Source organism: Serratia sp. CY76391, assembly GCF_052166695.1.
Lineage (GTDB): Bacteria > Pseudomonadota > Gammaproteobacteria > Enterobacterales > Enterobacteriaceae > Serratia > Serratia nematodiphila.
Window position 1 is genome coordinate 1 of the sequence record NZ_JBJNOJ010000017.1, and the last position, 86,077, is coordinate 86,077.

Annotated in this window: 77 protein-coding genes, 3 tRNA genes and 2 pseudogenes; 56 read left to right on the top strand and 26 right to left on the bottom strand. The window is 56.3% G+C overall.

Going from position 1 to position 86,077, the window contains the following annotated elements; genetic code table 11:
- Positions 1 to 38 precede the first annotated feature (38 nt).
- Positions 39 to 115, top strand: a tRNA-Asp gene (locus tag ACJ8PN_RS23950).
- A gap of 214 nt (positions 116 to 329) precedes the next feature.
- Complete coding sequence (dkgB, locus tag ACJ8PN_RS23955; RefSeq protein WP_015376713.1) at positions 330 to 1,133, top strand: 2,5-didehydrogluconate reductase DkgB; 804 nt, start codon at positions 330 to 332, stop codon at positions 1,131 to 1,133.
- Between the two features lie 47 nt (positions 1,134 to 1,180).
- Here the strand turns inward: dkgB and yafC are convergent, their stop codons facing one another.
- Entirely contained in the window at positions 1,181 to 2,068 is an 888-nt protein-coding gene (gene yafC, locus ACJ8PN_RS23960; protein WP_004930183.1) for a DNA-binding transcriptional regulator YafC, read from the bottom strand.
- Between the two features lie 105 nt (positions 2,069 to 2,173).
- Between yafC and ACJ8PN_RS23965 the strand changes: the two genes are divergently transcribed.
- Complete coding sequence (locus ACJ8PN_RS23965; RefSeq protein WP_004930185.1) at positions 2,174 to 3,349, top strand: MFS transporter; 1,176 nt, start codon at positions 2,174 to 2,176, stop codon at positions 3,347 to 3,349.
- Positions 3,350 to 3,590: 241 nt separating this feature from the next.
- Positions 3,591 to 4,385, top strand: coding sequence for an endonuclease/exonuclease/phosphatase family protein (locus ACJ8PN_RS23970; RefSeq protein WP_025160092.1), 795 nt, complete (start codon positions 3,591 to 3,593; stop codon positions 4,383 to 4,385).
- 52 nt (positions 4,386 to 4,437) lie between these two features.
- On the opposite strand, the gene mltD is transcribed toward ACJ8PN_RS23970, so the two are convergent.
- Positions 4,438 to 5,820: a murein transglycosylase D gene (gene mltD / locus ACJ8PN_RS23975; RefSeq protein WP_004930188.1), complete on the bottom strand. Its 1,383-nt coding sequence runs from the start codon at positions 5,818 to 5,820 to the stop codon at positions 4,438 to 4,440.
- 71 nt (positions 5,821 to 5,891) lie between these two features.
- A complete protein-coding gene (gloB, locus tag ACJ8PN_RS23980) occupies positions 5,892 to 6,647 on the bottom strand; it encodes a hydroxyacylglutathione hydrolase (RefSeq protein ID WP_071796793.1) in 756 nt (251 codons plus the stop codon).
- 44 nt (positions 6,648 to 6,691) lie between these two features.
- Here gloB and ACJ8PN_RS23985 point away from each other — a divergent pair, with 44 nt between their 5' ends.
- The gene (locus ACJ8PN_RS23985; protein ID WP_004930191.1) at positions 6,692 to 7,411 is read left to right on the top strand and encodes a class I SAM-dependent methyltransferase; all 720 of its coding nucleotides are present in this window, start codon (positions 6,692 to 6,694) and stop codon (positions 7,409 to 7,411) included.
- Here ACJ8PN_RS23985 and rnhA read toward each other — a convergent pair.
- Positions 7,408 to 7,875 (bottom strand): ribonuclease HI, encoded by a 468-nt coding sequence (gene rnhA / locus ACJ8PN_RS23990; protein WP_004930193.1) that lies wholly within the window; start codon positions 7,873 to 7,875, stop codon positions 7,408 to 7,410. The genes ACJ8PN_RS23985 and rnhA overlap by 4 nt on opposite strands.
- 72 nt (positions 7,876 to 7,947) lie before the next feature.
- Here rnhA and dnaQ point away from each other — a divergent pair, with 72 nt between their 5' ends.
- Entirely contained in the window at positions 7,948 to 8,691 is a 744-nt protein-coding gene (dnaQ, locus tag ACJ8PN_RS23995) for a DNA polymerase III subunit epsilon (RefSeq protein WP_004930195.1), read from the top strand.
- Between the two features lie 144 nt (positions 8,692 to 8,835).
- Positions 8,836 to 8,912, top strand: a tRNA-Asp gene (locus tag ACJ8PN_RS24000).
- Positions 8,913 to 9,018: 106 nt separating this feature from the next.
- Here the strand turns inward: ACJ8PN_RS24000 and ACJ8PN_RS24005 are convergent.
- Positions 9,019 to 11,259 (bottom strand): TonB-dependent siderophore receptor, encoded by a 2,241-nt coding sequence (locus ACJ8PN_RS24005; RefSeq protein ID WP_049241342.1) that lies wholly within the window; start codon positions 11,257 to 11,259, stop codon positions 9,019 to 9,021.
- A gap of 234 nt (positions 11,260 to 11,493) precedes the next feature.
- Between ACJ8PN_RS24005 and ACJ8PN_RS24010 the strand changes: the two genes are divergently transcribed.
- A complete protein-coding gene (locus ACJ8PN_RS24010) occupies positions 11,494 to 12,372 on the top strand; it encodes a siderophore-interacting protein (RefSeq protein WP_351110136.1) in 879 nt (292 codons plus the stop codon).
- Between the two features lie 60 nt (positions 12,373 to 12,432).
- Here the strand turns inward: ACJ8PN_RS24010 and hpxZ are convergent, their stop codons facing one another.
- The 4 genes from hpxZ to ACJ8PN_RS24030 are packed head-to-tail and all read right to left on the bottom strand — an operon-like array spanning position 12,433 to position 16,019.
- Positions 12,433 to 12,822: an oxalurate catabolism protein HpxZ gene (gene hpxZ / locus ACJ8PN_RS24015; protein WP_351110133.1), complete on the bottom strand. Its 390-nt coding sequence runs from the start codon at positions 12,820 to 12,822 to the stop codon at positions 12,433 to 12,435.
- 3 nt (positions 12,823 to 12,825) lie between these two features.
- Positions 12,826 to 14,220, bottom strand: coding sequence for an AtzE family amidohydrolase (locus ACJ8PN_RS24020; RefSeq protein ID WP_171453356.1), 1,395 nt, complete (start codon positions 14,218 to 14,220; stop codon positions 12,826 to 12,828).
- Positions 14,217 to 14,408 (bottom strand): oxalurate catabolism protein HpxX, encoded by a 192-nt coding sequence (hpxX, locus tag ACJ8PN_RS24025; RefSeq protein WP_033634115.1) that lies wholly within the window; start codon positions 14,406 to 14,408, stop codon positions 14,217 to 14,219. The genes ACJ8PN_RS24020 and hpxX overlap by 4 nt, the downstream gene beginning before the upstream one ends.
- Before the next feature lie 24 nt (positions 14,409 to 14,432).
- Positions 14,433 to 16,019: a gamma-glutamyltransferase family protein gene (locus ACJ8PN_RS24030; RefSeq protein ID WP_442535292.1), complete on the bottom strand. Its 1,587-nt coding sequence runs from the start codon at positions 16,017 to 16,019 to the stop codon at positions 14,433 to 14,435.
- 142 nt (positions 16,020 to 16,161) lie between these two features.
- Here ACJ8PN_RS24030 and ACJ8PN_RS24035 point away from each other — a divergent pair, with 142 nt between their 5' ends.
- The 7 genes from ACJ8PN_RS24035 (at position 16,162) to hpxK (ending at position 22,599) form a co-directional block, all read left to right on the top strand.
- Complete coding sequence (locus ACJ8PN_RS24035; RefSeq protein ID WP_442535303.1) at positions 16,162 to 17,001, top strand: MurR/RpiR family transcriptional regulator; 840 nt, start codon at positions 16,162 to 16,164, stop codon at positions 16,999 to 17,001.
- 216 nt (positions 17,002 to 17,217) lie between these two features.
- Positions 17,218 to 18,009: a transporter substrate-binding domain-containing protein gene (locus tag ACJ8PN_RS24040; RefSeq protein ID WP_103101616.1), complete on the top strand. Its 792-nt coding sequence runs from the start codon at positions 17,218 to 17,220 to the stop codon at positions 18,007 to 18,009.
- Between the two features lie 12 nt (positions 18,010 to 18,021).
- Positions 18,022 to 18,687, top strand: coding sequence for an amino acid ABC transporter permease (locus ACJ8PN_RS24045; RefSeq protein WP_033634112.1), 666 nt, complete (start codon positions 18,022 to 18,024; stop codon positions 18,685 to 18,687).
- A complete protein-coding gene (locus tag ACJ8PN_RS24050; RefSeq protein WP_033634111.1) occupies positions 18,687 to 19,343 on the top strand; it encodes an amino acid ABC transporter permease in 657 nt (218 codons plus the stop codon). The genes ACJ8PN_RS24045 and ACJ8PN_RS24050 overlap by 1 nt, the downstream gene beginning before the upstream one ends.
- Complete coding sequence (locus ACJ8PN_RS24055) at positions 19,324 to 20,067, top strand: amino acid ABC transporter ATP-binding protein (RefSeq protein WP_033641954.1); 744 nt, start codon at positions 19,324 to 19,326, stop codon at positions 20,065 to 20,067. The genes ACJ8PN_RS24050 and ACJ8PN_RS24055 overlap by 20 nt, the downstream gene beginning before the upstream one ends.
- A 46-nt stretch (positions 20,068 to 20,113) precedes the next feature.
- Complete coding sequence (locus ACJ8PN_RS24060) at positions 20,114 to 21,358, top strand: pyridoxal-phosphate-dependent aminotransferase family protein (RefSeq protein WP_033651003.1); 1,245 nt, start codon at positions 20,114 to 20,116, stop codon at positions 21,356 to 21,358.
- Positions 21,355 to 22,599, top strand: coding sequence for an allantoate amidohydrolase (gene hpxK, locus ACJ8PN_RS24065; RefSeq protein ID WP_048326837.1), 1,245 nt, complete (start codon positions 21,355 to 21,357; stop codon positions 22,597 to 22,599). The genes ACJ8PN_RS24060 and hpxK overlap by 4 nt, the downstream gene beginning before the upstream one ends.
- Here hpxK and ACJ8PN_RS24070 read toward each other — a convergent pair whose 3' ends face one another.
- Both ACJ8PN_RS24070 and ACJ8PN_RS24075 read right to left on the bottom strand, forming a co-directional pair.
- Positions 22,600 to 23,373 carry an amidohydrolase gene (locus tag ACJ8PN_RS24070; RefSeq protein WP_033634107.1) on the bottom strand — a complete coding sequence of 258 codons (774 nt, stop codon included), beginning with the start codon at positions 23,371 to 23,373 and terminating at the stop codon, positions 22,600 to 22,602.
- Positions 23,361 to 24,521 (bottom strand): pyridoxal phosphate-dependent aminotransferase, encoded by a 1,161-nt coding sequence (locus ACJ8PN_RS24075; protein ID WP_048326838.1) that lies wholly within the window; start codon positions 24,519 to 24,521, stop codon positions 23,361 to 23,363. The genes ACJ8PN_RS24070 and ACJ8PN_RS24075 overlap by 13 nt, the downstream gene beginning before the upstream one ends.
- 164 nt (positions 24,522 to 24,685) lie before the next feature.
- Between ACJ8PN_RS24075 and ACJ8PN_RS24080 the strand changes: the two genes are divergently transcribed.
- From ACJ8PN_RS24080 to ACJ8PN_RS24090, 3 genes are read left to right on the top strand one after another with little or no spacing between them, the layout of a single operon-like run.
- Entirely contained in the window at positions 24,686 to 25,300 is a 615-nt protein-coding gene (locus tag ACJ8PN_RS24080; protein ID WP_197753972.1) for a methylthioribulose 1-phosphate dehydratase, read from the top strand.
- Positions 25,297 to 25,986, top strand: a complete 690-nt coding sequence (gene mtnC, locus ACJ8PN_RS24085; protein WP_442535293.1) for an acireductone synthase — start codon at positions 25,297 to 25,299, stop codon at positions 25,984 to 25,986. The genes ACJ8PN_RS24080 and mtnC overlap by 4 nt, the downstream gene beginning before the upstream one ends.
- Complete coding sequence (locus ACJ8PN_RS24090) at positions 25,983 to 26,525, top strand: 1,2-dihydroxy-3-keto-5-methylthiopentene dioxygenase (RefSeq protein ID WP_442535294.1); 543 nt, start codon at positions 25,983 to 25,985, stop codon at positions 26,523 to 26,525. The genes mtnC and ACJ8PN_RS24090 overlap by 4 nt, the downstream gene beginning before the upstream one ends.
- Positions 26,526 to 26,542: 17 nt before the next feature.
- On the opposite strand, the gene mtnA is transcribed toward ACJ8PN_RS24090, so the two are convergent.
- Positions 26,543 to 27,571, bottom strand: a complete 1,029-nt coding sequence (gene mtnA, locus ACJ8PN_RS24095; RefSeq protein WP_171453361.1) for an S-methyl-5-thioribose-1-phosphate isomerase — start codon at positions 27,569 to 27,571, stop codon at positions 26,543 to 26,545.
- A gap of 146 nt (positions 27,572 to 27,717) precedes the next feature.
- Between mtnA and mtnK the strand changes: the two genes are divergently transcribed.
- The gene (gene mtnK / locus ACJ8PN_RS24100) at positions 27,718 to 28,917 is read left to right on the top strand and encodes an S-methyl-5-thioribose kinase (protein WP_351110121.1); all 1,200 of its coding nucleotides are present in this window, start codon (positions 27,718 to 27,720) and stop codon (positions 28,915 to 28,917) included.
- 73 nt (positions 28,918 to 28,990) lie between these two features.
- Here the strand turns inward: mtnK and ACJ8PN_RS24105 are convergent, their stop codons facing one another.
- Entirely contained in the window at positions 28,991 to 29,143 is a 153-nt protein-coding gene (locus ACJ8PN_RS24105) for a Hok/Gef family protein (protein ID WP_004930217.1), read from the bottom strand.
- 284 nt (positions 29,144 to 29,427) lie between these two features.
- Complete coding sequence (gene fadE, locus ACJ8PN_RS24110) at positions 29,428 to 31,884, bottom strand: acyl-CoA dehydrogenase FadE (protein ID WP_044031891.1); 2,457 nt, start codon at positions 31,882 to 31,884, stop codon at positions 29,428 to 29,430.
- 246 nt (positions 31,885 to 32,130) lie between these two features.
- On the opposite strand from fadE, the gene lpcA reads away from it, so the two are divergent.
- Positions 32,131 to 32,712: a D-sedoheptulose 7-phosphate isomerase gene (gene lpcA, locus ACJ8PN_RS24115; protein ID WP_004930220.1), complete on the top strand. Its 582-nt coding sequence runs from the start codon at positions 32,131 to 32,133 to the stop codon at positions 32,710 to 32,712.
- 101 nt (positions 32,713 to 32,813) lie between these two features.
- Positions 32,814 to 33,617: a class II glutamine amidotransferase gene (locus tag ACJ8PN_RS24120; protein ID WP_004930222.1), complete on the top strand. Its 804-nt coding sequence runs from the start codon at positions 32,814 to 32,816 to the stop codon at positions 33,615 to 33,617.
- Here the strand turns inward: ACJ8PN_RS24120 and dpaA are convergent.
- Positions 33,552 to 34,322 (bottom strand): peptidoglycan meso-diaminopimelic acid protein amidase, encoded by a 771-nt coding sequence (gene dpaA, locus ACJ8PN_RS24125; protein WP_004930225.1) that lies wholly within the window; start codon positions 34,320 to 34,322, stop codon positions 33,552 to 33,554. The genes ACJ8PN_RS24120 and dpaA overlap by 66 nt on opposite strands.
- Positions 34,323 to 34,876: 554 nt before the next feature.
- Between dpaA and ACJ8PN_RS24130 the strand changes: the two genes are divergently transcribed.
- The 8 genes from ACJ8PN_RS24130 to nqrM are packed head-to-tail and all read left to right on the top strand — an operon-like array spanning position 34,877 to position 41,987.
- Positions 34,877 to 36,226 carry a Na(+)-translocating NADH-quinone reductase subunit A gene (locus tag ACJ8PN_RS24130; protein WP_171453364.1) on the top strand — a complete coding sequence of 450 codons (1,350 nt, stop codon included), beginning with the start codon at positions 34,877 to 34,879 and terminating at the stop codon, positions 36,224 to 36,226.
- 3 nt (positions 36,227 to 36,229) lie between these two features.
- Positions 36,230 to 37,471, top strand: coding sequence for an NADH:ubiquinone reductase (Na(+)-transporting) subunit B (locus tag ACJ8PN_RS24135; protein ID WP_411261901.1), 1,242 nt, complete (start codon positions 36,230 to 36,232; stop codon positions 37,469 to 37,471).
- Complete coding sequence (locus ACJ8PN_RS24140) at positions 37,461 to 38,255, top strand: Na(+)-translocating NADH-quinone reductase subunit C (protein WP_015376731.1); 795 nt, start codon at positions 37,461 to 37,463, stop codon at positions 38,253 to 38,255. Before ACJ8PN_RS24135 ends, ACJ8PN_RS24140 begins: the two co-directional genes overlap by 11 nt.
- The gene (locus ACJ8PN_RS24145) at positions 38,248 to 38,877 is read left to right on the top strand and encodes an NADH:ubiquinone reductase (Na(+)-transporting) subunit D (RefSeq protein WP_004930232.1); all 630 of its coding nucleotides are present in this window, start codon (positions 38,248 to 38,250) and stop codon (positions 38,875 to 38,877) included. Before ACJ8PN_RS24140 ends, ACJ8PN_RS24145 begins: the two co-directional genes overlap by 8 nt.
- A gap of 6 nt (positions 38,878 to 38,883) precedes the next feature.
- Positions 38,884 to 39,480 (top strand): NADH:ubiquinone reductase (Na(+)-transporting) subunit E, encoded by a 597-nt coding sequence (gene nqrE / locus ACJ8PN_RS24150; RefSeq protein WP_015376732.1) that lies wholly within the window; start codon positions 38,884 to 38,886, stop codon positions 39,478 to 39,480.
- Between the two features lie 15 nt (positions 39,481 to 39,495).
- Complete coding sequence (nqrF, locus tag ACJ8PN_RS24155) at positions 39,496 to 40,719, top strand: NADH:ubiquinone reductase (Na(+)-transporting) subunit F (RefSeq protein ID WP_442535295.1); 1,224 nt, start codon at positions 39,496 to 39,498, stop codon at positions 40,717 to 40,719.
- A complete protein-coding gene (locus ACJ8PN_RS24160; RefSeq protein WP_351110117.1) occupies positions 40,703 to 41,752 on the top strand; it encodes an FAD:protein FMN transferase in 1,050 nt (349 codons plus the stop codon). The genes nqrF and ACJ8PN_RS24160 overlap by 17 nt, the downstream gene beginning before the upstream one ends.
- Positions 41,753 to 41,759: 7 nt before the next feature.
- Entirely contained in the window at positions 41,760 to 41,987 is a 228-nt protein-coding gene (nqrM, locus tag ACJ8PN_RS24165; RefSeq protein WP_004930244.1) for a (Na+)-NQR maturation NqrM, read from the top strand.
- 31 nt (positions 41,988 to 42,018) lie between these two features.
- On the opposite strand, the gene ACJ8PN_RS24170 is transcribed toward nqrM, so the two are convergent.
- Positions 42,019 to 42,912 carry a glycerophosphodiester phosphodiesterase family protein gene (locus tag ACJ8PN_RS24170; RefSeq protein ID WP_442535296.1) on the bottom strand — a complete coding sequence of 298 codons (894 nt, stop codon included), beginning with the start codon at positions 42,910 to 42,912 and terminating at the stop codon, positions 42,019 to 42,021.
- 183 nt (positions 42,913 to 43,095) lie between these two features.
- On the opposite strand from ACJ8PN_RS24170, the gene dinB reads away from it, so the two are divergent.
- Positions 43,096 to 44,157, top strand: a complete 1,062-nt coding sequence (dinB, locus tag ACJ8PN_RS24175) for a DNA polymerase IV (protein ID WP_442535297.1) — start codon at positions 43,096 to 43,098, stop codon at positions 44,155 to 44,157.
- Between the two features lie 42 nt (positions 44,158 to 44,199).
- On the opposite strand, the gene pepD is transcribed toward dinB, so the two are convergent.
- Positions 44,200 to 45,660, bottom strand: a complete 1,461-nt coding sequence (gene pepD, locus ACJ8PN_RS24180) for a beta-Ala-His dipeptidase (RefSeq protein WP_351110113.1) — start codon at positions 45,658 to 45,660, stop codon at positions 44,200 to 44,202.
- Positions 45,661 to 45,999: 339 nt separating this feature from the next.
- Between pepD and gpt the strand changes: the two genes are divergently transcribed.
- From gpt to ACJ8PN_RS24225, 9 genes are all read left to right on the top strand, one after another.
- Positions 46,000 to 46,458: a xanthine phosphoribosyltransferase gene (gene gpt, locus ACJ8PN_RS24185; RefSeq protein WP_004930253.1), complete on the top strand. Its 459-nt coding sequence runs from the start codon at positions 46,000 to 46,002 to the stop codon at positions 46,456 to 46,458.
- 303 nt (positions 46,459 to 46,761) lie between these two features.
- The gene (frsA, locus tag ACJ8PN_RS24190) at positions 46,762 to 48,009 is read left to right on the top strand and encodes an esterase FrsA (protein WP_033637216.1); all 1,248 of its coding nucleotides are present in this window, start codon (positions 46,762 to 46,764) and stop codon (positions 48,007 to 48,009) included.
- 60 nt (positions 48,010 to 48,069) lie between these two features.
- Complete coding sequence (gene crl, locus ACJ8PN_RS24195) at positions 48,070 to 48,471, top strand: sigma factor-binding protein Crl (RefSeq protein ID WP_004930258.1); 402 nt, start codon at positions 48,070 to 48,072, stop codon at positions 48,469 to 48,471.
- Positions 48,472 to 48,587: 116 nt separating this feature from the next.
- Complete coding sequence (gene proB / locus ACJ8PN_RS24200; protein ID WP_033634090.1) at positions 48,588 to 49,691, top strand: glutamate 5-kinase; 1,104 nt, start codon at positions 48,588 to 48,590, stop codon at positions 49,689 to 49,691.
- A gap of 9 nt (positions 49,692 to 49,700) precedes the next feature.
- Positions 49,701 to 50,954, top strand: coding sequence for a glutamate-5-semialdehyde dehydrogenase (gene proA / locus ACJ8PN_RS24205; RefSeq protein WP_171453372.1), 1,254 nt, complete (start codon positions 49,701 to 49,703; stop codon positions 50,952 to 50,954).
- Between the two features lie 190 nt (positions 50,955 to 51,144).
- A tRNA-Thr gene (locus ACJ8PN_RS24210) sits at positions 51,145 to 51,220 on the top strand.
- A 163-nt stretch (positions 51,221 to 51,383) separates the two neighbouring features.
- Positions 51,384 to 52,571 carry a tyrosine-type recombinase/integrase gene (locus ACJ8PN_RS24215; protein WP_164025249.1) on the top strand — a complete coding sequence of 396 codons (1,188 nt, stop codon included), beginning with the start codon at positions 51,384 to 51,386 and terminating at the stop codon, positions 52,569 to 52,571.
- Positions 52,555 to 53,481 (top strand): HamA C-terminal domain-containing protein, encoded by a 927-nt coding sequence (locus ACJ8PN_RS24220; RefSeq protein ID WP_164025247.1) that lies wholly within the window; start codon positions 52,555 to 52,557, stop codon positions 53,479 to 53,481. Before ACJ8PN_RS24215 ends, ACJ8PN_RS24220 begins: the two co-directional genes overlap by 17 nt.
- Before the next feature lie 2 nt (positions 53,482 to 53,483).
- Positions 53,484 to 56,015, top strand: coding sequence for a DEAD/DEAH box helicase (locus ACJ8PN_RS24225; RefSeq protein WP_164025245.1), 2,532 nt, complete (start codon positions 53,484 to 53,486; stop codon positions 56,013 to 56,015).
- A 333-nt stretch (positions 56,016 to 56,348) separates the two neighbouring features.
- Here the strand turns inward: ACJ8PN_RS24225 and ACJ8PN_RS24230 are convergent, their stop codons facing one another.
- Positions 56,349 to 56,603 carry an ogr/Delta-like zinc finger family protein gene (locus ACJ8PN_RS24230; protein WP_047569899.1) on the bottom strand — a complete coding sequence of 85 codons (255 nt, stop codon included), beginning with the start codon at positions 56,601 to 56,603 and terminating at the stop codon, positions 56,349 to 56,351.
- Entirely contained in the window at positions 56,600 to 57,322 is a 723-nt protein-coding gene (locus ACJ8PN_RS24235) for an NAD-dependent aldehyde dehydrogenase (protein WP_164025243.1), read from the bottom strand. The genes ACJ8PN_RS24230 and ACJ8PN_RS24235 overlap by 4 nt, the downstream gene beginning before the upstream one ends.
- Before the next feature lie 542 nt (positions 57,323 to 57,864).
- Between ACJ8PN_RS24235 and ACJ8PN_RS24240 the strand changes: the two genes are divergently transcribed.
- The 6 genes and pseudogenes from ACJ8PN_RS24240 to ACJ8PN_RS24265 all read left to right on the top strand — a co-directional run bounded on the left by ACJ8PN_RS24240 (position 57,865) and on the right by ACJ8PN_RS24265 (position 61,858).
- On the top strand, positions 57,865 to 58,128 hold the full coding sequence (locus tag ACJ8PN_RS24240) for a helix-turn-helix transcriptional regulator (protein ID WP_028127905.1): 264 nt from the start codon (positions 57,865 to 57,867) through the stop codon (positions 58,126 to 58,128).
- Positions 58,125 to 58,370 carry a hypothetical protein gene (locus tag ACJ8PN_RS24245; protein ID WP_016929809.1) on the top strand — a complete coding sequence of 82 codons (246 nt, stop codon included), beginning with the start codon at positions 58,125 to 58,127 and terminating at the stop codon, positions 58,368 to 58,370. The genes ACJ8PN_RS24240 and ACJ8PN_RS24245 overlap by 4 nt, the downstream gene beginning before the upstream one ends.
- A gap of 5 nt (positions 58,371 to 58,375) precedes the next feature.
- Entirely contained in the window at positions 58,376 to 58,921 is a 546-nt protein-coding gene (locus ACJ8PN_RS24250; protein ID WP_089181486.1) for a host cell division inhibitor Icd-like protein, read from the top strand.
- Positions 58,918 to 59,181, top strand: a pseudogene (locus tag ACJ8PN_RS24255) (hypothetical protein). Before ACJ8PN_RS24250 ends, ACJ8PN_RS24255 begins: the two are co-directional and overlap by 4 nt.
- On the top strand, positions 59,178 to 59,513 hold the full coding sequence (locus ACJ8PN_RS24260; protein ID WP_033631431.1) for a DUF5375 family protein: 336 nt from the start codon (positions 59,178 to 59,180) through the stop codon (positions 59,511 to 59,513). The pseudogene ACJ8PN_RS24255 and the gene ACJ8PN_RS24260 overlap by 4 nt, the downstream one beginning before the upstream one ends.
- Before the next feature lie 11 nt (positions 59,514 to 59,524).
- Positions 59,525 to 61,858, top strand: a complete 2,334-nt coding sequence (locus ACJ8PN_RS24265) for a primase-like DNA-binding domain-containing protein (RefSeq protein WP_164025241.1) — start codon at positions 59,525 to 59,527, stop codon at positions 61,856 to 61,858.
- 484 nt (positions 61,859 to 62,342) lie between these two features.
- On the opposite strand, the gene lpxP is transcribed toward ACJ8PN_RS24265, so the two are convergent.
- Complete coding sequence (lpxP, locus tag ACJ8PN_RS24270; RefSeq protein WP_164025239.1) at positions 62,343 to 63,251, bottom strand: kdo(2)-lipid IV(A) palmitoleoyltransferase; 909 nt, start codon at positions 63,249 to 63,251, stop codon at positions 62,343 to 62,345.
- A gap of 357 nt (positions 63,252 to 63,608) precedes the next feature.
- Between lpxP and ACJ8PN_RS24275 the strand changes: the two genes are divergently transcribed.
- Positions 63,609 to 63,842 (top strand): hypothetical protein, encoded by a 234-nt coding sequence (locus ACJ8PN_RS24275; RefSeq protein WP_016929262.1) that lies wholly within the window; start codon positions 63,609 to 63,611, stop codon positions 63,840 to 63,842.
- Between the two features lie 19 nt (positions 63,843 to 63,861).
- Here the strand turns inward: ACJ8PN_RS24275 and ACJ8PN_RS24280 are convergent, their stop codons facing one another.
- The 3 genes from ACJ8PN_RS24280 to ACJ8PN_RS24290 form a co-directional block, all read right to left on the bottom strand.
- Positions 63,862 to 72,444 carry a GH36-type glycosyl hydrolase domain-containing protein gene (locus ACJ8PN_RS24280; protein WP_442535298.1) on the bottom strand — a complete coding sequence of 2,861 codons (8,583 nt, stop codon included), beginning with the start codon at positions 72,442 to 72,444 and terminating at the stop codon, positions 63,862 to 63,864.
- 155 nt (positions 72,445 to 72,599) lie between these two features.
- A complete protein-coding gene (locus ACJ8PN_RS24285) occupies positions 72,600 to 72,764 on the bottom strand; it encodes a YnfU family zinc-binding protein (protein WP_216606217.1) in 165 nt (54 codons plus the stop codon).
- Between the two features lie 202 nt (positions 72,765 to 72,966).
- Positions 72,967 to 73,194 carry a hypothetical protein gene (locus tag ACJ8PN_RS24290; protein ID WP_128868729.1) on the bottom strand — a complete coding sequence of 76 codons (228 nt, stop codon included), beginning with the start codon at positions 73,192 to 73,194 and terminating at the stop codon, positions 72,967 to 72,969.
- Positions 73,195 to 73,590: 396 nt separating this feature from the next.
- On the opposite strand from ACJ8PN_RS24290, the gene cspF reads away from it, so the two are divergent.
- The 4 genes and pseudogenes from cspF (at position 73,591) to ACJ8PN_RS24310 (ending at position 77,363) form a co-directional block, all read left to right on the top strand.
- Positions 73,591 to 73,803, top strand: a complete 213-nt coding sequence (cspF, locus tag ACJ8PN_RS24295) for a cold shock-like protein CspF (protein ID WP_071525953.1) — start codon at positions 73,591 to 73,593, stop codon at positions 73,801 to 73,803.
- Between the two features lie 577 nt (positions 73,804 to 74,380).
- Positions 74,381 to 75,171: pseudogene (locus tag ACJ8PN_RS24300) on the top strand (primase-like DNA-binding domain-containing protein); the annotation flags it as partial.
- 736 nt (positions 75,172 to 75,907) lie between these two features.
- A complete protein-coding gene (locus ACJ8PN_RS24305) occupies positions 75,908 to 76,687 on the top strand; it encodes an alpha/beta hydrolase (protein ID WP_442535299.1) in 780 nt (259 codons plus the stop codon).
- A gap of 457 nt (positions 76,688 to 77,144) precedes the next feature.
- Positions 77,145 to 77,363 carry a TM2 domain-containing protein gene (locus tag ACJ8PN_RS24310; RefSeq protein ID WP_004930265.1) on the top strand — a complete coding sequence of 73 codons (219 nt, stop codon included), beginning with the start codon at positions 77,145 to 77,147 and terminating at the stop codon, positions 77,361 to 77,363.
- A gap of 93 nt (positions 77,364 to 77,456) precedes the next feature.
- Here the strand turns inward: ACJ8PN_RS24310 and ACJ8PN_RS24315 are convergent, their stop codons facing one another.
- Together ACJ8PN_RS24315 and ACJ8PN_RS24320 are read right to left on the bottom strand one after the other, a co-directional pair.
- Positions 77,457 to 77,939: a hypothetical protein gene (locus ACJ8PN_RS24315; protein WP_253718509.1), complete on the bottom strand. Its 483-nt coding sequence runs from the start codon at positions 77,937 to 77,939 to the stop codon at positions 77,457 to 77,459.
- Between the two features lie 316 nt (positions 77,940 to 78,255).
- Positions 78,256 to 79,176 carry a LysR substrate-binding domain-containing protein gene (locus ACJ8PN_RS24320; RefSeq protein WP_437189302.1) on the bottom strand — a complete coding sequence of 307 codons (921 nt, stop codon included), beginning with the start codon at positions 79,174 to 79,176 and terminating at the stop codon, positions 78,256 to 78,258.
- A gap of 115 nt (positions 79,177 to 79,291) precedes the next feature.
- On the opposite strand from ACJ8PN_RS24320, the gene ACJ8PN_RS24325 reads away from it, so the two are divergent.
- Both ACJ8PN_RS24325 and ACJ8PN_RS24330 read left to right on the top strand, forming a co-directional pair.
- Positions 79,292 to 80,014: an isochorismatase family protein gene (locus ACJ8PN_RS24325; RefSeq protein ID WP_442535300.1), complete on the top strand. Its 723-nt coding sequence runs from the start codon at positions 79,292 to 79,294 to the stop codon at positions 80,012 to 80,014.
- A gap of 87 nt (positions 80,015 to 80,101) precedes the next feature.
- A complete protein-coding gene (locus tag ACJ8PN_RS24330) occupies positions 80,102 to 81,199 on the top strand; it encodes a hypothetical protein (protein ID WP_442535301.1) in 1,098 nt (365 codons plus the stop codon).
- A gap of 60 nt (positions 81,200 to 81,259) precedes the next feature.
- Here the strand turns inward: ACJ8PN_RS24330 and ACJ8PN_RS24335 are convergent, their stop codons facing one another.
- A complete protein-coding gene (locus tag ACJ8PN_RS24335) occupies positions 81,260 to 82,228 on the bottom strand; it encodes a helix-turn-helix domain-containing protein (RefSeq protein WP_154871252.1) in 969 nt (322 codons plus the stop codon).
- Between the two features lie 444 nt (positions 82,229 to 82,672).
- On the opposite strand from ACJ8PN_RS24335, the gene ACJ8PN_RS24340 reads away from it, so the two are divergent.
- From ACJ8PN_RS24340 to pqqA, 4 genes are all read left to right on the top strand, one after another.
- Positions 82,673 to 83,131 carry a helix-turn-helix domain-containing protein gene (locus tag ACJ8PN_RS24340; protein ID WP_197799372.1) on the top strand — a complete coding sequence of 153 codons (459 nt, stop codon included), beginning with the start codon at positions 82,673 to 82,675 and terminating at the stop codon, positions 83,129 to 83,131.
- 472 nt (positions 83,132 to 83,603) lie between these two features.
- The gene (gene ycaC / locus ACJ8PN_RS24345) at positions 83,604 to 84,227 is read left to right on the top strand and encodes an isochorismate family cysteine hydrolase YcaC (protein WP_171453375.1); all 624 of its coding nucleotides are present in this window, start codon (positions 83,604 to 83,606) and stop codon (positions 84,225 to 84,227) included.
- A gap of 187 nt (positions 84,228 to 84,414) precedes the next feature.
- Complete coding sequence (locus ACJ8PN_RS24350; RefSeq protein WP_442535302.1) at positions 84,415 to 85,839, top strand: glucose/sorbosone family PQQ-dependent dehydrogenase; 1,425 nt, start codon at positions 84,415 to 84,417, stop codon at positions 85,837 to 85,839.
- Positions 85,840 to 85,943: 104 nt separating this feature from the next.
- Entirely contained in the window at positions 85,944 to 86,021 is a 78-nt protein-coding gene (pqqA, locus tag ACJ8PN_RS24355) for a pyrroloquinoline quinone precursor peptide PqqA (protein WP_004930284.1), read from the top strand.
- Positions 86,022 to 86,077: the final 56 nt, after the last annotated feature.

An 86,077-nucleotide genomic window follows, 5' to 3' on the forward strand; every position in this document is an offset into this window, starting at 1 on the left:
TTTGCCGGCATCGAAAGATGCAACGTAAAAGAATCGGTGGAGCGGTAGTTCAGTTGGTTAGAATACCTGCCTGTCACGCAGGGGGTCGCGGGTTCGAGCCCCGTCCGTTCCGCCACTTAATTGATAAGCCCTGAGTTTCGACTCAGGGCTTTTTCATATCTGCATTTTGCGCTTTTCAGACTGGAATTGTTCCTCTTTACCGCCTCGCCTTTCTCCATATTATTGCCTTTAGATCAAAAGTCTTATGCCGAACCAGGCGTTTTTGATCAATAAAAAAGTTGCCATAATCTTCCTCATACCACATCTACCTGTTAATGAGAGAAAACATTATGAGCATCCCTGCATTTGGTTTAGGTACTTTCCGCCTTCAGGATCAGGTTGTTATCGATTCTGTCAGCACTGCACTTGAGCTGGGCTATCGTACTATCGACACCGCGCAGATCTATGAAAACGAAGCGGCTGTTGGCCAGGCTATCGCTGCCAGCGGCGTGAAACGTGAAGACCTGTTCATCACCACCAAGATTTGGATCGCGAATCTGGCGAAAGGCACACTGATCCCAAGCCTGCAAGAAAGCTTGAAAAAACTGCAAACCTCCTACGTTGATCTGACGCTGATCCACTGGCCGTCACCCAACGACGAAGTGCCAGTTGCCGAATTTATGGCTGAGTTGCTGGAAGCGAAAAAGCTGGGGCTGACTCGCCAAATCGGCGTATCTAACTTCACTATCGACTTGATGCAGCAAGCGATTGACGCGATTGGCGCCGATGAAATCGCCACCAACCAAATCGAGCTGTCACCGTTCTTGCAGAACCGCAAGGTGGTAGAATTCGCGCAGCAGCACGGCATCGCCATCACCTCTTACATGACGTTGGCCTATGGCAAAGCGCTGCAGGATGAAACGATTAAAAGCATCGCCGCTCGTCACAATGCAACTCCTGCACAGGTTGTCCTGGCTTGGGCATTGAAGCTGGGTTATGCAGTTATTCCTTCCTCGACCAAACGTGAAAACCTGGCGAGCAACCTGTTGGCACAGCAACTGACGCTGACCGACGAAGATATGGCGCAGATCGCCGCACTGGAGTGCAACGGCCGTCTGGTTAGCCCGGAAGGCCTGGCGCCAAACTGGGATTAATCTTTCCTCGCAGTGGTTAGCATAAGGCGTCCATCAGGGCGCCTTTTTTATCGTTTCAGGTATTCACTCACAAAATCAATAAAGCTGCGCAGACGGTTGCTAACGGCGCTGTCGCTGTAATAAACCGCGTTGATCGGCATGGCGACCGGCAGCGTCGCTTCCACCAGAATCGGAACCAAATCTCCACGTTTGATATCTTCGTCGCTCATAAAATCCGACAGGCAGGCGATACCGTTGCCATGCAGACAGAGATGGCGCTGGGTTTCTCCACTATTAGTGGTCAAGCCGGGGGTGATTTCCAACTGGCTGCCATCTGAACAAGCCAGTGGCCAGCGGTTCAAACTGGGCAGGTCGTTGAAGCCGATGCAGCAGTGATGTGCAAGATCTTCTACCGTTAGCGGCGTGCCGTGCTGCGCCAGATAGGCGGGGGAGGCGAGCACATGCCGGTAGCTGGTCATCAGTTTGCGCGCTTTCAGCGTGGAATCGGTCAGTTCGCCTACGCGGATCGCGATATCCACTTTTCGCTCGATCAAATTGATAAAGTTTTCCGAAGACACCAGCGATAACGACATTTCAGGATAACGTTCGCGGAACTCCGCCACTAAAGGCGTCAGCATGTGCAGCACCACCGGCGTTGCCGCGTCGACGCGCAGCAGGCCTTGCGGGCGTTGACGGCTTTCCATCAGCGCATTTTCTGCCGCGGCCATATCGTTCAGTACCTTCTGCACCTGGCGAAAGTAATTCTCTCCTTCCTGAGTCAGGCTGATTTGGCGCGTGGTGCGGTTGAGCAGCGTTACGCCCAGTTTGCTTTCCAGTTTTTTCACCGTTCGGCTAACCACGGAATTCGCTTGTTCCAGGCGTTCAGCCGCCCGGCTGAAACTGCCGCTTTCCACGACGGTGACAAAGGTGATCAGCTCGTCTGAGTTTGCTTTCATTTTTGCTCCAATGGCAAAGTTAATTTGAAATTTTGAGCATTTTTATCATTTAAGCATAGGCCGATAATAGCCGTCATCAACTTGAATGCTATTTCGGAGTAAAAAATGCCACTCGCATTACTTGCCTTAACCATCAGCGCTTTTGCTATCGGTACGACCGAGTTCGTGATTGTCGGGTTGATTCCGACTATCGCGGAGCAGTTGGGAGTGACCGTACCGTCCGCTGGGTTGCTGGTGACTATCTATGCCCTCGGCGTGGCCATCGGCGCGCCGGTGCTGACGGCCCTGACCAGCCGTATACCGCGCAAACTGCTGCTGGTTGGCCTGATGGTGCTGTTCACTCTTGGCAACCTACTGGCCTGGCAGTCACCCAGTTATGAATCGCTGGTAGTGGCTCGGTTGTTGACCGGCCTGGCGCACGGCGTGTTCTTCTCTATCGGCTCCACTATCGCCACTAGCCTGGTGGCAAAAGAGAAGGCGGCCTCCGCCATCGCCATCATGTTTGGTGGCCTGACGGTAGCGCTGGTGACCGGCGTACCGTTGGGAACGTTCATCGGCCAGCAGTTTGGCTGGCGTGAGACCTTCCTGGCCGTTTCTCTGATTGGCGCTGTCGCCACGCTGGCCAGCATTATTTTGGTGCCGAGCAATATCAAGAACCAGGGCAGCGCCGGCGTGCGGGAACAGCTGAAAGTGCTGACTCATCCTCGTCTGCTGCTGATTTACGCGATTACCGCATTGGGATACGGCGGGGTCTTCACGACCTTTACCTTCCTTGCGCCGATGATGCAGGAACTGGCCGGCTTCTCTGCTCCGACCGTGAGCTGGATACTGTTGGCTTATGGCGTCGCGGTGGCGGTGGGTAACATCTGGGGAGGCAAGCTGGCCGATCGTCATGGGGCCGTGCGTGCGTTGAGCTTTATCTTTGCCGCGCTGGCCGTTTTGTTGCTGGTGTTCCAGTTTACCGCCAGCCACAGTATTGCCGCTTTGCTGACGGTGATTGTGATGGGTGTGTTCGCTTTCGGCAACGTGCCGGGGCTGCAGGTGTATGTGGTGCAGAAAGCCGCGCAATACACGCCAAATGCGGTGGATGTGGCGTCCGGTCTCAACATCGCGGCGTTCAACATCGGCATTGCGCTCGGCTCGGTGATTGGCGGCCAGACTGTTGCCTCACTGGGGCTGGCGCAGACCCCCTGGATTGGCGCGCTGATCGTGGTGGTTGCATTGTTGCTGGTTAGCCTCAGTGGCCGCCTGGATAAAAAGTCTCAGCTGCAAACGGCTTAATTCGTAAAACCTTTGCTGCCTGGCCCGCATTTTGCTGGCCTTTTCGCATTTTTCACCTATTACCCCTCACCTTTACACAGCTATACCGTCAGAAGATTGAAATCGCTGCAGGCGGCCCCTATAACTGAAAAGGTGATGCCCGCAAAAGCCATGCCCTCTATGTAGGGTAGGCGTATAATCAATTCATCGTTGGCGAGTGTTCATCGCCAGTTTTCATGTTAATGGGTAATAGGCGAATCGCGTGCCGAAACGAACTTATGCAATGAGGTATGTTGCAGGTCAGCCAGTTGAGCGAATCTTTCCTGGCGCCGTTAACCAGCCGTTGCCGCCAGGGGCGGCGCTGCCGACGACCGGCGCCTTGCGCGTTATGGTGTGGAATATTTTCAAACAGCAGCGAGCCGACTGGCTTTCGGTGCTGAAAAACCATGGCAAAGACGCGCAGCTGGTATTGTTGCAAGAGGCGCAAACCACGCCAGAGTTGGTGAGCTACGCTACCGCCAACTATCTGGCGGCCGATCAGGTGCCGGCCTTTGTGCTACCGCAGCACCCTTCCGGCGTGATGACGCTGGCGGCCGCTCATCCTGTTTACTGTTGCCCGCTGCGCGAGCGAGAGCCGCTGCTGCGGCTGTCCAAGTCGGCCCTGATCACCGTTTATCCGCTGTACAACGGCGAGCTGTTGATGGTGGTGAACATCCATGCGGTGAACTTTAGCCTGGGCGTCGACGTCTACAGCAAGCAGTTGGGGCCGATAGGCGAACAGATCGCCAGTCACCGGGGGCCGGTGATTATGGCGGGGGATTTCAACGCCTGGAGCCGCAAGCGCATCAATGCGCTGTATGACTTTGCCGGAGAGATGGCGCTGCGCGAGGTGAGTTTCACCGACGACCATCGCCGCAAGGCCTTCGGTCGTCCACTGGATTTCGTATTTTACCGCAATCTGGGGGTGGTGGAGGCGTCGGTGCTGGTGACCAGCGCGTCGGATCACAACCCGCTGTTGGTGGAGTTTCATCCGGAGAAAGACTCGCCGGTATGGTGAATCGCAGCTAATAAAAAAGCACCCCGAAGGGTGCTTTTTTTGTGCCGAACATTTAAGTATCCGGCGTTAGCTTGTTGCCGACAAACAGGGTCAGCTTCAGACCTGGCTGCAGGTTGCCTTTGGCGAGCGTTGAATTCCAACGCATCACGTCGTTAATATCGACGCCGTGACGACGTGCGATACTGGCGAGCGAATCACCTTTACGAACCTGGTAGGTGATACTGCTGTTACTGCCAGTATTGCTGGCCACTTGCAGGGTTTGCCCAACTTTTATGGCGCTCTTGGCGCGTAAGTTGTTCCAACTCTGCAAATCGCTGGTCTTAACGTTCAGCCGCTTGGCAATGCCCGATAAGGTGTCGCCGGAGCGCACTTTATACGAACTGCCACCGGTCAAACCGCTGTTCTTCGCCAACTGCGTCGTTGGCTGAGTCACGGCGATCTGGCCATCGGCCAGCGAGTCTTTCAGTTGCTCGGCATGTCCTTTGGGAACCATGATGTAATGGGGCCCGTTGGGTGCCGTAACGCCTTTTTTGTAGCCTGGGTTATACGCTTTCATCTTGGTGACTGAAAGCCCTGCCATCTCAGCCGCCTGAGTCAGCTGGATCTGCTGTCCGACATCGATACGCGCCAGCGCACGGGTTTCATCCGTTTTCGGGAGTTTCACGCCGTACTTCTTACTGTTCTTGATGATGTCGCTCAGCGCCAGCATTTTCGGGACATAGATTGACGTTTCACGCGGAAGCGACAATGCCCAGAAATTGGTTGGCTTACCCTGGCGTTTGTTTGCCTTTACCGCTTGCATCACGCGGCCTTCACCACTGTTATAGGCGGCTACGGTCAGTAACCAGTCGCCGTTAAACATGCGGTTCAAGCGCTGCATCATGTTAAGCGCAGCGGTTGTCGAGGCGACGACATCGCGTCGACCGTCATACCACTGATTGTTTTTCAAACCATAATTGCGACCCGTTTGCGGCACGATTTGCCATAGCCCTGCGGCGTTGGCACTTGACGTGGCGTGTGGGTCAAAAGCGCTCTCCACTATGGGTAGCAGTACCAGTTCCATCGGCATATTACGTTTCTTAATCTGCCCGACTATCCAGTACATGTACGGCTCTGCCCGTAATGTTACATCGTGGAGATAGCTCTTACTTTTTAAGTACTTTCTTTTCTGATCACGGATCCGGGAATTTTCCGGAACCTCCATCTTCAGCTCGTCGCTAATGAAGTTCCACAGGTCCTGTTGCGCGGCGGGACTGTTGTTATCCAACCACCGCGCCGAGCTCGCTCGGCCATTTGCTGTGTACTCTCCTGCTTCACCATCTTGACCAGCCGAAGACAAACTCTGTGCATGCTGTTCTGGCGCCGGTGCGTCCTGCCTGGACGACTGGCAACCCACTAGCAAGACCGAGGCGAGAAATATCGCTTTAGCCTTCATGTGTGTGTCAATGTAGTTGCTTAAAAGACGAGCAATAATACTTTGCTTCGCCAAATAACACAACTAAAAGCTTAGAAGTTATCTTTCCGCAGGCGTAATTCGGAAAAAACTGAATGAAGGCTTTTCGGTGGTGAATTAAAGCCTAATTTCTTTTGTAAATCAGTGTTATGGCAACGTAAAAACAGGTTAATTTTGCGCTCTAATTGCAATGTGGTCGGCACGCTGGCTTGGCCTTTTGCCCTTAACGCTTCAACATGTTGTTGATATGTTTCAATCTCTCGATCTTCCGGCAAAATAGCCCGCGCAAACTTAAGATTTGAAAGAGTATATTCATGCGCGCAGCAAATTAAGGTGTTATCGGGAAGTTGCGCGAGTTGTTGAAATGAGTCGTACATTTGTTTGGCGGTGCCTTCAAACAGCCTGCCGCAGCCGGCGGAGAAAATGGTGTCGCCGCAGAACAGATAAGGGGCACTATAGAATGCCACATGGCCCAGCGTATGGCCGGGAACGGCGATAGTCCTGTATTGGCGGCCATCGATATCAAAGGTGTCGCCGTCATGGACGATGTGGTTGGCGCCTTTGTCCGCGGTTTCCTGCGGCCCATAGACGGCCAGGCCGGGGTACTGCGCGACAATCTGCGCCACGCCGCCGACGTGATCGTGATGATGGTGGGTCAGCAGGATCGCCGCCGGCGCCAGCTGCAGGCGCTGCAACGCTTCAAGTACCGGCTGCGCTTCACCCGGATCGACGATAATGCAGCGCCCCTGTCGGTCATCCAATAACCAAATGTAATTGTCCTGGAAGGCGGGAATGCTGATAAGATTCATGGTGTACCTCTCGTTGGCAACGGCTTGAAAGAAGATAATAAATCATGAAACCAGCCCATACTCTACAAAAGCTCACCGGCCCGCAGTCCTGGGCTGAGCTGCCGTGGGGGGAGTACTATCGTGAAGCGCTCGAGCGGCAGTTGCAACCCTGGTGGCCCAAGCTGTTCGGTTTCCATCTGCTGAAGATGGGCATGCTCAGCGCCGAGCTGGCCACGGATAAATGCGCAATCTCCCATCAGGTTAACGTAGGGCTGGAGGGGGAAGGGCTGCAGGTGGTCGCCGACGCTTATCAACTGCCGTTTGCCGCCAAGTCGGTAGATGCCTGCCTGTTGGCGCATACGCTGTCCTATGCGGACGATCCGCACCGCATGCTGCGTGAGGTGGACAGGGTGTTGATCGACGACGGCTGGTTGGTCATCAGCAGTTTCAATCCGTTCAGCCTGCTGGGGTTGGGCAAGCTGGCGCCCGGGTTGCGTCGTCGCCAGCCCTATGTCAGCCGCATGTTTACCCAGATGCGGCTGCTGGATTGGCTCAGCCTGCTGAATTACGAGGTGTTGCACCAGGCGCGTTTTCACGTACTGCCGTGGCACCGCAAGGGCGGCAAATTTTTATGCACCCATTTGCCGGCACTGGGCTGCATGAGCGTGATTGTGGCGCGTAAGCGCACCTTGCCGCTGACGCCCACGCCGATGAAACTGGGGGCGAGAAAGCCGTCTCTCAGCCGCGCGGTGGGCGCGACCAAGAGCTATCGCAAGCTGCCTTAGGCTTCCGGTTGGTAACCGACGTCTTCCTGCGTCGGTTTACCGGCCGCTTCGCGCGCCAGCACGTCACAACGTTCGTTCTCCGGATGGCCGGCGTGGCCCTTGACCCATTCCCATTTCACCTCGTGGCGCTGAATGGCCTGATCCAGCCGCTGCCACAGATCGACATTTTTGACTGGTTTTTTGTCGGCGGTTTTCCAACCGCGTTTCTTCCAGTTATGGATCCAACTGGTGATGCCCTGGCGCACGTACTGGCTGTCGGTGCTGAGCGTCACGGCGCAGGGCACGGTCAGCGCTTCCAGCGCCACGATCGCCGCCATCATTTCCATGCGGTTATTGGTGGTCAGACGGAATCCTTCGCTGAAGGTTTTTTCCGTCTGCTTATAGCGTAGTATCGCGCCGTAGCCACCGGGGCCGGGGTTGCCAAGGCAGGAGCCGTCGGTGAAAATTTCTACCTGTTTGAGCATCTCTGGTAGACTCTTCCTATCAGTTTTATAAAAGCCAAGTCTGACATAAACGAGCGCTGTGAGCACTGCAATATGATCTCTACAACCACCAGACAGATTGTCCTCGATACCGAAACCACCGGTATGAACAAGCTTGGGGTGCACTACGAAGGGCACCGCATCATCGAAATCGGTGCGGTGGAGGTGATTAACCGCCGCCTGACCGGGCGCAACTTCCACGTATACATCAAGCCGGATCGGCTGGTGGATCCGGAAGCCTACGGCGTACACGGCATCAGCGACGACTTCCTGGCCGACAAGCCGACCTTCGATCAGGTTGCCGAGGAATTCCTCGACTTTATCCGCGGCGGCGAGCTGGTGATCCATAACGCGGCGTTCGATATCGGCTTTATGGATCACGAATTCCGCATGTTGCAGCAGGGCATCCCGAAGACCGAGACCTTCTGCACCATCACCGACAGCCTGTTGATGGCGCGTCGCCTGTTCCCGGGCAAGCGCAACAACCTCGATGCCTTGTGCAGCCGTTATGAGATAGACAACAGCAAGCGTACGCTGCACGGCGCATTGCTCGATGCCGAGATCCTGGCGGAAGTTTATCTGGCGATGACCGGCGGTCAGACCTCGATAGCGTTCCAGATGGAGGGGGATACCCAGCAAAATGACGCCGCGCAAGAAATACAACGCATTGTCCGCCCGGCGACGGCGATGAAAGTGGTCTACGCCAGCGACGAAGAAGTGAAGGCGCATGAGGCGCGTCTGGATCTGGTGGCGAAGAAGGGCGGTAGCTGCCTGTGGCGCGGAGCGCCGGCGGAATAACGGCGTTTTTGCGTGAAAAAACCTCACCGGATGAATCTTCGTTGAAAAACTGTGCAAACGGTTCATTTGCGGAGAAAAAGGCGTTGACGGAACCGAGAGGCGTCCGTAATATGCGCCTCGTTCCCCCGCAAGAGGGAATGGCGCGGAGCGGTAGTTCAGTTGGTTAGAATACCTGCCTGTCACGCAGGGGGTCGCGGGTTCGAGCCCCGTCCGTTCCGCCACTATTCAGAAGCCCTGAGTTAGCGATAACTCAGGGCTTCGTCGTTTCCGTTCTCTGAAAAACGGCGCGGCCCAATGAACGGGGGCCGGCAGACCGGCCCCTTATTCTCAGAATAACACCGAATAGTTCAAGCCGAAGGTGCGTCCGCGGCCTTTATAGCTGTACAGCTCAGGCGATCCGTAGGTCGGGCTGTACAGGATCGGCGCGCGTTGGCCCCAAACGGTGGTGTATTCCTTGTCCAGCAAGTTTTCCACGCTGAAGCTGATTTTCCCTACCGGCAGGGTATAGCTGCCGAGGAAATCGAGGGTGTTGTAGCCATCGATTTTGCGGCCCTGGGTGGAATTGGCCTTGGTGTAATCGCCATCGTCCGACACGTCGAAGGTTTGCTGCGACTGTAAACGCAGATTCCAGTCGCCCGGCGCCCAGCCGACATAAGCGGTGACTTTCGATGGGCTGGCGGTATCGACTACCAGCTTCTTCCATTCGCCGTTGACCTTGGTTTCGGATCGGATAACGTTGAAGTTGGTGCCGGCGCTCCAGTCGCTGTCTTCAAAGAAGTAGTCCACCGCCCCTTCCAGCCCATAGATGCGCCGCTTATCCGCATTGACGTTAATGGTCATGTCGGTTTTGTTGATGGCGATGCTCTTGTCGGACAGCGAGTAGTAGGCGGCGATTTGCGTGCGCAGGTTATCGCCGGTATAGCGCCAGCCCAGCTCGTAGGCATTGACCTTGATGCCTTCCAGCTTGGAATCGCCGACGTTGACACTCTTCAGCAACTGGTAATGTCCGCCGTTCAACGCGTAGGTGCCGTTACCGTAATATTTGCCCGGATCCGGGATCTCAAAGCCCTGAGAGAAGTTGAACCAGGTTTGCTGGCGCTCGGTCAGATGTGCCAGCAGGCCGGCATTGAACAGCGCGTTGTTGTAGTCGGTTTTCCCGCCCGGTATAGCGTCGGCGGACGTCGCGGCGCCGGTGGCGATTGCCTGCTGCTGGTTATAACCGACGAAGTCATCAATCTTGTTTTCGGTGTACTGATAACGCACGCCGCCGCTCAGGGTGAAGATCGGGTTGATGTCGTAGCTGGCCTGCAGGAACGACGCCAGGTTGCTGGTGGTATAGCTCGGGTAGCGGCCGGTGCTGTAAGCGTTCTCCAGCGTCATGCCGCCCGACTGCTGAGCCTTCGCCAGGTTGAAGAACTGCTGGTTGGCGTTGAAGCTTTCATGCTCGGCGTCAATGCCGTAAGTCAGCGTCAGTGCGTCGACAGGTTTGCTGTTTAACGTCAGCTTGCCACCGTAGAAATCGGTTTTTTGCTGCGAAGCGCCAATGCTGCTGACGTAATAGTTCGGTGCTTTGCCCGCCAGCGTCGGGAACGGGTAGAAGGTCAACGTTTCGTCGCGGTAGTAGACCTGCGCCACCAAATCCTGGCCGAGGAAATCAGTGTTGGAATACTGCAGGTTGATGAGATGTCGTTCGGTGCCGGGGATGCGATCGGAGTTTAAGTTACCGCTGTTATATGCCTTGGCATTGCCGGTTACCGCCGCAAAGTTCTCTCCCAGGAACAGGCCGTGATCGCCGTCGGATTGGCTTTTGTAGTATTGGGTGGTCAGCTGCAGCTGTTGATGATCGTCGATGTTGAGGGTGCCGGTGCCCATCACGTCGAGGCGATCGGAATACTGCAGGCCGGTTTGGGTATTGTCGATCAATACCTCGTTGCCTTTGCCGTCATACCAGCCGCCATAGCGCTGGTAAGAAACGGACAGGCGCCCAGAGGCATTGTCGTTGCCGCCGCTGACCGCCGCCGCCACGTTCTCGTCGTGATCGTTATGGCCGCCAAAGCCGGTTTTACCGCCGACCTGCAACTCGACCTGCTGTTCCTGTTGCCCTTTTTTGGTGACGATATTGATCAGGCCGCCGGTGCTGCCGCCGCCGTACAGCGAGGTCGCGCCGGAAATCACCTCGATATGATCGATATTGAACGGATCGATCGAATCCAATTGGCGGCTGTCGCTGCGCGATGAATTCAGGCGCACGCCGTCAATCATCACCATCATCGAGCGGCCGCGCATATTCATGCCATAGTTGGTGCGGCCCTGGCCGCTGACGTCCATGCCGGGGATCAGCTGCGCCAACATGTCCTTGATCTCTTTACCGCCCTGAACCTGCTGTTCGATCTCTTGGCTTTCGATCACCCAGGTGGTTTGCGCCATTTCCGCCGTGCTGCGGTGTGAACGGCTGGCGGAGACCACCATCTGCTCTTCGGCGCCGGCTTTCTGATCTTCTGCCCAAGCCGTCGGCGCAAGCATCGCCAGCAGACAAGGATTCAAAACCCAAAGGTGTTTGCGTTTCATCGTTATTTATTTCCCAGGTGATATTGTTATTGCGTTATTTTTGAGAATGATTCTTTTATCAATAACGTTTCTTGTTATCAATAAAATCATGATATGATTTTTTGCGATACATTAACGTAATTAATTAGTTTTATTAACATTTTACCCGCTGCGCGATCGAGCAACCCACGCCGTCAACACGGCAGCCGATCGGCCATACGTTCAAGCGACAGCCGTTGCCGGAGAATAGAGAACATGTCCGCCAGCTACAGAATTTTTGATATCACCTTGAAAAGCAAAACGCTGATTTCACCTTCGCTGGTGCGCTGCGTGTTTGAAGGTGCGGATATTCATCGGATGAAGTTGGAAGCGCCGGATCAGCGCATCAAACTGCTGTTCCCGGCGGCGGACGGCCAGATCCCGCAGTTGGCCAATAGCCCGGACTGGTATGGCGATTACATGGCGATCCCCAAAGAGCGGCGCCCGGTGATGCGCACTTATACGCTGCGTGCGCTGCGCCGTGAGCAGAATCAGATGGACGTCGAGTTCGTGCTGCATGGCGTGAACGGCCCGGCCTCCGCCTGGGCGACTCACGCCGAGCCGGGTGATGCCATCCAGACCGTCGCCCCCAACGCTGACTTCGACGGCGACAGCGGCGGCTACGAATGGGCGCCGCCGGCGCAGTTGCAGCAGGCGCTGTTGATCGCCGATGAAACAGCCGTGCCGGCGGCGATGGGCATTCTGGAGCAATTGGCGCAGCAGACCAATCCGCCGCGCGTGCAGGCGTTCTTCGAAGTGCCGCAGGCGGGGGATTGCCTGGATTTGATCCGCTTCCCGTTCGCCGAGGTTTACTGGCTGCCGCGCGATGTGGGGCGCCAGTTGGCGCACGGTACGTTGCTGGTGGAAGCGGTGCGCCAGCGGGTGGATATTCCCGCTTCGGCGTGCGCGCAGGCGCAGTCTTTGGCGGAAAGCAGCCTGAGCGATGAGGTGTTGTGGGAGCGGGCGGCGGGCGGCAACGCTTTCTATGCCTGGGTAGCGGCCGAGTCTTCGGCGGTGAAAACCCTGCGCCGTTATCTGATCGGCGAACGCGATCTGGACCGCGCTACCGTTAACTTTATGGCCTACTGGTGCTGAGTCGGCCGCTGTCGCCGCGCGACTGCATCATGGGTTCTACCGCCTGGAGCCCTGTGAAGGCTAAGGCGTGTCGAGCAGGCTGACGTGCGCCGCTACGATGCGCCAGCCACAGGGCAGTTTGACCCAGGTTTGCATTTGCCGCCCCCTGCGATTGCTGCCCGGCCGATGAAATTCCGTGCTGGCCACCGCCATATCTTCACCAAAAGTCGTGATTTGGGTATTTTCCAACAGCCGCTCCAGTCCGTTGGCCGGGCGCCGTTGACGAAAATCGCGGATCTCGTCGATACCGTAGAGGCTTTCGGTGGCGCCATAGCGCACCGTGCGCGCGTCGTGCCAGAACAACTCGTCCAGCACATCGATGTCATTGCTGATTAACGCCTGTTCATAGCGGTAAAAGGCGGCGTTGACCTCCGCCAGCACTGCCGGCCGATCGATATGTTCATTGTTCATTGATTACTCCTGTTTGCAGGCGCAAGTGGCGATGCCGGCGCATTCCAGCGCATAGGCGGCGCGCAGCGCCAAATCTTCGCGCCACGGCGGGGCGATCAGTTGCAGGCCGATCGGCAGACCGGATGCGCTTTTCAAAGGAACCGTCACGACCGGCAGGCCAAGGAAGGAAATCGGCTGCGTCAGCATGCCCATACTGGCGCGGATCGGCAGATCGACGCCGTTGATGCGCATCGTTTCTTGGCCGATCGGCGTGGCGCTGCATGGCGTCGCCGGGGCGATCAAAATGTCCCAGTGCTTGAACAGCGGCGCGGCTTGCCGGCGAAACGCGTGACGAAAGCGCTGTGCCTGCAAATACCAGGTGGCGGGGAGCATGGCGCCGGCCAGCAGTCGTTCTCGCGACAGTGGCTCGAAGCGTTCGGGTTGGCTGCGCAACTGCGGCAGATAGCGATGGCCGCCCTCTGAGGCGCTGAGGATAAAGGCCGCCGATCGAGCCAGTTCGGCCTGCGGCAGCTCGACTTCGGCGCTGGCTGCCAGCGCTTGCGCCACCTGGTTGACTGCGGCTTTGGCATCATCATTGCACCATTGCAGGAAATAGCCGCCTAACACGGCGCAGCGCAGGTTCTGGCTGCCCTGCGCCAGCAACGCTTCGGTGCGGGAAATCGGCCGATCGCTCTGGAACGGATCCTCGGCGTCGATGCCCTGCATCGCATCATACACCGTCGCAAGATCGTGCACCCGGCGGGCGAACGGGCCGATGTGATCCAGGCTGTCGACAAACGGCTGGCTGCCGCTGCGCGAAAGACGGCCGAAGGTCGGTTTCAGACCATAAATGCCGCACAGCGAGGCGGGCACGCGTATTGAGCCATTGGTGTCGCTGCCGAGCGAAAAGGTCACCAGGCCGGCCGCTACCGCTGCGGCCGAGCCGCCCGAAGAGCCGCCGGCGATGCGTCCGAGGTCATGCGGGTTTCGGGTGGCGCCGTAATGGCTGTTCTCGGTGGTGAAACCGTAGGCGTAGGCGTCCATGTTCAACATGCCGCAAAGCAACGCGCCTTGATCCGCCAGCCGGGAGACGCCCCAGGCGTCGCGGCCGGCCGGTGGCCGATCGCTGAACAAGCGGGCGCCGGCCAGCGTGGTTTCACCGGCGACGTCGAACAGGTTTTTTACCGCATAGGGAATGCCGGCTAAAGCGGGCAGCGTTTGCCCAAGCGCGCGCGAACGGTCGAGGCGATCGGCTTCTTTTTGCATGCGTTCCCGGGTGATGTGCGTAAAGGCGTTCAGCGCGGGATTCTGACGGTCGATGTGATCGAGCGTATGCCGGACGATCTCGCGCGCCGAGAGCGCGCCGCGTTCAAGGGCCGTACGGATCTCGGCGAGCGACAGGGCACTTAAGGGGTTCATGGGCGATATACCCCTGCGATTTCCTGGCGCGGATCCAGCGGTAAGGCCATCAGCGGTTCGGCCAGCGCGGCGATGCGTTCGATCTGTTTCAACAGTTCCCGGCGGCGGACATCGTCCAGTTCCACGGCCAGCACGGTTTCCATCTGGTGGATATAGGCCGCCCAATCGGCGGCGTGTTGATTGTTCATAAGCGATCCCGATAAACAAGAGAGTCAGAAGCCGGCGGCGCTGCCGTTGCTTCGTGGATCGAAAGCGCCTTCGAACATGCCGTTGGTGTGGCGTACGATGGCGCCGGCATGGCCGACCGTTTCGCTGAAGGCCGGCAGCAGTTCAACGGCGTGGCCTCGCTGTCGCAGATAGTCGAGGGTCGCCGCGTTAAAGCGCCCCTCAAGCTTCAACGAGTCCGAACTTTCGCCCCAGGTTCGCCCCAGCAGCCAGCGCGGCGCGCTGATCGCCTGCTGCAGCGGCAGCCCTTGCACCACATGCCGCACGAATAACGCCGCTTGAGTCTGTGGCTGGCCGTCACCGCCCATCGAGCCGTAGATCAGCGTGCGTCCGTCATACAGCCGGGCGGCGGCCGGGTTCAGCGTATGGAACGGCTGCTTGCCCGGCGCCAGCGCCAGCAGATGATCGGCGTCCAGGCTGAAAGAGGCGCCGCGGTTTTGCCACAGGACGCCGCTGTTCGGCAGAACCACGCCGCTGCCGAATTCGTGGTAGATGCTCTGAATGAAGGAGACCGCCAGCCCGCTGCTGTCCATCACCCCCATCCAGACCGTATCGCCGGGGCCTTTGCCCTGGCCCCAGTCGGCCGCTTTTTGGCCGTCGATGCGCCCGGCCAGCCTATCCAAATGGTCGGCCGCCAGCAGCGCCTGCGGATCCTGCGTCATGTGGCGCGGATCGGTGATGAAACGGTCGCGCAGATCGAACGCCAGCTTGGTGGCCTCGACCACGGCGTGTACCACGGCGCCTTCGCTCTGTCCGACCAGCGGCAGACGGTCGGTCAGCCCGAGGATGGCAAGCGACACCAGCCCTTGGGTCGGGGGAGCCAGATTGAATATTTCACCTTTTTGGTGTTCCAGGCGCAGCGGAGGACGGCGGCATGGCCGATAACTCGCCAGATCCTGAGCGGTAAGCGGCATGCCCAACATCGCCATGTCCGCCGCCATGCTTTCAGCCAGCGGGCCGCGATAAAAACTGTCGAGCCCGTCCTCACTCAGTGCGATCAGCGTATCGGCCAGCTGCGGTTGGCAGAATCGTTGGCCGGCAAGCGGGATCTTTCCCTGCGGCAGGTAAATGCGGGCGAAGGGGGCGAACTCCTCCAGCTCGTGGCGTTTGCTGCGCGTCGCCGCCTCTTGGGAGGCGGTGACCGGAATGCCGTCGGCGGCGTAGCGTATGGCGTCGGCGAGCAACCGCGACAGCGGCAGCGGCGTTTCGCCCAGTTCGGCCGCATAGGCCAACGCCTCCTGCCAGCCGCCGACGGTGCCGGCCACGGTCAACGCCGCTTTTGGGCCGCGCTGCGGGATGCGGCTTTCTCTGGCGTACAGCGCCGGCGTCGCCAGCGAGCCGGCGGCGCCGCTGGCGTCGATGGTCAGCGGCTCGCCCTGCGGCGGCACGATCAGCCAGAAACCGTCACCGCCGATGCCGTTCATGTGCGGATAGACCACGGCGATGGTCGCGGCGGCGGCTACCATCGCCTCAATGGCGTTGCCGCCTTCGCGCAGCACCGCCAGCGCGCTTTCGCTGGCGAGATGGTGTGGCGTGACCGCCATGCCCTGTGGCGCGGTATTGCTGTTAATCATATTTCTGCCCTTGTCTGAGGTGAGCGTTTGGGTAACAGAAGCAAGAGGCGTTCCACTTTTAATCAGGACGATTAATTGCTTGTCAGTGAGGGGCCGGGGCGTGCTATGTTCCGGTGAAACAAAAGTTACAGCGAGAGTGATGATGCAGCCCTTCGATGAACGCCTGCGCAACGAATATCCGCAATTGGCGCCGCAGGAACAGCGCGTCGCCGACTTTATCCTCGATCATTTCGATGACCTGATCAGTTACAACAGCGCCGAGCTGGCGCGCTTGAGCGGGGTTTCTAAAGCCACGGTCAGCAGGCTGTTCAAGCGGTTGGGGTATCGCAGCTACAAGGACATGCGCGCTGAGTTGCGCACCCTGCGCCAGAGCGGCATGCCGGTGACCGACGAGAGGCATGCGGTGCAGGGCAATACGCTGCTGGCGCGGCATTACAAGCAGGAAATGGCTAACCTCTCGCACTGGGTGAGCCATCTCGATGTGGAGCAATTCGGCGCGGTGATCGCCGCGCTGGCGCGGGCGCGGCGGGTCGCGCTGCTGGGATTTCGCAACAGCTATCCGATAGCCATGCATCTGCGTCAGCAGCTGATGCAGGTGCGGGAGCGGGTGCTGCTGATGCCGCAGCCCGGCCAGACGCTGGCGGAGGAGCTGGTCGATCTCGCGCCGCAGGATATGGCGGTGGTGGTGGCGTTTCGGCGCCGGTCGCGTCAGCTCAAGGCGATACTGACGCAGCTGCAAACTCGCCGGGTGCCGACGCTGTTGATCTGCGAACCGCAGGCGCAGGCGCTGATCCCGCTGGCGGACTGGCATTTGGCCGCCTCGCTGGACAGCGTCTCCGCCTTCGACAGCTATTCAGCCGCCATGAGCTTATGTAACCTGCTCAGCAACGCCCTGCTGCATGAGATGTTGGAGCAGGGGCGATCGCGTATTCATCATATTGCCGGTCTGTATCAGGATTTGGACGAACTGGAACCGCGCTAACCGGCGCTTTTTTGGTGCTGATGCTCATTTTTGGTGCAACTCTGGCCTGTCTGCCTTCCCTTTCTCCGTCGCCGGCCCGCTGAGGCCGGCAGGTTTTTTCTCGTTAATCAGCGCCAGTTAAGGCATGGGTTCGACGTATTTTCGATTGGCACATTAGTTGCAGAGATTGTGGTGTAAGAATCTTTTGTTTCATCTTTTCACCATCGGGGATACGCTATGAACATCAAAAAAACGCTGTGGACGGTTTTCACCGGGATCGCCTTGCTGGCGCAGGCCGCGCCGACCATGGCGGATCAATTGCAAGAGATCCGGCAGCGCGGCGTCCTGCGCGTGGCGGTGCCGCAGGATTTCCCGCCATTCGGCTCGGTGGGCACCGATCTGCAGCCCCAGGGTTATGACATCGATATGGCGCGTTATCTGGCCGATAAGATGAAACTTAAGTTGCAGTTGGTGCCGGTCACCAGCGCCAACCGGGTGCCTTATCTGCAGACCAATAAAGTGGATCTGGTGATCTCCAGCCTGGGCAAAAATCCGGAGCGTGAAAAGACCATCGCCTTCAGCCGCGCCTATGCGCCGTTCTTCCTGGGGGTCTTTGGTCCGAAAGACGGCGCGTTGGCGAACATGGCGCAGCTCGATGGCAAGACCGTCGGCGTCACGCGCGGCGCGGTGGAGGATATGGTGCTGAGCGACGGCGCGCCTAAAGGGGCGCAGATCAAGCGTTATGAGGATAACAACACGACGCTGTCGGCCTATCTCTCCGGGCAGGTGCAGTACATCGCCACCGGTAACATGGTGGTGAGCGCCCTTGCGCGCCAGAATCCAGGCAAGGCGCCGGCCGCCAAGTTCATGTTGAAAGATTCGCCGTGCTTCGTGGGGTTGCGCCAGGGAGAACCGGCCTTGAAAGCCGCAGTGGATGCGCTGATTGGACAGGCGCTGGCGGACAAGACGTTGAATGGCCTGTCGGAGAAATGGTTGAAGGCGCCGCTGCCCGATGGTTTTGGCGCATAACGGGAGCGGCGGATGACCTATCAGCTGAATTTCTCCGCGCTCTGGCCCTACATGCCTGAGCTGTTGGCGGGGTTACTGACGACGATGGCGCTGACGGCGCTGGCGACGTTGATGGGGGTTGCGTTGGGCATTTGCGGCGCGGCGATCCGCAGCGGCCGGGCCGGCGCGCTGAGCCGCCTCTGGGGCGTTTACGTCGAAGTGGTGCGCAACACGCCGTTCGTCGTGCAGTTGTTCTTCATCGTGTTCGGCCTGCCGAGCCTGGGCTGGAAACTGACGGCCGGGCAGGCGGCGCTGCTGGCGATGGTGATCAACCTTGGCGCCTACAGCACCGAAATTATACGCGCCGGCATTCAGGTCACGCCGAAGGGGCAGTGGGAAGCGGGACGCGTGTTGGGGCTCAGCCGCAGCCAGACCTTTTTACGCATCGTACTGCCGCCGTCGCTGCAGCGTATTTATCCGGCGTTGGTGAGCCAGTGCATCATTGTGATGCTGGGATCCTCGGTGGTGTCGCAGGTCTCGTTCGAAGAGCTGACCTTCGCCGCCAACCTGATCCAGTCACGCACCTTCCTCAGCTTTGAAGTCTATCTGGTGACGGCGCTGCTTTATCTGTTGTTGTCGCTGTTGATGCGTCAACTGTTGCTGGCCGCCGGGCGGCGTTTTTTAGGGAGCCGAAACTGATGCTGACGTTTACCGATTGGGACATCGTGCGCAATCTGCTGTTGGCGGCTCGCTGGACGCTGCTGCTGTCGTTGACGGCGTTCTTCGGCGGCACGCTGGTGGCGCTGCCGCTGGTGTTAATGCGCCTGAGCAAGCGCCGCTGGGCAATGCGTTTTGTCCGCGTTTACGCGGAACTGTTTCAGGGCACGCCGCTGCTGATGCAGCTGTTTTTAGCGTTTTTCGGTCTGGCGCTGTTCGGCGTCGACGTCAGCCCATGGACCGCGGCCGCGCTGGCGCTGACGCTATTCACCAGCGCTTTTCTGGTGGATATCTGGTCCGGCAGCATCGCCGCCTTGCCGAAAGGTCAGTGGGAGGCAGCCCGTTGTCTCGGGCTGAGTTTCGCGCAGACGCTGATGCGCGTCATCACGCCGCAGGCGGTGCGTATCGCCATTGCGCCGACCGTCGGTTTCTCGGTTCAGGTGATCAAGGGCACCGCCTTGGCGTCGATCATTGGCTTCGTCGAGCTGACCAAGGCCGGCACCATGCTGAACAATGTGACTTATCAGCCCTTCAAGGTGTTTGGTCTGGTCGCGTTGGGCTATTTCCTGATGTGCTATCCCTTGTCGCGTTACAGCCATTATCTGGAGAAGAAATGCCATGCCGATCATCACCATTAATCAGGTTCAAAAATATTACGGTCAGAATCATGTGTTGAAGGGCGTGGATCTGGATATCGACATGGGACAGGTGGTCTCGATCATCGGCCGCAGCGGGTCTGGTAAAAGCACGCTATTGCGCTGTATCAACGGGCTGGAAGGGTATCAGGAAGGGAGCATCAAACTGGGCGGCATGACCATCACCGATCGCGATTCGCAGGCGCGTGAAATCAGCCGCTCGATTGGCATGGTGTTTCAGAACTTTAACCTGTTCCCGCATATGACGGCGCTGGAAAACGTGATGCTGGCGCCGCGCCGGGTGCTGAAAAAAAGCGCTGCCGAGTGCCGCGAGTTGGCCGAACAGATGCTGAACAAGGTGGGATTGGGTGAGCGCATGCATTACGCGCCGGCCAACCTTTCCGGCGGGCAACAGCAGCGGGTGGCGATCGCCCGGGCGCTGGCGATGAAACCGAAGGTGTTGCTGTGCGATGAGATCACCTCGGCGCTGGATCCCGAGCTGGTGGGTGAAGTCCTGAAGGTGCTGGAACAGTTGGCGCGAGAGGGCATGACGCTGATTCTGGTCACTCATGAAATGAGCTTCGCCCGCGAGGTGGGCGACCGGGTGGTATTCATGCACCAGGGCAAGGTGTGGGAGCAGGGAAATAGCCGCACGCTGTTCGCCAATCCGCAAACGCAGGAATTGAAACAGTTTATCGCTTCTGTGCGCGGGTTGTCAGAAGCCTGATCTCGGCAAATAAAATGACAAGTTATTAAGCTGGTAAGGAAATAACATGCTAACTACTCCGCAGTTCGAACAGATTAACCCGCCGGCGCGCCTGTTGATGGGGCCGGGGCCGATCAACGCCGATCCGCGCGTTCTGCGCGCCATGTCGAGCCAGCTGATCGGCCAGTACGATCCGGCAATGACCGGTTACATGAATCAGGTCATGGCGCTGTATCGCGCGCTGTTCCGCACCGAAAACCGCTGGACGATGCTGGTGGACGGCACCTCGCGCGCCGGCATCGAGGCGCTGCTGGTTTCTGCCATTCGTCCGGGCGATAAGGTGCTGGTGCCGGTATTCGGCCGCTTCGGACATCTGCTGTGCGAAATTGCCCGCCGTTGTCGCGCCGAGGTACACACGATCGACGCGCCGTGGGGCGAGGTGTTCAGCGCCGATCGCATCGAAGACGCGATTAAGCGGGTGCGCCCGCGTCTGCTGCTGACGGTGCAGGGCGACACGTCCACCACCATGCTGCAGCCGCTGCATGAGCTGGGTGATATCTGTCGCCGCCACGGCGTGCTGTTCTATACCGATGCGACGGCGTCCTTCGGCGGCAACCCGCTGGAGACCGACGCCTGGGGGCTGGATGCGGTCTCCGCCGGGCTGCAGAAGTGCCTGGGCGGCCCTTCCGGCAGTTCGCCGGTCACCCTCAGCCCGCAGTTTGAAGAGATCGTGCGCCGTCGCAAATGCGTGGAGGAGGGGATCCGAACCGCCGAACATGCCGACGGCGACGACGAGATGATCTACTCCAACTATTTCGACCTCGGCATGATCATGGATTATTGGGGGCCGGAACGCCTGAATCACCATACCGAAGCCACCAGCATGTTGTTCGCGGCGCGAGAATGCGCGCGGGTGATCCTCGAGGAAGGGCTGGATCAGGCCATTGCCCGCCACCGGCTGCACGGCGCGGCGATGCTGGCGGGCATCCAAGGCATGGGGCTGGCGGTGTTCGGCGATCTCGATCACCGTATGAATAACGTGCTCGGCGTGATGATCCCGCCGCAGGTGCACGGCGAGCAGGTGCGGCAGATGATGCTGAACGATTTCGCCATCGAAATCGGCACCTCGTTCGGCCCGCTGCAGGGCAAGATCTGGCGCATCGGCACCATGGGCTACAACGCGCGCAAAGATTGCGTGCTGCAAACGTTGGCGGCGCTGGAGGCGGTGTTGAACCGGTTGGGCTTCGCCACGCAACAGGGGGAGGCCCTCCAGGCGGCCTGGAACCTGTACGATGCAGGACGGCCAGAATGACGCCGCAGGAGGCGCAGCAGGCCGCCGCGCGGGTGATGGCGCGCTGTGACGAGCTGGCGGCGATCAGCGCGGAGCCCGGTAAACTGACGCGTCTTTATTTGTCTGCGGAACATCGGCGCGCCAACGTTCTGGTGGGCGAATGGATGCGCGAGAGCGGCATGCGGGTGTGGCAAGACAGCGTCGGCAATATCTGTGGCCGTTATGAAGGGCTAACGCCCGGCGCCCCCGCGCTGCTGCTCGGTTCGCATCTGGACACGGTGCGCAACGCCGGGCGTTATGACGGCATGCTCGGCGTGCTCACGGCGCTGGAAACGGTGGCGCAATACCACCGCCAGGGGCGCCGTTTGCCGCTGGCGCTGGAGGTGATCGGCTTTGCCGACGAAGAGGGCGCTCGCTTTGGCGTGACGTTGCTGGGCAGCCGCGGCCTGACCGGCCAATGGCCGCAGGAATGGCTGGCGCAGACTGACGCGGACGGGGTGAGCATCGCGCAGGCCATGCGCGACTTTGGGCTGGAGCCGACGGCGATCGCGCAGGCGCGCCGCGCGCCGCAGGAAATCCGCGCTTATCTGGAATTGCATATCGAACAGGGCCCATGTCTGGAGGCGGCCGACCTGGCGCTGGGGGTGGTGACGGCGATCAACGGCGCGCGTCGGCTTAACTGTGTCTTTAGCGGGGAGGCGGGGCATGCCGGTACGGTGCCGATGGGGCAGCGCAAAGACGCGCTGGCGGCCGCGGCGGAATGGATAACGGCGGTTGAAACGTTGACTCGCGCCGCCGATCCGCATCTGGTGGCCACCGTCGGCTGCATCGAGAGCCTGCCGGGCGCGGCCAACGTGATCCCGGGCGAAGTGCGATTGACGCTCGACGTGCGCGGCCCGCAGGATGCGCCGCTGGCGGCGCTGTTGGAGATGTTGCTGGCGCAGGCGCAGACGATCTGCGCACGCCGCGGAGCGCGCTTCGCCAGCGAGGAGTTTTACCGCATTGACGCCACCGCCTGCGATAGCGATCTGCAGCGCCGCTGGCAGGCGGCCGTCGAGCAGGTTCAGGGGCAGAGTCTGGCGCTGCCGAGCGGCGCCGGTCATGACGCCATCGCCGTGGCGGCGCAATGGCCGGTCGGCATGCTGTTTGTGCGTTGCGCCGGCGGCGTCAGCCATCATCCGGCCGAAGCGGTGCGGCAGGCGGACGTAGCGCTGGCGATCCAGGCCTATTGCCTGACGATCGCCGGCTGGGACCGCGTTTAATCAGTCAAGACGCAGAAAACTGTCGGCGTCGCGCCAGGCCGGGAAGGCGCTGCGGTAACTTTGCAGGTTTTCCAGCGACAGCTCGGCGTCCAGCCGCGCGGCCGCGCCGGGCTCGGCATCCGCCAGGATCTCGCCCTGCGGGCTGATGATCAGGCTGTCTCCGCTGTAGTTCAGGCCGTTAGGGTCTTCGCCCACCCGGTTGCAGCCCGCCACATACACCTGATTTTCAATCGCCCGCGCCGCCAGCAGCGTTTGCCAATGGCGGCTGCGCGGCGCCGGCCAGTTGGCGACGTACAGCGCCAGATCGTAATCCTGCTGATAGCGCGCCCAGACCGGGAAACGCAGGTCGTAGCAGATCTGCGGCAGGATGCGCCAGCCGCGCCACTCGAAGATTTCACGCCGGTTGCCGGCCTGGTAGTGCAGGTGTTCGCCGGCCATGCGGAACAGATGGCGTTTGTCATAGGCATGCACCTGGCCGCCCGGCTCCACCAGCAGGAAGCGATTGACCGCGCCTTCGGCGGTTTTCAGCGCCACGCTGCCGCCGATCAACGCGTGGCTTTTCACCGCCCAGCCGTGCAGCCAGTCGATCACTTGCTGTTCGGGCAGGGCGCTCTCGCCGGCATCCATGGCAAAACCGGTGGTGAACATTTCCGGCAAGACGATGAGATCGCGCCCGACGATCGGCGCCAGCAACGCGTCGAAGGCGGCCAGGTTAGCGAGGCCGTCGCGCCAGACCAGCGGTTGCTGCAACAGGGTAATTTTTAAAGTCGACATAACCGCTCCGCAGCTGCATCCAGCGTGGCGTCCTGCTTAGCGAAGCACAGCCGGATCAATTTATGAGGGAAAGGATCGGCACAGAAGACCGACAGCGGAATGGCCGCCACGCCCACGTGCTCAGTTAACCAATGGCAGAACGCCACATCGTCCAGATCGGAGATGGCGCTGTAGTCCGCCAGCAAGAAGTATGTACCGGCGCAGGGTAAAATTTCCAGTCGGCTGCTCGCCAGCGCCTGCACAAAGCGATCGCGCTTGGCGCGATAGAACGCCGGCAGCTGTCGCCAGTGCTCCGGTTCGGTGCGCAGGCTATCCGCCAGCGCCAACTGCGCCGGAGTATTGACCGAAAAGGTCAGGTATTGATGCACCTTGCGCACCTCGGCGCTCAGCGCGGCGGGCGCCACGCAGTAACCCACTTTCCAGCCGGTCATGTGGAAGGTTTTGCCGAAAGAGGAGACCGCGATCGCGCGTTGGCGCAGCTGCGGGTGGGCCAACACGCTGGCGTGGCCGCCTTTGGCGAAGCAGATATGTTCGTAAACCTCGTCGCTGAGCACGTAGATTTCGCGTTCGGCGATGGCGTGCCACAGCTGCTGCATGTCTTCCGCCTGCCAGGCGGTGGCGGACGGATTGTGCGGCGTGTTGACGATCACCAGGCGGGTGCGCGGCGACAGCGCGGCGGCGAACCGTTGCCAATCCACGGCAAACGCGGGCGGCTGCAGGGCGAGGCGTTTGAGTACGCCGCCGGCCAGCGTCACCGCCGGCGCGTAGCTGTCGTAGCTCGGATCGAAACAGACCACCTCATCGCCGGGGCGCACCAGTGCCGTGATGGCGGCGAACAGCGCTTCGGTAGCGCCGGCGGTGACGGTCACTTCGGCGGTGGCGTCCGGCTGCCAGCCATACAGCTCGGCAGTTTTGTCGGCGATGGCTTCGCGCAGCGCCGCCACGCCGGTCATCGGTGCATATTGGTTGGCGCCCTGGGCGACATGCCAGGCCAGGCGTGCTTTCAGGTAGTCCGGCCCGTCGAAATCGGGGAAGCCCTGCGACAGGTTGATCGCCTGATGCTGCTGCGCCAGCGCGCTCATCTGGGTGAAGATGGTGGTGCCCAGGGCAGGCAGTTTACTTTCGGGAATCAATGCGGAAGTGCTCATAGCAGGTGAATACTCCAGGCGCTTATATTGCCGTCAATATAACACGATGCTAGTATTTGGCAATCAAGACGCTTAGATGGCTAAATGCAAAAAAGTGCTTAGCCTGTCGCGCAGCCGGCTAAGCCTCACCTGCTGACCGCTATACCGAACGGGAAACGATAACAATGACGGAGAATCCGCAACTTACCGCATTACTGGCGGCCTGCCACTGGATTGGCGACAAAGGTTGGTGTCCGGCGACCGGCGGCAACATGTCGTTGCGCCTCGACGAACGCCAGTGCCTGGTCACCGAATCCGGCAAAGACAAAGGCAGCCTGAGCGCCGCCGATTTTCTGCGGGTGGATATTGCTGACAATCACGTGCCGAGCGGCCGTACGCCATCGGCGGAAACCGGGCTGCATACGCTGCTCTATCGCTTGTACCCGCACCTTGGCGCGGTGTTGCATACCCATTCCGTCAACGCCACCGTGTTGTCGCGGGTGGAACGCGGCGATGCGTTGGTGTTGCAGGGGTACGAAATGCAAAAGTCGCTCGCCGGCCAGCGCAGCCACCTGGACAGCGTGGCGATCCCCATTTTCGATAACGATCAGGACATCCCCCGGCTGGCGGCGCGCGTGGCGGCCTATGCCGAGGTCACGCCGCTGCAGTACGGTTTTCTGGTGCGCGGCCACGGTCTCTATTGCTGGGGAAGCCAGGTGGCGGAAGCCCGCCGTCATCTCGAAGGGCTGGAATTCCTGTTCCAGTGTGAACTGCAACGTCGCTTGCTGGAGGCGAAATGATCCGCGCTATCGTGACTGATATTGAAGGCACCACCAGCGATATTCGCTTCGTGCATCAGGTGCTGTTTCCCTATGCCCGTGAACGGCTGGCGGATTTTGTTCGCCGTCACGCCACGGAGAGCGAAGTCGCCGCGCCGCTGGCGGCGCTGCGCGCTGAAATTGACCAGCCACGGGCGGATCTCGACGCGCTGATCGCCGCGCTGTACCGCTTTATGGATGAAGACCGTAAATCCACCGCGCTCAAGGCGCTGCAGGGCATCATCTGGCGTAGCGGCTATCGCGAAGGGGATTTCCGCGGGCATCTGTACCCGGAGGTCGCCGGGCAGCTGGCCGCCTGGCAGCGTCAGGGGCTGAAGCTTTACGTCTATTCCTCCGGTTCGGTGGAGGCGCAGAAGCTGCTGTTCGGCCACAGCGACGCCGGCGATCTGCAGCCGCTGTTTAGCGGCTATTTCGACACGCACGTCGGCGCCAAGCGTGAAACCGCGTCGTACCGCAACATTGCGCAGGCTATCGGCATCGCGCCCGACGAACTGCTGTTCCTGTCAGATATCCACCAGGAGCTGGACGCGGCGCAGGCCGCCGGCTGGCATACCTGCCAGCTGATCCGCGATGAGGCGGACGCACAAAGCCGGCATCCGCAGGTCAGCCGTTTTGATCACATCGATTTAGGGGAGTTTGTCTCATGAGTGGATTGACCATTTTCAGTGATACAGCGCCGCAGCAGCCGCTGTGGCAGAGCCGCGACGCGCAGGAAATCCAGCGCCAGCTGGCGCAGATCGGCGTGCGCTTTGAGCGTTGGCAGGCGGATCGCGAGCTGGGCGACAATCCGCAGCCGGAGGCGGTGATCGCCGCCTACCAGCATGAGATCGACCGGCTGGTGGCGGAAAAGGGCTACCAGAGCTGGGACGTGATCAGCATGCGCCCGGACCACGAACAGCGCCTGGCGCTGCGTGAAAAATTCCTGTCCGAACATACGCACGGCGAAGATGAAGTGCGCTTTTTCGTTGAAGGGGCGGGGCTGTTTTGCCTGCATCTGGACGGCAAGATCTTCCAGATCCTGTGCGAAAAGAACGATCTGATCTCAGTGCCGGCCAACACCCGTCACTGGTTCGATATGGGCTCGGCGCCGCACTTTACCGCGATCCGGGTGTTCGACAACCCGGAAGGCTGGGTGGCGCATTTCACCGGCGACAAGATCGCCGATGCCTATCCGCGTCTGGACTGATCGTTAACCGGCGGGCGTTAACCCAGCGTCCGCCGGAAAATCCCCGCTTCAACCTGCTGCGGCGTGATCACGCCGCTGTCGAACACCCACCCGCTGATGAGTTTTGCCGGCGTGACGTCGAACGCCGGATTGTAGACCGGCGCATCGGTCGGCGCCCACTGGCAGGCGCCGAAGCTGCCTGAAACGCCGGTGACTTCGGCCGCCGCGCGTTGCTCGATCGGGATGGCGGCGCCGTCTGGGCAGTGCGGATCGTGGGTGGTATGCGGGGCAGCCACGTAGAATGGAATGTCATGGTAGTGCGCCAGCACCGCCAGGCTGTAAGTGCCAATCTTGTTGGCGACGTCGCCGTTGGCGGCGATGCGATCCGCACCGACCCACACCGCATCGACCTGGCCCTGCGCCATCAGGCTGGCGGCCATCGAATCGCAGATCAGGCGATAGGGAATGCCCAGCTCGCCCAGTTCCCAGGCGGTCAGACGGCCGCCCTGCAGCAGCGGCCGGGTTTCATCGACCCATACCTGTTGCACCTTGCCCTGCTGGTGGGCGCGCAGCAGCACGCCGATGGCGGTGCCGACGCCGGCGGTGGCCAACCCGCCGGTATTGCAGTGGGTCAGCAGGCGGCTGCCGGGCTTGACCAGACCAGCGCCGCGATCGGCGATGCGATCGCACAGCAGGCGATCTTCCTCCACCAACCGCAGCGCTTCGTTCACCATCGCCGGCGCCCAGTCAGGCTCCGCCAGCGCCAGCTTCATGCGATCCAGATTGTTCATCAGGTTAACCGCCGTCGGGCGGGCGGCGCGCAGCGTGTGCAGCGCCTGCTCCAGCTCGGCGCGCGTCAGACCGCGTTCCGCCAGCAGCGCCAACAACAGGCTGGCGGACAGCCCGATCAGCGGTGCGCCGCGCACCCGCAGGCTGTGAATGTGCCCGACCAACTCCTCCACGCTGTCGCAGGCGCGCCACCGCTTTTCCTGCGGCAGGGCTTGCTGATCGAGGATCCAAAGGCGGTTGTCCTGCAGGGTCAAACTGGTGGTGTTAAGCGCTTGCATCGGCGGTTAATTCCTTGTTGCGAGGTTATTGCATCTGAAACGCTATTCTGCCAACATGACTTCCAGATGTATAGACGTCCAAATGCTTTTACGTCTAAATAAACAGAATCGCTGGGGGCAGCGAGAGAGAACAGAGGGGTTGGGGAATGTCGCTTTATCGTACGTTTACGGCTACCGATGCCGTTGAATACGCCCGCCAATACGGGCAGGTGGCCGAACCGCAGGCGCTGGTCAGCGCCGACGAGATCGGCGACGGCAACCTGAACCTGGTGTTCAAGATCCGCGATCGCGAAGGCGTGAGCCGGGTGATCGTCAAACAGGCGTTGCCGTACGTGCGCTGCGTGGGCGAATCCTGGCCGCTGACGTTGGATCGGGCGCGTATCGAAGCGGAAACGCTGTTGATCCACGGCGGTTTCTGCCCGCGACATACGGTAAAAGTCTTGCACCACGATCCCGAGTTGGCGGTGATGGTGCAAGAAGATCTCTCCGATCATCGCATCTGGCGCAGTGAACTGGTGCAGGGGAACTATCATCCGCTGGCGGCCGGGCAGCTGGCGGAATACCTGGCGCAGACTCTGTTCCACACCTCCGATTTTTATCAGCCGGCGCAGCAGAAAAAAGCGGAAGTCAGCCGCTTCACCAACCCCGAACTGTGCCAGATCACCGAAGATCTGTTCTTTACCGATCCCTATATCGATCATGAGCGCAATCAGTTCGAGGCGGCGCTGTTGCCGCAGGTGCAGGCGCTGCGTGAGGATGCGCCGCTGAAGCTGGCGGTCGCCAGCCTGAAACACCGCTTCCTCAGCAAGGCGGAGGCGTTGTTGCACGGGGATATCCACAGCGGTTCAATTTTCGTGGCGGAAGGGCGATTGAAAGCGATCGACGCTGAATTCGGTTTCTACGGCCCGATCGGTTTTGATGTCGGCACTGCGTTAGGCAACCTGCTGCTCAACTATTGCGGCCAGCCTGGGCTGTTCGGGCCGCGCGACGCCGCCGCCGGGCGCGAGCAGCGTCTGCAGGATGTGCGCGAGCTGTGGCTGATCTTTGCCGATCGTTTCCTGGCGCTGTGCCATCAGCAAAGCCGCGATGCGGCGCTGGCGACGCCGGGTTACGCCGAGCAGTTCCTGCAGCAGGTCTGGACTGATGCGGTAGGGTACTGCGGTACCGAGCTGATTCGGCGCACTATCGGCCTGGCGCACGTCGCCGATCTGGACAGCATCGCCGACGCCGACATGCGCCTCGGCTGTCAGCGTCATGCGCTGGGCTTGGGGCGCACGCTGATCGTCAATGCGCCGCAGATCGAGCATATCGATGCACTGTTGGCGCGCATTCGTCAGCAAGGCTGAAAAGGCGGGTGCTCGTGGATCCTGCCTGACATCATCAGCCAACGGGCGGGGCGAACTCCGCCGTTGGGTTGCCTTACCGTTCGGATTCGTAAGCCAAAGTAGCCGCAACCTCCGAGTCTCCCAACCTGATGCGCAGTTCGCACAGCGAACCGCGGGTTAGCCAGATGAACGCGATCAGCGTCATACAGACGATCACCAGTTTAAGCACGACCCGTTTTTGCTGCATTTTTGACCTCCCTATCCTTGCCTTGCGGCGGGTAAGAGGCTAACCTGATGTTGCTTGGCATCAGAGTGGCCTCGGGTTGATAATATCGACTCGGGGCCTTTCTCTTTCTCTCCTTTGCCAAGGCTCCGGACAGAAAGATCCAGAGCACCCGCGGCGCAGTCTACCCGAACTTCCTTCCCGTTAAATCCGCCGTTGCGCCAACCTGCGGCGCGGTGCGCAGTTTGTCATGAAAGCAAAAGAAAAAGGGGCGATGATGATCGCCCCTTGGATGCGTGAAGTGAACCTTAAGCCGCTTCGGTCTGCTGCTGGCGCTTAGACTGCGCCGCCGGCTTTTCCGGCTTGGCGGCCGCCAGCGCATCCGGCGCAAAGTCGTCCACGTTGATGGAGCGCAGGCGGCTCTCTTCGGCTTTCACCAGGATCTTCGCCTCGTCGGCGCTGATCTTGCCTTCTTCCAGCGCGCGCTCCGCCAAACGATCCAGACGGGTGAACGGCAGGTTTTTGCCGACCGCCTTGCACAGGCGTTCGTGAATCGGCTCGGCGGCCATCACGTCGGCCAGCGCCGCTTCCAGCAGGCCGATTGGATTATGCTCGCTCGGCGTCAGGTACTGGCCGCGCCCCAGACGGCTGCGGGTGGCGGAAGGCACCTGCAGGATCTTGGCCAGCTGATGATCCAGGCGATCGGACGGCGCGGTATGCACGCGGCCGAACGGGAAGACCACGAAGCGCAGCGCGCCGGCGATAAAGCGGTTCGGGAAGTTGCGCAGCAGATCATCCAGCGCCTGTTCGGCTTTATGCAGGCTGTCTTGCACGCCCCAATGCACCAGCGGCAGATCTTCTTTCTGACGGCCTTCGTCGTCAAAGCGTTTCAGCACGGCGGAAGCCAGGTACATCTGGCTGAGGATATCCCCCAGGCGAGCGGAGATGCGCTCGCGGCGCTTCAGGCTGCCGCCCAGCACGCCCATGGAAACGTCCGACAGCAACGCCAGGTTGGCGCTCAAGCGGTTCAACTGCTGATAGTAACGACGGGTCGCGTCCTTGGTCGGCGTGGCGCTGGTGCGGCCGTTGGTCAGGCCCAGCCAGAAGCTGCGTACCTTGTTGCTGCCGACGTGGCCCAGGTGGCCGAACAGCGATTTATCGAAGGCGTTCAGATCGTTGTTCTGCGCCGCCGCCATTTCATCCAGCACATAAGGATGGCAGCGGATCGCGCCCTGGCCGAAGATCATCATGGTGCGGGTCAGGATGTTCGCGCCTTCCACCGTGATGGCGATCGGTGCACCCTGATAGGCGCGAGCCAGGAAGTTGGATTCGCCCAGCATGATGCCTTTACCGCCGGCGATGTCCATGGCGTCAACGATCGACTGCTGGCCGCGGTGCGTACAGTGGTATTTGACGATGGCCGACAGCACGGCCGGTTTCTCACCCTGCACCAGCGCGTAGGTGATCAGCGAAGCGGCGGCGTCCATCACATAGGTGTTGCCGGCGATGCGCGCCAACGGCTCTTCGATCCCTTCCATCTTACCGATGGAGATCTTGAACTGACGGCGAATGTGCGCGTAGGCGCCGGTCGCCAGGGCGATGGATTTCAGGCTGCCGGTGGAGTTGGACGGCAGGGTGATGCCGCGACCGACCGACAGGCATTCAACCAGCATGCGCCAGCCCTGGCCGGCCATTTTCGGCCCGCCGATGATGTAATCGATCGGCACGAACACGTCGGTGCCGCGGGTCGGGCCGTTCTGGAACGGCACGTTCAGCGGGAAGTGGCGGTTGCCGATTTCCACGCCCGGCGTGCTGGTCGGGATCAGCGCACAGGTGATGCCCGGGGATTCGTTGTCGCTCAGCAGGCGGTTCGGGTCATGCAGTTTGAACGCCAGGCCCAGTACGGTGGCGACCGGCGCCAGCGTGATGTAGCGCTTGTTCCAGGTCAAGCGCATGCCCAGCACCTGCTTGCCTTGCCATTCGCCCATGCACACGGTGCCGACGTCTGGAATGGCACCGGCATCGGAGCCCGCTTCCGGGCTGGTCAGCGCGAAGCAAGGGATCTCGTCGCCGCGCGCCAGGCCCGGCAGATAGTGGTTTTTCTGTTCTTCGGTACCGTAGTGCTGCAGCAGTTCGCCCGGGCCGAGGGAGTTCGGTACGCCGACGGTGATCGCCAGGATGCCGGAAACGCCGGCCAGTTTTTGCAGCACCATCGCCTGAGCGTAAGGGGAGAATTCCAGGCCGCCGTACTCTTTCTTGATGATCATCGCGAAGAAACGGTGTTCTTTCAGGTACGCCCAGAGTTCAGGCGGCAGATCGGCCAGTTCGTGGGTGATCTGGAAGTCGTTGGCCATGCGGCAGGCTTCTTCCACCGGGCCGTCGATAAACGCCTGCTCTTCTTCCGTCAGGCGCGGTTTCGGGTAGCTGTGCAGCTTGTTCCAGTCCGGCGCGCCGCGGAACAGATCGCCTTCCCACCAGGTGGTGCCCGCGTCGATCGCTTCTTTCTCGGTGGTGGACATCGGCGGCATCACCTTGCGGAAGGCGCGCAGCGCCGGCGCGGAGAGCAGAGAGCGACGCACAGAGGAAAGGTTCAGCGGCAGCAGCACGATCGCCAGCGGCAGCAACAGCCAGAAGCTCCACAGGCCGATTGCGCCCATGGCGGCGGTGTACGCCACCAGGATCAGGCTGCTGAGGGTAAGGTTCACTCGGTGGTAGAACACCACGCCGAGGAGCGCCAGTAAAACGACAATACTAAGAACCATCATAAGAAGCTCCGAAGTAGTAAGAGGTCTGACCTGTTGTGTGTATGTAATAGGTTTTAGTACAAGGCAGAATTTTTATCAATGTGTTTACAGTTTAATTACAACTCAGGTCACAAACTGACAGCACCAATCATCAAAAACCTCTCCGCTTCCTTAACCGGCGCGCTGTTTGGCTGAGAATGCTTCTCGCTGTTTCCGCGATCCGGTACACTGCGGAGCGGAAGATTTGACGATAACAAGAGGTTCCTCATGTACCACGACCTTATTCGCAGTGAACTGAACGAAGCGGCTGATACCCTGGCGAAATTTATCAATGACGACGCCAACATCGACGCCATCCAACGCGCGGCGGTGCTGCTGGCGGATTCCTTCAAAGCCGGCGGTAAAGTGATTTCCTGCGGCAACGGCGGTTCCCATTGCGACGCGATGCACTTCGCCGAAGAGCTGACCGGCCGCTACCGCGAAAACCGCCCGGGCTACCCGGCGATTGCCATCTCGGACGTGAGCCATCTGTCCTGCGTCAGCAACGACTTCGGCTATGAGTATGTGTTCTCGCGCTATGTGGAAGCGGTGGGCCGCGAAGGCGACGTGCTGCTGGGCATTTCCACCTCCGGCAACTCCGGCAACATCATCAAGGCTATCGACGCGGCGCGTGCCAAGGGGATGAAAGTGATCACCCTGACCGGCAAGGACGGCGGCAAGATGGCGGGTTCCGCCGATGTGGAAATTCGCGTGCCGCACTTCGGCTACGCCGATCGCATCCAGGAGATCCACATTAAAGCGATTCACATCTTGATTCAGCTGATCGAAAAAGAGATGGTTAAGGCGTAATAGCCTTCGGGGGGCTGCGGCTCCCCATGAATAAGACTGCGGACGCCGCATATATGCCGTGCCCGCACAGCCTGTGTCAGTGTGGTTAAGGAGTGCTGGCGATGTGTGAACTGCTCGGGATGAGCGCAAACGTACCGACCGATATCTGCTTCAGCTTTACCGGCCTGGTACAGCGCGGCGGCCGCACCGGGCCGCATAAGGATGGCTGGGGCATTACCTTCTATGAAGGGAACGGCTGCCGTACATTCAAGGATCCGCAGCCGAGCTTCAACTCGCCGATCGCCCGCCTGGTGCAGGACTACCCGATCAAGTCTTGCGCGGTGGTGTCCCATATTCGCCAGGCCAACCGCGGCGAAGTGGCGTTGGAAAACACCCATCCGTTCACCCGTGAACTGTGGGGCCGCAACTGGACCTACGCGCACAACGGCCAATTGAAAGGCTATCGCCAGCTGGATACCGGCACGTTCCGCCCGGTCGGCCAGACCGACAGCGAATACGCGTTTTGCTGGCTGCTGCACCAGCTGGCGCTGAAATATCCGCGCACCCCGAGCCAGTGGCCGGCGGTATTCCGCTATATCGGCCTGTTGGCGAGCCAGCTGCGCAAGAAAGGGGTGTTCAACATGCTGTTGTCGGACGGGCGCTTCGTGATGGCGTATTGCTCCACCAACCTGTATTGGATCACGCGCCGCGCGCCGTTCGGCAAGGCGACGCTGCTTGATCAGGACGTGGAGATTGATTTTCAGCAACAGACCACACCGAACGATGTGGTCACGGTGATCGCCACCCAACCGCTGACCGCCAACGAAACCTGGCACAAGATTGAGCCAGGCGAGTTCGCGTTATTTCACTTCGGTGAGCGGCTTGTTCTGAGCGAAGGGGTTGGTGTTGGGCGTCGGGCTGGCTGACGCGTACTGCGTCATCATGCCGCCGCTGCTCATCAGCGGTTGACCCAAGACGTACTGGCCATTGACCACGCCCATTGTCGGCGGTTGGCGGTTCTTCGCGAAGTAATCGTAGCCCGGCTTCAGCTGGCGCCAGAAGGCGATATAGCTGGATGACGCATGGCGTTTCAGGTTCTGTTCGGTCATGCGGAACGGGTAGATGCTGATGTCGACGCGGCTTTGGCCATAGGCGAAGGCGGCTTCGACGTAGCGATAGATCTCATCCATATAGGTGTTGGTCATCGCGTAACAGCCGATCGATTTACATTCACCGTGGATCATCAGATAAGCGCCGGAATAGCCCTGCGACTTATCGTAATCGTTAGGGAAACCGATATTGATCGCCCGATAATACTTGCTGTCGGGTTTCAGATGGCGCGCGTCAACGCTATAAAAGCCTTCAGGACTTTTAAAGTCGCCTTCACGACGTTTAGGACCCAGCCCGCCGGAGAAATTACAGATCGGGAACGTGTTGACCAGGCGGAATTCATTGCCCATTCTGGCATACAATTCCAGCTTGCGTTCCTCTTTGAAGATCTGAATATAGACCGGCGAACCCAATAATTGCTGTTTAACTACCGGTGCTTCGGGTACCTGCTCGCTGGCGCTGCAGGCCGTGATCATCGGCATAGAAACAAGCATCGCAAACAACAGCGCGATTTTGCTCATTATAATTCCTGCTTATATTTATCTGCCGGCGTAATCAACCTGGCCAGCATGCCACTGATTATTGTTTTTACTGCTGCAAAACACCGCCAGATTACCAGCGCGTTTATTTTTAGCAATACGTGATATGTATAAAAAAACGACAAAGCTCGATAAAAGTGAAATGACCGGCAGATTTTAACGATAAGTAGTGAAAAACAGGCGAAATTTAATTGCGTTTGCTTGACCCAAGTCACGACGTAACGCAGAACAATGTTGCGAACAATGTTAATATTCCCTCTTCAATTTAACGCGCGGTGGCGATTGAAGCGGCAGGGGTTATGGCATATAACCCGGCCGTTTTGGTGGTTATTTGGCTACAGGCCGTTAACACATCGATTGTCACGCAAACAACGGAAAGGGGGGAATCAAGGGAATGCGCGTTACCCCATATATTCACTGCGAGAAAGTTCATGTTGGGTGTGCCGTCGTGCGCACTGCCCGGCAATCCTGGCATCGTCCGCACCCGCCTCTGGGGCCGGGCAGACGTGTAAACCAAACTACATCGTATAAATCCTATGATTAAGATCAGAAAAGGGTTAGATCTGCCGATAGCCGGGGTTCCGGTTCAGGCGATCCAAGATGGCCCGAACATTCAGCATGTCGCCCTGCTTGGGGAAGAGTATGTCGGAATGCGCCCCTCCATGCTGGTGCAGGAAGGCGATACCGTTAAGAAAGGCCAGGCGTTGTTCGAAGACAAGAAAAACCCCGGGGTTTTCTTCACGGCTCCCGCCAGCGGCCGCATCGCCGCGATTAACCGCGGCGAGCGGCGCGTATTGCAATCGGTGGTGATTGCGCTGGAAAACGGCGGCGACGATCAGCTCGAGTTCGCGCACTACCCGCTGGGTGAACTGGCCCAGCTGCCGCGCGAGCAGGTCGAAAGCGAACTGATCGCCAGCGGCCTGTGGACCGCGCTGCGCACCCGTCCGTTCAGCAAGACGCCGGCTCCCGGCAGTGAACCGCGCGCCATTTTCGTCACCGCGATGGACACCCAGCCGTTGGCCGCCGATCCGCAGGTGATCATCGCCGAGCAGCAGGCGGCGTTCAACGCCGGGCTGGTGGTGCTGGCGCGCCTGACGGCGGGCAAGGTGCACGTATGCCACGCCGCCGGCGCCTCGGTTGGCCAGCAGAGCGGCCCGCAGATCGCCTACAGCGAATTTGCCGGCCCGCATCCCGCCGGGCTGGCGGGCACCCACATTCACTTCCTTGAACCGGTCAGCCTGAAGAAAACCGTTTGGCACATCGGTTACCAGGACGTGATCGCCATCGGCACGCTGTTCACCACCGGCAAGCTCGACACCCGCCGTGTGGTGGCGCTGGCCGGGCCGCAGGTGGCGCAGCCGGCGCTGCTGCGCACCCGCCTGGGGGCCAGCCTCGATGAGCTGACCGCCGGCCGCCTGAAAGGCGGCGAGAATCGGGTGATCTCCGGTTCGGTGCTGAACGGCATGCACGCCGCCGGGCCGAACGCCTGGCTCGGCCGCTTCCACTCGCAGGTGTCGGTGCTGGAAGAAGGGCGCGACAAAGAGCTGTTCGGTTGGATCGTGCCCTCGCCGAACAAGTTTTCCATTACCCGCACCACGCTGGGCCACTTCCTGAAGAACAAACTGTTCGCCTTCTCAACCACCACTAACGGCGGCGAGCGCGCCATGGTGCCGATCGGCAACTACGAGCGGGTGATGCCGCTGGATATTTTGCCGACGCTGCTGCTGCGCGATCTGCTGGCGGGCGACAGCGACAGCGCGCAGGCGCTGGGTTGTCTGGAGCTGGACGAGGAAGATCTGGCGCTGTGCACCTTCGTTTGCCCCGGCAAGTATGAGTACGCGCCGGTGCTGCGCGAGGTGCTGACCAAGATTGAGCAGGAAGGATAACCGATGGGCCTGAAGAATTATTTCGAGAAGATAGAGCATCACTTCACGCCGGGCGGCAAACTGGAAAAGTGGTACCCGCTGTATGAAGCGACCACCACGGTGTTTTACACCCCCGGCACGGTGACGCGCGGCGCTTCGCACGTGCGCGACGCCATCGATTTGAAACGCATGATGATCCTGGTGTGGCTGGCGGTGTTCCCGGCGATGTTCTGGGGCATGTACAACGTCGGCCAGCAGGCGATCCCGGCGCTGCACCATCTGTACAGCGGCGAGGCGCTGCAACAGGTGTTGGCGGGCGACTGGCATTATCGCCTGGCGCAGTGGCTCGGCGCCTCGCTGGCGGCCGACGCCGGCTGGGTCAGCAAAATGGTGCTGGGCGCCTGTTACTTCCTGCCGATCTACGCCGTGGTGTTCGTCGTCGGCGGCTTCTGGGAAGTGCTGTTCGCCATTATCCGCAAGCATGAGGTCAACGAAGGTTTCTTCGTCACCTCTATCCTGTTCGCGCTGATCGTGCCGCCGACCCTGCCGCTGTGGCAGGCCGCGCTGGGCATCACCTTCGGCGTGGTGGTGGCCAAAGAGATCTTCGGCGGCACCGGGCGCAACTTCCTCAACCCGGCGCTGGCCGGCCGCGCCTTCCTGTTCTTCGCCTATCCGGCGCAGATCTCCGGCGATCTGGTGTGGACTTCCGCGGACGGTTTCTCCGGCGCGACGCCGCTGGCGCAGTGGAGCGCGGGCGGGGCGCACAGCCTGAGCAACGTGGCCACCGGCCAGTCCATCAGCTGGATGGACGCTTTCCTCGGCAACATTCCCGGCTCCATCGGTGAGGTATCCACGCTGATGATCCTGATCGGCGGGGCGATTATCCTGTTCGGCCGCGTGGCCTCCTGGCGCATCGTCGCCGGCGTAATGCTCGGCATGGTGGCTTCCGCCCTGTTGTTCAACGCCATCGGTTCGGACACCAACCCGATGTTCGCCATGCCGTGGTACTGGCATCTGGTGCTGGGCGGCTTCGCCTTCGGCATGATCTTTATGGCGACCGACCCGGTTTCGGCCTCCTTCACCAATAAGGGGAAATGGTGGTACGGCATTCTGATCGGCGTGATGTGCGTGCTGATTAGGGTAGTCAACCCCGCCTATCCGGAAGGCATGATGCTGGCGATCCTGTTCGCCAACCTGTTCGCGCCGCTGTTCGATTACCTGGTGGTGCAGGCCAACATCAAGCGGAGAAAAGCCCGTGGCGAATGAAGCGAAAAATGACGGCATCGGTAAAACGCTGCTGGTAGTGCTGCTGCTGTGTCTGGTGTGTTCAGTGGTGGTGGCGGGCTCCGCCGTCGGCCTGAAGTCCAAACAGCAGGAGCAAAAGCTGCTCGATAAGCAGCGCAATATTCTCGACGTAGCCGGCCTGTTGCAGCCGAAAATGGAGAGCGAGCAGGTCAAGCGCCTGTACAGCGAGCGCATCGAACCGCGCCTGGTGGATCTGAACAGCGGCGAGTTTGTCGCCGGCAAAGCGGCGGCGTTCGATCTGGGCGCCGCGCTGCGCGACGACGCCAAAAGCGTGGCGCTGGCGGCGGGCGACGATCCGGCCGGCATCAAGCGCCGCAGCAACCAGGCGGAAATCTATCTGGTGCGCGATGAAAGCGGCCAGGTGAACAAGATTGTGCTGCCGGTATACGGCACCGGCCTGTGGTCGATGATGTACGCCTTCGTGGCGCTGGATAACGATGGCAATACGGTCAAGGGCATCACCTACTACGACCAGGGGGAAACCCCGGGGCTGGGCGGCGAGGTCGAGAACCCGTCCTGGCGCCAGCAGTGGGTCGGCAAGCAGCTGTTCGACGACAACGGCCAGCCGGCGATCCGCGTGGTGAAAGGCGGCGCGCGTCAGGGGGACGTACACGGGGTGGATGGCCTGTCCGGCGCCACGCTGACCTCCAACGGCGTGCAGCATACGTTTGATTTCTGGTTGGGCGAGCACGGCTTCGGCCCGTTCCTGAAAAAAGTTCGTGAAGGAGCGCTGAAAAATGGCTGATTCCAAAGAGATAAAGCGGGTCCTGCTGGGGCCGCTGTTCGACAATAACCCGATCGCCCTGCAGGTGCTGGGCGTCTGTTCGGCGCTGGCGGTGACCACCAAGCTGGAGACGGCGGTGGTGATGACCATTGCGGTGACGCTGGTGACCGCGTTCTCCAGCTTCTTCATCTCGCTGATCCGTCACCATATTCCCAACAGCGTGCGCATCATCGTGCAGATGGCGATCATCGCCTCGCTGGTGATCGTGGTCGATCAGCTGCTGCGCGCCTATGCGTTCGAGATCTCCAAGCAGCTGTCGGTGTTCGTTGGCCTTATCATCACCAACTGCATCGTGATGGGGCGCGCCGAGGCCTACGCCATGAAGTCGCCGCCGATCGAGAGCTTTATGGACGGCATCGGCAACGGGCTGGGCTACGGGGTGATCCTGGTGCTGGTCGGTTTCCTGCGCGAGCTGATCGGCTCCGGCAAGCTGTTTGGCGTGCCGGTGTTGGAAACGGTGCAGAACGGCGGTTGGTATCAGCCGAACGGCCTGTTCCTGCTGGCGCCGAGCGCGTTCTTCATCATCGGCCTGCTGATCTGGGTGCTGCGCACCCTGAAGCCGGCGCAGATCGAAAAGGAGTAAAGGCCGATGGAACACTATATCAGCCTGTTTGTGCGCGCGGTGTTCGTCGAGAACATGGCGCTGGCGTTCTTCCTCGGGATGTGTACCTTCCTGGCGGTCTCGAAGAAGGTCTCGACCGCCTTTGGCCTGGGCATCGCGGTGACCATCGTGCTCGGCATTTCGGTGCCGGTGAACAACCTGGTCTACAACCTGATCCTGCGCGACGGTGCGCTGGTGGAAGGCGTCGATCTGAGCTTCCTCAACTTCATCACCTTCATCGGCGTGATCGCGGCGCTGGTACAGATTTTGGAGATGATCCTCGATCGCTTCTTCCCGTCGCTGTATAACGCGCTCGGCATCTTCCTGCCGCTCATCACCGTGAACTGCGCCATCTTCGGCGGCGTGTCCTTCATGGTGCAGCGCGACTACAACTTCGCCGAATCGGTGGTGTACGGCATCGGTTCCGGCACCGGCTGGATGCTGGCGATCGTCGCCATGGCGGGGATCCGCGAAAAACTCAAGTATGCCAACGTGCCGGCAGGGCTGCGCGGCCTGGGCATTACCTTTATCACCACCGGACTGATGGCGCTGGGCTTCATGTCCTTCTCCGGTGTTCAGTTGTAAAGGCGGGAAGAATTTATGGAAATTATTTTAGGCGTAGCGATGTTCACCGCCATCGTGATGGTGCTGGTGTTGCTGATCCTGTTCGCCAAATCGAAGCTGGTGAACACCGGCGACATCGCGGTGGAAATCAACGGCGATCTGGATAAGAGCTTCCATGCGCCGGCGGGCGACAAGCTGCTCAACGTGCTCTCCAGCCAGGGGATCTTCGTCTCCTCGGCCTGCGGCGGCGGCGGCTCCTGCGGCCAGTGCCGGGTGGTGATCAAAGAGGGCGGCGGCGATATCCTGCCGACCGAGCTCTCGCACATCAACAAGCGCGAAGCGAAAGCAGGGTGCCGCCTGGCGTGCCAGGTGAACGTGAAGCAGAACCTGAAGATCGAGCTGCCGGAAGAGATCTTCGGCGTGAAGAAATGGGAGTGCGAGGTTATCTCCAACGATAACAAAGCCACCTTTATCAAAGAGCTGAAGCTGAAGATCCCCGATGGCGAAGACGTGCCGTTCCGCGCGGGCGGTTTCATCCAGATCGAAGCGCCGGCGCACGACATCAGCTACGCCGACTTCGACGTGCCGCAGGAGTATCGCGGCGACTGGGACAAGTTCAACCTGTTCCGCTACCGCTCGACGGTGAACGACACCACGGTACGCGCCTACTCGATGGCCAACTACCCGGAAGAAAAGGGCATCATCATGCTCAACGTGCGTATCGCCACGCCGCCGCCGAACAATCCGGAGGTGCCGCCGGGCATCATGTCTTCCTATATCTGGTCGCTGAAGCCGGGCGACAAGGTGACCATTTCCGGGCCGTTCGGCGAGTTCTTCGCCAAGGACACCGACGCCGAAATGATCTTTATCGGCGGCGGCGCGGGCATGGCGCCGATGCGCTCGCACATCTTCGATCAGCTCAAGCGCCTGAACTCGAAACGCAAGATCACCTTCTGGTACGGCGCACGTTCGCTGCGCGAGATGTTCTATGAAGACGACTTCAACCAACTGCAGGCGGAGAACGACAACTTCACCTGGCACGTGGCGCTGTCGGATCCGCAGCCGGAAGATAACTGGACCGGCTACACCGGCTTTATCCATAATGTTCTGCTGGAGAACTACCTGAAGAACCACCCGGCGCCGGAGGACTGCGAGTTTTACATGTGCGGGCCGCCGATGATGAACGCCGCGGTGATCAAGATGCTCAAAGATCTGGGCGTCGAAGACGAAAACATCATGCTGGATGACTTTGGTGGCTAAATTGCGCGCATTGGCGACGAAGAACTGGCTGACGGGCGTGGCGCTGAGCGCCACCCTGCTGCTGACCGGCTGCGGGCCGGAACAGGTGGATCTGACGGGTAAAACCATGGGCACCTCGTATTCGATCCGTTACGTGACCGGCGACGATACGCCGTCGGCGCGCGAGATGCAGGCGGAGATCGACAAACGGCTGGAACAGGTGAACGATCAGATGTCCACCTACCGGCCGGATTCCGAGCTAAGCCGCTTCAACGCCAGCCGCGACATTGACCGGCCGTTCCCGGTTTCGCCGGCCACCGCCGAAGTGGTGCGCGAAGCGCTGCGCATCAACCGCGTTACTGATGGCGCGCTGGACGTGACCGTCGGGCCGCTGGTCAACCTATGGGGTTTCGGCCCGGAAGGGCGGCCGGACAAAGTGCCGAGCGAGGCGGAACTGGAGCACCGCCGCGCCTGGACCGGCGCCGATAAACTGGCGGTGCAGGGCAGCGCGCTGGTGAAAAGCATCCCCGAGCTGTATGTCGACCTGTCTTCGATTGCCAAAGGATACGGCGTGGACGTGGTGGCGGAGTATCTGCAATCGCAACACGTGAAAGACTACATGGTGGATATCGGCGGTGAAGTTCGTACCCGCGGGCGTAACGGCGAGCAAAAGCCGTGGCGCATTGCCATCGAGCGCCCGACCGCCGGCGCGCAGCAGCAGGCGCAGCTGGTGATCCAGCCGGGGGAGATGTCGATCGCCACCTCGGGTGACTATCGCAACTACTTCGAGCAGGACGGGGTGCGCTATTCGCACACCATCGATCCGGTCACCGGGCGGCCGATCCATCATCGGCTGGTGTCGATCACCGTGCTGAGCCCGACCTGCATGACCGCCGACGGCCTGTCCACCGGCCTGAACGTGATGGGGCCGGAGCGCGGCATGGCGCTGGCCAACCTGCTCGGTATCCCGGTGTTCATGATCGTGAAAACCGCCGACGGGTTTGAGGAGCGTTATTCGGACGCGTTCAAACCCTATCTGAAAAAGCGTTCGTGAGGTTGCTATGTTGACGGTATTCGCCGCTACCTTCGTGTTGTTCTTGCTGATCGTTGGCGGGATGTCGCTGGGTTACGTGTTCAAACGCAAAAGCCTGCAGGGCAGCTGCGGCGGCATCACCGCGCTGGGCATGGAGAAAGTCTGCGACTGCCCGGAACCCTGCGATGCGCGCAAAAAGCGCGAAGCCAAAGCGGCGCAGCGGCGCGAGCAGTTGGACAAGCACCGCATTCTGTAGCGAAGCGAAAACCCGGCCTTGGCCGGGTTTTTTATTTCGCCTTGCGGAAGCTTTTCGCCTCGGCCGGCGAGTTGACCATCACGCCGTCGGCCCCCAGCGCCAGTGCCTGCTGATACGCCTGCGGCGTGTTGACGCCGAACAGAATGATGTGCGCCGGGCCCTGCGAGCGGAAACAGTCCATCGACTCTTTATCCCAGGTCAGAAACGCCTTAGAACGCCCCTCTCCGAGGGTATATTTCTCTACCACCTCCACCTCGCGCTTCAGCTCCAGCCCGTACCAGCGCGGCTGCCGGTTGTCCGGTTTGACGTCGCACTGGTGCGCCATGGTGACGTTGGCCAGCAGCGTGCGGGTTTCGTCGCGGCTTTCAAAGCGGGGGATGGCCGGCGGCAGCGCCTGCAGGTATTTGGCGTCGGTAGAGTAGACGCGGATGCGGTTCAGGCTGTCGGTGCTTTGCAACGTCGCCAGCAGCGCCTGGCCAAACTGCGCCGGATCGGCGTCCGGGGATTTGATGTCCAGATAGAAGGTGACGTGCGGGAACGCCTTTAGCACCTCGTCCAGCTGCGGAATGCCGATGCCCTGGCCGCGGAACGGATGCGCATCGCCTTTGGCGAACGCCCAGCCGGCATCGGTCTCGGCCAATTGCGCGGCGGTATACGCAGAAACCGGGCCCTGCCGGTTGGTCAGCGCCTTCAGATCCGAGGGGCGATACAGCACGATGACGCCGTCTTTGGATTCTTGCAGGGTGATCCAAATGGCGTCGGCACCGTTTTTCAGCGCGGTTTCGATGGCGATGCGAGTGTTTTCCGGCGCATCGGCGGTGCCGCCGCGATGGGCGACGATCGCCGGCGCGTGACCGGCAGCGCTGGCCGCCAGCGCGCTCAGCGACAGCGCGGAAGCCAGCAGCCAATGAGAAAATCTGTTCATGTAGAGTACCTTGTCATTATCGTTGTGGTGAGCCGCAGGGGATAGCTGAGATCATACTATTGAAAAATTAAGCTTTTTTAACAACGCGGAAATATCTGACGGAAGCGGCGCTTTCATCGAAGCCTGCGGCCTTGAGCTTTCGGCATCTGACTGTATACTTATACAGTGTTACTGGAGGGTGCGATGCGTAAAATCATTCATGTCGATATGGACTGCTTCTTCGCGGCGGTGGAAATGCGCGACGATCCCAGCCTGCGTGAGATCCCATTGGCGATTGGCGGCAGCGCCGATCGGCGCGGGGTGATCAGCACCGCCAACTACCCGGCGCGGCGCTACGGCGTACACAGCGCCATGTCCACGGCGATGGCGCTCAAGCTGTGCCCGCATCTCACCCTGCTGCCGGGGCGCATGGCGGCCTACAAAGAGGCTTCGCTGCACATCCGTGAAATCTTCGCCCGCTATACTCCGTTGATCGAGCCACTGTCGCTCGATGAAGCCTATCTCGACGTGACCGACAGCCCGCAATGCAACGGCTCGGCGACGCTGATCGCCCAGGAGATCCGTCAGGCGATCGCCGACGAGCTGAATCTCACCGCGTCGGCCGGCGTCGCGCCGATCAAGTTTCTCGCCAAAATCGCCTCCGAGATGAACAAGCCGAACGGGCAATACGTGATCACGCCGGCGCAGGTGCCGGCGTTTTTGCAGCAGCTGCCGCTCAGCAAGATCCCCGGCGTCGGCAAGGTGACCGCCAAACGGCTGGAGGAAGTGGGGCTTATCACCTGCGCCGACGTGCAGCAATACGATTTGGCGCAGCTGCTCAAGCGCTTCGGCAAGTTTGGCCGGGTGTTGTGGGAGCGGTGTCAGGGCATCGATCGGCGCGAAATCTCGGCGGAGCGGCTGCGCAAATCGGTGGGGGTGGAGCGCACGCTGGCGGAAGACATTCACGACTGGGAAGACTGCGAAACGCTGATTATCGACAAACTCTATCCCGAGTTGGAGATGCGGTTGCGCAAGGTAAAGCCGGATCTGCACATCGCCCGGCAGGGCGTGAAGCTGAAGTTTCAGGATTTTCAGCAAACCACCCAGGAGCACGTCTTCCCGGTGCTGAATCAGCAGGATTTGCTGGCGGTGGCGCGGCAGGCGTGGCGCGAGCGGCGCGAAGGGCGCGGCGTGCGGCTGGTGGGGCTGCATGTGACGCTGCTCGATCCGCAGCTGGAGCGGCAGCTGGCGCTGCCTTGGGAATAAAAAAGCCGGCGAGTCGCCGGCTTTTTGCGTTAAGCGCGCAGATTACGCGCGCTCAGGGATCGCTTTCAGCAGCGAGGTCAGCAGCTTCCAGTACAGACCGACGCTTTCGATATGCACCTGCTCATCCGGCGAGTGCGGGCCGGTAATGGTTGGCCCGATCGATACCATGTCCATGTTTGGATACGGCTTTTTGAACAGGCCGCATTCCAGGCCGGCGTGGATCACCATGATGTTCGGCGTCTTGTTGAACAGATCCTGATACAGCTCGCGCACCAGGTGCATCACCGGCGAGTCGGCGTCCGGCTGCCAGCCCGGGTAGCCGCCCTTCGGCGCCACTTTGGCGCCGGCCAGCTGGCCCAGCGCGGTCAGCATCTCGACCACGTAATCTTTGCCGCTGTCGATCAGGGAGCGGATCAGGCAGATGATTTCCGCTTCGTTTTCGCTGGTGGTGACCACGCCGACGTTCAGCGAGGTTTCCACTACGCCTTTGACTGCGTCGCTCATGCGGATCACGCCGTTCGGCGTGCCGTTCAGCAGCGCCAGGAAGCGTTGCTGGCTGTCGGCGCTCAGCGCCTGCGAAGCGCTGGTGGCCGGCTCCAGCAGCACGGTGATGTTCTTCTCTTTGGCGGAGAGTTCGTTCTGCAGCACCGCCAGGAACTCCTGGCTCAGCGCTTTCAGCGCGTCGGCTTTTTCCGCCGGCACCGCAACCACCGCGGAGGCTTCACGCGGGATGGCGTTGCGCAGGGTGCCCCCGTTCAGATCCAGCACGCGCAGGTTCAGCGCCGCCGCATGGGCGAACAGGAAGCGCGCCAGCAGTTTGTTGGCGTTGCCCAGCCCGACGTGGATCTCGGCGCCGGAGTGGCCGCCTTTCAGGCCCTTGAGGGTCAGCTTCAGGGTTTGATAACCGGCCGGCACCGCTTCGCGCTGCAGTGGCAGGGTGGTGATGAAGTCGATACCGCCGGCGCAACCCATGTAGATTTCGCCTTCTTCTTCGGAATCGGTATTGATCAGGATGTCCGCCTGCAGCCAGTTCGGCTGCAGCCCGAAGGCGCCGTCCATGCCCGCTTCTTCGGTCATGGTCAGCAGGACTTCCAGCGGGCCGTGCTCAACGCTGTCGTCGGCCAGCACCGCCAGGGCGGAGGCCATGCCGATGCCGTTGTCGGCGCCCAGCGTGGTGCCGCGCGCTTTCACCCACTCGCCGGCGATATAAGGCTGGATCGGATCCTTGGCGAAGTCGTGCACGGTGTCGTTATTCTTTTGCGGCACCATGTCCAGGTGCGCCTGCAGCGCGACCGACTTGCGATTTTCCATGCCTTTGGTGGCCGGTTTGCGCAGCAGGATATTGCCGACCTGATCGCGCTCGGCGTGCAGGTTCTTTTCTTTGGCCCAGGTGAGGATGTGCTGCGCCAGCGCTTCTTCATGATAAGAAGGGTGCGGGATAGAACAGATCTTGGCGAAAATATCCCACAGCGGCTGTGGCGAAAGCTGAGACAATTCAGACACTATAAGTCTCCTGTGACGGCAGGCTCCGACAGGACGGGCGTGCCGCGCGGTTAAGGTGAGCGGGTATCTGTGCGTCGTGGCACGATCGTCAGAGAATATCACTTTATTTCCGGCGGTGCGCGCCCCGTATTGTGCGGTTTAAGCGCTTGATCACACGGCTTCGCGGCGGGAACGCTCGTTTTTTCAGCATCAATCACCGAAAATCCGCCCGGCGGAAATCGCGAGGTTTTCCTCGGTACAGCTGGAATTCAACGCGGCCAGTCTCTATAATCTCGCGCAACCTTTTTTCCCCTGAACTATAAAGTAAGCCGCTTCACCAGCCGGCTGGGACACGATTCTATGAGCGAAAAATACGTTGTTACCTGGGATATGCTGCAAATACACGCACGCAAGCTGGCGCACCGCCTGCTGCCTGCCGACAAATGGACCGGCATCATTGCCGTCAGCCGCGGCGGCCTGGTGCCGGCGGGCCTGCTGGCGCGCGAACTTGGCATTCGCTATGTGGATACCGTCTGCATTTCCAGCTACGACCATGACAACCAGCGCGAAATGAAAGTGCTCAAGCGCGCCGAAGGCGACGGTGAAGGTTTCATCGTGGTGGACGATCTGGTGGATACCGGCGGCACCGCAAAAGCGATCCGCGACATGTACCCGAAAGCGCATTTCGTCACCATCTTCGCCAAGCCGGCGGGCCGTCCGCTGGTGGACGACTATGTGATCGACATCCCGCAGGACACCTGGATTGAGCAGCCGTGGGACATGGGCGTCAGCTTCGTTCCCCCTATCGGCGGTCGCTAAGCCCAGCCAGTTCCAAGTCAACGCCCGGTTATGCCGGGCGTTTGTTTAAGGATAAACGTGATGGCGTTGTCAGGCTTACCGAAGGCACGATATAAAAAACAAGGAAAATCAATTTATTGATTTTCGGCCGTTGACCACAAAGGAGGAAAAACCACGCTTTTTCCTCCTTTGTCCGCCGCCTGACGCCCGGTTATGCCGGGCGTTTGCGTTATCTTGGTTTATCCCGCCAGAGTTAGGTACACTACCTCCAGTTAAGTAGGCCTGTTGCGGCCTATCGCCAGATTTACGGAGGCTGTTGTTACCATGGCACAGGCCAACCTTTCTGAAATTCTTTTCAAGCCCAAATTCAAACACCCTGAAACCTCGACGCTGGTGCTGCGCGCGCGCAACAAAGTGAGCGCCGCCATGCATTCCGCATTGGAAGGTGACACCACCGGCAGCTGGTACCGCATGCTGAACCCGCTGCTGTGGGCCTGGCGCGGCGTCAGCCCGATCGAAATCCACGAAGTGCTGGCGCGCATCGCCGCCTCCGACGCCGAGCGCAGCAACCCGCAGCGGCTGGATACCGTGGTGGGCTACCGCAACGGCAACTGGATCTACGAGTGGATCCATCAGGGCATGCAGTGGCAACAGCGGGCGACGGAGCAGCAGGATCCGCTGCTCGGCGGTGAATACTGGTTGAAGGCCGCGAGCCTGTACAGCATCGCCGGCTACCCGCACCTGAAGGGCGACGAACTGGCCGAACAGGCGGAGATGCTCGCCAACCGCGCGTACGAAGAGGCGGCGCTGCTGCTGCCGTATCAGCTGAAAGAACTGGAGTTTCGCATCGAAGGCGGCGGTAGCGTCACCGGGTTCCTGCACATGCCGGAGAAGGGCGAAGCACCGTTCCCGACGGTGCTGATGTGCGGCAGCCTCGATACGCTGCAGACTGACTATCATCGCCTGTTCCGCGACTATCTGGCGCCGCACGGCATCGCCATGCTGACGCTCGACATGCCGTCGATCGGCTCCTCCTGCAAATGGAAGCTGACGCAGGACTCCAGCTACCTGCACCAGCAGGTGTTGATCCAGCTGGCCTCGGTGCCGTGGGTGGATCATCAGCGGGTGAGCGCCTTCGGCTTCCGCTTCGGCGCCAACGTGGCGGTGCGATTGGCCTACCTGGAGCCGCAGCGGCTGCGCGGCGTGGCCTGCCTGGGGCCGGTGGTGCATCGCCTGCTGTGTGACAGCAGCACCCAGCTGAACGTGCCGGACATGTATATGGACGTACTGGCCAGCCGCATGGGCATGGCTAACGCCTCGGACAACGTGCTGAAGGTGGAACTGAACAGCTACTCGCTGAAAATGCAGGGGCTGCTGGGGCGCCGCTGCCCGACGCCGATGATCTCCGGCTACTGGGAGCGCGATACGCTCAGCCCGAAAGAGGAGTCGCAGCTGATCGTCACCTCTTCGGTGAGCGGCAAGCTGGTCGCCATCCCGCGCACCCCGGTTTACGACAGCTTCCACCGGGCGTTGCTGCAGATGTCCGGTTGGCTGAAGGACAAAATGCGTTAATTAGTTGCTAAATTTTAACAATTTGTTAAAAAGAGTGGTCTACATTGAGGAGGTGAGAGAATGACGTTACCGAGTGGTCACCCTAAAAGCCGACTAATGAAACGTTTTGCCAGCTTGGGGCCGTACCTGCGTGAAGGGCAATGTGAGAACGACCGGTTTTTCTTTGATTGTTTGGCCGTCTGCGTCAATGTAAAGCCCGCTCCGGAGAAGCGTGAGTTCTGGGGCTGGTGGATGGAGCTGCAGGCGGAAGAGGCGCGCTTCACCTATTCGTACCAATTCGGCCTGTTCGACAAGGAAGGCGACTGGACGGCGCAAAACATTAAGGATGATGAAGTGAACGCCAAGCTGGAAGACACCCTGCGCGACTTCCATCGCCGCCTGGGCGAGCTGCTGGCGACCATGGAGCTGGGGCTGGAACCCGCCGACGATTTCAAAGAAAAACTGATCAAACTCTCCGCCTGACCCCGTTTGACCACGTATTGTGCTGATTTCGCGTTGTGCCTGTTGGCATAACGCGTCTCTCCTGTTACAAAGACCTTTGCACTCTTCTTCTCATCATTACACACGGCAGAAATACTATGAACGGCAGCCAGACATTGGTTGTGAAATTGGGCACCAGCGTGTTGACCGGCGGATCGCTGCGTCTGAACCGCGCCCACATCGTCGAATTGGTGCGCCAGTGCGCGCAGCAACACGCCGCGGGCCACCGCATCGTCATCGTCACCTCCGGCGCCATCGCCGCCGGGCGCGAACACCTGGGCTACCCCGAGCTGCCCGCCACCATCGCCTCCAAGCAGCTGCTGGCGGCGGTGGGGCAGAGCCGGCTGATCCAGCTGTGGGAACAGCTGTTCTCCATTTACGGCATCCACGTCGGGCAGATGCTGCTGACGCGCGCCGATCTGGAAGACCGCGAGCGCTTCCTTAACGCGCGCGACACCATGACGGCGCTGCTGGACAACCGCATCGTGCCGGTAATCAATGAGAACGACGCCGTCGCCACCGCCGAAATCAAAGTGGGCGACAACGATAACCTGTCGGCGCTGGCGGCCATTCTGGCCGGGGCCGACAAACTGCTGCTGCTGACCGATCAGCAGGGCCTCTACACCGCCGATCCGCGCAACAACCCGCAGGCCGAACTGATCCGTGAAGTGCACGGCATCGACGACGCGCTGCGCGCCATCGCCGGCGACAGCGTCTCCGGTCTGGGCACCGGCGGCATGGGCACCAAGCTGCAGGCGGCCGACGTGGCCTGCCGCGCCGGCATCGACGTGGTGATCGCCGCGGGCAGCAAGCCGGGCGTGGTGGCGGACGTGATCGAAGGCAAACCGGTGGGCACCCGTTTCCACGCGCTGGAAACCCCGCTGGAAAACCGCAAGCGCTGGATCTTCGGCGCGCCGCCGGCCGGTGAGATCACCGTCGACGACGGCGCGGTGGAAGCGATGATGGCGCGCGGCAGCTCGCTGCTGCCGAAAGGCATCCGCGAAGTGAAGGGCGACTTCTCGCGCGGCGAAGTGATCCGCATCCGCAACCTGGCGGGGCGCGATCTGGCGCATGGCGTCAGCCGCTACAACAGTGACGCAATGCGCATGATCGCCGGGCACCACTCGCAGGAAATCACCGAAATCCTCGGTTATGAATACGGTCCGGTGGCAGTGCACCGCGACGATATGATTGTCAGTTAAGGAGTGAGCATGCTGGAGCAGATGGGGAAGGCCGCCAAGCAGGCCTCCTGGCAGCTGGCGGTGCTGAGCACGGCGAAGAAGAATCAGGTGCTGTCGGTGATGGCCGACAGGCTGGAAGCCAACAGCGAAGCGATCCTGCTGGCGAACGAACAAGACATGGTGCAGGCGCGCGCCACCGGCATGAGCGAAGCGCTGCTCGATCGCCTGCTGCTGACTCCGGCGCGCCTGGCGGCGATCGCCAACGACGTGCGCCAGGTGTGCCGCCTGAACGATCCGGTCGGCCATGTGCTGGACGGCAACCTGCTGGACAGCGGGCTGAAGCTGGAGCGCCGCCGGGTGCCGCTCGGCGTGATCGGCGTGATTTACGAGGCGCGGCCGAACGTCACCATCGACGTCGCCAGCCTGTGCCTGAAAACCGGTAATGCGGTGATCCTGCGCGGCGGTAAAGAGACGCACAACACCAACCAGGCGACGGTGAAAGTGATCCAGCAGGCGCTGGAACAGTGCGGCCTGCCGGCGGCGGCGGTGCAGGCGATCGACAGCCCGGATCGCGCGCTGGTGAACGAACTGCTGCGCCTGGACCGCTATGTCGACATGCTGATCCCGCGCGGCGGCGCCGGCCTGCACAAGCTGTGCCGCGAGCAATCGACCATCCCGGTGATCACCGGCGGCATCGGTGTGTGCCACACCTACGTGGATGCCGACGTCGATTTCGACAAGGCGCTGACGGTGATTGAAAACGCCAAGATCCAGCGCCCCAGCGCCTGTAACTCGCTGGAGACGCTGCTGGTGAACCGCAGCATCGCCGCCGAGTTCCTGCCGGCGCTGAGCGCCAAAATGGCGGCGGCGGGCGTGACGCTGCACGCGGCGGAAAACGCGCTGCCGCTGCTGCAGGGCGGCCCGGCGACGGTGGTGCCAGTGAACGCGGAAGATTACGACGACGAATGGCTGTCGCTGGATCTGAACGTGCTGCTGGTGGACGATATCGATCAGGCCATCGACCACATCCGCACCCACGGCACCAACCACTCCGACGCGATCCTCACCCGCTCGCTGAGCAGCGCCGAGCACTTCGTGCGCGCGGTGGACTCCTCGGCGGTGTATGTCAACGCCAGCACCCGTTTCACCGACGGCGGCCAGTTCGGCCTGGGCGCGGAAGTGGCGGTGAGCACCCAGAAACTGCACGCCCGCGGCCCGATGGGCCTGGACGCGCTGACCACCTATAAGTGGATCGGCTACGGCGACGATCTGGTGCGCAGCTAAGGCCGGATTGCGGTCATAAAGAGATCAGGGCGCAGCGTGCTGCGCCCTGATTGTTTTTGGGGAAGGTTGAGTGTGCCGCAGTGCGGTTGCTTGCAAAACGACCAAACGCCCCGGCGGCTATTGACTCATTTCGCACGCAGGTCTACCTTGTTCAACGCACTTCCGGCTTGCCCCGCAGGCTTGGCTCGATGCCGATATAGCTCAGTTGGTAGAGCAGCGCATTCGTAATGCGAAGGTCGTAGGTTCGACTCCTATTATCGGCACCATCCTCTCTTCCTGTAATGTCCGTATTAATCCATAACAACTCTGTTTTATAAGGTATTTTAGCTTTTTTAATCCGTATTAGTCCGTACTGTTCCGGTGGAATCCGGCATCTAATATGTATAGGATTGCGTATATGTTCCTGTTCGGTCTTGGATTCCTATACACATGCCTTTAAACGATATGCAGATTCGCCGCGCTAAACCTGAAGCTAAAGCCTATACACTTGGAGATGGGCAAGGGCTGTCATTGCTTATAGAACCTAATGGAAGCAAGAGCTGGCGCTTCCGCTATCGCTATGGCGGTAAACCCAAAATGATCTCCCTTGGTGTTTATCCAATTGTCACATTGGCTGCAGCGCGTACAAAACGTGATGAAGCCCGAAAAATAGTGGCAGAAGGGCGTAATCCGAGTGAAATTCGCAAAGAGCAGAAATTAGCTCAACAAGTAGGTGTTGGTAACACGTTTGAAGTTATTGCTAGGGAATGGCATCAATTGAAGTCAGCTAGATGGTCGGCTGGATATGCTTCTGACATCATGGAAGCCTTCAGAAATGATATTTTCCCTTATGTAGGACACAGACCAATTTCAGGGATAAAGCCTCTTGAATTGCTTAACGTGCTTCGCAAGATAGAAGCTCGTGGTGCATTAGAGAAAATGCGTAAAGTTAGGCAGCGTTGCTCGGAGGTTTTTCGTTATGCAACCGCGACAGGCCGTGCCGAGTTTAACCCGGCAGCCGATCTCTCTAGCGCATTAGAGGTCCATCAATCTAAGCATTTTCCATTTTTGGCCGCCAGTGAGATCCCTGATTTTCTTGTCGCGCTTGAAGCTTACTCTGGTAGCAAACTAGTTCAATTAGCAACTAAATTGCTAATGATCACCGGGGTCAGAACTATAGAGCTGAGGGCTGCACAATGGCAGGAATTTGATCTAGTTAACGCTATATGGGAAATTCCTGCTGAAAGAATGAAAATGCGTAGACCACACCTTGTGCCATTACCGGCTCAGGCGTTAGATTTACTCTATGAGCTGAAGGCTATGACAGGAAACTATCGTTATGTTTTTCCGGGACGGAATGATCCGAACAAGCCTATGAGTGAGGCAAGTATCAATCAAGTTATCAAGCGTATTGGATACGCTGGCCGGGTTACTGGGCATGGTTTTAGACATATGATGTCGACTATCTTACATGAGCATGGTTTTGATTCCCGTTGGATAGAGTTACAGCTGGCACATGTAGATAAAAATACCATCCGAGGTACTTATAATCATGCGATCTATCGTCATGAGAGAGCAACCATGATTCAGTATTTTGCTGATTTTTTATTAGGGAAATCTCATGGCAATAATAAATGATGTCAATAAATTTGTTTCTGTCAGAAAACAAGATTTTGATGCGTGTATTGATGTTGTTGAGCACACCTTATGCATCAAGTCACTCTGCGCAGAGGTTCGATTTCATCATTTGAAATTTGATGGTAATGGTAGGCCTATGGTGAAAGCTTTAGCTGAAAAACTATATGAATATATAATTGACTACTGTTTTTCGATGCAAGATAGAAGTGAGCCTCTCTCTACTCAACAATGGCTAGCTTTAGCAAAACAGGCTAGATCTTTGTTTAGACACCCTAACGTTACTGATGATTCACCTGATAAAACAGGTGAGGCAGGAGAAACATTGTTGTTTTTTCTTCTGGAGGCTATAGTTGGAGCTCCTCAGTTAGTTGCAAAAATGGAACTAAAAACTAATTCTAATGATGAAGTTAAAGGCTCTGATGGAATACACATCAAGTGGAATGAAGAGGACAAAGTTGTTGATTTTTACTTTGGTGAGTCAAAGCTTTATAAGCAAATATCATCTGCTATGGACTCAGCGCTAAAAAGCATTGATGATTTTCATACCAATGAAATGTATAAGCATGAGTTTGGTATGGCGACCAAGCATTATAAATATGCAAAAGACGAGGTTAGGGAGTCTGTACGGAAATTATTTGTTTCTGGTGAGCCGGGTTCGGACGTGCGTATAAATCATGCATGCTTAATCGGTTTCGACTGGAGTGGATTTAATAAATTTGATTATGGCTCTTCAACTCCTATACATGAGCAGTTTCTTGCCAACTTGACTAAATCGATGCCGCAATGGATTGGGTTATTAGATGATAAATTTAGTAGATTTAATAGAAAATATCTACGGTTTGATGTTTTCTTTATTCCATTCCCTTCGGTGGTTGAGTTCAGGAATGAATTTAATAGAGCGTTGGATTAATTATGTTTGAAACTAACGGAATATACTCCAAGCTTGTTAAGGTTAGTGTTAATAGTATTCTTGGAGTGGATAATGATTTGAAGATAAGTGCAGCTAATATTTATCAGTTACTATCTATTTCTTCTATATTATCTTTATCAGAGAGTGAATCTGATATAAAAAAAGCATATGATATTGTAAGCAGAATATTAGAGATTAATGGGCAGTACGATGTAAGTGTCATTGCGGCTTGCGATCTTATTTTATCTAGAATTGGTAATTTTCCCGGAAGGGGACTATTAAGAGATAAGTATAATAATGGGGAATCTCCTGCGCTAAACTTATCCCTTTCGCTTGAGCGTCTAGGTCGTGAAGCAGAGAATACATATAACGAAGTGGTGTTAACGGACTTTCAGTGTAAACTATTTAATGCATTGAAGAAAAACAATTATCTTAGTATATCGGCACCAACATCTGCAGGTAAGTCATTTATTCTTTCACTCGCAGTTATTGATAAAATTAAAGTTTATAAAAAGGAGTGCATTGTTTATGTTGTTCCAACTCGAGCTTTAATTAGTGAGGTTTCTAATAGATTTCGTTATGAATGTAAGCAGTCGAATCTCAATGATGTTATTATAAGAACTGCGCCAGAAGTAATAGATATCGACAATGTAGAACAAGGTTTGATATACGTGTTGACACAGGAAAGGCTCGTTAGCTTACTTTCTAACTCTTATGGTAATAGCCATTTTCACATAGATACGTTGCTTGTTGATGAGGCTCATGAAATACAAAAGGGAAAGAGAGGGATAATTCTACAGAATGCTGTTGAATTAGCGCTTGAAAGACATCCTGATATGCAAGTTATGTTCTCTAGTCCTTTGATTAGTAACCCTGAGTATTTTTTCTCAATATTCAGATGGCGTCAGAATGGCCAATCATTTATCGAAACAATTTCACCTGTTACACAAAATATACTGCTTGTCAATCAAGTGAGAAATAATACTAAGGCTGTTAGTATAAGCTTGAATTCTGAAGATAGAGTTATTGATTTAGGAGTGTATAAGTTAGATTTTATTTTGCGTGGAAATCGGAGCGTTCAGAAAGCAAAATTAGCTGAGTTTATATCTCGCTCGGGAGGGGCCGTAATTGTATTTGAAAATACACCATCAAATGCAGAGAGTGTTGCTATTAACATAGCAGAGGTTCTTAGTGAAACGCTACTGGAAGATGATTTCGACGAGTTTATATCTTCTATTAAAGAAGAAATGCATGAGCAATATACATTGATTACTTGTTTGAGATCGAGAGTTGCCTTTCACTATGGGAATATGCCATCAATAATAAGAAATGGTATTGAATATTTTTTCAAACGGGGTGATATCAGATTTATTGTATGTACAAGCACATTGCTTCAAGGTGTTAATCTACCCGCTAAACATCTTATTTTAGAAAATCCTCACAGTGGGGATGAGCCAATGTCTAGGGCTGATTTTCTCAACCTTGCTGGTAGAGCAGGTAGATTGAAATATGAATTTCATGGCAACGTTTGGTGTATTCGAAGCAATATTTGGGATAAGAAATCTTTTGAGGGTGAGCCACTTCAAACTATAAGTTCCGCCATGTCAAAAGTTATGGTGGATGGTGGTGGAATTATATCCAATGCTATTGATAATATATATTCGCCAACTGATGATAAAGAGCTGGCTGACGTGGCGTTTGCTCGCTTTTATCATGAGGTAAAAAGGGACGGTTTTCAGCTGCCTTATTTTTCTGAATTGAACGGAGAGGAAGTTCATGAAATGTTGGAATATAACTATGATAAAGTCAGGAGAATGAAGATAACCATTCCAGAAGAATTAATTAAATTAAATTTAGGGACGCGGCCTGATTATATTCAAAGGCTCTATGATTATTTTGTTCAACTGGATAACTTAGATGATTATATTCTTCTTAGTCCTTATCAAAAAGGAGGGAAGGCGAGGGTGGATCGAGCTATTGAGATTATCATTGATATATTCTCTTGGCCTGTTACATTACAGTATGCAAAGTTAATAAGTGTTATGGCTCACCAATGGATGACTTCGCACTCGCTAAGGTCAATGATTAATTATAAAATTAGAAGTTCTAGTGAGTTGTCTGATTTGATTAGTAATGGCGCGCCTGTCGATAAAATAAGAAGAAAAACCTCATCCCTTATTAGGGATGTTCTTAATACACTTGAAAATCAAGTTAGATATAATCTTGTCCGTTATTTGAAAGTATATAGAGAAACACTTGTATTTGTTCTGATTTCGAAAGGGGAAAAAGATAAGGCTGAAAAAGTAGAGAATATCAGTGCTTACCTTGAGTTTGGCTCATGCAATCCAATAGAGTTGAACCTAATGTCGCTTGGCCTTTCACGAAGTACTGCTCTGTTTCTAAAAAATAAATTTAATTTCCGGGGGGATTCTTCGCCTGAGGAATTGATCGACTTTTTATCAAAGAAAGATCTGAATGCTAAAAATATCCCTGGATTTAGACTCAGGGAAATCAAAGACGTGCTAGGAATATAACTTTTATCACAGCTGTTGGTGGTAACTAATATTATTGCGAACTGAGTGTCGGCTTGTTTTTGAGAACGGTAACAATTTGATGAGCGCGCAATACTTCCCCCGCCTCGCCTACGCACTTCATGTGTCGCTTTTCATGCAGTTGCATGAACGGCCGCAGGCCGCGCCAGTACTGGTGCGGCAGGGGATGAAAAGTGCATTTTCGTGCATGCAAAATCATGCACCCTATGCATGCACGCGCAATTTGAGGCTGGCTAGCCAGGAAAAAGGCTGTTTTGGGCGAGGCGGAAGGGGAATGCCCCGCGATGCTGCCGAGAGCGGCGGGGCGGAGTGTGATTAGTGCAGGGTATGATTGCTGTTGTAGCGGCGATAGCGGTTCAACGTCCTTTTCTCCGGCGGTGGCAAGGCGTTCTCATCGACCGGTTGCGCCTGTATCGGCTGGCACAGGATTTTATCGACGCTTTCCACCGTCTTGAATGTGCAAGAACAGGTCAGGCTTTGACATTGGTAATAGGCTTCTTTCGTCCGCTCCGTGATATAGCGACTGGTGCGAGTATAGGATGCATGAGTGCACAACGGACAGCGCATCATGATTTGGCCCCTTTCTGCTGCAAGCATTGACGTTTTTGCGCCAATTCTGCTACCCCTTGCATCGGGCATCTTTGTCGCTCCCGCAATACGCCGGTTTGTTCCGGTATCGTCAGGCCAATCTCATTCAGCACCGGGTGATCGATATTTTGCATTGCCGTGGCAGTGTTAATATGGCCCCGCAGCGTTCCCAGCAGCTGTTGTTCAATCGCTTTCACCGGGTCATCCCCATAAACGCTATAAGCCTTTTTCGCCAGCGCGCAGGCCTTGACAATCTCAGGGCTGATAAGCGCCTGGCTCAGCGCATCCACGGCTTGGCCCATTGCATGGTCAGCGAAGGTTGTGAGGGCGTCTTTGTGCGCGTTCACCATCTTCGGGGCTGTGCCGCCGCAGCTGAGGTGAAGCTGCATTCTGTCCAGCTCCATCTCCTCAATCAAGCCGTCGAACTCTTTCCCCAACTCCCGCTTGGAAATCCGACTGCGGTGCTGCGCTTGCAGTTCCGGCGTCATTTCTCCGCGCAGTTTGCGAAACAGGGTGCGCCACTGGCTTTCTGCCTCCTGGCTCTGGCTCTGCACTTCGGTGTCTTTCTTCTGTTGGTGGCAGCGGGCAATGCCTGTCACGACGTCGGTCAACGCCTGGTAGTTTTTGTCGTGAGCGGCGCGAGCGTCACGCAGGGCTTGCAGTTTATCGGTGATGTATTTCGGTAAGGCGGTGGTGCTCATGGTCGTGTCTCCGGCGTCAGTCAATGTGAAGCTATTCTGCTGACCGCCGTACAACATCGCCATTCATCCCGGTTGGACTGTCCCCAGGACAAAAGCCTTGAGTACTGATGAGAAAATCATCAGGCCATTTTTAGTTTTAACTAAAACTATTCACTACTGTTCACCTAAATAAAAAATATAGATAAATCAGTAAATAAGATGGTGAATAGTTCTCGCTAAACTCTTCACCCGGTGTTCACCACTGTTCACCCGGCCCAAAACGACCTTTTCCCTGGCTAGCGGTATTTGGCGGTTTTTCCCTATTAATCAACCGCCCATTCATCGCTCAGGCTTTTCGTCCGGTTTGCCAACAAAGGTCAATAAATGCCAATAAAGGCCAATATTGGCCAACGTTGTCCACTTGATTGAAAAGTAAGCATAAAATCTGTTCCACCACACAACAACACCTTGTTGCCACCCCGGTAAATATTCACATAATAGGGCGCTACCGAAGTTCACACAGTCCCGACCAGCGTTGGCCGGACACAAAGAGGTAGCGTTTTATGTTGACCGTTTCCACTCCCACTCCATCCACCCCGTTGCCGGTTATTCCTGGCGGTTACACCCCGCGTGAGCGCTTTATCCGCTTGCCGGAAGTGCTCTACACCACCGGCCTGTCCCGCTCCACCGTGTACGAGATGATGAGCCGTAAGCAGTTCCCTGCCCAGGTCTCCCTCGGCGGTAAAAACGTCGCCTGGCTGGCCTCCGAGGTCGAGCAGTGGATGGACGAACGTATCGCCAACCGTCACCAGGGGGCCGCCGTATGATGCAGTTAACCTTGGGTCGCCAGCATTTCACCCTCGATGAGCGCGACGCGCTGTTTGTGGCGGAAGCTATCCTGTTGCAGCGTAAAGAGCCTGGCGTCGTCTTGCCGGAGCACCGTAGCGAAAAGCACGGCGTTATCCGTCTGGCGAGTCGCCAGGCTGAGCCGCGCCTGTTCCGTGCCGGGCCGGTGCCGCTGACCTGCGCGGCTGCCGATACCCGCAACGACCAATTGACCGACTGTTGATCACTATGCGATCGATTGAACGTCCGGGGGCGTCTTACGGCTTGCCCCCACGTCCGGCCCTGCGCTATAGTCCTCCCGCTGTCGCAAAATCGGCAGCCGGGCGTGGAAACCCGAGTAACTCTAAGGCGACACAACACGCGCCAGGCGTGTTTTTTTATGTCGCAGCCTTTGCTCGCTCATTTTTTGCGCGGTGGATGTTATGCTATCGCAGTAGTCAATCAATGGTGGCTCAGGCGGGGCTGACTTCGGTCAGGCCGGTATTCTTAGAGGCCGGTATTTCCACCCCCGTCTGGGCTACCACCCATAAGCGTGGAAACTTCGGTGGTAGCAATAACCTTTACTCTAAGGAGGCTGCCACCATGGCTACGACCCTCACCCCGACTCACCCTACATTCTGTTTCCTGTTTGCGGCCGTACGCCGTTCTGCGCTGACGGCTTCGCCCCGTATGGTGCGCACCGTGGCGGATTCTGAGCACAACGCCCGCCGCGTGCTGGCCCGTGATTACGTGTTGTCCTTTGCCGGTCGTCTGCCGGTTAAGGCGGTGGCATGAACACCCTGGCCGACCGCTACTACCGCGACACCCATTACCCTATCCCGCACGCCGACTTTCTGCGTCTCCAGCATGCGCACGCCACCGGCGTGCTGTTCCTCGACCTGCTGGACACCCTCGACCTCGGCGGGCAGCGCCCCGATGCCACGCAATAGGCGTCGTTTGCCTCGGTCATTGCCTTGCTGACCGACCAACTCGGCCACGTCGTCAACACCTGTGAAACCCAAATCCTTGCCCGCATGGAGGCCACCACCGCATGAATACCTCATCCTGTTTACCGATTGAAGTCCGTACCGCCGTTTTCCGTCGCGCCGTGGCGCAGGCCTATCTGGACACCTGCGCCTTTTACCGGGTGAGCCTGGGTTACACGCTGGACGAGCTGCAGATGACGATTGCCCTGCGCCTGGAGGGACATTTTGTGCGGCAGTACGGCGCAGAGGATGGCATGGACATGGCGTGCACGATGTTGAGCGACATGGTGCAGCCGGACGTTCTGGTGGCGGCGCCGCGCCTGACCGCGCTGGGGCAAAAGATGATGGACGAACTGTGCTGCGAGCGCCTGTCGGCGGCACAGAACGCGACCGTACACTGAGGAGAGAAAGGATGAGCGCCCAGTTCGTTTCCCAGACCGTACGCACCGCCACCGGCCACTGGCCGGTGATACTCCCGGCGCTCGGCATTGCCTTGCAGCCGAACGGCAAGCCGCAGCCGTGTCCAACCTGCGGCGGTAAAGACCGCTTCCGCTTCGACAACCAGGGCGGACGCGGCACCTGGTTTTGTAATCAGTGCGGGGCCGGTGACGGCCTCAACCTGGTGGAAAAAGCCCTGTCGTTGTCTGCCCGGGCCGCTGCCGAACAGGTGGCTGCCGTGATGGGGGATAATGCCAGCACTTTGCCACCGGCCGCTGAGGCCGGTCATTCACCACAAGACAAGGCTGAGGCCCAGCGCAAGGCCGCGCGACAGGCACAGGCTCTGGTGGCTGCCGCGCAGTCCCAGACCGGCAACGCCTATCTGAGCGCCAAAGGCTGTCCGGAGGTGGACACCCTGACCTTGCAGGGCCAGCCGCTGCGCGTTGGCGGTATCACCTTCCAGCCCGGCGACCTGTTATTGCCGCTGCTCAATGCCGGGGGCGAGGTGGTTAACGTGCAGCTGATTAACGCCAGCGGGGACAAGCGCATGCTGGCAGGCGGGCAGGTGAAAGCCGTCTGCCATACCCTCTGCGGCCCGGACAACGCGGTTATCTGGCTCACGGAAGGCTACGCCACCGGCCTCACCGTGCACCGCCTGACCGGTGAGACGGTGTGCGTGGCGCTCAATGCCAACAACCTGGCGGCCGTGGCGCAGCAGCTGCGCAGCCACTACCCGGACGCACGGTTGCTGCTGGCGGCCGATAATGACCGCAGCGGCACTGGGCAGACCCGCGCCGCCGAGGCGGCCACACGTAGCTGCGGCACTCCGGCACTGCCGCCCACGGAAGGCGACTGGAACGATGTCTACTGTCAGCAGGGCGCTGAGTCCACGCGCGCGCAGCTCCAGACGTTCAGCCAGCCGCCGCAGCCGAGCCCGTTCGACACGCTGAGCGATGCCGATCTGAAAGCCATGAGCGCCAGCGAGAAGGCCGAGCTGCTGGCCGAGCACTACGGCAACACCCTGGCGGTGCCGCCGGTAGGGGAAGAGCTGTGCCGCTATACGCGTGGTGCCTGGCAGGTGCTGCCACACCGACAGCTGAGCCGGGAGATTGCCGCGCTGTTCCAGAAGGTGCGTGCGCCGTTCTCCGCTGCGGGTATCAACAGCATTTTGGATACCCTCAAACTGATGGTGCCGCAGATGGGCGACCCGGCCCGCCGGTTGATAGGCTTTCGTAACGGGGTGTTTGATACCGTCAGCGGGCAGTTTAGCGCCCACCGCCAGGAACACTGGCTGCGCACCGTCAACAGCGTGGACTACACGCCGCCGCGTGCCGGGGAGAACCTGGCCGACCATGCGCCGCACTTCTGGCAATGGCTGACGCGGGCCGCCGGGGGCAATCACGACAAGCAGGAGCGCATTCTCGCGGCACTTTTTATGGTGCTGGCCAACCGCTATGACTGGCAGCTGTTCCTCGAAGTGACCGGCCCCGGCGGCAGCGGCAAGAGCGTAATGGCGGCCATCGCCCGCCTGTTGGCCGGGGCGGACAACACCACCTCGGCCACCATCGACAACCTGGAGTCGGCGCGCGAACGTGCCAGCGTGGTCGGCTTCTCGCTGATTATCCTGCCCGACCAGGAGAAGTGGAGTGGTGACGGCGCCGGTATCAAGGCCATCACCGGTGGCGATGCCGTCGCCATCGACCCGAAATACCGCGACGCCTACGCGGCGCACATTCCGGCGGTGATTTTGGCGGTGAACAACAACCCCATGCAGTTCAGCGACCGCAGCGGCGGCATTTCGCGCCGCCGGGTTATTTTGCCGTTCCCGGAGGCTATCGCCCCCGAAGAGCGCGATCCGTTGCTGCTGGCGAAGATCACCGAAGAGCTGGCCGTGATTGTGCGTCACCTGATGCAGCGCTTCGCCAACCCGAATGATGCGCGTGCACTGCTCCAGGCGCAGCAGAGTTCGGCGGAAGCCCTGGAAATCAAACGGCATGCCGATCCGCTGGTCGATTTTTGTGGTTACCTGACGGTGCTGGGTACCCCGGAAGGGATGATGATCGGCAACGCCAACATCACCCCGCCGAATCCACGCCGCTACCTGTATCACGCCTACCTATCGTTTATGGCGGCACGGGGCTATCAGCACGTGATGAACCTGACGGCGTTCGGCCAGGCGGTGCCGCAGACGCTGAAAGAGTATGAGCATACGCTGCTGAAACGCCGCACCAAGCAGGGAATACAAACCAATCTGATATTGAGTGACGAGTGCGAAGCGGACTGGCTGCCTAAGTGCGGGGCGGTGTGACGATGAGCGGGTCGATCGACCGAGCCGATCAATAGGCCATTATTGATCTGCCGAACCCATTGGACGCTCAATCGCCGCGCCGCCTATAGTGGCAGTGACCCGAATACATGCAGCAACACCAGGGCATCCTATCGGCCGCTGAACGGCCAATATCATAACGACAAGCGCTCCCAAAACCGGCTCAGGCCGGTTTTTTTGTGCCTGAATCTCAGCAGACTACGATTGGTATAAAAATTACTTACCTATAAGTATATTAAAAATAATAAACTGAATTTTAATTTATGGTGAGGATGTTCCTTCCTAAAATAATTAGTGCTCATTGCCGATTTTAGTTAAATCAACACGCTTGCAAGGCATTGATTGTGTGTGAGATTAATCGCGGTAGTGATTTTTATATCTATTAGAGGTCACATAAACAGAGTGTTTTGTAAACCTCGAAAATATAAGGCGATCTGATGCTATATTGTGTGATTTAGCGGATAATTCATTTATAAACAGAAAGCTCTCCTTCAGGCCGAGTCTTAAACCTACGATGCATCCATAGATATTGTTCGGGGGCTCGGCAGATTTCCTTTTCGATAATTTTATTTATGTAGTTTGCTGCTATAATCTCATCACCTTTGGGATAATCTAAAAGCGGAGAACTGATAAACATACGATAGCCCTTTTTATTACTAAGTCGGATCATACTCAAAGTAATCAAGTCTGCTCTTGCGAGTTTCGATAGAACAAAAGTTCCGTTCGTAGTGGCTGCATTTTTAACGCAGAAGAAAGGCGCAAAAACACTACCCTCAGGCCCATAATCCTGATCAGGTGCAAACCAAACAGCCTCGCCGGCTTTCAGTGCCCGGACAAACCCAAGTAGATTGCGTCGATTAATCATTGCTTTGTTTGAGCGCATTCGACCTTTAGTTTGTATCCATTCCATAAGCAGATTATTGTGTGGACGGTAAGTAGCCATCATTGGATGGCATACCCCCATAACTCTTCCGCATAATTCAAGGGACATGAAGTGAACGCCTAAAACCATCACGCCTCGGGTAGCTTTCGTTAGATTTTCAATACCTTCAACCTCAAACCATTTCCTCACCCTGGCATCACTCCAAAACCAAGCCATACCAGTTTCCATCAACCCTAACCCCAAGGAAACAAAATTTTTTCTGACCAGCTGATCCCGTGCTTTTGTTGTCATTTCCGGGAAACAGAGCTCTATATTTTTGTCGGCAATGCGCCTGCGCCTTTTAAGAAAAGGTCTGGATGACCTCCCCAGAGTAGAACCTAATAAATGCAGTGCCGGATAGGGAAGTTGGACGATAATCCAGAGCAAACCTAGCCCAAACCAGGTAATCCAGTAACGGGGATGGAGTAAAGCCTTTGTAAAATGTTGTGACATGTTTTTCCTTAACTCGACCCGAAGATTAAATATATAGGTTGTAATGTATAAATAAAACTATGTCTTTAGCACTACATACTGCTTAGACAATGGTGTTGTGTTTAGATTCAAAATATAAATTAGTCGGCGCATAGTGGTTGCAATCATCCTTGTCATTATTCTTCTGGATATTTCATTAGCCTTATTACGTTTTTTACAACTCGAAATGCATTAATCACATTCATAAACTCAGCAGGGAGGCATTGGCTTTAACTATCCATATAGTATACGGTTTCTCTTTATTCTTGAGCTATGAGAGCAGAACCAAGCAACAAAGTAATATTTTGTGATATAATACCCTTCCATGAGAAATTTATAATGAAATCAGAAGACACCCTTGACTGGTACCCTGCACAGTTACCCCCAGTGAAAATTATCCTTGGTGAGGCGGTGCTGGCCGTGGGAAAACAAGGCAGGCCGATTAACACCCGAACGTTGCTTGAATACCTCCAAGTAATGCAACTCAAACAGAAAAGACGAGATGATAAAGTCGTAATGCAAACCGCAATCGAAGTTCTCAGGGACAATCAGCGCATTAACGGCAGGCTTTAATGTGCCTTTTAAGGCAGTATCAGTTTTGAATAATTTCAACCGTATGATTTTTCCCATCATCCCGCAAAGGAATGTTGTCGCCAGGCAGTACGATGCCATCCAGTGTGACACGATACTCTCCCTCTCCGCGTGAAACCATAATCTGATACTGGCTTTCACCATGTTGATATGACATCGAAAAAGAGGGCCACTCATCCGGCAATCTGGCATGGACAGTAAAGATAGCACCGGAGCGTTTTATACCCAGAAATTCCTCGGTAAGTAAGCGGTAGGCCCAGCCTGCGGAACCGGTATACCAGCTCCATCCCGCTCGTCCGGTATGGGGAGCGACACTATAGACATCAGCACTCATGACATAAGGCTCAGCCTTATAAATCCCGACCGAGCCTGCATTAAGGGTATGATTTATCGGGTTGATCATTGACCAGAGTTGCCAGGCGCGTTCTGCATTTCCCATCCGTGCAAATGCCATAACGGCCCAGATGGCGCCATGTGTATACTGCCCCCCATTTTCCCGCACGCCGGGCAGATAACCCTGGATGTAACCCGGGTTAGGTCCATGACCATCGAATGGTGGTGTTAACAGCCTTATCAACCCGCCATCGTTATCTACCAGGTGCTTATCCAGCGCCTGCATGGCCTGTGCGCACCGTCCCGTGCTGGCAGCCCCGGACAATACAGACCAGCTCTGCGCAATCGCATCTATCCGGCAGTCCTGCGAGGCTTTCGATCCCAGGGGAGTACCATCGTCAAAATAACCGCGCCGGTACCATTCGCCATCCCAGGCGTGGGTTTCGAGATTGTTTTGCAGGTGTAAGGCCTGCGAACGACACATCAAGGCGATACTGTCATCCTGCCTGCGCTCTGCCAGTGCGGCAAACCGCTGCAAAATGTCATACAGGAAGAAACCCAGCCAGACGCTTTCACCTCTGCCTTCGATACCAACCCGGTTCATCCCGTCATTCCAGTCACCTGCCCCCATCAGCGGCAGGCCATGCTCACCGAACCTCAGTCCATGTTGAATCGCTTTGACGCAGTGTAACCACAATGTCTCTTCGGTGCCGCTGACGACCGGCGTGTCATAGATAGACTCTTCACCGGGCTGGAGCAGGCGACCTTCCAGATACGGTATGCGCATCTCCAGCACATTCATATCCCCCGTCGTTTCCACATAGTGGCAAACGGCAAGCGGAAGCCACAGGTAGTCATCAGAACAGCGGGTACGAACCCCGCTGCCGTGTGGAGGGTGCCACCAGTGTTGCACATCTCCTTCGATAAATTGCCGTGATGCGCACAGCATTATCTGTTCGCGCATTCGGTTCGGATCGGCATGACTCAGTGCCAGCGTATCCTGCAACTGATCGCGAAAACCAAATGCACCGCCGGACTGGTAGTAACCACTGCGAGCCATAAGGCGACAGGCTACGGTCTGGTATAACAGCCAGCCGTTGACCAGCAAATTCACAGATGTATCAGGCGTATTAACCACGATTTTATCGAGCACATGGTGCCAGTAGTGGTGAACGCGGTTCAGCTCCAGGCGGGCCGCATCCTCATTGAGATAGCGGGTAAGCATCTCCTGAGCCTGGGCATGATTATCTGCCGCGCCAAGGACAAAAATAAACGTTCTCTGGTCCCCGTCAATAAATGTAGCCGCTGACTGGACGGCTCCACAGGGATCGAGGCCGGCGCCGGTTTTACCCGAGAGTCTGCGCAGTTTCATGGTGGATGGGCTGCGCAACGAACCGTTACGGCCAATAAACTCCCGGCGATCTCCCATCAACGAACAATAATTACCGCTGACGGCAAAAAATGCAGTGCGCTCGCCACCGTTGTCACCATAAAAGTTATTTGCCATCACACCGCAACCGCCAGGGATACTGGCAGCATGTGTCACGATATGAGGGGCGGAGCGAGTTCGTGACTCTCCGAGCGTCCACTCCACGTAGCCCGTGACGGACAGTTTACGAGTGCGTCCCGAATTGTTACTGAGCGTCAGGATTGCAAGTTTAACCGGGGTCTCTTCGGCAACAAATACCGTCAGCTCACTGTCTATACCACTCTCCCGATGGGCAAATACGCTGTAGCCAAAACCATGGCGTGTCAGATAATCCCCTTGTCCGCGCGTAGGTAAAATCGTCGGTGACCAGCACTCACCACTCTCTTCATCACGCAGGTAATACGCCTCACCGCTACGATCGCTCACAGGATCGTTCTCCCACGGCGTTAACCTGAATTCATGGGCATTCTCATACCAGCTATAGGCCTGCCCCGCATCCGAAATCACACTGCCAAAACGGGCATTCGCCAGTACATTTGCCCAAGGGGCGGGCGTTGACTCATTTTCCCGGAGCACAATCTGATATTCCCGGCCGTCATGAGAAAATCCGCCGTACCCATTGAAATGGCGCAACTGGCTGGTATCGGGGGCCCAATCGGTATGTTGGTTACTCTCCGAAACAATATGCGGAATCAACGGTCTGGCCGGAGGTTTTGGGGTGTGAATACGCTGGTTAAGCTGTTCATTAATTCCACCCGCACGGTCATCGAGGTAAAGACAAGCCACGCTCATCAGCAGCAGCTTATCCTCAGTGGTGAGGTGCTCGCCATTACGCACAAAAAGGCCGCCCGTTTTATCCAGCAGACTGGCTTCTGACCCGGCATAAATTAAATCCATAATCTGATTTTGCAATCCCTGCTGGTATCCCCCTGGGCTGTTATTCAAGATCACCAAGTCCACCTCCAGCCCTTTCAGCCGCCAGTATCGGTGTGCCTGAATCAGGGTGGTGACGGAGGCGACGCCTTCCTCGCTGGAAATGCTGAGCAGCACTATCGGCAGATCACCTGAGATTGCCCAGCCCCACAGGCCGGACTGACCACGCCGATTATGGCTGATGGTTTGGCCCTCGGCACGCAACTCCTGACTGGGATAAAGTACTGCGCTGGCAAGACGATTAAACAAGGTGGCATCATCTTCACTGGCGTTCATCTGACGTAATACCACCAGACTATGCGACCACGCCAGTTCAAACACGCGGTCAGCGATAGGATAGTCGCGATATTTTTCGAGCAATGCCAGGCTTTGCTGGCGGCTTTCACTAATGCCATAAACGATATCAATCGTAACCGGTTGCCCAGGCTGCAGGATGATGGCGTGACGTATCGCCAGTATAGGATCCAACACTGAGCCCGATGTGTTGCTGAGCGCTCCGCCTTCCTCGATGGCCCGAGCATCGGCTGGGCTTCTGCCTCGTCCAAGGAACTCTGCCCTGTCTGTTTCAAACGAGACGCTCTTATGGTGACCGCCATGCACCACCATCATGTGAAACAGGCAAGGGCTCGACTCATCCGGCGAGCGCGGGCGCCGGTGGCAGAGGATAGCGTCACGTTCAGGATCAAGCTCGGTCTGGATAAACAAATTGCTGAACGCTGGGTGTGCCAGATCGCTGGCATCAGACGCCAGTACCACTTCGGCGTAGGTTGTCAGTTCCAGGGAGCGCGGCTGGCGGCCCCGGTGCACCAGGGTGATCCGTCGTAGTTCAATATCATCCTCCGGGGAGACAACAACCTGGGTTTTGACGCTGAGCGTCCCGAAGGTGCGCCTGAATTCCGCCCCCGCATCGGTAAATATCACTTCTTCGTCGAGCCCGATAGCGTTGCCTGTCGGTTGCCAGGTATTGCTCCATATCTCACCCGTCTGCATATCGCGGATATAGCAGAACGTTCCCCAGTTATCCCGGGTGGTATCACTTCGCCAGCGCGTTAGGGCAATATTATTCCAGCGACTGTAGCCTCCCCCGCCAGCCGTCAACATCAGATGATAATGGCTGTTGGACAACAGCTGAATTTCCGGAACCGGGGTGTCCACCCCGTTGAAAATACGAGGTTCATAGCGAGCGGGTTTGACCCTTCCTTCATGAGATTCAAAATGACGGCGCGGGCTGTAGAGATCGACCGCATCCGGCACGCGCTCCTGTAACAACAAACTCGCTGACTGGAAGAGCGTGCTGGACATAAATCGCTCAGTCATGGGGGCGTCAAGCAGCACGTGGGCGAGCGCCTGAAATGCCATGCCTTGATGATGTGCCATCCAGGATTGCACTACCGCATACAGTTGACCGGTTGCGAGGCGTGAAGGGGTATAATCCAGCGCTTCATAGAAGCCATACTCACCCTGTGCGCCATTTTTTTGCAATCGGAACAGGTTTTCACACGCTTTTTGCGGTGAGACCATCAGCGCCAGCAGGGTGGCGTAAGGGGCAACCACCATATCATCGGCAAGTCCCCGACGCAGACCGAGCCCTGGCACGCCAAATGCCTGATACTGATAATTTTGCTGAACATCAAAAGCATGATAGCCAGACTCTGATACCCCCCAAGGCACCCCACGCTCTTTACCCCAGTGTATCTGGCGCATCACCGCCGACTGGCTCATCTCATCAAGCAGACTGCCTGGCCACGTGGGCATCACCAGATTAGGCATCAGGTATTCAAACATCGAACCGCTCCATGACATCAGGGCAGTTTCATTGTCTATGGTGGTGAACAACCTCCCCAGCGCGTACCAGCTTTTGAGTGGCAACTGATTCGCCGCAATGGCGAGGAAACTGGTCAGTCGGATTTCAGATGGGAAAAGATCGTAATGGCTTTTGTCTGACGTATTCGTGTCACAGTTGTAACCGACACTGAGCAGACTGGTTGCCTCACTGTACAGAAAGGCGAAATCCATCCGAGCATGGTCATTCAGCCGTTGTTCAAGCTCGGCGATAATTTTCAGCCGCATTTGAGCTTGCGCCGTCACGGACGCCGGAGGCGTTCCTTCACCGGTAAATGTCGCACGGGCCAACCAGTTCAGCGTCGGCAGCGTCTGTTTGTTCCAGGACGCTGGCAACCAGTCGAGTAGTAGCGACCATTCATGACCAAGCTGCACCAGCTGATTTTCCAGATGTTTTGTCCAGCGTACCTGAAGGTGGGAGTCTTGATGACATTGCGTTGTCAGGTGGTTGCACTGAGTGCGCATTTTTTTCAGTTCGCTGAAAAGCGCTGGCGGAGACAGTGACACCGCACTTTGGCAGTGTTTGCGCAGTAGCCGCAAAGCGGTAGGCGCGCTTGAGCCCCAATGTTTCTCCAGAATATCCAGCGTATCGTTCAGCCCGGCCAGCATATGTTCGATGTTTAAAACAGGCTGATGGCGCATGGCAGATAGCCCTTCACGCAATGTCAGTAAATGACCCGCCATATTGCCACTGTCGACACTTGAAACGTAGCGTGGGCTGAGCGGTGCCAGCGTACGGGTGTCGTACCAGTTATAGAGATGTCCCCGGTAGTGTTCCATTTTGTCCAGCGTATCAAGCGTTAGCGAGACGCGCTGCAGTACCTCCCCGCCGGAAAGATAACCAAAGTCCCAGGCCGTCAGATTGGCCAGCAGGGAAAGGCCAATATTGGTAGGAGAAGTACGGTGAGCCACTGTCGGTTGCGGTATTTCCTGATAGTTGTCAGGCGGAAGCCAGTTCTCTTGCGCCGTGGCAAAGGTCTCAAAAAATGCCCAGATTTCACGGCTTGTCTGGCGTAGCAGTCGTTTTTGCTCTTGGTTCGGCGAAAAGGCCTTACGAACGGGTTGGCGGCTCAACCCTTTCATCAGCAGGGGAGCCAGGCACCATAACACACTGACCGGCAAAGCGATCGCCAGCAGCTGCGGCGCAATATGTACTGTCAGAATGGTGAGTGCCACTCCGCCAGCGACGTTCAGCCACATAGCCTGGTAGAAACGGCCAACCGAAGTTCTGGCCTGATTGTCGTCCGGACGATGGCTGACCCACTGGCTGAGATTGCGCTGGCTAACGCCCAGACGCCATAGCGTCACGATAATCGCATACAATGAATATCCGGCTTCGTGCGGCAGTATCGCAAAATTAAGCCCGATGCCTGACAGACGCTTCAGCGCCCCTGAAGCTACCAGCAACAAATGCGGTTTCAGGTGGCGGCGAAGGGGCTTATGCAGCAGATCATAGAGGATGCTCAGCATCGCAGGTAACAGCCATATCAGCGCCAGCACGCCAAGCCAATAAACCGGATTAGGCACCCAAAGCAGTGTCAAGAACAGCAATATCAGTAAAGAGGGGGCGACGAGACTGCGGCGCAAATTATCAAACAGTTTCCAGTAAGAGAGTGCGGATAGAGGATTCTTATCCCGGCTTCCATCCGCTTTTCTGACGCGCAGTTTCAACCAGTTCAGCAGTTGCCAGTCACCCCGGATCCAGCGTGAGCGGCGTGCCACATCCGAAAGGTAATTATTGGGGTACTGTTCGTAGAGTAAAACTTCACTCAGCAGCCCCGAACGCGCGTAGCACCCTTCCAGTAAATCATGGCTGAGAACCAGATTTTCAGGACAAACGTTGGCCGTGGCTTGAACAAAGGTATCGACATCATAAATCCCCTTGCCCACGAACGATCCTTCCCCAAAGAGATCCTGGTAGATATCGGAAGACATCATGGAATAGGGGTTATTGCCAGGTGCGCTGCTGCGCATGGCCGCGTATCGCCCCTGGCCATTATGCGGCATCGCCTCCGCCAGTCCGGGCTGTAGAATGCCGAATCCTTTGACCACCCTCTGGCGTACCGGATCATACTCTGGCTTATTCAGCGGATGCGCCATCGTCGCGACCAGCTTGTGTACCGTATCGCGCGGCAGCACCGTGTCGCTGTCCAGCGTAATGACATATTTTATATAGCCCGGTAAAAGATGAGCAGGCATGTCTGCAACGCTGACAAATTGCGCCGCAGGATGGCGTAGCCAGTCGTTTAACAACGCCAGTTTGCCCCGCTTACGTTCATAACCCATCCAGGTCCGCTGAGAAGGGTTCCATTCAGGCTGCCGGTGCAGCAGATAAAAACGAGGGTGTCGGGATGGATAGCGGCGGTTAAGCGCCTGCATATCGGTGATCGCCTGTCTGAGGAGGGCTTTGTCTGCAGGCGCTTGTTTATTTTCTGCATCGGCAAAATCGGTGAGCAGAGCGAAACAGATGTTTTCGCTTTGATTCCCCAGCCAACATACTTCGAGACTGGTGAGAAGTTTGCTGAAGCTTTCGTGACTTGTCAGCATGCAAGGGATGACGATCATGGCTGCACTATCTACGGGAATACCGGCTGAAAAGTCCATCCTCGGTAATGGGCGGGGGATTCGAAAACGAGTGGTGGCATCGCTGAGCAGATCACTTGCTAATTGGCTAACAGCAATGACAAGAGGCAATGCCACAACGATCGGCAGCCAATACGTTCCTTGCTGCGCAGTTTCATGCAATACCCCGGCCACCGTTGCTGTGGTCAACAAACTCAGGCTGCCAAGCCATGACAGCAGGGATATTCTGTTGAAACTGTGCCGCAGGCGTATAAACGTTGAGGTGTCAGCCAGCAGATGAATTTCCAACTTCTCTCGACCTTCGCCTACCAGATAATAGCCAATGTGGGACTTCGATGTGTCGGGAGCGTTCTCCCTGGTAAGAGCCAGTAACCGGCTGGCTACCTCAGGCTCACTGAGACCGCTATCTCTGGCCAAAATCTCAATGACGTGGCGATAATGATCCCGAGTATCAAAGTGCATTTGGGGATAAATACCGGCAGGATCACGGCGTAATACCTGTTCAACGGCGCTTATCGCCTCAGCGAAATCAGCCCAGTTCGTTTCGCTCAGTAAACGCAACCCAGCGATACTGTTACTGACTGAAAGCTGACTGGCAGCGAGCTGTTGATTGAAGCGATGAATCAGTGCCTCGGTTGTGACCCCCTGTTCCGCCAGGCACTGGTCAACCCAGGTCAGAGGCAACGACACCGCATTGCCATGCCCTTGCAGACGCCGTACTAACTCCGCGACAAATGCACTGCTCAACGGAGGACGTGAGCGCGCCATGTCGGCGACCACCATGATTAAGTCAGCGGGAGCATTCTCTGCACATTCGAAAATTCTTGTTATCCACGCATCTGCCAGGTTTCGTTCCCGCTGAGCCTTTACGACTTCCATGCTGATGCGGCGAAGATTTTCAATCAGAGCCAGGCGCAGCATGCCCGGTAGGGCCCAAACTTCGCCCAACGTCAGTGGGGTGACCTGTTGGTAGGCCGTGATATAGCTGGTCAGGCTGGCAGTGTCCCAGCGGCCATCGCCGTGCGCAATGGCTTCTGATGCAATATCATAAATTCGCGGACAATTCTGAGGCGATATCAGGGATGGGAGACCTTTGCCGAAGCTTTTCGGCAAGTGTTGGCGAACGATGCGAATTTGCTCCTCAATAAGGTAGTAATTGTCCAACAACCACTCCCCGGCAGGCATAATACTCGCTTTTATACCTGAGTTGAGCTCGTAGCAGTTCTGCGTGATAGCGGCCTCATTATTGCCAAGCCTTTTGAGAAGGTAGTAGGGAAGCTTATCCGGAGATAATTTATGGGCACGTGCCAACTTTTGACCGTAACGTTCCATCTGAGATGTTGAAAACAACTCCGATCGTACCGCCCCCTCACCAGCAGGATCGTTAGCGGCAAGCGGCGATCGTTCGCTTTTTTTTGCCAGAATTCGGGAGTGGCTAAACCATGCCCTGGGGTTCATTTTCATAGAGTTGCTCAGTTGCGACGTTAATGCGCAGGAGCAGTTGCGAAATCAGTTCAGAAGCGTTCTCTCAGGATGGATGTAAGCCATCCGGGATTTAACAGCTGCTTGAATATGTCTTAGGCGTACTCACAAAATTTAGCATCACCATGTATCAGAGTTTAGCGTGACTTGACAAATAGCGCTTTACATTCAGGGCAAAGCATTGCTTGTTTCAGTCGAAGCTTGCTAACCGCCTGAGATGACTTGAATCCACAAACAGGGCAAATTACAGCAGATCTAGATATGCCGCCGATGTACTTCATTGCGTAATCGATAAAAGACATATGGATTAACCTTTCAATGAATGAGATTTATCATATCATTAACGGTCGTTTTTTGTACTGTTAATATTTTTCTTTTATTATAGTACATAATTATCATATGCTTATGCTAAGCATTAGCCCAAAATTATAAAATATACGATGTCAATCAAGTCAGGTTGCAAGAAAAAATTGTATTTTACTGATTTTTACTTCCTTGAACGTTTTACAGCAACTTTTCAGCAGCAGCAAAAATCTCGTCGGATGTTAAATCACGATCAGAGGCGACATGAACAATTGTGTGGTCACCTGTCCGAGAAGCTAATCCCGCCGTCATTATAGGTAATTGTACTTTCTCTCCATTCGGATAAGAGCGTGAAATTGTTTTTACGCCGTCCTGAAGCTCAGTGATACAAGATGGAGCAGAATTAAAAAAAATAATGACTTTTATCATGACGTTACCTTGTTGATGGATGCGTATTTATTACAAAATATTTAGTGGGGTATTAATCGTCCAAAAACAAAAGTTATAGCCTCCTTATCAACATAAAAAGCTATTTCAATGTGATATATATTATTAAATTCCTACTTGGGTGTGAGAAGTCAGAATAGTACACTAATCAAAAAAAGGTAGATTGAAACATTAGCTATAGGGGCTGAATATATGACTCATTTAAACCGACATTTTCTGCGGTTTACTTTTAATAACTTAGTCTTACACCCTTATTAAAGAGATAGCAATGTTTATTTTTAGCCGTCTAAAAGGCCGGGGTGAATGTGTAAGATTGAGATGGTTTTTTTATTCATTTAATGTATACTTAAGGCTGTTTTCATCTCATAAGGTTGTTCTTTGTTCCAAAAAATGACAGGCATCATCAAAATATTTGATAATAAAACAGGTAAAGGATTAATTATCCCCTCTGATGGAAGAAAAGACGTACGAGTACACATTTCAGCATTATCATCACGTGAAACTCAAACCATCATCCCTGGAATTCGAGTGGAATTTAGAAGAGTGAATGGGCTTAATGGGCCTACGGCAGCAAATGTCTATCTTTCCTAACATCATTAGAATTATTTTCATTAACAATAACATGATTGAAAACCCACATCCTATACTTGATTAATAATGAAGGCTATATAGAGACTCACTCCACCTTATTAATTTCCCAGGCCAACATGAGTTAAGGTGGTTAATAAAAATAGTTTGTGCATCATCCATCCATCAATCCACCCTCGAAATATTTGTCGCAAGAGTTATTCTGAATGCTATTGGACCTCCTGGTAGCCGTGCCACAGTTGGCTGTATGGGGAAAATGCGGATTGACGATCGATGCGACTGCGAGCAGTCGGAGACATTGAACCGCGCCATATCTGATTGATAGAAGGCAAAGCAACCAAATGCGCCACTGTTGAAATAGTCAGCGTAGTTCTGAACATTAACAACTACGACAAAAACGATACCAGTCAGGCCCTGTCTATAAGACTTTGGCATGAATCGGTGCATTGGTAGGAAAAGGGCTATGCACTAAACATATGGAGCCTGATATATCCCTACTACCACAACTATTGGGCCTGTGAGGCTGCCGCGCTGTGACAGGATTTGATAGAATCTTAACGTCGTAGGTATCAACAGGATGAGCGTGATGGCGACTATCGCCCGGTGGCTGGCCAGTGCCGTTAATAACCCTGCCGCCACTATCGACAAACTGGAGTCGGCGCGCAAATGTGCCTAGGTCGTCGGTTACTCGCTGATTATCCTGCCCGACCAGGAAAAGTGGAGTGGTGACGAGGCGGGTATCAAGGCCATCACCGGCGGCGATGCGGTCGTCATCGATCCGAAATACCGCGACGCCTACGCGGCCTACATCCCTGCAGTTATACTGGCGGTGAATAACAACCCGATGTAGTTCAACGACCGCAGCGGCGGCACCTCGCGCCGCCGGGTGATCCTGACGTTCCCAGAGGCTATCGCCACCCGAAGAGCGTGACCCGCTGATGCTGGCGAAGATCACCGTAATCGTGCGTCATCTGATACAGCGCTTCGCAAACCCGAACGAGGCCCGCGCACTGCTCCAGGCGCAGCAGAGTTCGGCGGAAGCCCTGGAAATCAAATGGCATGCCGTCCGCTTATTGATTTTGTGGTTACCTGACGGTGCTGGGCACCCCGGAAGGGGGAATGATCGGTAATGCCAACATCACCCCGCCGAATCCGCGCCGCTACCTGTACCGCGCCTACCTGTCGTTTATGGCCGCAAGAGGCTATCAGCACGTGATGAACCTGACGGCGTTCGGCCAGGCGGTGCCGCAGACGCTGAAAGAGTATGAGCATACGCTGCTGAAACGCCGCACCAAGCAGGGAATACAGACCAACTTGGTATTGAGTGAAGAGTGCGAAGCGGATTGGTTGCCGAAGTGTGGCGACGTGTGACAATGAGCGAGTCGATCGGCCGGGCCGATCAATAGGCCATTATTGATCTGCCGAACCCATTGGACGCTCAATCGCCACGACGCCTATAGTGGCAGTGACCCAAACACACGCAGCAATACCAGGGCATCCTATCGGCCGTTGAACGGCCAATATCATAACGACAAGCGCTCCCCAAACCGGCTTAGGCCGGTTTTTTTGTGCCTGCGATTCAGACTGTTCACCCTGTAGGTGAACAGGGGTGTACACCGAGAAGGTAGCTATACACCCATCAATGCATTGAAATAAAAGGATAAAACTAAAAGGTGCATAGGGTGAACAGTTTTCCTATAAATCTTTTTTTAATATGATGAGCACTGGGCGAGTGCTAATTGATTATAATTTATTCTATGTATTGTGCATCATTTTATTATGTATAGATATATGTATAGTTTTCTGTTTTGTGTTTATAAAAGTAGTTTTAAAACAGTATGTTATTTGGTGTGTTTCGCTCCTATTATCGGCACCACCTCATTTTTTAACTTTCCCTTTCGTACGCTCCGTCACCGACTCTGCCGCAACGCTAAAGCCTATTAATCCGGTGCATGATGCAATACCTGGGCTTGTGTGCCATAAACCGCACAACACACAAACGTCGTAAACGGGAATATGCGTTGCTACGTTGGGACCTCACCGTCTTTTTCTTATCTGAGAAGAAAGGCATTGACGCGATTAATTCATTTAAACAAGTGAGGTTGTTATGTGTGAAGATTTAATATCAAGAACGAAGTGTTTTGTCTTTAATGGTCAAAGATACAGAGTCTTTATCTCTCACCGCAGGGGGATTGGCGGTAATTTGAACCCGCTGTATCTTTTGGATGCTAACTCCCAGTTTTCGGTCGTGACGGAACGTAACAACAGAAAACGCGATGGGGATATTCTTTATATCGGCATTGGCTATCAAGACGGGGTGGATATCTTGAAGGCAAGAACCCGTGATTATACGGTTCCCTCAGGAGAGAAAGAGTTTGCGGAGGGGGGCGGAGCGGCAGCGTTTTATCAATTTATTGCCGCATGCGTTAAACCATGGATCGAAGCGCATTATCCTGTCAACGTAGACCAGCAAACGCTGGCAGGCCACTCGCACGGTGGTCATTTTGTGTTGTATACCCTGTTTAATCATCCTGATGCATTTCAAAATTATTTAGCGGCCAGCCCATCCATTTGGTGGGGCAATGGGGCGTTGATTCCTGACGGCAAGTTAACCATTGATGAGCATGTCAATCAGGTCACGCTGATGGTGGGAGAGTATGAAGAAAAACTTCATCCCCAAAGTAATGAAACAGAGAAAATGCAGATCCTTAGAATGAACGCCACGCCTAAGCTGCGAGCCAGAAATCTGGCGGAGAAGTTGATCGGTAATGAACAGCGCTGTAGCTTTGTTTTTTTCACCGGGCGGCGCCATCCCGGCGTTATTAAGGATTATGCACAGGTGGCAAACCTGATCGCTGGGCATCGTCCCCAATATGACGGGCTTTAGAATAGACATCGCGTTATTCAAGATCGATTTTATTGCTGTTAGTCCGGGCTGACGCTGCGAATCCTATCAATGCGAGTCACCTAGATTGCCAGTGGGAAGTCACCAGGGAAAATAAAATAGTCGACAGGGATCTGGCCCCCGAAGAGGCAACACGCTTAGCTCGGCGTCAACGGCTGGCGTGATAGTCATGAATGTATGCGAATTATTTACTTTAAAAACAAAAAGATATTAAAGTATTGAGCCTTCGCCGCAGGAATATTCCTTCTCTTGCCGTACGTCATTTGTCTGCCTTTCCCCGGTTAAACAACCGTTTAATTAATCACTGTTATAATTACCCCTGTTGAGCCTTGATGGGTTAATGTTTTCCTCCTCAAGCATTGCGATGCGGCGCTCAGTGGCGCGGCATCCGTTTTTTGGACATGCCGGTGGTTCGGTGAGAAGTAAGGAGAAGTGCACTATGAGCAGAAAAGACAAGCTCGCGGCGGCCCTGCTGGCCATCTTCCTGGGTGGGCTGGGCATTCACAAGTTTTACCTGGGCATGAAGTGGTGGGGGTTGTTCTACCTGCTGTTCTGCTGGACGGGGATCCCGGCGATTGTCGGCTTTATCGAAGGTATTATTTATCTGTTCCAATCGGAAGATAAATTCAACCAGAAATACAATTCTGGCCTGATTTAATGCTTTTATGACGGTGCTTCCTGTTAAGGGACGCGCCGTCTTTCATTCCATTACTGTTTTTTATCATTATCTTACCGTGGATCTCTTTGCTCATCATTTTATTCGAACTGGAGAGCATGCTGGTTGATAATTATAATCCGCCAGGCTCAGCGCGGTGAGATCGGTCGCCATTTCCATCGGCTGTTTGTCGTTTGGCGATGGGAACATTGATTTGGCCGACATCATCATGGTGCTGCTGTTTATGGTGTAATCGGTTTTGACCCTCATGCCGATATATTTCGACTCCGGCATTTGCCGGCGACGTCGTGCTGTGGCACCGGGCTGCCATTTTCCATCACGGCGTGTGCGTGTTCCGACATTGCTTCCGCGCTGCCGGTAGTGGGCTCTGCATCGGCCGCGTAGGACGCGCCGCTGAAGGCGGCCACAGAGGTAAGGATAATGCCTGTAACGATTTTGATTGTCGCTCTCCGGAATGCTATTAATTGCGGTGTGTAGCCTATTGGCTTGATAAAACGCAAAGTGACCCGTTCCATGGAGATAATACCTCCCAAGAATATGGTTGATGAAATATTTCATCGCCCGATAAATACGGAATTTTTAAATTTATGCAAGTGTGCTTGCGTGTATTTTGATGCATGCAAATAGTATGTCTAAACATAGGCAATGATTAGAATGTTTAAAAATTATTGCGGTTCTTTCTTTGTTTGTACTTTTTGTTTTTTGGCCGAGATAAATATTCCATGCGATACAGAGTGTTGTGTTTTTGATGTGAGATTTCATATGAGGCGTGATTTGTGTGAACGGCATGGTCACATAAACGATGCGATAAGTAATTATATATTATCAGGTTTATTATTGACGTTATTAAAGAATAACGCGGCGAGAGCCGCGTTTATCGATCGTTCAATAACGGCGGTATTTCCTGGTAAAAAAAGTCGATCAGCGCTTTTACCGCTGGCGGTACCCCGCGGCGCGAGGGATAAAGCAGTACCAGCTCGCCGTTTTGCGGATGCCACCCGCGCAGAACCTCTTGCAAATCGCCACGCGCAAGCGCCTGGCGGCAGGCGTAATAGGGAATGCCGCAGATGCCTTGCCCATCAAGGGCGGCGCGCAGGATCACCTGCAAATTATCGCTGCTTAAGCGGGGTGAGAAGGGCACGGTGACGACGGCGTTTTGCGGCCCGTAGAGCCGCCAGCTCGGTGCCCCCTGTTGTGGCGGGTAAAGCAAGCAGGGCTGGTCGCTCAGCTGTTGTGGTGTTGACGGCGCACCGTGTCGCGCCAGCCATGCCGGGCTGGCGGCCAACAACCATTTGGCGGTGCCGAGTCGCCGCTGGATAAGCCCTGCGGCCTCGTTGGCGATGCCAAGCCCGCGAACAGTGAAGTCCAATCCTTCCTCCAACAGATCTATCCGCCGGGCGGTGACGTGCGTTTCTACGTTCACTTTGGGAAAGCGCGCCATAAATGCCGGCAGGAGCGGAGCGATCACTTCGTCCGCCAACAGCGGCGACGCGCTGAAGCGCACGGTGCCGTTCGGTTCCGCCAGCGTGCGCAGCGCCGTCTGCTGCGCCTGATGCGCTTGCTGCATCATGGCGACGCAGTGCAGATAGACCTCGTGGCCCACCTCGGTGAGCTGAATACGCCGCGAGGTTCTTTGCAGTAACCGCAGGTTGAGTTGACGTTCCAACTGCGCCACCTGGCGGCTCAGGCGAGAGGTCGGGATGCCCAGCGCTGTGCCGGCAGCGGTAAAACCTTTGTGCTCAACCACCTGAGTGAAAAAATACATGGCGTTGAGATCGAGTGGAAACACCTTCATCACACACTCCATCATGATCATTTTTGCAATGATAGCTTCTATTGTCGCCTATTTAACCCTGATCGATGCGGTTTTATCCTGCAGGCACACCATTGTTGAAACGAGGATAAACATCATGAAAAACCTTTACCGCACTTTGGCTCTGGCCATCGCCATGGCCGGGGCGGCGCAACCGGCCTTCGCGGCGCCGGCAGCGCCACAGCCGCATACTCAGGCACAGCCGGCGTCCGGCCCTTTGCAGCTGTTGGATCGCCACAACTCGGTGCTGCTGTTGGTTGACCATCAGATCGGTCTGATCACCGGCGTGCGCGACATGGAGAGCGCAACGCTGAAACATAACGTCGTGGCGCTCGCCAAGGCGGCCCAGGTGATGGGCATTCCGGTGATCGTGACCTCGACCGGCACCAACGGTCCTTTCGGGCCGATCATTTCGGAACTTAAGGCTGCGTTGCCGGGGGTGAACATTATCGATCGCCACAGCGTCAACGCCTGGGACGACGCGAACGTGCGCAAAGCGGTTGAGGCCACCGGCCGCAAAAAGATCGTGATCGCCGGCGTATCGCTGGAAGTGTGCGCTGGCTTCCCGGCGATCACGGCCAAAGCGGCAGGATACGACACCTATGTGGTGATCGACGCTTCCGGCACGTTCAATCAGTCCAAGCATGAGGCGGGCATGGCGCGGCTGGTACAGGCCGGGGTGATACCGACGGATTACGGCACGGTGGGCGTGGAATGGTTGGGAGATAACGGCGATGCCAAAGCCGGCGAGCTGTACGGCGCGCTGGATATGCCGGCCACGACGCTAGTGAATCAGCTGTTCCAGGCCAAAGGCAAATAGCGCCTGGAGTGATAGCGATATTTTTTTCAATCCTTCCAACCGCCTGCGCTAGAATCAGGCGGTTTTCTCTTGGAAAAGGATATCGCCATGGCCGCCTGGGCCCTTTTGATCGTCGGTTGGGTGTTGATTTGGCAGGATCAGCCGATTGTCGGCGTGCTGTGCATCGCGCTGTTTGCCGTGCTGCAATGGGCGAAGTACGCCGCTAAAGGTGCGCAAGACCCCGAAGAGGTGGCAGAGTGGCGCAAGACCGACTGGCGTTCGCAGCCGATTGAAATGGCGCACGCCGGTGACTGTGACCGGCAGATAGGCGGCGTGGGGGAGTTGGGCATGGGCGGCCCCAGTTTTTGGACGCTGCTGCTGCGCGACGGGGCGATGGTGCATGGCGCCTGTGCCGAGCCGCAGGACGTGGACGGCGGCAGGTTGCGCCTGATCCCGACCCGCAGCCGCGAGGGAAAGGGGCTGACGGTGTACGAGCCTGCCGCCCGGGTGATGTACGCGCTGCCCGCGCTGACCGATCGTGAGCAGGGAGCCTTGGCCGCCGGTTCCGCCGAGGCGCTGGCGCGGCTGCGGGCGACGTGTCGGCAGGTGGAGGCCACGCCGTTGCGGCAGGTGCGCGGTCTGTGGGTGCCGCAGTGGATAGCGGAACCGGCGGATCGTCTGGAGATCACCTTGCCCAGCGGCCGCGCGCTGGCGGCGCGTTTGATGTTGCCGCCCGATCTGCGCTATGCAGACGATCCCGCCGCGCTGCTGCACGCACCGCCTTATGCGTTGTGGCTGGATAACCGGCCGACCGATCGCTTCGTGTGCGATCTCGAACGCGTGGCGGAATCCCCGGCGGGTGATGCCTTCAGCGTCGGCGGTTGCCAGTTCCGCGGCGAGCATATCGTGGATGGCCTGTACCACCTCTATTTCGCCGGCGAGTGGTTCTGCCTGCTCTCTTATGCGCACAAACCTGCAGGTGGGCGTGGTTCAGACACCACCTTTTTCGTTGAACGAGTTGAGCCGCAAGACGGCGGCGTGTTCGTGATTGAATGGGATGCCTACAGCGTGGGGCCCGACGGGCGTGAGCCGCGCGTGCCGGCCCCGCCGGTCTTGGTTATCGCGGTGAGCTGGCAGGAAGCGCCGCTGCAGCTGCCCACGGCCAATAACCGCGTGACCGTGCGCCTGCCCAACGCTACGGCGTAATGCAACATGGTGAGCTCGCCGGCCTGCAAGGCGCGCGTTAATGCTCACATTTTGATTCGCTTAAGGGCGTTTCTTCCTGATCTTGCCGGGAGACTCGCCAAAATAGGTTTTACACACGCGATTGAAGTGTGAAACATCGACAAAGCCTGCCCGTTTGGCGATATCTGCGATGGAGAGTTCGTCAAATTCTTCGGTATTGAGCATACGTAATGCGGAGTTGGCGCGGTAGTTGATTAACGCCTGGCCGAAACTGGTGCCTTGATTGGCCATCACGCGGTGTAATGTTCTGGTTGAAATGCCGACCTCTCGCGCGATATCCGTTGCGGTCAGAACTAAATTCATGTGTCTTTGATGCAGACTTTCCACGATTTTCTGATAATTTCTATCGCGGCTAAATTTGCGGGACAAGGCATCTTCGCTAACCAAATCGTGATAGAGCAGCGAGAGCAGCATGCCGATTTGATCCAATATCATTGGCGGTTGAAAGTCGATTGTGCTCAGATAAGGCGGAGAAATCTGTTCCAGATAGGCGGCTAATACTTTCCCCCAGCCTGAAAGTTCGCTCAGGTTTTGTTCGATCATTTTTTCGGGATTGGCGACCCAGGTGTTGAGCCATTCAGCAGGCAACGCCAGCGTGCGATTAAGGAAACCCTCCGGCAAAAGTGAAATATATTCCTTACGCGTATCGAGCAAGATTGTGCTTCCCGCAGGCACGGTGATCTCTTGGCCGTATCGATTGATAAATCGCCATGTGGCGCCGGCATACACGAGGTGGTATTCGTCGCTGGCGCTACGTAGAATATTCTTTCTGTCGCGCTGTGAGCGTTTGGCTGAACCATTAATGTCAGTAATGGAGAATTGTCCGGCCTTGAGCGTTGACAGATGGCACCAGAAGCGGGAGTGATCGTCGATGGTGGTTGTAACGCTGATCAGGCTTTGTTTCAGCAGGCGATCAAATTCACTCAGCCGCTCTTCTGCAAGCATGCCGGCAGTTGACCAGTTAAATAAGGAGGACTTGTCCTTTCGCATTGCACCGCTCTCCATTTTACGTTGTCCGTTAACGTTTATTTTTCTCACATTGCCTAAAAATGACTGTCTGACTGGGAATGTTCCTATTGTCTTCTATTAAAGTTGCAGCCCTTTTCCTCTGTGCCGTAAGTCATCATCCTATAATGATAAGAGATAGGTTCCTTCTTAAGATGTAAATATCATAAATTATAGTTGATTGCATCGCTTGAACGGGGATTTATCAGATGATGTTTCTGATGTCATTAAATTCTCTTATGTAATACAAAGGGGATTGTTTTAAGGGGCTTAAGTAAACCGCCGTGATGATAATTATTTCAACCGGAATTTGCTTTGGATGCCACTCAATTGGCTGTGAGTGACAGGTTGCGGGGTAATTTGACAGCACATTCTTTTTCTGCCATTGGTTATTTGTGCAATGAAGTTAATTAAATGAGGAGGGAGAAGATGTCTGACGAATTTAACGGAAAGATCAGCGATCGCGTCGTTCGAGAAATTATTATTTGGATTGATAATAACTTAGGTGGGGATTTGAGTATTGATGCCATATCCAGAAAGTCAGGTTATTCTAAATGGCATCTGCAGCGAGTGTTTAAAATGCGAGCCGGTATCAATCTGGGCGGTTATGTCAGGGAGAGAAGGGCGCTCTTTGCGTACTATGCTTTGACGGAAACAGATATACCAATAATTGATATTGCTTTTATGTTAGGCTTCAATAGTCAACAGGCATTTAGCCGAGTGATTGATAAAACATTCACGCTTTCACCCGGTGTTATTCGTCGGCTAAGCAGAAATGGCACGGTTTCTTTTCCGGCATTGATTAATAACAGCTATTGTTCAACGACCTCCATGAATCCCGCCATGCGGGTCTCTGTCATGGAGGGAATGCGTAAATTATTAATATAGTTAAATTCTAATTTTAATTGGCGTCTGGTGATTGCCCCTTTTGCTTTTGATGCCTTGTCACTTTGAGCAAAAAAAATGGCACGTTTAACCCTATTAAAAAGGACGCTCTCCATTAGACTGAAAACAGTGGAATGCACATGGCGATCATTTAAAGGTAAGAATTTGATTTTTAAATATTTTCTCAATTTTTACCGGGTTTTAAGAGCTGGGATCCCCCCTTGGTTATATAAGAAAGCGTCGGTTTTTTTTAAATTTTTTCACAATACAAGCCAATTTTGTTTCAGAGGGGGAGGTAAATGATTGATGGAGTGGCTTATTTAATCAGCTTTTTGTTAATATTCCGATTTTGTGTCTTCAATTTGCTTCTCTGCTGAAAGAGACTAAAATTTATTCTATGCTTTGTCATCTTTCAGCTTGCCTTAACGCTGTAGTACTGTGCCCAGTCCGTTCAGTCCATTTGAAGGAGTGAGATATGTCAAAGAAATATGTTCGCCTTGATAAAAATGATGCCGCTGTGCTATTGGTCGACCATCAAACGGGGTTGCTTTCACTCGTCCGTGATATCGATCCCGACAAATTCAAGAATAACGTTCTGGCGCTTGCCGATCTGGCAAAATACTTCAATTTGCCTACGGTGTTAACAACCAGTTTTGAGGTTGGCCCAAACGGCCCATTAGTGCCTGAATTAAAAGAAATCTTCCCCGACGCTCCGTTTATTCCCCGCCCTGGTAATATCAACGCTTGGGATAATGACGATTTTGTTAAAGCCGTCAAAGCCACCGGTAAAAAGCAATTGATTATCGCCGGGGTCGTTACGGAGGTTTGCGTCGCATTTCCTGCGTTGTCAGCGCTGGAAGAAGGTTTTGATGTATTTGTCGTGACTGATGCATCAGGCACCTTCAATGAAATCACGCGTCATTCCGCATGGGATAGAATGTCTCAGGCCGGTGCGCAGTTAATGACCTGGTTTGGCGTTGCCTGCGAATTGCATCGTGACTGGCGTAATGATATTGAGGGCTTGGGCAAGCTGTTCTCTACGCATATTCCGGATTACCGTAACCTGATGACCAGTTTTGATAAAATGAATGGGAAATGATATTGACCATTTTCAATGGATGTTAGTGGGAAGGTAATTTGGCATGACGGCGATGCTGAACGCGTATGCATCATGCCAATATCGTTTTCCTTTACCACAAAAATATCCGTGATTGAGCCTAAATCTAAATTTGGCCTTTTTTCTTTATATTCATCCATAAAAGTTTCTGGGCATAGGATGGGAAATTATGAATAACAAATTCAGTGTGATGTTCAACGCGATTGCCATATCTCTGATGACCTGCGGTATGGCCTATGCGGCGGATGCTTCTCACTCGCCGAAAGGGGAACAAGCGATTGTTCAAACGGCAGAACCTTTCAAGGCCCATGTTTTAATTAATGGGCTTGATGCGCCCTGGGACATGATTTGGGGGCCGTATGGCGACCTCTGGGTGACGGAGCGCAAGGCTGCGTCAATCGTTCGTATCAACCCGCAAACGGGTGAAAAGCAGGTGGCGATCAAGATTGACGGCGTGCATGTCGGGCCGCAGCATGAAGGGGTATTGGGGCTGGCGCTGTCCCCGAACTTCATGAAGCCGGGAGGGGATAACTATGTCTACGCCTCCTATACCTATATGAATGGCAATGACGAGCACGCAAAAATCGTCCGTTTCGAGTACGACGAGAAAACCAAAAAACTGGGGAATGAGAAAGAAATCCTGGCGGGTTTCCCGGCAGGCAACGATCATAACGGCGGGCGCCTGCGTTTTGGGCCTGACGGCAAGTTGTATTACACGATCGGCGAGCAGGGCCACAACCAGGGTGCCAATTTCTGCAAGAAAATTGACGCTCAGCGAATCCCGACCGAAGCCGAGCTGGCTAAAAAAGATTATTCCTCTTACGCCGGTAAAGTCATTCGCTTAAATGTCGACGGCACTGTTCCAAGTGATAATCCGGTGATTCACGGGATAAAAAGCCATCTTTTCACCTACGGTCACCGTAATCCGCAAGGTCTCGTTTTCGTCGGCAATACGCTGTACGCCACAGAACAAGGGCCTTCATCCGACGATGAGTTGAATATCCTCGAAGCCGGCGGCAACTATGGCTGGCCTCATGTCGCAGGCTATCGCGACGATCAAGCATATGTTTACGCGAACTACTCCGAGGCTAAAAATTGCCCGTCTCTGCAATGGGATCCGAACCATATCCCGGCGGGCGTACCGATCCAGAAAGAGACCGAATGGAGCGCACCTGATTTCAAAGCACCGTTGAAAACCTTCTTTACCGTAAGAGAAGGGTTTACTTATAACAACGCCAGTTGCCAGGGTGATTCATCCTATATGTGTTGGCCGACAATCGCGCCTTCCAGCATTGCGTATTATCCTGAGAATGGCGTGATAAAAGCTTGGCGCAACTCGGTTATTATCACTTCCATGAAAATGGGGGCATTGTACCGAGTGCCGTTAAATGCGGATAAGAAGGATGTGCAGGGGGATGTGATTAAATATTTCCACACCGTGAATCGTTACCGTACGGTGTTGGTGAGCCCTGATACGCGGAAAATCTATGTAGCGACAGATAATTTTGGCAACGTTATGGATGAAACCAACCATCCTACGCACGATCACAGCAACCCCGGTTCGATTCTGGTCTTTGAATATACCGGGCAGTAGTAGTGAATAAGGGAGATATCTGATGATATCTCCCTGAATTGAGCCGGAATAGAACGGATTTTTTGGCTTAGCTGCCGTTACTTTACATAAAGAGGGTAAACATCATGCTGTTATGGCAAAAACCTGAGTTTGTTGACCTGCGCCTGGGGCTGGAAGTGACGCTGTACATTTCCAACCGTTAATCGCCCGTCTGCCCGCCTTTCGCGCGGGCATTTCTTTCCTTCTTTTTCTGGTTCAG

What these genes read in the sequence shown, in the direction of transcription:
- ACJ8PN_RS24105 (WP_004930217.1), bottom strand. Translation starts at nt 29,143, where the DNA reads ATGCAGCAAAAACGGGTCGTGCTTAAACTGGTGATCGTCTGTATGACG.
- dinB (WP_442535297.1), top strand. Translation starts at nt 43,096, where the DNA reads ATGCGTAAAATCATTCATGTCGATATGGACTGCTTCTTCGCGGCGGTG.
- mtnA (WP_171453361.1), bottom strand. Translation starts at nt 27,571, where the DNA reads ATGCAAGCGCTTAACACCACCAGTTTGACCCTGCAGGACAACCGCCTT.
- pqqA (WP_004930284.1), top strand. Translation starts at nt 85,944, where the DNA reads ATGCTGTTATGGCAAAAACCTGAGTTTGTTGACCTGCGCCTGGGGCTG.
- ACJ8PN_RS24275 (WP_016929262.1), top strand. Translation starts at nt 63,609, where the DNA reads ATGAAATCAGAAGACACCCTTGACTGGTACCCTGCACAGTTACCCCCA.
- ycaC (WP_171453375.1), top strand. Translation starts at nt 83,604, where the DNA reads ATGTCAAAGAAATATGTTCGCCTTGATAAAAATGATGCCGCTGTGCTA.
- ACJ8PN_RS23965 (WP_004930185.1), top strand. Translation starts at nt 2,174, where the DNA reads ATGCCACTCGCATTACTTGCCTTAACCATCAGCGCTTTTGCTATCGGT.
- ACJ8PN_RS24250 (WP_089181486.1), top strand. Translation starts at nt 58,376, where the DNA reads ATGCGATCGATTGAACGTCCGGGGGCGTCTTACGGCTTGCCCCCACGT.
- ACJ8PN_RS24315 (WP_253718509.1), bottom strand. Translation starts at nt 77,939, where the DNA reads ATGAAATATTTCATCAACCATATTCTTGGGAGGTATTATCTCCATGGA.
- ACJ8PN_RS24310 (WP_004930265.1), top strand. Translation starts at nt 77,145, where the DNA reads ATGAGCAGAAAAGACAAGCTCGCGGCGGCCCTGCTGGCCATCTTCCTG.
- ACJ8PN_RS24035 (WP_442535303.1), top strand. Translation starts at nt 16,162, where the DNA reads ATGCAGCCCTTCGATGAACGCCTGCGCAACGAATATCCGCAATTGGCG.
- fadE (WP_044031891.1), bottom strand. Translation starts at nt 31,884, where the DNA reads ATGATGGTTCTTAGTATTGTCGTTTTACTGGCGCTCCTCGGCGTGGTG.
- yafC (WP_004930183.1), bottom strand. Translation starts at nt 2,068, where the DNA reads ATGAAAGCAAACTCAGACGAGCTGATCACCTTTGTCACCGTCGTGGAA.
- frsA (WP_033637216.1), top strand. Translation starts at nt 46,762, where the DNA reads ATGGCACAGGCCAACCTTTCTGAAATTCTTTTCAAGCCCAAATTCAAA.
- ACJ8PN_RS24005 (WP_049241342.1), bottom strand. Translation starts at nt 11,259, where the DNA reads ATGAAACGCAAACACCTTTGGGTTTTGAATCCTTGTCTGCTGGCGATG.
- mtnC (WP_442535293.1), top strand. Translation starts at nt 25,297, where the DNA reads ATGATCCGCGCTATCGTGACTGATATTGAAGGCACCACCAGCGATATT.
- ACJ8PN_RS24305 (WP_442535299.1), top strand. Translation starts at nt 75,908, where the DNA reads ATGTGTGAAGATTTAATATCAAGAACGAAGTGTTTTGTCTTTAATGGT.
- ACJ8PN_RS24325 (WP_442535300.1), top strand. Translation starts at nt 79,292, where the DNA reads ATGAAAAACCTTTACCGCACTTTGGCTCTGGCCATCGCCATGGCCGGG.
- ACJ8PN_RS24230 (WP_047569899.1), bottom strand. Translation starts at nt 56,603, where the DNA reads ATGATGCGCTGTCCGTTGTGCACTCATGCATCCTATACTCGCACCAGT.
- ACJ8PN_RS24235 (WP_164025243.1), bottom strand. Translation starts at nt 57,322, where the DNA reads ATGAGCACCACCGCCTTACCGAAATACATCACCGATAAACTGCAAGCC.
- ACJ8PN_RS24335 (WP_154871252.1), bottom strand. Translation starts at nt 82,228, where the DNA reads ATGCGAAAGGACAAGTCCTCCTTATTTAACTGGTCAACTGCCGGCATG.
- ACJ8PN_RS24055 (WP_033641954.1), top strand. Translation starts at nt 19,324, where the DNA reads ATGCCGATCATCACCATTAATCAGGTTCAAAAATATTACGGTCAGAAT.
- gpt (WP_004930253.1), top strand. Translation starts at nt 46,000, where the DNA reads ATGAGCGAAAAATACGTTGTTACCTGGGATATGCTGCAAATACACGCA.
- ACJ8PN_RS24225 (WP_164025245.1), top strand. Translation starts at nt 53,484, where the DNA reads ATGTTTGAAACTAACGGAATATACTCCAAGCTTGTTAAGGTTAGTGTT.
- nqrF (WP_442535295.1), top strand. Translation starts at nt 39,496, where the DNA reads ATGGAAATTATTTTAGGCGTAGCGATGTTCACCGCCATCGTGATGGTG.
- ACJ8PN_RS24070 (WP_033634107.1), bottom strand. Translation starts at nt 23,373, where the DNA reads ATGTCGACTTTAAAAATTACCCTGTTGCAGCAACCGCTGGTCTGGCGC.
- ACJ8PN_RS23985 (WP_004930191.1), top strand. Translation starts at nt 6,692, where the DNA reads ATGAAACCAGCCCATACTCTACAAAAGCTCACCGGCCCGCAGTCCTGG.
- hpxZ (WP_351110133.1), bottom strand. Translation starts at nt 12,822, where the DNA reads ATGAACAATGAACATATCGATCGGCCGGCAGTGCTGGCGGAGGTCAAC.
- ACJ8PN_RS24030 (WP_442535292.1), bottom strand. Translation starts at nt 16,019, where the DNA reads ATGATTAACAGCAATACCGCGCCACAGGGCATGGCGGTCACGCCACAC.
- ACJ8PN_RS24090 (WP_442535294.1), top strand. Translation starts at nt 25,983, where the DNA reads ATGAGTGGATTGACCATTTTCAGTGATACAGCGCCGCAGCAGCCGCTG.
- mltD (WP_004930188.1), bottom strand. Translation starts at nt 5,820, where the DNA reads ATGAAGGCTAAAGCGATATTTCTCGCCTCGGTCTTGCTAGTGGGTTGC.
- mtnK (WP_351110121.1), top strand. Translation starts at nt 27,718, where the DNA reads ATGTCGCTTTATCGTACGTTTACGGCTACCGATGCCGTTGAATACGCC.
- nqrM (WP_004930244.1), top strand. Translation starts at nt 41,760, where the DNA reads ATGTTGACGGTATTCGCCGCTACCTTCGTGTTGTTCTTGCTGATCGTT.
- ACJ8PN_RS24010 (WP_351110136.1), top strand. Translation starts at nt 11,494, where the DNA reads ATGTCCGCCAGCTACAGAATTTTTGATATCACCTTGAAAAGCAAAACG.
- ACJ8PN_RS24220 (WP_164025247.1), top strand. Translation starts at nt 52,555, where the DNA reads ATGGCAATAATAAATGATGTCAATAAATTTGTTTCTGTCAGAAAACAA.
- ACJ8PN_RS24020 (WP_171453356.1), bottom strand. Translation starts at nt 14,220, where the DNA reads ATGAACCCCTTAAGTGCCCTGTCGCTCGCCGAGATCCGTACGGCCCTT.
- dnaQ (WP_004930195.1), top strand. Translation starts at nt 7,948, where the DNA reads ATGATCTCTACAACCACCAGACAGATTGTCCTCGATACCGAAACCACC.
- ACJ8PN_RS24160 (WP_351110117.1), top strand. Translation starts at nt 40,703, where the DNA reads ATGACTTTGGTGGCTAAATTGCGCGCATTGGCGACGAAGAACTGGCTG.
- lpxP (WP_164025239.1), bottom strand. Translation starts at nt 63,251, where the DNA reads ATGTCACAACATTTTACAAAGGCTTTACTCCATCCCCGTTACTGGATT.
- ACJ8PN_RS24060 (WP_033651003.1), top strand. Translation starts at nt 20,114, where the DNA reads ATGCTAACTACTCCGCAGTTCGAACAGATTAACCCGCCGGCGCGCCTG.
- ACJ8PN_RS24285 (WP_216606217.1), bottom strand. Translation starts at nt 72,764, where the DNA reads ATGTCTTTTATCGATTACGCAATGAAGTACATCGGCGGCATATCTAGA.
- ACJ8PN_RS24075 (WP_048326838.1), bottom strand. Translation starts at nt 24,521, where the DNA reads ATGAGCACTTCCGCATTGATTCCCGAAAGTAAACTGCCTGCCCTGGGC.
- gloB (WP_071796793.1), bottom strand. Translation starts at nt 6,647, where the DNA reads ATGAATCTTATCAGCATTCCCGCCTTCCAGGACAATTACATTTGGTTA.
- dkgB (WP_015376713.1), top strand. Translation starts at nt 330, where the DNA reads ATGAGCATCCCTGCATTTGGTTTAGGTACTTTCCGCCTTCAGGATCAG.
- rnhA (WP_004930193.1), bottom strand. Translation starts at nt 7,875, where the DNA reads ATGCTCAAACAGGTAGAAATTTTCACCGACGGCTCCTGCCTTGGCAAC.
- ACJ8PN_RS24280 (WP_442535298.1), bottom strand. Translation starts at nt 72,444, where the DNA reads ATGAAAATGAACCCCAGGGCATGGTTTAGCCACTCCCGAATTCTGGCA.
- ACJ8PN_RS24130 (WP_171453364.1), top strand. Translation starts at nt 34,877, where the DNA reads ATGATTAAGATCAGAAAAGGGTTAGATCTGCCGATAGCCGGGGTTCCG.
- hpxX (WP_033634115.1), bottom strand. Translation starts at nt 14,408, where the DNA reads ATGAACAATCAACACGCCGCCGATTGGGCGGCCTATATCCACCAGATG.
- ACJ8PN_RS24340 (WP_197799372.1), top strand. Translation starts at nt 82,673, where the DNA reads ATGTCTGACGAATTTAACGGAAAGATCAGCGATCGCGTCGTTCGAGAA.
- proB (WP_033634090.1), top strand. Translation starts at nt 48,588, where the DNA reads ATGAACGGCAGCCAGACATTGGTTGTGAAATTGGGCACCAGCGTGTTG.
- ACJ8PN_RS24215 (WP_164025249.1), top strand. Translation starts at nt 51,384, where the DNA reads ATGCCTTTAAACGATATGCAGATTCGCCGCGCTAAACCTGAAGCTAAA.
- ACJ8PN_RS24120 (WP_004930222.1), top strand. Translation starts at nt 32,814, where the DNA reads ATGTGTGAACTGCTCGGGATGAGCGCAAACGTACCGACCGATATCTGC.
- ACJ8PN_RS24145 (WP_004930232.1), top strand. Translation starts at nt 38,248, where the DNA reads ATGGCTGATTCCAAAGAGATAAAGCGGGTCCTGCTGGGGCCGCTGTTC.
- hpxK (WP_048326837.1), top strand. Translation starts at nt 21,355, where the DNA reads ATGACGCCGCAGGAGGCGCAGCAGGCCGCCGCGCGGGTGATGGCGCGC.
- ACJ8PN_RS24330 (WP_442535301.1), top strand. Translation starts at nt 80,102, where the DNA reads ATGGCCGCCTGGGCCCTTTTGATCGTCGGTTGGGTGTTGATTTGGCAG.
- lpcA (WP_004930220.1), top strand. Translation starts at nt 32,131, where the DNA reads ATGTACCACGACCTTATTCGCAGTGAACTGAACGAAGCGGCTGATACC.
- nqrE (WP_015376732.1), top strand. Translation starts at nt 38,884, where the DNA reads ATGGAACACTATATCAGCCTGTTTGTGCGCGCGGTGTTCGTCGAGAAC.
- ACJ8PN_RS24135 (WP_411261901.1), top strand. Translation starts at nt 36,230, where the DNA reads ATGGGCCTGAAGAATTATTTCGAGAAGATAGAGCATCACTTCACGCCG.
- ACJ8PN_RS24320 (WP_437189302.1), bottom strand. Translation starts at nt 79,176, where the DNA reads ATGAAGGTGTTTCCACTCGATCTCAACGCCATGTATTTTTTCACTCAG.
- ACJ8PN_RS24245 (WP_016929809.1), top strand. Translation starts at nt 58,125, where the DNA reads ATGATGCAGTTAACCTTGGGTCGCCAGCATTTCACCCTCGATGAGCGC.
- ACJ8PN_RS24290 (WP_128868729.1), bottom strand. Translation starts at nt 73,194, where the DNA reads ATGATAAAAGTCATTATTTTTTTTAATTCTGCTCCATCTTGTATCACT.
- crl (WP_004930258.1), top strand. Translation starts at nt 48,070, where the DNA reads ATGACGTTACCGAGTGGTCACCCTAAAAGCCGACTAATGAAACGTTTT.
- dpaA (WP_004930225.1), bottom strand. Translation starts at nt 34,322, where the DNA reads ATGAGCAAAATCGCGCTGTTGTTTGCGATGCTTGTTTCTATGCCGATG.
- ACJ8PN_RS24050 (WP_033634111.1), top strand. Translation starts at nt 18,687, where the DNA reads ATGCTGACGTTTACCGATTGGGACATCGTGCGCAATCTGCTGTTGGCG.
- ACJ8PN_RS24080 (WP_197753972.1), top strand. Translation starts at nt 24,686, where the DNA reads ATGACGGAGAATCCGCAACTTACCGCATTACTGGCGGCCTGCCACTGG.
- ACJ8PN_RS24040 (WP_103101616.1), top strand. Translation starts at nt 17,218, where the DNA reads ATGAACATCAAAAAAACGCTGTGGACGGTTTTCACCGGGATCGCCTTG.
- ACJ8PN_RS24045 (WP_033634112.1), top strand. Translation starts at nt 18,022, where the DNA reads ATGACCTATCAGCTGAATTTCTCCGCGCTCTGGCCCTACATGCCTGAG.
- ACJ8PN_RS24265 (WP_164025241.1), top strand. Translation starts at nt 59,525, where the DNA reads ATGAGCGCCCAGTTCGTTTCCCAGACCGTACGCACCGCCACCGGCCAC.
- ACJ8PN_RS24170 (WP_442535296.1), bottom strand. Translation starts at nt 42,912, where the DNA reads ATGAACAGATTTTCTCATTGGCTGCTGGCTTCCGCGCTGTCGCTGAGC.
- ACJ8PN_RS24350 (WP_442535302.1), top strand. Translation starts at nt 84,415, where the DNA reads ATGAATAACAAATTCAGTGTGATGTTCAACGCGATTGCCATATCTCTG.
- ACJ8PN_RS24240 (WP_028127905.1), top strand. Translation starts at nt 57,865, where the DNA reads ATGTTGACCGTTTCCACTCCCACTCCATCCACCCCGTTGCCGGTTATT.
- proA (WP_171453372.1), top strand. Translation starts at nt 49,701, where the DNA reads ATGCTGGAGCAGATGGGGAAGGCCGCCAAGCAGGCCTCCTGGCAGCTG.
- ACJ8PN_RS24260 (WP_033631431.1), top strand. Translation starts at nt 59,178, where the DNA reads ATGAATACCTCATCCTGTTTACCGATTGAAGTCCGTACCGCCGTTTTC.